This is a genomic window from Paraglaciecola aquimarina, from assembly GCF_032464635.1.
GTDB lineage: Bacteria > Pseudomonadota > Gammaproteobacteria > Enterobacterales > Alteromonadaceae > Paraglaciecola > Paraglaciecola aquimarina.
On sequence record NZ_JAWDIO010000002.1, the window covers coordinates 3171930 to 3287272 of the forward strand.

Genomic DNA, 115343 nt, shown 5'->3' on the forward strand with positions numbered 1-115343 from the left:
TGAATTAATAATATCCAAGGTTTTTCAGTGTCGTCCGAATACAATTGATAATGAATACTGCGCATGTAAATGTTCTTAGGTCAAATATCTGCAGTAATTGTACTGACTTTTAACTGCTGAGTATTTATTTTTTACAAGAATAGCTTGTTAGCAGCTTCAAAAAACTAACAAGCTTTTATATCTGTAAAATCAATAAGCGCCAGATTTACCGTACTGCTCCATTTTTGTCGGGCGTGGGCGTAATCTGTGTGGTGCATAAGCGCCTGTTCTTCGGTCAAAATCATCCAAAGTTCGTACACTTGGGATGAAGTCATTGCTTTCTTTAATCCACGAATCTAGCGCTTTACGGTGTCTTATCAATTCATCTTGGTATTGCCCGAAGTCTGCCAAATTATTTAACTCATACGGGTCATTGCGAAGATCGTACAGCTCTTCTTTTGCTCGGGGCGCAATAAATGGTCTAGATTGATGCTTATTAAGCAAACCTGCATCGTACAATCTACCTAATTCCCACCACGTTTTATGATAGACCGTATCGGCGCTGGGTGTAGGGGGAGGTCGTTGTAGTTGTTACGTATATAACGAAAACGCTGGGAACGGATCGAACGGCCGTGATCTTCAAAGTCATGCCAATTTCTTTCTGATATAGCATATTGTCTAAACACTTGGTCGGGCTTTTCAAACAATCTACGAAAACTCTTTCCTTCGACAGTGTTGGGTTTTTTAGCACTAGCAAGATCTAAAAAGGTGGCTGAAATGTCGATAGAACTGACAATACTATTGCTCACACTGCCTTTTGCAATGCCGTTTGGCCAATAAGCAATCATGGGCGTTTTTACCCCAGAATCAAACAATGTCGTTTTGTCTCTTGCGTAAGGGCGTCCATTGTCTGAGACTACTAATACAAGGGTATTCTCAACAACGTTTTGTTGTTGTAATTTTTTTAGCACTTTTCCAACATTAGCATCAAACCGACTAATCTCGTCATAGTAAGCGACAAAATCATCTATAAACAACTCAGTTGGTGGGTAATATGGTGGAAGGCGAACATCTTGCTGTTTATGGTTGTAAGGATGAGCTCCTTGAAAGAAAGGTCTATGCGCATCCCAAGCTGCTAACCATAAAAAGAACGGCTTCCCTTGTGGACGTTCGTCTAATAAATCTAACCATTCTCCAGCACCCGAAAGCGAACCTTCACCATATTTCGCTTCTTTCACTAAGTCGAATCGTTGTTTAATTTTTTCTCCAAGATGCCATTTACCCGCGGCAGCTGTCCAGTATCCTGTTGCACCTAGTACTTCTGCAAATGTGGTTTGGCTCAATGGTAGGTCCCAATGTAACTGTTCAGCATCAGTATTGTGGGGATATCGCCCGGTGAGCATACTAGCTCTGCTAGGGCTGCAGGAACTTGCGGTCAGATATGCGCTGTCGAAACGCATTCCTTCCTTTGCCATGTTGTCTAAATTAGGCGTGTGTATATTGGGGTGACCATAAGCACCAATATCATCCCAGCTAAGATCATCTGCAATAATTAAAATTATATTGGGTTGTTCTGTCTTAGCGAAAAGGTTGAAACTAATACTAAATAAAGCAAAAACAAAGGTGAAACACTTAAACAAGTTTGTAACCATATTGATTCTTCAGCCAATCTAAAATTCTAGATTAACCTGATTTCAGTTAGTTTGTGAATCGTTTTTCATATGTTTTATAAATTTAAATATTAAATTAATTTATTATATGTGAAGTTTACTTCCGATCTCAGCTACAAAAAAGCCAAGGTCTAAACCTTGGCTTCATTTGTACTTATTTGACGTTTAAACGATAACGACAGAGTTTTCTTCCAAAGATACTGGAGACTGCAAGTACTCGTCCGCATCATGATCATTTTCCCATGACTCGCCATCTAATAGGTATCTGAACTGATATTTTGCATCTTTCGCTAAATTTACTGTTGCAGTAAATCCGCCATTTTTAAGTTTTTTCATGGGTAAAGATGTTTTATCCCACTCATTAAACTCACCAACTAAACAAACTTTTTCTGCATCTTTTGCTTCTGCTGATGACAATTTGAATGTAACTTTACAAATCTCTTTTGATTTCAAGTACTGTTTTTTAAAGGCCATATGATTCTCTCTTTTCCATAATGAAAACTTAACTTTTTTAAAACTCGGTTGATTATTGACGTAGGTAACTGAGTTACGTATATGATAACTCTTAAATGTGCGTTTTTTAATCTATTATTTGATTTTAATTGAAAATACTAGGGATTTTACAGGCATTCGCTAAGCCCTTAACTAGCGCGTAACAACAGAGTTTAGGTTTTTTACAATTTAACCTGTATTTCTGGATAAGCCGAACCTATCGATAACGCTCTTTTTCTATCTAGCGGCGTTGGATTGTCTGGCAATAACACGTTAATACGTAGGACAATCCGCCTTGCTATACACGCACAATTTCGTCACCGAATGAACATTTAACTGAGGTTATTTTTACAAGACACATTAAATCTTTGAGTTATATTGATATTAGTTAGCTTAAACGATACTGCTTATCCATCACTTAGGTAATCTTATGCCATTGTCGTTAGGTCAGCAAAAGCAAAATAGTAAACTAGCCGCCTACCCCTTGCAAATTGACTTAGCTACGTTTGTTGAGTTTTATATATATTTGGCAAAAGCTAAAAAACACCACAATGATAGCCCCTGAAATCGAACCGAATAAATGGGCGTCTATAGCGACATTTGCATCTATTAACGAGGCTACCTGTTGATTTTGGCCTGAAAACTGTTCATAAAGTACTTTTATCCAAACGGCGATAAGCAGCAACCAGCCACTGTACATGTGATTGATTATGTCTTTATAGGCACCAACAATAAACAATCCGTGTAATACGCCAGATAAGCCCACATACCAAACTAGTTCGGGCGCGAACAAATGAGATCCCTAAGCTGGTGCCAATGCAAAGCAGTATTAACTCCATCAGAGTACGATAAGAGAAGTAACTTCCATGTAAGGCCCAAAGTAAAATGAGTCCGGCTAAATTTAAGAGTAAATGGTTAGTATTGGTATGTAGAAAATGTCCTGTCAGAATGCGCCACCACTGCCCATCGCTAATCTCATTTCGATTATATGCTAGATATTCGCTGCTTAACGGCTCGTACCACCAAAGTAGGCTACTAATTAGCACTACACAGATTGGCATAAATAGATTTGAAAACTTTACAGGCAGGGAAGTCATGGGCTACGTCTTGGAGTGAGTAAAGCAGTAAGATTGTCTACTGAGTATTCTAGCTAGCGAAGATAGCATGCTGACTTTGCAAGTAGAGAGTAACGACACGGTATTAATGGTTGCTCGAGGATTTAAGCTAGCAATGTTCAACTTCAGTTCTTATATCATCTAAAGGTGAGTATAATTATTCGGCACTGACGTCATCAACTAACCATTCTTTTTTAACTCTAATCATACTGACAATTCGAAGATCCTTTAAAATGTTTCCGTCTAAGTCTCCTTCGAAAAATAACGAAATTTTCGCATCTTTGGCAAATTCATTTCTACCCGCGCTACGAGTGCTGGGTTGAATGTTTACCTTATCAAAACGCATATTCAATACATGCCTTTGTACACCCTTATTCGTATGGTAAGAGCGTAAAAGTCTCTGCATCTTTGGGGTACTAAGCTTTAGCGCTCCGCTCAGATCTTTAGTATGATAAATTTGGTTAAAAAACTCGATTGCCGCAAACTCAGGTACATCAGTATCTAACATACCGAATTTTCCCGCGCCTTTTTTGGTTTCTAATTTCTCACACGCACTAATGAGTAATAGTAAAATGAATAGGCTGGATAGTTTTTTAAGCATGCTCAGTGTTAACAGAAAAGGTATGATAATTTGATGGTAACGCGTTTTATTTAAAATCAAAAGAAAAGGGAGGCATAAAGCCTCCCTTTTTTATTCACTGCTTTGTCTTTTCGTTTATTGGATATTTTCTGCGTCAGAAAATTCACCAGCAAATAGTGGACTACTCAAATAACGTTCAGCAGCACTGGCTAGTAAGACAACGATATGCTTATCAGCATTTTCTGGTTTTTCAGCAACACGTTTGGCAGCTACTACTGCTGCTCCAGATGATATTCCTACTAGAATACCTTCTTCTGTCATTAATCTGTGTGCCATTGCGATAGCATCTTCATTGCTAACTTGTTCAACTTCATCAACAAGATCTAAATCAAGGTTGCCAGGAATAAAACCTGCGCCAATCCCTTGAATTTTGTGTGGTCCTGGGGTTAAAGCTTCACCGGCTTTAGCTTGCGTGATAACAGGCGAATCTGTCGGTTCTACTGCTACTGAGGTAATCGCTTTACCCTGCGTATTTTTAATGTAACGGCTCACACCAGTAATAGTGCCACCAGTGCCCACACCAGCAACAAACACATCAACTTTACCGTCGGTGTCTTGCCAAATTTCAGGACCTGTAGTTTTCTCATGGATTTCTGGGTTAGCGGGGTTTTCAAACTGATGTAAAGGTACATACTTTTTAGGATCTGAAGCGACAATTTCATTGGCCGCGTCAATTGCACCTTTCATGCCTTTTGCTGGTTCAGTTAATACTAAATTCGCGCCCATGGCTTTTAGCAATTTACGACGTTCTAAACTCATTGAACTGGGCATAGTTAAGGTCAATTTGTACCCTCTAGACGCCGCTACAAATGCTAAAGCAATTCCTGTGTTACCACTTGTGGCTTCAACTAGTTCGTTGCCTTCTTTCAACAAGCCTTTCTTTTCGGCATCCCAGATCATGTTAGCGCCAATACGGCATTTAACACTGAAACTAGGGTTTCTAGCTTCGATTTTTGCGTAAACGTTGCCACCGGTGACTCGGTTTAATTTAACTAAAGGGGTGTTACCAATTGAAAGTGAGTTATCGTCATAAATTTGCATCATGTTTCCTTTTTATAATAAAGCGCTTAATGTCAGAATACAGATGACCGGATGACACCAGTCATTTGTTCAATTCAGTTGTCAATAATGACTTTGCCCAAAATATTAACGGTTTTCAGACAAAATAGTTACGTATATATTAGTAGATTAGGCTTACGACATAAAAAGCAAAGTGTTATTTAGCTATATCATATGGAAAGCTGATATTGATGCAATTTTATGACGTAAATTGGATTAAACTGTGTTTAAAATCAATATCATGTCACTTTAGTTTATCTTCGCGTAAAATCATAGGCATTACACCTGAGTATATAAATAAAGGCTGATTGGCCAAGTTATCACTTGAGGACTTGGTATTATTTTTACTAATTATTAGGAAACACTCTACCCACACATGGCAAATAGAATTCAACAATTGTTACATTACTGGTCTAGTCATAAAGATTCTCAGCAGTGGGTATTAGCGACTATTGTTCAAACCCAAGGATCTTCCTATCGAAAATCTGGGGCAATGATGATGATAAATGATTTAGGCCAGTATTACGGCATGCTAAGCGGCGGCTGTTTGGAGTCTGACATAATGCGTCAAGCTAGACGCTGTTGGGAAAATAATCAAAATCGTATTGTCGAATATGACATGCGTGAAGAAGAGGACCTAGCTTGGAAACTGGGCATAGGCTGCGGTGGCATGGTGAAAATTCTGCTACAACCAGTAAACTCACAAAATCGGTATTTGCAACTTGAGCAGTTATCGCAACAATTAGACAATAGAGAGCCTGTCGTTTACCAACAAAATGTTGAATTGAGTGCAGCCAACAATCAGATTTTGCCCACAGAAAAAACTGACGATAAGATGGCAATGGGATTAGTTGAAGCTGGTCAGCATACGGTTTTTGTTCAAAAATTACTGCCTACTCCGTTAGTGGCGATTTTTGGTGCGGGAGTTGATGCCAAACCGTTAGTGTCTATTGCTGGTGAATTAGGTTGGCAAATTATTTTATTGGATCCAAGGGTAGGGTATGGCAAGCAGGGCTATTTTCCCGCTGCGACGCAAACTATCCGAGAGCCATTCGACCAATTAACAGACGCTACATGGCTAGGCCAAATCAATGCGGCTTTTGTATTAACCCATAATGTTAAACTTGATGCTAAGGCGTTAAAATTATTGCAATTTAGTCACGTCAGTTACCTAGGCCTGTTAGGGCCAAAACATAGAACGCAACGGGTGTTGGATGAAGCAAGACTCACCCTGGATATACTTGTTCATCCACTTTCCAATCCCGCGGGTTTACGTTTAGGCGGAGAATTGCCCGAATCGATAGCTTTATCTATGATCTCAGAAGCTCATGCTGTATTAGAACATGCCGATGCTAAATCTATCAGTGGTTGCCTAGCATAGTGCCTGTTAGCGTGATTGTTCTTGCTGCCGGTCAAAGTAAGAGATTTGGCGGCATTAAGCAATTAGCCAAGCTAAATGGTGTGCCCTTAATTTGCCATAGTGTGGCCCCATTTTTTGAAAATGATAATTTACTAACTGGGCTCAATAATTTAACGGTGGTGTTAGGGAGTAATAGCGAAAAAATCAAACAGGCTTTACCCGCGTTTATATCTACCTTTTATGTTCGACAATGGGCACAGGGAATGGGTAGAAGCTTGGCCGAAGGAGTAAAACATTTAGGTCATTCGCCAACACACATATTTGTCGCTTTAGCAGATCAACTGTGTCTTGATAAGCAGTTGATCAATGAAATGTTAATGATTTGCAAACATCATCCTTCTAAAATTGTGGCCGCGCAGTATAATCATCACTTAGGGGTTCCAGCGATTTTTCCGTCTCAGTATTTTTCAGCATTAAGACAATTATCAGATGACAAAGGTGCCAGAGGATTAATCCACATGAATCGACAAAATGTTGTATCTTTAGCTATTCCAACTGCTGCTTACGATATCGATACGACACAAGATTTTTTATCTTTTAAACAGAACATTCTTTAAAGGAAAGTTACATATGATCCGTTTTATGTTAAATGACAAACAGGCCGAAGTTGACGCAGAGCCTGACACGCCACTGTTGTGGGTCTTAAGGGATATTTTACAACTCACAGGCACCAAATTTGGATGTGGAATGGCTCAATGTGGGGCCTGTACTGTGCACCTTGATGGCCAACCTATTCGCTCATGCGTCATGCCCGTTGCCGCCATCGCTGGGAAAAACATAACAACGATCGAAGGTTTGTCAGAAGATTTTAGTCATGTTGTGCAACAGGCATGGATTGAACATGACGTCCCTCAATGCGGTTACTGCCAGTCAGGTCAAATTATGAGTGCGGTAGCCCTGCTGAATGAAAACCCCAACCCAGATGACGAAGCGATAGACAACTATATGCAGGGTAATATTTGTCGTTGCGGGACTTATCCGAGAATTAAAGCGGCGATAAAAACCGCCGCTAAAAATAACCTTTCTTCGGCAAGTAACCTTAATTACGACTTAGCAATCAACGTAGGGGCTAGATCATGAGTCAGGTAAACAACATTCAAAATGTAAGCCGTCGTAGTTTTTTAAAGCAAACTGGGGTGATGAGCACTGGCTTCGTTTTAGGGGTCACCGTGCCTTTGAGTCAACCGATTTTAGCCGCTGATAAAACGGGTTCAGATCATCATGAATTTAATTTATTCGTCAGCATCGACCAAGACAGTACGGTTGACATTATTTGCCATAGAAGTGAAATGGGGCAGGGAATACGAACTGGCATACCACAAATTGTGGCCGAAGAGCTATGCGCTGATTGGTCCAAAGTGAATGTTGTTCAAGGTCTAGCAAACGCAGCCTATGGCAGCCAAAATACTGACGGCTCTCGCTCAATTCGTAATTTTTATTCAGCTATGCGTCAAATGGGCGCAATGGCTAGAACGATGTTAGAGATCGCCGCATCGAAAGTATGGAACGTCTCGATTGACAGCGTCTTTGCCGAGCATAACTACATTATTAATAAAGTAACTGGGCAAAAATTGAGTTTTGGTTATTTAGCTGAGCTCGCAGCAACTATTACCCCACCAAGCGTTGATGATCTTACTTATAAGTCACCTAAAGACTTCAAAATAATTGGTAAGCCAATACCTATTGTCGATCTGCCTAAAATAGTAAGTGGTGACACTGTATTTGCTCAAGACATTTATGTTGAAGGAATGGTGTTTGCCAGTATTGAACGTTCGCCAGTTATTGGTGGCGCAATTAAGAGCGTCGACAAAACGGCAGCATTACAGGTTGCTGGTGTGATCGATGTAATAGAAATGCCTAAACAGAGTTTCCCTGTAGTGTTCAAACCTGTGAATGGTGTAGCGGTTATCGCTAAGAATACGTGGGCAGCCCTAAAAGGCCGTAAAGCACTAAAAATTGAATGGGACTTAGGTGCCAATCAAAGCCATAACTCTGATGCCTATCTTGCTGAACTAACTGAAAATATCGTCACAAAAGGAACCGCTGTGCGAAGTACTGGCGACGCGTATCAGGCTATGTCAGACGCCAAACAAACACTGGCAGCGACTTACACTGTACCATATTTGGTTCATGCGCCTATGGAGCCACCATCTGCAACTGCAATTGTTGCAGATGATCACTGTGAAATATGGGCGTGTACCCAAGCGCCTCAAGGCGTTCAACAGAGTGTCGCCGCGACGTTAGGCCTGTCTCAACAACAAGTTAAGGTTAATGTAACCTTACTTGGTGGCGGCTTTGGCCGTAAGTCAAAACACGATTTCTCTGCCGAAGCGGCTATTTTAGCGAAGCAAACAGGCAAACCGGTAAAAGTTGTTTGGAGCCGAGAAGATGAGGTCCGCTCTGGCTACTACCATGCAATTAGCGCTCAACATTACCAAGCGGGTCTAGACGAAAATGATAATGTCACTAGCTGGATCCAACGTTCGGCATTTCCAAGTATTATTTGGACATTTGATGGTAAAACAGACGGACCTTCAGATATGGAGCTTTCTTTAGGTTTTGGTGATATGCCTATTAAGGTCGCTAATTTATCCTGTGAAAAACATAAGGCACCGGCTCACATTCGTATTGGTTGGATACGTTCAGTGTGTAACATTCAACATGGCTTTGCACTAGGTTCATTTGTCGATGAAATCGCCTTATCTAAAGGCAAAACAACGCACGATACTTGGCTCGAATTGTTGGGCGATACCGCATTGTTAGACGTAAAAGCACAAGGTTTTAATTACAAAAATTATGACATGCCAATCGAAGATTACCCAATTGATGTGCGAAAGTTAAAACATGTGCTGAATGTAGTCGTAGAAAAATCGAATGCCAATCAAACCACAGCTGAAAATGAAGGGTGGGGAATTAGCGTACATCGTAGCTTCCTTAGCTACGTAGCAGTTGCTTCAAAAGTGAGAGTGGTTAACAACAAAGTGCAAGTGCTGGAAATGCATACTGCCATTGATGCTGGGCGCGTGATTAATCCTGATCGTGTTAAATCTCAACTTGAAGGAGCGATGATTTTTGGTCTGTCTATTACTTTAATGGGGCAGATTGATGTTAAGGACGGGGCTGTTGTGCAGTCAAATTATCACGATTACCCAGTGTTAAGAATGCATCAAAGTCCGGTCATACATACTTATATAGTAGAGTCGGATGCTTTATGTGCCGGGGTAGGCGAGCCAGGCGTGCCTCCCGTATCAGCAAGTGTGTGTAACGCTATATTCAGAGCTTGCGGCCAAAGGATCAGAAGTTTACCAGTCAACAAACATTTAACTGTGTAGTCTATATTCTGTCATTATAAAGGCGATGCCAGTTTTGCTGCATCGCCTTTTTTGTAAGTGACCTTTAAAAGTACTCACTTTGCCCAATATCTATATAATGATAAAAAATAATCGTTTAACTATAGGTATTTTCGGCTCTTTGGCGTTCATCGCGTTATTGTGGTGTATTAAGTCGGCTGAGATTTTGTTTCACCTAAAGTTGTCAACATTTGGTGTGGTGCCGCTATCATACCCAGGTCTATTAGGGATCATCACTGCCCCTTTTATTCACGGCTCTCTCGAGCATATTTTTAACAATACTCTACCTATTTTAATTATGGGGTCGGTCTTATATTACGGCTATCCCAAATCATGGAAGAAAGTACTGGCACTAACCTGGATACTGTCTGGAATTGGCGTTTGGCTGTTTGCCAGAAACGCTAACCATATTGGCGCTAGTGGGATCATTCACGGCGTGTTTTTCTTTCTCTTAGTGGTTAGTATTTTTCGTAGAGACAAGAGTTCGGTAGCCATTATGATGATTACGTTTCTTTTGTATGGTGGAATGACCATGAGTATTTTTCCAAGAGAGGAGTCGATCTCATTTGAGTATCATTTATTTGGCGCTTTAGCTGGCATTATCAGTGCGTTTTTATGGAAAAACCTCGACCCTAAACCAGCAGTTAAAAAATATGATTGGGAGCATGATGATAACCAAATAGAGAACGATGATATTGATAATTGGCAGGTAAATATAGAAGGCAAACATCCCTTAAAGGATCGTACCTTACATTAGCGGTAAATATTTCTATGTAAAAATCGTTATGCTGAAGTTTGATGCTGGTATAATATTCAGCTCATTATTTTTGAAATTTTATAAGAGGGTTTTTAATGGCCGAGACTGAAAGTCGTCCGACCAACTTTATTCGTCAAATTATCGATAAAGATATCCAAGAAGGCACACACAAACTTATTCAAACTCGTTTTCCTCCAGAACCAAATGGTTACTTACACATAGGCCATGCTAAATCGATTTGTTTGAATTTTGGTATCGCTAAAGATTACCAAGGGCTGTGTAATTTAAGATTTGATGATACTAACCCAGAGAAAGAAGACATCGATTACGTTAATGCTATTCGCCAAGATGTAAGCTGGTTGGGGTTTGAATGGAATGGTGACGTTCGTTATTCGTCAAATTATTTTGACGAACTTTATGGTTTTGCCGTTGAGCTAATCAATAAAGGCTTAGCTTACGTAGATTTTTCGGATCAAGAAAAAATGCGAGAAATGCGTGGCACGCTAAAAACCCCATGGTCAGAATAGCCCATATCGCGACACCAGTGTTGAAGAAAACTTGGCCTTGTTTGAAAAAATGCGAGCTGGAGATTACCAAGAAGGCGAGTGTTTATTGAGAGCTAAAATAGACATGAGCTCTCCTTTCATGTGTATGCGCGACCCAGCCTTGTATCGCGTTCGATTTGCCCATCATCACCAAACGGGTAATAAGTGGTGCATTTACCCAATGTACGATTTTACCCACTGTATTTCTGATGCCATAGAAGGCGTTACCCATTCATTGTGTACCTTAGAATTCCAAGATAACCGTCGATTGTATGATTGGGTGATAAGTAATATCACTATTCAAACTACACCTCACCAATATGAGTTTTCCCGCTTAAATCTTGAATACACAGTACTAAGTAAGCGCAAGCTAATTCAATTGGTAGAAGAAAATCATGTTACAGGTTGGGACGACCCTCGAATGCCGACTATTTCTGGTTTACGTCGTCGAGGTTATACATCAGCTTCTATCAGAGAGTTTTGTTTACGTATAGGCGTTACCAAAATGGATAACATGGTCGAAATGTCGATGTTAGAAGCGTGTTTACGTGAAGAACTTAACGCAGACGCCAATCGTGCCATGGCAGTACTTGAACCATTGAAAATAGTGCTTGAAAACTTTACAGGCGATGACGAAGTATTAACCGCGCCTAACCATCCAACTGATGAGTCTAAAGGCAACCGAAGCATTCCTTTTAGTAGAGAAATTTACATTGAAAAAGAGGACTTTAAGGAAGAAGCCAATAAAAAATTTAAACGTTTGGTGTTAGGTAAAGAAGTGCGTTTACGCAATGCCTATGTCATCAAAGCTGAACGTGTAGAAAAGAATACTCAAGGTGAAATTACTACCGTTTATTGTAGTTATGACCAAGACACATTAGGCAAAGATCCAGGTGATGGCCGTAAAGTGAAAGGCGTTATCCACTGGGTGTCAGCTAGCCAAGGAGTACCTGCAGAAATTCGTCTATATGACCGTTTGTTTAACGTTGCTAACCCAGCAGCAGAAGACGATTTTGCTAGTTGTATCAATCCTGAGTCCTTTGTGGTGAAACAGGGGATAGTTGAGCCAAGTTTAGCCAAGGCTGAAATTAGCCATCCCATTCAATTTGAACGGACAGGTTATTTTTGTAAAGACACGGATAGTACTGACGCTAATTTAGTGTTCAATAGGACGGTCGGCTTACGAGATACCTGGGCAAATGCAGGCAATTAACGATTAAGGCTAGCTCAGGGATGGGGTAATAGCAGTAGATTGCTAGCAAATAAAAAAGGCGCATATTCCAGCGCCTTTTTTAATGATTGCTTGAAAATCACTGTGCCTGCAAGGTTTGTCCGTTGTCTTGACTGGCAACATTGTCCATTAAATACAAATATGGCGTCATTATTTCGGCGGGGCTTTTTATTTGCTTTGGATCTTCCTCAGGAAAAGCCACCGCACGCATATTAGTGCGCGTTGGGCCAGGATTGATACAATTAAACCTAATACTGGAATGTTCATATTCATCGGCTAACACCTGCATCATTCCCTGGGTCGCAAACTTAGAAATAGAATAGGCTCCCCAATAAGCTCTACCTTTCACTCCAAGTCCAGAACTGGTGAATATTACAGATGCCTGCGCTGACTTTTTAAGTGCGGGTAACAGGCCTTGAGTCATTAAGAACTGACTATGTACGTTCACTTGAAATACGGCATGCCAATCTTCTTCAGTCATTTGTCCAAAAGGCCCTAAATGACCAACAAAACTAGCATTGTGTACTAGTCCATCTAAACGCCCAAATTGGTCAATGATAGTGTTACCCATATCGATATAGTGTTGTTTGGTCGCACCTTTCAGATCAAGCGGCACAATAGCGGGTTCATTGCCGCCATTATTGACAATTTGATCATAAACGCTTTCTAGTTTTTTAACTGTTTTTCCAAGCAGGATAATAGTGGCGCCGTACTTTGCGAACTCCAAAGCCGCTTGTTTGCCAATGCCATCTCCAGCACCGGTGATAAGGATAATTTTTTTATCTAAATAGTCTTCGTTAGCACGATAATTAAGCATAGTTAACAATAATAATTTTACGTGGCGAAATAATACCATATGTGAATACAGGTTAAGTAGCAGGATAAGTAAAAAGCTTAGCTAGATATTTTTCTAAGAATTATGCCTGTTTGGCAGGTTGGTAAAATAATTGCACTGTTTGGGGTTGAAAATTACGCGTCAAAAATAAGTTACAGAAAAGGAAAAAATTGATGGAAAAAATTATATTGAGTGTTGCCATGATATTGACACTTCTATTATCCGCATGCGGTCAAACTGAGAGTCAAAAAAACAATCCTATCTATGTTGAAACACCTCCTAAGGAAATTGAGCAGCCTTTTATTCGAGTAGTATTTAATCCTATGTCTGGTGACATAAATATTCCAAATGACTTACTTATGATGCCTAGCACAGATCTGGCTTTGTTTGATTTTACGCTGAATACAGAAGGTCAAGCGACGTTTGATTCAAGTGATCCTCAGCATAGCCTAAGCGCCCTTGATGGGTGGTCAGCCCATACTCCAATAGAGCTAAGAGTTGAAGCAGGAATCGATATGGATATCGATCCAGCATCAATAAATGGTGATGCAATTAAACTATTTGAGGCTACACAAGCGTTACAAGGGACAAGTGCAGAGTGCTAAGGCCATAGCCACTACATTGCAAGCGCCGGGCGTTCCCTGTGAACTTGGTTCACCACTTATTTATGGTGTGGATTACATTTGCACCTACTTGGCGAATAGCCACACAATTAGAATCGTGCCGCTAAAAGTACTTAAATCCAGCCAAGGCTATATGTTGGTTGTCACTGAATCTCTAAAAGATACGCTCGGTAGGGCCATTAAGGGATCAGGTAGTTGGGAGTTGGTGCGGCAAAATATACTAAGTAATCGGCTGCAAATCCCCGAATTAGTGCCATTACAAAAAATAGTCAATTACATGGTAGCAGTGCTTGAACCTGTGGGTATTCAAAGAGATAAATTGTCATATGCGGCATATTTTTCTACCCAGTCAGCCGGCGATGTGTTGCAAACCATTAAACGGCAACAGATAGCGGCGTATGCAAAAAAATATACGCAAACGATGGCGCAGTTAGGAGATGCAAGCGCTGCGCTAGAAGAGGCAAGTCAGCTACTACCTAGTATTGAGATAGACAACTCATCTCAGCCACAAAGTGCCTTTGACGCGTTGTTTACTCAACTATTCTCACATGACTACCGAGCACAACTGGCTTCGGTAGGCTTAACTAATTGTAATGCATTAGTGACGGCCATAGCTGATGTAGACAATGCACAATATGATTTGGCGGTTGCTACATTTGCTATTGCTGGTCCTTACTGCTCAACATCCCTATAGTTAGTGGTAACGTCAGTCTGCCTTATTACTTGGATCCCAAACTACCAAAAACGGGGTGGTGGCAAGCAGCATGCACTAGTAGCGCAACCCTTAACGCATTAGGTCAGAATGTCGTTGCTCAATTAGTTGAGGAAAATCAAGTAGGTGTAAACAACACACTTTGCAAGCGACAAAGTAATGACCAATTAATGGATCTAAACCTAGCGAGCTTAGGCATAAACGATCCGAGAAATTTGACTAAATTCAATCCTATTCCTTTACGTAAAGGTCGCCAGCAAGACGAAGAAAATAGCCAGTATAACGAGGCGGGAACTGAGTCAGTAGAGGTACTATTTACCATACCAAATGAAGACAATATTGCCCTATTATCTGCCCATTCCAATGGCCAAATTGCGCCGGTAAAGAAGCCAAAGAACGGTTGGCCCGTGGTAATATTCTCCCATGGTATTACCGGTAATAGGAAAGATGTTCTAGCACTAAGCTCAACACTTTCTATGGCCGGCATTGCCAGTGTCGCTATTGATCATCCTCTGCATGGGGACCGAGGACTGACAGATATTGATGGAAAGTTAGTAAAGATAGATCTGGCCTCAGTAGGAGACTACTTGAATTTTTCAAGTTTATTAACTGCAAGAGATAACGCAAGACAAAGTAGCGCTGATATTTTGACGCTGAGATTAGCGTTAAATTCTATTATTGATGAGTCTAATTCTGTTGAGCTGGATACCTCTACAGTCCATTTTGCGGCTCATAGTCTAGGATCGATAACGGGAGCTGTGGCTGTTGCGATAGCTAATGATTCGATGACGGGCGAGTTAAGCGCTTTTGATCATTTATATGCATTTAGCAGTGCAACATTAAATGTACCAGCAAGTGGTGTTCCATCATATTTATTGGAATCACCTTACTTCGAGCCCCTAATAAAAGGTCCCATACTAGCCGAGACGTCTCGTTCGTTTCGAGCCTTTCTGGCACAATTTCCTACGGGAAAATCAATGGCTGCAACACCACCACTGCGCGCTGCTTATCTTCAATTTATGGCGTCAGTATCGCCAGAACAGTCTGCACTAATTGCAGCTCAATTCGATGCCTTTAGGTTTTCGTCACAAACCATATTAGATGCAGCCGACCCTATCTCCTATGCCGCATTACTAGGTAAGAATACGCATGTTTTATTGCAATTGACGGTAGGGGGAGGAGTAAACGATGACGGCAGCACTGCCTTATCAGACCAAGTTAATCCAGTGGCTACGTCATTGCCTTTAGTTGGAGGTCAAGCACTAGCTGATCTTATAGGCCTTGAAAAGGTATCATCCAGCCAAAGTACGGATGGCGTTGTGCGATTTATTAGCGGTGATCACTTTAGCCTATTTAGTCCAGAGGCTAGCGTTGCTGCCACTTCTGAAATGCAGAGTCAGGTTGCCTCTTTTATCCAACTCGAAGGTCAAGGTATACAAATTGGAAATTCATCGGTCATAGAAAACTAAAGGCTGTGCAGTGTTCGTTAAAAAAATCAAAGCCAATGCGTTTATGGCTTTGATTTTTCCGTTTTTGTCCCCATTGATTAAACAGTCGTAATTTTGGAGAAATACAAATTGGAATTTTTATATGAATATGGACTGTTTATTGCCAAAGCAATAACCATAGTGGTCGCAATATTATTAGTAGTGGGTGGGGTGATTAGCCTTGCAAGTAAACAAAAGCAAGGCAAAGGCAATTTAGAAATCACATCTATTTCAGACAGATTAGAAGACATTGCCAACCATGCGCGTCAACTGTTATTGAGTAAAGAGCAGTTAAAGCAATTTAATAAAGACAAAAAGAAGCAAGCAAAAGTTAAACACAAAGAAGCGAAGAGTAGTGAACAGAAACAGCCTAAGGCGCAGATTTTTGTCATTGATTTTAAAGGCTCTATGGATGCTCATGAAGTTGATAATTTACGAGAAGAAGTTACCGCTGTACTGAGTATTGCTAAACCAGAAGACGAGGTGTTAGTCCGTTTGGAAAGTGGTGGTGGTGTAGTGCATGGTTATGGTCTAGCGGCATCACAATTACAAAGGATAAGAGACAGAAACATAAAGCTCACCATAGCCGTAGATAAAGTGGCGGCTAGTGGCGGTTATATGATGGCATGTGTAGCTGACCAAGTGTTAGCCGCTAAATTTGCCATAATCGGTTCAATTGGTGTCATCGCACAATTGCCAAATTTCAATAAACTGTTAAAGAAAAGTAACATTGAGTTTGAACAACATACCGCTGGCGAGTTTAAGCGTACCTTAACGATGTTTGGTGAAAACAATGACTCGGGAAGAGAAAAGTTTCGTGAAGAGCTAGAAGATGTTCATCAAATGTTTAAAGGCTTTGTGGCAGAACATAGAACAGGGGTAAATATTGATAAAGTGGCAACTGGTGAGTACTGGTATGGTAGTAAAGCCAAAGAACTAGGCTTGGTCGACACTATTCAGACATCAGATGATTACTTGTTAAAACTTAATGAGACAAACAAAATATTCTCTGTGAAGTACAGCATTAAAAAGAACCTAGCAGAAAAGTTTGGCATCGCCGCAAGTGTCGCTCTCGAAACAGCTTTAGTGAAAGGCTGGAGTAAAACACAAACCTTATTTAAGTAACCTGAGCGCTGGATAAGAAGCATCGTCTAAGCTAAACATTCCACCCCAGCTAGACACAAAAAGAGCGTTATCGAGAGGGGCGGCTTATCTAGGTTTCAGATTAAGTAACATTGTGTTTAAAGAATAGTCGATTTGAAGTCACTCCCAATAGTTGTAAATAGCAATTACTGGGAGTTTTTTACTGTAAAAATACTCGTGAGCAATTAAATGCTCGTATTAGTGGCTACTTAACATTACGGAGTGGAATTTCATTCTTAATGACCTTATAGAGTCTAGATTAGCCTAAAGTTGTACATCAAAAACTATCCCCCTTCTTTAAGATACCGCTACATAAACTACAAAAGTCAATCGAGCATTAAGCTGCATTTGTTAGACATTAGCGCATGTAAATGTTCGTTTTGTTACTTTATAAATAAACACAAATGGGAAAAATCGTATGAATAAAACGTTAAACACACTTAGTAAGAGTGTAAAATATATTTTAGCCGCTTCAGTTACCACTGGCTCTGTCACTTCCTCCTTAGCAATCGCACAAGACTCTTCGCAAACAGATAATATTGAAAAAATCGCCGTTGTTGGCTCCCGTGCAGCGCCTCGCTCTGTTGCTGAATCACCTGTTCCTATTGATATAATTGGTGCAGACGAGCTTAGTAAAAACGGATCATCAGATATGTTGGACCAATTACAAGCAACTATTCCATCATTTAATGTTAGACAGCAGCCAATTTCCGACGCTGCGTCTTTTATTCGTCCAGTAAATCTAAGAGGGTTATCCTCAGACTCTACATTGATATTGTTAAACGGAAAACGTCGACACCGTGCTTCTGTTATCGCTTTCCAAGGCGGTGGGGTAAATGATGGTGCGCAAGGTCCCGATATTTCAGTTATCCCCAGTGTGGCATTAAAACAAGTAGAAGTACTACGAGATGGCGCCGCTGCACAATATGGTTCTGATGCAATTGCCGGGGTCATGAACTTTGTACTGAAAGACTCTGCTGATGGCGGTTCGGTTTCGGTCCGACACGGAGAATATTATGAAGGTGACGGTGATCAGCTAGTAGTAGACGGTAATGTCGGTTTGCCTTTTACTCGAGATGGCAGTGTTAACCTAAGCTTTCAATATAAAACAGCTGACGCTACCAGTAGAAGTGTGCAACGACCCGATGCTCAAGCTTTAGCTGATGCTGGTAATATGTCAATAAATTCTCCAGCGCAAACTTGGGGAAATCCTGAAATTGATGATGACCTGACTTTATTCGGTAATGTGAAATTAGATCTTGGAGACGATAAAGAGTTTTACATGTTTGGTAACTACTCAGATAGGGTAGCTACAGGTGGTTATTATTATCGAAATCCACAAAATCGTGGTGGTGTCTATACAGATGAAGATATGCTGCTTGTAGGAGCTATGGATGGTAACGCTGATGCTTGTCCAAATATTTTAATTACCTCTGATAACGTATTGTCTCAGCAAAACTATATCGACAATGTGCAAAACAATGATAATTGTTGGGCATTTAACGAGTTGTTTCCGGGTGGATACACCCCGCAATTTACTGGGGAGATAAATGATACGTCCTTAACTATGGGGACCAAAGGTGAAATTAAGGGTGGCGTGCTAGATGGCGCATTCTTTGATTTAAGTGGCTCTGTAGGCCGTAATAAGTCAACCTACACGCTAGTCGACACTGTTAACCCCTCGTTAGGTGCAAATCAACCAGATGATAACTCTTTTCAAGCAGGCTCATATATCCAGCTGGAGAAGGCTTTTAACGCCGATTTAACCAAAGGTGTAGACTTAGGTTTCTACGAGCCAGTCAACGTAGCAGCTGGTCTTGAATGGCGTCAAGAGAGTTTTGAAATTGTCTCTGGCGAACAAGCCTCTTGGCAACAAGGGCCACTCGCTACCCAAGGGTTTAGTGTCGGTTCACATGGTTTCGCAGGCTTTTCTCCAGAAGCTCAAGGCATTAGCAAACGTCAAAGCATAGCTGCGTATGTTGATGTAGAAGCTTATATCACTGAGGACCTATTGTTAGGGGCAGCATTACGATATGAAGACTTTTCATCATTTGGAAATACCACCAATTATAAGTTGACCGCTCAATACTCAATTACTGATGAACTTTCTCTAAGGGCTTCTCACAGCACCGGTTTTAGAGCGCCAACGGTAGGTCAAGCAAATGTAGTAAATACTCAAACCTCTTTAGTCAGCGGAGAGCTGGTGCAATCAGCGACTTTTCCGCCTACACACCCAGTTTCAACAATTAAAGGCGGACGAGAACTTAGCCCAGAAGAATCAGAGAGCTTTGCATTGGGTATGGTCTATCAGAATGGTGACTTTTTCATGACGATAGATGCTTATTCTATTGAAGTAAGCGACCGTATTGCACAAACAGACAAAATAGACATAGTGCAAGCAGATGTCGATGCACTGCAAGGGGTTTACCCAAGTCCAGAGTTATTGTTAGGTGGAAAAATCACTTTCTTTGCTAATGACTTTGATACCAAAACCCAAGGTATAGATGTAGTAGCAAACTACGGTATGAATCTGTTTGAAGGTACAACCAAATTTAGTTTGGCATACAACTACAATGCAACAGAGGTTGAAGATCCAGGTCAATTCACCTCAGGCTTTAAAGTACGTCGCCTAGAAGAAGGGATCCCTGAGCATAGAGCAACATTCACTATGAACCAAAGTTGGGATTATGTGAGTATGTTTGTTCGCGCTAATTACTTTGGCGAATGGTTCGCAACCCATGCGGACGAGCCAGATGAGTTTAGTTCTTACGGCTGGTCAGAAACTGCCGGTTCGTCTATGACGATAGACGCTGAAGTGAGTTACTTTGTAAATGATAATATCACCTTGTCTATTGGCGCGAACAATATCTTAGATCGCGAAGCACAAAAACTTCAACAAGGTGGCGCTTATGGTGTGGTGAGTGGTAAGTACTATGAAAGTGGGCCATTCGACTACAATGGTGGATTTTATTACGTTAAAGCAAGTTATACATTTTAAAGTCTAATTAATCTTTGATAATGCATATAAACCTCGTCTTATGACGAGGTTTTTTTTGCAAAATAATTAGGGTAAATAAAACACCATTGCTTTGTGCAAAATACCGCAGGCTCGTTTAAAGTGCATAGTTTTTTAGTGGAATTGGCATAACAATGATAGATCGGCAGTACGCCCATTTTCATTTCTATTCTTCTCAGTTAATTTAGTTTAAAATTAGGCTGGTATTACCAGATGGCACACAACTATGTGAGTTATTATCGTACATTTTCAATTAAGAAAGGTTATTTGCTTGTCTATATGAGTAAATAAATAACGGGAGAGTTAAGTTGTTTAGCTATCGTCATAGTTTTCATGCGGGCAATCATGGAGATGTGTTGAAACATTTATGCCAACTAATCATTTTAAGTAAATTAAAAGAAAAAGATAAACCCTTTACCTATTTCGACACCCATAGTGGAGCAGGGGTGTACCATCTCGACTCTACAGAGTCATTGAAAACCAGAGAGTTTCAAAGTGGCATTGCTAAACTGACTGACGTCAGTACTAACAATGAATTATTAGCGCAGTATCTTAAAATGGTGATGGGTTATAGCAAATTTAATCAGTACCCCGGCTCTCCAGAAATTGCCCATAATCTGCTAAGAGCGCAAGACGATATAGTGCTAATGGAGTGGCATAACAACGAGTATGAAAATTTAAAAAGTAATATTAATGGTCGCAATATTTCGATTCATCATAGAGATGGATTTGAAGGCTTGTTGGCTATGACTCCCCCAAAAATGAAACGGGGTATGGTGTTAATCGATCCCCCTTATGAGTTGGCCACAGAGTACAAACAAGTCGTGGAAACAGTGGTTAAAGCATACAAAAAGTGGAGTACGGGGATTTACGCAATTTGGTATCCACTTATAAAAGACCGAAAAGAAAATGCTGAACAGTTTACTTCAGCCAGCAGTAAACAAGGCCAGAGTCAGGCTATGCTACAGGCGTTAAGTCGTCAGGACTTCAAAAATTTATTACAAGTAGAGTTACGCGTTACCAGTGAAGAGCAAGCTGAAGGGATGTACGGCTCTGGCTTGTTAATTATTAATGCGCCGTGGCAATTAGATACGCAATTGGCATCCGCTCTTAAAGAAATGGCGCCTCAACTTGCATCTGATGCAAAAGGGTCGTTTGCGATTAATTGGTTAATTGAAGAAAAATAAAAAGTTAAATCTTAGGCAGGAGTAATTGTTAAGGTTATGTCAGATATAAAATTGGTCAATCTATTAACGTTAGAAAAACGGCAAGAAAACATCTTTACCGGCCAAAGTTGGGATTTAGGATTTCGCGCTTTATTTGGCGGACAAGTACTCGGCCAAGCATTAGCCGCTGCTCGTTTGACCGTTGATGAGGATAGAGTTGCCCATTCTTTTCATAGTTATTTTTTACTGCCTGGTGATGCTAATCAAGACGTTAGTTTTGACGTTGAGAAGGTTAGGGATGGTAAAAGTTTTTCTGCGCGAAGAGTAAAAGCGATACAAAACGGAAAAACACTATTTTATATGACTGGCTCTTTTCAAAAGGCTGAGCAAGGTTTACAGCATCAGCTTGGACAAATGCCGGATGTGCCGTCTGCAGACTCGTTAACATCAGACATAAGTTACTTTGAAAAGATAAAAGAAGAACTGCCTAAACGCCTGCAAAAGGCCATTGCTTATCACAAGCCTATTGATACAAGAACAGTACAAGCTATTGATCCGGTTCACCCTGACAAGCAAACAGCCAAACGTTATATCTGGATGAAGTCACAAGAACAGTTAGGCGGCAACCTAAGTTTGAATCAAGAAATGCTTGCCTACGCTTCAGATTACCATTTTCTCGCCACATGCTTACAACCCCACGGTATTTCGGTACGAGATAAGAATTTACAAATTGCGACGATCGATCATTCAATGTGGTTTCATCACCCATTTAATTTTGATGATTGGTTATTGTATTGTGTAGAAAGTCCATTTGCCGGTGGGGCACGGGGACTAGTAAGAGGCCAGTTTTTTAATACTGAAGGGACACTCGTTGCCTCTACCATGCAAGAAGGATTAATCCGCCTAAAAGACGAATCATGAGTAACCTTATAATTTTGACAATAGATAAACGACTGAATTGAGAGGAACGCCATTAATCATTCATTAATTATTACCCGGGCGGATTCTGTTTTTAGTGATTTACGACACAGAATTGTTGAAGGACAGATCCCTATTAACAGCAAGTTGAGTGAACCTGAACTGGCTAAATATTATCAAATCAGTCGCACTACCTTGCGTGATGCACTGTCTAGAGTAGAAAACTGTGGCTTACTCCAATACAAAGCCAATATTGGTTATTCAGTTGTTACCCTTAGCAAAGAAAAACTAATGGGAATATTTCAGGTACGAGAATCACTTGAAAGCTTAGCTTGTCGTTTAGCGACGGCTCAATTGAATCTGACAGATATAAAACAACTAAAAATGCAATTGCAAAAAAAGCATATAGAAAATGCACAGCCTATTGCCAGGGCCAAGCATAGCGTCATAGATGATTATTTCTATTTGCATTATCAGGTGGTTAAAGCAAGCCAGAATGCTTTGTTAGTTAAACTTCTAAATGAACAGCAATTTTACTTGATTAAACTTTATATGACCACGTTTAGGCCAGGGTACACGCGCTCATCAACTGATTACCAAGAGTATTTAACTATTTTGCAGGCAATGGAAAATAGGGACAGTGAACTCGCTGAGCTATTAATGCGCCGCCATATTTCGGCCTCATGTCAGTACATTCAAAGTGCTATGCCATGACGGAGCACAGTATATGCCCCTTTTGTCAAAATCAAAACGCCTGTAATGTTGCCAGCCGCGAAGGCTGTTGGTGTTTTGATATTAAGGTTGCAAAAAGTATGCTCGACTTAGTACCTGATAAAAAGCTAAACAAATCTTGTATTTGCAAAGAGTGTATTCAGTTATTTAAGTACAACCCAACAGAATTTTTATCCCGCTTTGTGAATTGATGGCAAGTAACGAGTTACAATTTGTTAAGGGCGGGTTCAGCTAAATCGAATATGATTTTGATTCAATTTTTTTAAGGATGTAAATATGCGATTAATTACTTTCGGGGTTCTCTGCTCATTTTTGTTTAGTGCTGGTGTCTATGCGGGTCAAAATTCAGATGTGCGAAATATTTCTGTTACTGGGGTCGGCGATGTCATCAGTACGCCAAATCTTTTTAGTTTTTCTGTACACATTGAAGAAAAAGGGCAGCAAGCCAGTGAACTAAATAAAACTATCAATCAAAAAACATCTAATGTGGTGAATACCTTAATTAAATTAGGCGTGGATAAAAAAGCGATTCAATCCCTTCAAGTGCGGTTTAACCCTTGGTTTGAGTACGAAAATAAAAAAACGTACAAAAGGGCTTTAGTTTAAGCCGTCAAATCAGTATTACTTTAGATGACTTGGGCCTGTATGACCAAGCAATAGACTCGTTATTGCGTATCGGCATTACCCGTATTGACAATTTTACCTTTAGTGACAGGAATGAGGTTGAGAATTATGAAAAAGCACTGGAGCAGTCTTTGCTCAATGCTAGAGTCAGGGCTACAAAAATGGCCGAAGCCCTAGGCTTGAAAATTGCTAATGTTATATCCATATCAGAACAAAGCAGCGGTAGATCTGCTCCTATGGAAATGGATTCAATTAGACTACGCGGAGTAAAGGCATCGAGTTACCAACCTGATGAAATGTCAACACAGGCTAGAGTACACGTGGTTTTTTCTTTAATTGACTAAATATTAAGCGTGCAACTGAATGCGTAAAAGGATGTAATTTAACACCACTAAATATCCGATTACGCTTTGTTACAGCTAGACTTACCTTAAATAATGAGATGTTATGACAAATACAAAAATACAGCACTATCAAGAACTGGCCGATCAAGTACAAGCACTAATTGCCGGTGAAAGTAATATGATTGCCAATATGGCTAATATTAGTGCGGTGTTATATTGGGGCTTGAAAAATGTCAATTGGGCCGGGTTTTATGTCCTACAAGAGCAACAATTGGTTCTAGGGCCATTTCAAGGTAAACCCGCTTGTATTCGGATCCCTCTGGGAAAAGGTGTGTGTGGCACAGCGGCCGCTGACAGCCAAGTGCAAATGATTGATGATGTTCATCAGTTTGCAGGACATATTGCCTGTGATGCGCAGTCAAACGCCGAAATTGTATTACCTGTATACCAATCAGGGAAAGTCATCGCAGTACTGGATATAGACAGCACTGTGATTGCTAGATTTGATGAAGATGACAAACAAGGATTACAGAAAATAGTGGATATATTTCAACAATCCCTACAATTGGGAGTAAAAAATTAAGTGAAACATTTTGTCGATATTCATGTCGCATTAGCGACTGTTGAGGATATGGATTTTTGGGATGATAGAGCAGAAGAAGCCTGTGATCGTCTCAATATCATTTTGCATATGCTCTATGATCAGGCAGATGAAGACATAAATGCCACTAATTTAGAGAACATGATCCAATATATTTGGGAAAATTGGCGAGAAGATAGCCATTTACTCGATATAGATGAAGATGATTTGTACGACTGGGTTGACCAACTTCTAGCAACTTGGGATGATGAGCACCAAGAACCTCGTTAACAATGTAACTAGAAGAATTAATGGACAATCCAAAGAAGTTTTCAAACAGTAAAGAAGTGATCAGTTTTTTAGTAGAGAGCTTTCCAGCTTGCTTTAGTAGCAAAGGGGACGCAAAACCACTTAAAATTGGTATTTTCCAAGATTTGGCTGAACGTTTAGAAAATGAGGAACGTGTTAGTAAAACACTATTACGCTCTTCATTAAGACACTACACCAACAGTTGGCGATATTTGCACAGTATTAAAACTGGCGCAGAGCGTGTTGACTTAGACGGTAATAGTGTGGCAGTCATTGAAGAAGAGCATGTTGAGCATGCCAAGAAACAGCTAGATGAAAGCAAGGCTAAAGTTGCAGAAAAACGCAAAGAACAAGCCGATGCCAATAAAAAGGCTAAACCAAAAGATATACCCAAGTTCAAAACCAGCAAAAAACCAGTTAAAAAAGAACAACCTAAAGTAAAACTACCGCCAGCGGAAAAGTTGACTGATGAGCACATGAAAGCGGGTACAGCGGTAACGGTTAAAGTTGGCAAAACACCTATGCCAGCCACCATTACCGATATCACAAAAGATGGTGTGCAAGTGCAACTCGATAGTGGAATGGTAGTCAAAGTCAAATTAGAGAACTTAAGGTTAGCTCGTTCAAAAAGGTAAATATATGATTAGATCGATTCGCACATCCGTGGTTTCAGCTTTACTTATAGCAAGTACAAGCTCGATCGCAATAGAAACTAGTAGTAGTGAAGCGTTACCTGTTCTTAAACAGGAATCGCAACATGTCGCTGCAGCCAAAAGGATTTCGTCACAGTTTTTGCGCTCTCATTATAAGCAAATCGATCTAAACGATGAATTATCAGAAAAAATATTTCATCGGTTCATTCGTTCGTTAGATTTTAATCGAAATATATTTACGGCTGACGATATTGCGAGCTTCGCGAAGTTTGAAGATAAATTTGACGATGCAATTGAGCGCGGAAACCTATCAATTGCGTATGATATTTACTCAAAAGTTTGCAAAAAAGAGAAGAGCGTTATGAATATGCTCTGTCACTTTTAGAAAAAGAATTTAACTTTGAAATTCCTAATGACAAATTTATCTACGATAGAGAAGAAGCAGACTGGGCCAAAGATACTGCAGAACTAGATGAACTTTGGCGTCAACGAGTGAAATATGACGCACTCAACCTAAAATTGGCAGGCAAAGACTGGGCAAAAATACAAGAGTTGCTAACCAAGCGATACAAACGTGGCATTAAGCGTTTAACTCAAACTTCAAGCGAAGACGTGTTTCAAACAGTGATGCATTCTTTTGCAAGAAGTATTGAAGCCCATACCAGTTATTTGTCACCTAGAAATGCTGAACGTTTTAAGATGGAGATGAACCTATCTTTTGAAGGTATCGGCGCTGTTTTACTAAGTGAAGATGATTACACTGTTATACGAAGTGTTGTGCTTAGGCGGGCCAGCGGAATTATCTGGCAAAATCAAACCCAAAGACAAGATTGTGGGTGTCGCACAAGATGATGATGAATTTGTTGACATCATAGGTTGGCGGTTAGATGAAGTTGTGGAGTTGATAAAAGGGCCCAAAGGCAGCATTGTTAAATTACAAGTGGTGAAAGGCACATCAAATTCTACTGTACCCGAAGTGGTAACTATAACCCGCGACAAAATTAAATTAGAAGATAGGGCGGCGAAGTCTGAAGTGTACGCACCTAAGGATGGACCACATAAAGGCCATAATTTAGGCGTGATTACGATCCCTTCTTTCTACAATAACCTGCATGCAGATGTACAAAAAGAAATAAAAAGCCTACAACAGCAAAACATTGAAGGCTTAATTGTGGATTTACGAGGCAATGGTGGCGGCTCATTAACTGAGGCTACACTGTTATCTGGTTTATTTATTGATAGCGGTCCTGTCGTACAAATACGTGATGGTGCAGGGCGTATTCGTGTAGAAAAAGATGTAGACGGCAAAGTGTATTACAACGGCCCGTTAACGGTATTGGTCGATCGCTATAGTGCTTCTGCATCTGAGATATTTGCCGCGGCGATGCAAGATTATAATCGAGGATTGATTATTGGAGAGCAGACCTTTGGTAAAGGTACGGTCCAACAACATAGACCGTTAGGCAGAATTTATGATTTATACGAAAATCCTTTAGGTAGTGTGCAATTTACCATTGCCAAATTTTATCGTATCAATGGTGGCAGCACTCAACATAAAGGCGTGATCCCAGATATTTTATTTCCTTCTGTAATTGAGCATAGTGAATGGGGCGAAAGCCAGGAGGAAAATGCCTTACCTTGGGATAGTATCAAACGTGAAAACTATACGACTTTTGGTGATACCCAAGGCATAGTGAAAAGTCTAACAGCTTTACACAATGCCCGAAGCAAAAAAGAGTTTGATTATATTTATGAAGATATTGAACGCTATAATTTGAAGAAAGAAGATAAAACTATTTCCTTGGTTGAGTCTGAACGTTTAAAAGAGAAGAAAGAAAACGAAGAGCGTAATTTGACCCGAGTAAATCAAAGGTTAAGTAAATTAGGTTTACCTAAAGTTGACAATTTAGATGATATTCCAGAAGAGTTGGAAGACCTCGATCCATTCTTGGATGAAGCAGCAAACATTACCTACGATGTGCTGGCCGCTGGAAAATACGCAATTAATAGTAAGAATCATCAGTAACATATTAGGGGCTAGTGTCTAGCCCCTATCTACAACACAATAATAAAAATAATATAGGTCCACATATGAATAATCGTGGTGAGTTTTCCTCTCGTTTAGGTTTTGTGCTAGCGGCGGCTGGATCGGCAGTTGGCCTTGGAAATATTTGGGGGTTTCCAACTCAAGTTGCTAGTAATGGTGGCGCTGCGTTTGTCCTGGTTTATATAGTATTGGCTTTTATGTTGGCTTACCCGGTTTTGATGGCAGAGTTAATTATTGGACGTGCAACTCGCTCTAATATGGTTGATGCTTTAGGTAAAATATCTGGCAATGCCTTAGGTAAAGTAACCGGCGTATGGGGGTTTATAACCGTTTCTCTTATTTTGTCTTTCTATGCTTTAGTGGCTGGTTGGATGCTGTCTCACTTTTTCCAAACCATTACTGATTTGTTTGGCCAAGAAACGTGGTCAACATGGCTGGTTACGTCTTCTTTAACCAGAGACATTGTATTTTGCGGATTGTTTCTCTGTCTAACTGCGGCGATTGTCACAGGTGGTGTCGCTAAAGGCATTGAAAAATGGTCGGTAAGATTGATGCCGGCACTGTTCATAATTATCGGCTTACTGATTGTTTATGTTTCTACCCTAGAAGGAGCAAGCAAAGGCTGGAGCGCATACTTGCTGCCTGATTTTAGTTTAATTATGGATCCAGGCTTATTGATTAGCGCCATGGGCCAGGCTTTCTTTTCTATGTCTTTAGGGGTCGGCACCATGTTGGTTTATGGCTCTTACGTAAACAAAAAGGAGAATCTACCTACCTTAGGTGCTTCGGTTGCCTTGGTGGATATTGCTGTTGCAATTTTAGCCGGTATGTTGATTATTCCGGCAATGTATGTCGCGTTGCATAACGGGATCGAAATATTTAATGAGGCTGGTACCTTGATTGAAGGGCCAAACTTAATTTTTGCCGTTTTACCGTCATTGTTTCATAGCATGGGGCAAATAGGCGTATATGTGGCCTTTGTGTTTTTTGCCTTAATGATGATTGCTGCGTTGACATCGTCTATTTCAATGCTGGAAGTACCAGTCGCTTATGTCGTTGAAAACAAAGGATTAAGCCGAAAAAGTGCAGTGTGGGGCCTGACCTTAATAGTATTCATTAGCAGTTCAATTATTGCCTTTAATATGCAGAGCTTATTTGGATTAGTCATAGATTTAACGACTAAATACAGTCAGCCGTTGTTAGGCTTTATGCTATGTATTTATGCGGGCTGGGTATGGAAGCGAAATGAAATTTTAAAGGAAATTAAGCAAGGATATGAAAATGCTGAACAAGGCCTATTCTGGAAAGTATGGCCATGGTATGTCAAATTTGTTTGCCCGGTGATCATTTTACTTATGTTTATCTTATAAGTCGTCAATCAATCATTAAATCTAACAACAGGTCCCCACACTATGCACAATCCCAAACCAATAAAAGAAGCCTCTTTGTTAGACGCCATCATTCCAATCATTATTCTGATTGTGCTGTTGAGTGGTTCTGTTTATTTATTTGAAGATAATTCTTCATTTGGCCCTAATCAGATAGCACTACTTATTGCAATGGGGATAGCAGCCGTCGTTGGTATGAAGAATGGGTATAGTTGGGCAGTAATTGAAGAAGGTATTGTATTAGGCATCTCTCGTTCACTAGGGGCGATATTAATTTTATTAGCGGTGGGGTCTTTAATTGGTACTTGGATGTTGGCAGGCACTGTCCCTACGTTAATTTATTATGGTTTGGATTTACTTAACCCATCGATGTTTTATGCTGCAACTTGCCTAATCTGCGCCGTTGTGGCTATGAGTATAGGTAGTTCATGGACTACCGCGGCCACCGTAGGTGTTGCATTAATGGGCGTCGCAATAGGTATGGGTATGTCAGAGGCGGTAACCGCTGGCGCTGTGGTATCTGGTGCATACTTTGGTGACAAAGTTTCCCCTTATCAGAAACGACCAATCTTGCTCCCGCCATTGCTGGTACAAATCTATTTGAACATATTCAATACATGCTATGGACCACTATTCCCAGCATAGTGATCACACTTATTCTATTTGTCATGATTGGGGTTGATTCTTCGCCGGTAAATTCCCTCGAAAAAATTGATGAAATGCAAACACTGCTAGAGCAAGAGTTTAATTTAGGCATTCATATGTTAGTGCCTTTGGTTGTATTGCTCATATTAGCTATCAAAAAAGTACCCGCTTTTCCTTCGGTCGCAATTGGCGCGTTATTAGGAGCTATTTGGGCGGCTGTCTTTCAACCAGAGGTTATCATGAACATGGCAGGGGATGGCATAGGTACGATAAAAGCCTCAATAGTCGTGGTTTGGACTGCACTTTTTGACGGTGTATCTTTTGACACGCCAAGTGAGACATTAAATAGTTTGCTCAGCCGGGGGGATGTCAAGCATGTTAAATACCATTTGGTTAATCATGTGCGCCATGACTTTCGGTGCGGTACTTGAAAGAGTAGGACTACTCAAGCGAGTAGTCAAAGCGTTTTTGAAAGGCGCTAAATCTGCTGGAGATATGATCACCCGCACTATTTTAACTTGTGTGGGGACCAATATTATTACTGCTGATCAGTATATCTCAATTGTGATGCCTTACCGAATGTATAAAAATGAATTTGAAAAACGCGGCCTACATCAACTTAATTTGTCCCGTAGTTTAGAAGATGGTGGCACACTAACATCTCCGTTGATCCCTTGGAATACTTGTGGTGTCTACATGCATGGTGTTTTGGCGGTCAATCCACTTGACTATATCTTTTACACTTTCTTCAACTTGATTAATCCTATTTTGGCCATAATTTACGCTTACTTAGGGATTAAAATATTACGTATCCCAATTCCGAAACATTTATCCGAACAACAAAATTCTGCTGAAATATCCGTAAGTAAATAGTTTTTGGTTATTCGCTTTATTATAAGGTTTTAAAACAATGTCTACCGCCACCCCAATCGTAAAACGTCGTGCAGATTATAAGGCTCCGGATTTTTTGATTAGCAATGTAAGCTTAGAATTTGAGCTTGATGCAACTGCTACAAAAGTGACAAGTATGATGACGATTACTAGAAATGGTCAGCATACTCGTCCTCTGGTACTTGATGGCGAAAATTTAACCTTACATTCAATTTTATTAAATGAAGCCGAGGTTTCTGATTATCAGCAAAATGAGCATGATTTAACGATTAATACCCTTAGCAACAGAGTTTGTCTTAACTATCAATAACACTATCAATCCTCAAGCAAACTCAAGCTTAGAGGGATTGTACTTATCGGCAGGCGCATTCTGTACCCAATGCGAAGCCGAAGGGTTTAGAAAAATCACCTACTACTTAGACAGACCGGACGTATTAGCCGCTTTCGATGTCACCATTATTGCCGATAGAACACAGTTTCCTTACTTATTATCGAACGGTAATAAAGTTGCAGCAGGTGATTTGCCAGACAACAAACATTGGGTTAAATGGTCAGACCCTTTTAATAAACCTTGTTATTTATTTGCTCTAGTAGCAGGAGATTTTGACTTACTGCAAGATACGTTCACCACCCAATCGGGGCGAAATATTACGCTAGAGTTATTTGTAGATAAAGGCATGGCAAGCCGAGGTTACCACGCCCTCGAGTCTCTAAAAAAATCAATGGGTTGGGATGAAGAAGTATTCGGTTTAGAGTACGACCTTGATATTTATATGATTGTGGCGGTCGACTTTTTTAATATGGGGGCAATGGAAAATAAAGGATTGAATGTCTTTAACAGCAAGTTTGTACTGGCCAATGCAGAGTCGGCTACAGATGAAGATTATTTTAATATTGAAGCGGTAATTGCCCATGAGTATTTCCATAACTGGACGGGAAATCGTGTTACCTGTCGCGATTGGTTTCAACTTAGTCTGAAAGAGGGGTTAACCGTTTTTAGAGACCAACAATTTAGTGCCGATATGTCGTCCCCCGTGGTTAATAGAATAAAAAATGTTAGGGTGATGAGAGAGCACCAGTTTGCTGAGGATGCCAGTGCCATGTCTCATCCTATTCGTCCAGACGAAGTGATTGAAATGAATAATTTCTATACCGTCACCGTTTACGACAAAGGTGCCGAAGTGATCCGCATGTTGCATACTTTGTTAGGACAGGACGGTTTCCGAAAAGGTATGGATCTATATTTTCAACGTTTTGATGGCCAAGCAGTTACTTGTGATGATTTTGTGCAGTCAATGCAAGATGCAAATAACAAAGATTTAAGCCAGTTTAAACGGTGGTATAGCCAGTCGGGTACGCCAATCGTTAATGTTAGCGACACTTTTAACGCTGCGTCTGGTGAATATGAACTAACATTTACTCAACATAGCCCTGCAACTTTCGATCAAACGCGTAAAGATACCTTATTCATTCCGATTAAGTTCAGCCTGTTAAATGAAGCGGGGCAGGTACAAGTTTTTGCTGATGGCAATAACGAATCAACTTTTGAATTAACCGAAACCACACAAACTTTTAAGGTACCATGGACTGCGCTCTAAACCTATTCCTTCTTTGCTGCATAACTTTACCGCGCCAGTCAAACTAAATTATGACTATAGTGAATCGGATTTAACCGCAATTTTACTCGCTTCACCAGATGATTTTAGCCGTTGGGACGCTAGCCAAAGGTTATTTAGCAACTGTATTCATGGGTTAGTCAACTTAGATGAAGGTGATAAACAACAATCGATTAAACGCACCTTAATGGCATTTAGCCAAGTCATCACTGATACACAAATTGATCTCGCTCTAAAGGCTGAAATATTAGCCATACCAAGCTTTGAAACTCTATTTCAACAAGTAGACTCGGTAGACATTGACGGGCTTGCTCTCGCACGAAAAACTGTCGTAAAACAAATGGCAGAGCAGTTCCAAGCACAGTGGTTCAAAATCTATTCTGACACTGTGATAGCGGACTACCAGTATACTGCTGACCAAGTCAATCAGCGTAAAATACGTAATTTAGCGTTAAAATATTTGGCTATTTCTGCACATCCAAATGTTCAAAATCTAATGCAACAGCAGTTTGATAATGCCGACAATATGTCAGACACATTGGCAGTACTCACAGCCGCTCAATTCAGTGATGTCGCTATCTTTGAGCGTTTAATGCAAACTTTTGAATCAAAATGGCAGGCCGATCCACTTGTGTTAGATAAATGGTTTGCGCTACATGCCAATACCGAAAGAGAAGATATTCTGGCAAGATTGGACATGTTAATGAGCCATCAACAATACACCATACATAACCCTAATAGGGTGAGGGCTCTAGTTGGCAGTTTTGCTTTTTATAATGTGGCAGGTTTCCATAATAAAGATAGCAGTGGATATAAATTTGTTGCAGACTATTTAATTCAGTTAAACGATATTAATCCCCAAGTTGCGTCTCGTATAATCACACCATTAATTCAATGGCAAAAAGTCGACGAAAAACGCCAACAGCTAATGCAACATCAACTAATGCGAATCGGCAATACCCCAGGGTTAAGCCCCGATCTGTATGAAAAAATTACCAAGAGCTTACCTTAGGTAACAAGTGGCCATGCAAAGTTATTATTTTACATTGTCGGTCAAATATGAGTTTTGTGAACAGTTCTACCAACCTTGAGTGTGAATACTGTGGTAATGACCGACGAAAGTGGTAAAAGGATACAGCTTCCGGTGTTAAATCTACGACCTTTTGTTAGCCCAATCGGCATCAAAGGTCGTTTTAGATTAATAGTAGATGAGAACAATAAACTAAAAAGTTTTGAAAAAATATCCAATTAACTCGCCATTTCAGTTGCAAAAATTTCTGCATAATTATTTATCAAATCCCCTCTAATTCAGCTTTTTTGGCATTTAATCTGTTTTAATTGCATAGCTATGTATAACAATAAATTAAAGTAAATTTAACACTATTAATCCCCAATATTTTTAGCGAAAATGCTTGTGTAAAGTAAAAATGGTAAGTATCTCAGTATATTGACTGACTCAATTAGCCTAGGTCCCACTTAACAATTGTGTTTTAAAGTTACCTAAAGGCTGGTACGGTGAATAAATTTATCGTACCTACGCACAAAAGAGAGTTATCGTGAGGCTTGTTTTAGTTAAGTCTCGAGTTTATTGGTAAACACATTAATTGACAGCGAGTGATTTCATGACGGTTGCAGATAATCAGCATTCAGTTCTACTTGAAAATGTTTATAAACTAATTATCAAAAAAACGATCCTAAGAACGTGGAGCAAATCATTAGCTTTGCAAAAGTATTGTTTAATAATATTAGCAGTGACGATTTAGAAAATAGAAATGCCAGTGACCTATATGGCGCCACACTTAGTCTGTGGAATGAGTTTATTAAGTATAAAGGTAAGGGATCACAGCCATTAGTCAGAGCTTTTAATCCTGAAATTAGTAAACATGGGTGGCAATCTACTCATACTATAATTGAAATAATTGTCTGCGATATGCCATTTTTAGTCGACTCAGTACGAATGGCACTTAATGCCAAAGGGATCACGACCCATTTGCTACTGCATAGTCCAATTAGCCTAGTACGAGATAGTAAGCTGAATTTTATTTCTTTTGAAGCAGCCAATTCGGACCATAAACATATGGTCAAAGAAACGGTCTTTTTAGTTGAAGTAGACAGACAGACGTCGAAGAAAGCGCTAGACAGTTTAGCCAGCGAGTTAACCTCGGTAGTGCAAGATGTCACCTTAGCGGTAAAAGACTGGCAACTAATGCGTGGCAAGCTTACTGAAATTATCGACAATTTTGATGCCCGTTGTTTACCACCTTTTAGCGAAGAAAATGTACAATGCAAAAAATTTCTTAGTTGGTTAAACGACCATAACTTCACCTTAATGGGGTATCGTTCCTACAGTGCTAAAGGTATAGAAGGGGATTATCGTTGGGTTGCCGATAATGACTCTAGCTTAGGGCTAATGAAAAATTCTAAGTCTGAAAGAGAAAGAGTACTGTCTAACATCCCTCCTTCGGCGCGAGAAGAAGCCTTAAGCCAAAATCCCTTAATGTTAACTAAGACCAATTCACGCTCTCGCGTGCATCGTCCTGCCTATCTGGACTATGTTGGGATTAAACGTTTTAATGAGGAAGGCAAAGTAGTAGGTGAAGATCGATTCATTGGTCTTTACTCGGCCTCTTTTTACAACTGCAGTGCTACCCAACTTCCAATTTTAGAATCAAAAATAGAGGCCATTTCTAAGTTATCCGGCTTTGAACCAGGGTCTCACGGGCATAAAGCCTTTTTAAATATTATTGAAACCTACCCCAGAGATGAACTGCTGCAAGGCAGTGTTGACGAGCTAGCCAAAATTGTATTGGGAATATTCCAAATGCAAGAACGTGGCATTACTAAATTGTTTGTTCGAAAAGATGTATTTGGCCGCTTTATCTCATGCATGGTATTTGTGCCAAGAGAAAAATATAACACCCAACTACGTAAAGACACGCAAGCCCTGTTGAAAAAGTCGTTTTCAAGTGTCGAGAACGTAGAATTCACCACTTATTTCTCTGAATCGGTGTACGCCAGAACACACTATTTTGTCAGAGTTAAAAACAACAATGCGGAATATAATGTGAAGGAAATCGAGAAAAACATCATCGAATTAACCAAAAGCTGGGAAGAACAGTTACAAGCTACCATTCGCCTGAACCATGGAGAAGCCAGGGGCATAGAGCTAGAACAAAAATACTGCAACGCCTTTTCTGGTAGCTATAAAGAAAATAACTTACCCAGTGTAGCAGTCGTCGATATTGACAAAGTTGAATGTTTAAATGATCAACGAACACTGGATATGTTGTTCTACCGTCCGCAAGAAGAAGGGATAGACAGTAAAGTCGTAAAACTTAAATTGTTTCATCGAAATGAGCCCATCCATTTATCTGCCGTCTTGCCTATGTTAGAAAACTTTGGTTTACGAGTGATTGATGAAAGTCCCCATAAAGTCAGCTCTTCAGAAAGTGATGTTAATTGGATAATGGATTTTTCAATGTTACATAAATCCAGCAACGACATGGACTTAGCTCAAGCTCAGACATTGTTTCAAACCGCATTTTCACAAGTATGGTACGGCGCGTTAGAAGACGATCCCTTTAATCGGTTGGTGTTAGCAGGCGGTTTAACGGGGCGAAATATTACAATATTACGTTCTTATGCCAAATACATGCGCCAAATAGGCAGCTCTTTTAGTCGGGATTACATCGCTAATACACTTGCTAACTATCCGGAAATTGCGAAAAATTTAGTCGCTCTATTTACCGAAAGATTCAGCCCGAGTCACAAACCAAGTAAAAAGAATGAAGCGTCCTTACTGGCTGATATTAAAGAGCAATTGGACAATGTCTCTAATTTAGATGACGACCGGATTATACGTCGCTATTTAGATTTAATCTTAGCCACACTACGTACAAACTTTTATCAAAAAGACCAGCAGGGTAACGAAAAGCCATACGTGTCGTTTAAAATGTTGCCTGAACTGATCCCCGACATGCCACTGCCCAAACCAAAATTCGAAATTTTTGTTTATTCTCCTCGTATTGAAGGTGTTCATTTACGAGGCGGGAAAGTCGCCAGAGGTGGCTTACGCTGGTCAGATCGCCAAGAAGACTTTAGAACCGAAGTATTAGGATTAGTCAAAGCACAACAAGTTAAGAATACTGTTATTGTACCTGTTGGTGCGAAAGGGGGCTTTGTCTGTAAAAACTTACCGATCGATCAAGGCCGAGAAGCCATCCAAAAAGAAGGGCAAGCGTGTTATAAGATTTTCATTCGTAGTTTGTTAGATATTACTGACAACATCGTTGATGGTCAGGTCGTGTATCCAAAAGATGTAGTCCGTCTAGACGAAGACGATCCCTATTTAGTTGTCGCAGCAGACAAAGGCACGGCAACATTTTCTGACATTGCGAATAGTATTTCTGATGAATTTAACTTTTGGCTAGGCGATGCATTTGCCTCCGGTGGAAGTATTGGTTACGACCACAAAAAAATGGGCATTACTGCAAAAGGTGCATGGGAATCGGTTAAAAGGCATTTTAGGGAAATGGGTAAAGATTGCCAAACAACAGATTTTACCTGTGTGGCTATCGGTGACATGGCGGGAGATGTATTTGGTAATGGCATGTTATTGTCGAAACACACTCAACTAGTGTGTGCCTTCAACCATTTACATATATTTTTCGACCCAAACCCAAATATCGCAGCTAGTTACAAAGAGCGTAAACGATTATTCGAAAATCCATCTCTGGGTTGGCAAGACTATGATACGTCTATTATTTCCAAAGGCGGCGCAATATTTAATCGTTCGGCAAAGTCTATATCCTTAACTGATGAAATGAAGAAATGGCTAAACACCAGTCAAGCTACAATGACGCCGAATGAATTAATTCATAATGTTCTGAAAATGCCAGTCGACCTAATTTGGAACGGTGGTATTGGCACTTATGTTAAAAGTAGCAAAGAATCCCATGCTCAAGTTGGAGACAGAGCCAACGACGACGTGCGAGTAAATGGCAGGGACCTTAACGCTAAAATAATAGGTGAAGGCGGCAACTTAGGAACGACACAATTAGGCCGTATAGAGTTCGCGGCAAACGGTGGCCGAATTAATACGGATTTCATTGATAACGTTGGCGGGGTAGATTGTTCTGACAACGAAGTAAATATTAAGATATTACTTAACTCTTTGGTGAATGCAGGTGATTTAACCGTTAAACAACGAAACACCCTTTTATACGATATGACCGAAGAAGTGGGTGAGTTAGTCATTTTGGATTGCTACCGTCAAACTGAGTCTATTTCAATTACCGAGCTTGGTGCCGTTGCGCAACTTAAAGAGCAACTTAGGTTTGTGCAAACTCTGGAGCGAGAAGGGTACTTAAATAGAGAATTAGAATTTATCCCTAACGATGACGAATTTTCTGAACGATTAGCTAACGGTAAAGGATTGACCCGTCCGGAGTTATCGGTATTGATTGCCTACGGAAAAATGGTCATGAAAGAACAGTTTGATATTCCGGACATTACCGATAATCCATACCATGCTGAGCTGTTAATCAGTGCATTTCCTAAAAAACTGCAAACCCAGTTTGCCACACAAATGCAAGATCACCCTTTACGAAGTGAAATTATTGCCACCAAGTTAACTAACAACATAATTAACGATATGGGCATGAATTATATCTTTAGAATGAAAGAGGAAACGGGCGCAACTGTAACGGAAATAGCCAATAGTTACGCAGCTGTTAAAGGGATCTTTGGTATGCAACAATTGTGGGGCGAGGTGCAGTCGTTAGATAATAAAGTCCCGTCAAGCGTTCAACTTCGTATGCTAGACAGTATGCGCCGTACTATGCGCAGGGCGTCTCGTTGGTACTTAAGACACGGTAATAAAAACGTAGATATACAGACTGCTATCCATAGTTACAAAGCAACATTTACCGATTTATCGGAAAACATTCATGATTACTTAGTCGAATCTGAATATCAACAGCTGGAAAAAGTAAGCCACGACTTAGCCCAACAAGGTGTCCCCAAAACCATTGCAACCCAAGTGGCTAGCTTGAGCAATATGTTTCCTTGTATGGATTTGGCGCAAATTGCAGAATCTGAAAACCGAGACATCAAACTGGTCGCAAGTTTGTACTTTAAATTGGGCTCTAAGCTCGAATTACATTGGTTTTTAGAGCAGATTGATAAGCAAGCCGTGACTAATCATTGGCAAGCACTAGCTCGAGCATCTTATCGAGAAGAGCTGGATTGGCAGCAGCGTTCATTGACCGCAGTGTTGTTAGCATCGACGCCAAATAATGTGGATGCTGAAGCGATTCTAAAAAATTGGATGGACAATCATCAAACTCTGCTCGAACGCTGGTATCATATGATGTCAGAATTTAAAACCAGTACTACCCATGAGTTCGCGAAATTCTCAGTGGCGTTAAGAGAATTAATGCTGCTAAGTCTTAATGCAAACAGCTAGAAGATTTAATATTTTACGTAGCCCTGGTATTTACCGGGGCTTTTTTTAAGGAAATTATATGTACTCCGTTATACAAAAACTACTTTTTACCCAAGACGCTGAATGGAGCCATGATTTCTCCATAAATTGGTTGAGACGCACTCAGCACAACTTTCTCAACTGTATTTACAAACAGACCATTGCAGATAAACCTGTAGAAGTCTTTGGCTTAACCTTTAAAAATCCCGTTGGCTTAGCGGCCGGCTTAGATAAAAACGGGGAGTGTATTGATGCATTTGCGGCTATGGGTTTTGGATTTATTGAAATCGGTACTGTGACACCCAAGCCACAGCCCGGTAACCCAAAGCCAAGAATGTTTCGTTTACCAGAAGGGCAGGCAATTATTAATCGGATGGGCTTCAATAATAAGGGCGTCGACAATTTAGTTCGTAACGTTCAGCAAGCAAAATACAATGGTGTGCTAGGCATAAATATTGGCAAAAACAAAGATACGCCAGAAGAGAATGCCTTAGATGACTACCTAATTTGTTTGAAAAAAGTCTACGCCTACGCAAGTTATATTACGGTTAATATCTCTTCTCCTAATACCCTATAGGTTTACGTAATTTACAGCACGGTGAAGCACTAAAAATATTATTAACTGGCTTAAAAAAGAACAAGCGCAATTACAATTAGCGCATAAAAAGTATGTGCCGATCTTAGTTAAGATCGCTCCCGATCTAAGCGATGATGAGATTGTCGACATGGCAGATTCTTTGATCGAGGCAGGGATCGATGGCGTCATCGCCACCAACACCACATTAGACAGAGATCAGGTAAAAGGGCAGCAATATGCCAACGAAATGGGAGGATTGAGTGGTGCCGTGTTAACCGCTAAGAGCCAGGCCGTTGTTAGCAAGCTTAACGATCACATTGCAGGTAGAATACCAGTTATAGGCGTAGGGGGTATTCACTCCGGATCGTCTGCGATCGACAGAATCAACTGTGGATCACCACTGATCCAAGTGTATTCATCTTTGATCTACAAGGGACCATCTTTGATCAAAGAGATCGTGGATGCCATATAATGATCATGCATTGATCTGATACTTTTATACTAAATAAATATGTCAAATTAACGCCTCTTACCTAAAAACTTGTGGTACGTTTTTAGGTAAGATTTCACTACTAAATGTTGAGCGTTATGTTGCGGCCCATGTCCAATTGGTTTTGGTTTACAGAAAATGAACAGCTAATGTTGTCCATGGGAAAAGAGTGGCAATGCACAACTGCATTTGGCAAAAAGCAGATTGTAGATATGCCAGACCAAGAGCAATTATTTAGTTTACAAGATACGGAGTGTTATCTTTCGCTATTGAGTCACTTGATGAATTGGAGCAGCAGTTTTTCGGAAGCACAACTCGCCCACATTTTAATTAATGCCACTGCAGCCATTCATTTTCACAAACCTATTTCTCCTAAAAGTTGGTACTTTGCAGAGATAGAGAATTATGGTGTACATCATCGCTTCTCAAGGTTATCTAATGAGTTTGGTGAAGGAGTGGTATTGGTGCTAACTGATGAACATCAATTAGCCACTTGTATGCTCATCTCTAGTGGTTTGAAACTGACAAATAGCAAAGTGCTAAATCGCTTTGAATTAATTAAAGTCGCAATAAACCGTCTGGAACCCTTCTTGCTGAGCGAATGTGATCAACTGACCGCTTAAAATCGAAAAGAATAAGCGAATAAACATGCGCTTAGTGCGCAATTACCGTATAATCGCGGCCGTTTTTAACTGCGAGTATGACTATGTTTGAATTTTTAATTACCACCTCAAAAGGGTTGGATGCGCTTCTTCTCGAAGAGATAGCAGGCATTTGTCCAGAATTGCCGTTAAAGAATAAACCAGGACAAGTGTTGTTCAGCGGAGAATTAGCTGATGCTTATAAGATCTGTTTGTGGTCTAGATTAGCTAATCGAGTGTTGGTTAAACTAGCCGAAGGCGAGGTCAATGAAGCTGAAGACGTATACAAGATCACAGACCAAGTAAACTGGCCTACGCAGTTTTCTCTTAAAGATACTTTCATGGTCGACTTCAATGGCAGCAATCAAAGTATTAACAATACACAATTTGGTGCGTTAAAAGTAAAAGATGCCATTGTCGATCAGTTTTCCACATTTTTTGATGAACGTCCTTCAGTCAGTAAAATTTCTCCTGATATTAAAATTCAAGCGCGCATGTGGCGCAGTGTCCTAGGCATTTATCTTGATTTGTCTGGCCAGAGCTTACATCAGCGTCATTATCGCTTGAAAACTGGCCTAGCGCCCGTTAAAGAGCATCTCGCTTGCGCAATGTTAATTCGTAGTGGCTGGACCAACAATACCCAAGCGCCATTATTAGATCCAATGTGTGGTGCAGGGACTATAGCGATTGAAGGCGCGATGATTGCTGCCAAGATCGCTCCCGGTTTAAAGCGCTCAACGTGGGGATCTCCAAGCATGGAAAAATCATGATCAAGAACTATGGGAAGGGCTAACCCAGCAAGCTGAGCAGCAACGAATTAAGCCCCAGTGCTCAATCTCTGCCAGTGACATAGATGGCGCGATACTGGCCATTGCCAAAGAAAACGCCAGAACAGCTGGGGTAGAAGAATATATCCAATTTACGCAACAGAATGCTTGCGAATTTAAGCCCGTTGAAAACAAAGCCGGATACCTTATGAGTAATCCACCGTACGGTGAACGGTTAAGTGAAATACAACAACTCACTCCCGTTTTTCAAAAATGGGGGACGTGGCTAAAAACGGAATACAAAACATGGTTTATGTCGCTACTTACCTCTGATCGTAATTTATTACGTGAAATGAAATTAACTGCTAAAAAAGAATACAAACTGATGAACGGCAAACTTGATTGCTTGTTGGTCAATTTCGAGCTTGATGAGAAAAACTGTCAAATTCGTGAAATAAAACCCCTTAGCAATGATTTTATTAATCGTTTCGCTAAGAACCAGCTTAAAACTAAAAAGTGGCTGAAAAAGCAAAACACTAATTGTTACCGCATATACGACGCTGACTTGCCAGAATATAACGTGGCGATAGATTGTTATGCTGATCATTTAGTGGTGCAAGAATATGCTGCTCCAAAAGATGTGCCAGAGCACAAAGCCAAGAAACGTATTAATGAAGTGATGCAATCTTTAGCGCAAATGAGTGGATTATCAGCAGATAAGATTATTTTAAAAGTACGTGAACAGCAGAAAGGCAAAAGCCAATATCAACGAGTGTCTCAGCGTAAAGAGCGTATTCAGGTATTTGAGAATGGTGCGAAATTTCTGGTTAATTTGCATGATTATTTAGATACAGGGTTATTCTTAGATCACCGCATTACGCGCCAATTAGTCCAACAAAAGGCTAAATCAAAAGACGTACTCAATTTATTTGCTTATACAGGCAGTGTATCGGTGCATGCAGCACTAGGTGGCGCCAAGTCCGTCACAACGGTGGATATGTCTAATACCTATATTGATTGGGCGAAAGACAATTTTAGTTGTAATAACCTCAAGGGAGCCTACGAGTTTATTCAAGCCGATTGCTTAACTTGGTTAAATCGTTGCCGAAGCTTTTATGATTTAATATTTATTGATCCACCTTCATTTTCCAACTCTAAACGTATGGAAGACACCTGGGATGTACAAAGAGATCATATTGCCTTGTTGACAGACGCGGTAAGTTGTTTACAGCTAGGCATGGGAGATTATTTTTTCAAATAACCTGCGACAATTTAAGTTAGATGAAGTAGCACTTAAGGGCTTAGGCTTACGTATTAATGATATTTCAAAGCAAACATTACCCGAAGATTTTCAACGAAATCCGAAAATTCACCATTGTTGGTCATTGATTAAAGAATAGTAAAATGGAAATAATTTTGTACTCGGGACAAGACTGTTGTTTGTGTGACCAAGCAGAAGCACTGTTAAACGAAGTCGACCCCAAAGCAAACATCAAGGTTAAGAAAATAGACGTGAAATCTAGCACAGAGTTGTACCACCTATATGGTGCTCGCATTCCTGTGTTATTCAATCCAAGTAGTCAACAAGAGCTTCCTTGGCCATTTGATAGTTCCACATTAAGAGAGTTTATATTGTGAGTTTAATGCAGTTAAAAAATGCCAGCATTATTTTAGGGCACCCACCTTTATTAAATGGCATAGAATTAGTGATTCATCCCGGTGAGCGACTATGTTTAGTTGGCCGTAATGGCAGTGGTAAATCTACGCTACTTAAAGTGATTGAAGGAGAAATCAAGCTAGATGATGGTCAACGCATCGTTAACACTGACGTAAGAATTTCTCGCCTACCGCAAGACCCGCCATCCAGCGTTGAAAGTAGCTTATTTGATTATGTCGCTGAAGGTCTAGCCGAAGTAGGGCAATACCTAAAAGCCTATTTTCATCAAGCAGATTTAGTCGCTGAAGATCCGTCAGAAGCAAACTTAAACAAACTAGAATCACTGCAACACAATATTGACCATCACAATGGATGGCAATTTGAGCAACGTATCCAGCAAGTGTTAACCAAACTACAACTTGACCCTAATCAACAACTCAGTAACTTATCTGGGGGTTGGCGTAGAAAAGCGGCTTTAGCCAGAGCGATGGCCAGTGATCCAGACATACTGTTACTAGATGAGCCTACTAACCACCTCGATATAGACATGATCAAGTGGTTAGAAGAAGCGGTAAACGGTTATGACGGGGCAGTAGTATTTGTTAGTCACGACCGAGCATTTATTCGCAAAGTAGCAAGTCGCATTATTGATTTAGATCGTGGTAATTTAGTCAGTTATCCAGGCAATTACCAAGAGTATCTTGATCAAAAAGCACATGATCTTGAAGTAGAAGAAACACAAAATGCGCTATTCGACAAAAAACTAAGCCAAGAAGAAACGTGGATACGCCAAGGCATTAAAGCTAGAAGGACCAGAAACGAAGGTCGAGTGCGAGCACTCAAAGCATTGCGAGCCGAACGTTCACAGCGAGCGAATAAATTGGGTAGAGCCAAGGTTAGCGTGAGTGAGGCGAAAAGCTCTGGAAAGATCATCTTCGAGACAGAGCAGTTACATTATGTGATTGCCGACAAACTTATTTCTGAGTCGTTAACCTGTACTATCATGCGCGGTGACAAACTCGCATTAGTGGGCGGCAACGGTTGCGGAAAAAGTACCCTAATCAAATTACTATTAGGACAACTAGAGCCCACTTCTGGAACCGTTAAATCAGGCGCAAACCTAGAGGTAGCTTACTTTGACCAACATAGAGATCAACTCGATGGTGAGTTACGCGTAATCGACACCATAGCAGATGGCAAGCGAGAAGTGACCATCAATGACAAAACACGTCATGTGATGAGCTATTTACAAGATTATTTATTTACTCCTGAAAGAGTTAACTCTCCAGTTAAGTCTTTATCTGGTGGTGAAAAAATAGATTGTTGTTGGCAAAGTTGATGCTCAGACCCAGCAATTTGTTAATACTCGATGAGCCAACAAATGACTTGGACGTCGAAACCTTAGAGTTATTAGAAGATACCATTGCCAATTATCCAGGCACGGTTATCTTAGTTAGTCATGATAGGGAATTTGTTGATAATGTGGTGACCAGTAGCTTGTTCTTTGAGGGTAACGGCATAATCAAAGAGTTTGTAGGGGGATGTACCGATATCAATAATTGGTATCAACAACTGGCAGCAGAAGACAAAGCCAAAAGCAGTAGCAAAGCAGCTAGTAAAAACGTTAAGAGCAAACCAGCTGAGCCTAGTGCAAGTAAAAAGCTGACATATAAGCTACAACAAGAGTTGGAGTCATTGCCTCTGACAATAGAGCAATTAGAACAACAGGTTAATGAACTGCAGCAACAAGTAAATGACCCAGAGTTTTTTAAACAACAAGAGGCTACCACCGCACCATTGTTATTGGCGCTAACAGAAGCCGATTCAAAATTAGCGCAGGCCTACGAAAGGTGGGACGAAATTGAAAGTATGCGCGACAAGTAAGTTCTAGCAAATACATCTAAGTTACTTCGGCTGTGGTGCGGGGTAACTTGGGTATATTTCATTTTTATTACAGTTCTGAGTTTCTTATAAAAATTTGATTTAAGAGTGATATTAATTTATTTTTCAATGACTTAAGTTACTTTTTTCATCAATCCTTAAATTCTTGTTGAACCAAATAGCACATTCGATTATCTCTATTACGTGGTTATTGAACACCACAGATCAATTAATATTGTATAGAGGAAACTAAATGAAAAGACAGAAAAGAGACAAGCTCTCTAGAGCTCATTCAAAAGGTTATCAAGCTGGTATTTCAGGTAGATCAAAAGACAATTGCCCATTTCAAACATCCGAAGCGCGTTCAGAGTGGTTAGGAGGGTGGCGTGAAGCCATCGGCGACAGAAACACTGGACTTTATCAATAGAGATAAGTGCTGTCTGTTGCCAGTGAAAGTTGACGAAAATGTCACTGTATTACAATGTTAAAAGCCCCAATTAGGGGCTTTAGTTTTTTAAGGGATTAACGACGACGCTGCGCTGTCGCTTAACAATAATATTAGAACTTACTGGTATCTTGAAATAAACCCACTTTTAAGTCGTTTGCTTGGTAAATAACACGTCCATCTACAGAAACGGTACCATCGCCCAATCCCATATATAGTTTGCGTTTAATCACACGCTTCATATCAATACGATACGTAACTTTCTTGGCAGTAGGCAAAATTTGCCCTGTAAATTTCACTTCACCTACACCTAATGCTCGTCCTTTACTAGGGCCACCACACCAACCCAAGAAAAATCCAACTAATTGCCACATTGCGTCTAACCCTAGGCATCCAGGCATAACAGGATCACCTGGAAAGTGGCAATCAAAAAACCACAAGTCTGGGCTTATGTCTAATTCGGCAACGATGTAACCTTTGTCGTGTTCGCCACCTGTTTCATGAATTTCTACGATTCGGTCCATCATTAACATATTAGGCGCAGGCAGTTGACTGTTTCAGGACCGAATAATTCTCCTCGGCTACAGGCTAAAAGATCTTCTTTAGTAAAGCTATTTTGTTGTATGGTCATTCTATATACTTATGGTTAATAATCTTGTGGGGTAATTTAGCGAACAGTTGTACGCTAAACAACTCTGAACAGTGATTATTTTCAATTTTTATGTAATTAATTTAAAAGGTTACTCATTGACTAGTACGATTAAAGCAAAACGTAGCGCAAATGCAGAGAAACAGAAACGTTTTCGCGAAAAGCAAAAACAAAATGGTAAAAAACAAGTCAGAGGTTATGTCACGCCAGAAGCAATGCAATGTTATCGGGAAATATCTGATAAAACCAATTGGACCGACAGTGAGATTTTAAGCAATGCGTTACGCATAACCTATGCAGCTTATAAATGTGGGCAAATTAAGCTGTTGAATGAATGGCTTAAAGATAATGAGAAGTAATGGGCTAGATGTTAGCTAAAACACAAAGCAATACTCCTAGCAGAGTATTCGAAGTGGATGTATTAAGAGGTAGCGCCATAGTACTGATGATTATCTTTCATTTTGGCTATGATTTAGCGGTATTTGGCTGGGCCACTTACAATACGGGGATTGACATCGAATGGCGAATCTTTCGCGCCATGATCGTCACCGGCTTTTTACTAGCAGTAGGAATGAGCAGTTACTTGGCTTACCATCGTAAAGTCGATGGTAAAAAATTGTTTAAAGCCTGCGCTAAATTATTGCTAGTATCAGTATTTTTGACCATTAGTAGTGTGTTCATGTATCCCGATACTTGGATTTACTTTGGTATCATTCACTTCATTACGGTAGCTTTGTTTCTGTCTGTGCCCTTCGTACGTATTCCGAATATTAGTGCGGTGTTAGGAACATTCATTATTCTGGGATACGGGTTAGATTATATTAGTATGCATAGTCTGTGGTTGTGGAGCATAGATAATATAGGCATACCTCAACAAACTGTTGATTTAGCCAGTTTCATCCCTTGGTTTGGCGTAGTGCTATTGGGGATATTTGTTATGCATAAACAATGCTTCAATTTGTCAGTACCTCAACGTCAACTGACGAAAGCCCTTGCTTGGTTAGGTAAACATTCCCTTGTTATCTATTTGCTCCATCAACCCATTATTTACAGTGGTTTATCACTTATTGCATTAATAATTGATAACCCCACCTAGCACTGTCATTGATGCTTGGTAGGGTATTGTTTAATAGGGACACTCATTAAAAAATCGTCCGCAGTTATAAACAAATAGTCCTCATTGCTTGTTAACGTACAATTTGACGTATTCTCACCCGTTCTGATAATGGCCAGTAATTTAGCTTCTGGCGTCAACAGCCACACGCCACTAAGGTCCTGTGGCAAATATAACGCCACTTGAATGAACCGCTAGTCCGTCAGCTCCACCTTTATGCCCCTCAGTCCCCGCTAAATGATTAGCGTCATGAAATCTGCGTTTGTTTTCAACATTGCCATCGTCCTTAACGTCATATGCCACCCAATGTTGGTCATCTCTGTCTGATACCGCCACATACAACGTTTTTTCGTCTGGTGAAAGCCCTATACCATTCGGATAGGTCAGGGTTTTGTCCAATAAAGTTAACTTACCATTACTACTTAACCGGTATACACCGCTAAAAGATAATTGCTGCATTCTATCGGAATCAGTTTTATTTAGGCCATAAGTTGGGTCGGTAAAATAGATATCACCATTGCTATGTTGCACCAGATCATTTGGGCTATTTAAGCGCTTATCGCCATAGTGAGATACTAGTTTTGTGAAGTTGTGCGCAGGTGCTGTGGTTGGTGCATGCATGATAGAAATTTGTCTCGCGCCCTGTTGCATCAATACCAATTGCTTTTGCTTGTTTATCAATAATCCGTTCGACCCACCGCCGTTTTTCTCCGGTTGCGGTGAGTTATAGCCTGGGTTGTCTAAGTAAAGACTGGTACCAAACTTAGGATCATATTTCATAATTCTATTATTGGGGATATCGGAAAATAGTAGAAACTGACCATCTTCTACCCAAGTCGGTCCCTCAATCCATGTAAACCCGCCACCACGAATGCTAATTTTTGTGTCTTGCTCGATGTAGTCTAATGCCTGTTTATCAAATATTTCGATAAAGCCTACAGTTTGGCTGGCTTTAGGTAACAGCAAAGAGGAGGGGGCGACTGATTCATTTGACTGACAACCACAAAACGAAATCACCAAGGCCAATAGTATTTTTTTCATAAACTTAAGCTTCCATAGTGTGTTAAAGATAACTTTGTAATAGAGAATATGCTAAAAAAGTAGCGTATAAAAATAAACAGCCGCTAAGCGGCTGTCAAAATTGTATAGAAATAGATCCTAAATATTATACGGCTTTGCTTTTATCGCTAGGCAAAGTAACACGCTCAATTTTACCCACCAAAAATAGGTAAGAGCAAAAACCGATACAAGCCAAAGAAGCAATAAAGAATAGAGCAGGGCGGAAATCTCCGTCGGTAACTAAAAAGCCAATAACCACAGGAACAATCACGCCAGCCAAACTACCAACTGCATTCATGCAGCCCCCAACCAATCCAATAAGCTGCTTAGGTGCAAGTAATGATACAAATATCCACGCAATAGATGACAAACCATTACCAAAAAATGCGATGGATAGGAAGGTGATAATTAACGTCGTGTTATCGGTATAGTTAGCGCCTATGATGAACATAGATAGCAACATGCCGATGATCATGGGGGCTTTTCTAGACACTTCCTTTGACACGCCTTTTCTAACTAAAAAGTCAGAAAAGAAACCAGATATCAGCACCCCGCAGAATGCAGCAATAAAAGGTATTGACGCTAAAAATCCTGATTTAATAAAACTTAATCCTCGGTATTCAACCAAATAAGTGGGGAACCAAGTAAGGAAAAAGATCAGCGTGCCACCCAAGCAGAACTGACCGATATAAATTCCCCATAACTTTTGATTAGAAAACACTATTTTTAGGTTTTCCTTAGTTAGTTTAGACTCGTTATCCTCGACTACTGGCTCCACAACCTTTGCTTCGTCTTGGCTTACATGATCAAGTTCAGCCTTAGTTAATACCACTATGGTCTTTCGGGTCGCGGTAAAACACATACCATATTGCAGCCCAAACAAAGCCAATTAAACCAGAAACAATAAACAAGCCTCTCCAGCCAAACGCATCTTGGATCACCACTAGCACCGGCATCAAAAATGCTAGACCAATAAATTGCCCAGAGGTATAAATCGCTATGGCTGAAGCCCTTTCACTTTCTGGAAACCAGCTGGTAACGATCTTGTTATTACAAGGATAAGAAGGGGCTTCGAAAACACCAATGGCCATTCTGCAGCCAATGAGTGCGGTAAACGAGCTGACTAAGCCTTGAACTAAGGTAGCCGCAGACCATAGGACTAAAATCACCGGATAGAGAATTCGCGCTTTTACAAAATCAACCACTATGCCGCCTTGGTATTTGACACAATGAGTAGGTCCAGCCAAAGGCTGAAAATATTAATCCCATTTGAATAGACGTTAGCTGTAAATCATCGGTTAGCGCTGCAGCTGCAACGGAAATATTTGTTCTGTCCATATAATTTATCACAACGCTTAGAAATACTAATCCGAGTATTTGAAAACGCTTTCGTGTTGGCTTTGTTTGCACTGGTACAGATGTTTGCATAATATTAACTCTTATTTTTTATACGGTTATCGTTAAGTGTTGGCCTTACCAATTAGTGTAGGAGCCATCTTTTTTGATTAAACGAGGCGCTTCCCAATATTTGAAATCAAGATCTTTAATTAGCTTTTCGTTCACGTCTACACCCAATCCTGGCCCTTCAGTTACTTCAAAGGTGTTATTTTTTACTAAGGGACGATTAACGAAATATCGATCGAAATCAGACATATCACCATCGTAAGGGTTTAGTTCCAGCCAAGCCATATTACTAATAGCCGCACAATAATGAATGGAGGCGGCTGTACAAATAGGACTCAGAGGATTGTGGGGCATCATGTCTATGTAATGAGATTCACACATGGCCGCTATTTTCATTGACTCAGTAAACCCGCCAGCGTTACAGATGTCTACACGACCAAAGTTAGTAATATTCTTTTCAACGTATGGGGCAAAATCCCATTTACTGGTGAATTCTTCTCCAATTGCAAAAGGCACATCACACATTTGGCGTAAAGCTTGATACGCGGCAGGTGACTCGTCACGTATCGGCTCTTCTATGAAATCTAAGGTGCCACGGGGCATACGTTGAATAAATGCAACGGTTTCAGGCACTGACAATCTATGGTGATAGTCCATTCCTAAAATCACATCTTCGCCTAACGCTTCTCTTGATTTTCTTAGCCATTTAGCGATTAATACTAAATTTTCTGATGGCTCTAGTATCGTAGGTTTATCGGCTACACCATTGAGACCATGGGTGGTACGGATAACATTCCAACCTTCATCTTTAAGCTTAAGCACATCATCAATTAGCTCGGGTCCCATAGGTTTAGTGCTAGTTGCAAATAACGGAATGGTATTTCGCTGTTTACCACCTAGTAGTTTATAAACGGGAATATTCATGCTCTTAGCTACCAGATCATGCAGCGCAATATCAATGGCAGCAATGGCGGCCGCCAATACTCGGCCCCCTCAAAGTATTGACCACGATACATTTCCTGCCACATAGCACCTATTTGAGTAGGATCTCGCCCTACCAAAAATTCGCTAAAGTGCTCAACCGCACCCATCACCGCTTTTTCTCTGCCTGAAAGCCCTGATTCCCCCCAACCATAAATCCCCTGATCGGTTTCGACTTTAACTAGACAAACATTTCTGATGCCAGCCCAAAAGCCGTAGGCTTTAACTTTAGTTATTTTCATTGTAATAAACCTTATTTAACGAAAGTGTCGAGACCAATATTGGCCACTACTATCAATATGTTTAGTTAGAACGGCCATCACGGCCGCTTCGTCTCTTTTTTCAATCCCATCTAAAATTTGTTGATGTTCAACCAAACTTTGTTCAAAGCGACTGGCTGAAAAACTCAAGTTAGCGTGAAAAGCTTGCAACATTAATCTGTTCTTACGCCACAGTCCCAATGCGCGCTTATTGTAATGTTCGTCATACATCAAGCCATGAAACTGAGCATCTAGTTCTCTGTATCTTAAAAAATCCGTCGGTGCTCATAGTTGCTCATTTCGGCTAACACATTCTTTAACGCTGTTATTTGTGCTTCTGAGTGTTCATGAATAAACCACTCGATAAGATACGGCTCCAACAGCTGTAAAATTTCAAACACATCACGCATGGTATGAAATTCGAACTTAGTAACCCTAGAGCCACTATTTGGCAATACGGTAACAAACCCTTCGCCTTGCAGTTGTTTTAGTGCTTCGCGCACAGGATTAATGCTGGTGTCATAAGCTTTGGCCAACTGGGTGGTAACTAACCTATCACCACTTGTTAATTTTCCTTGGGCGATATCGTTCAGTATTTTGGTATAAATCGTGTCTTCTTCAGAAACCAAACGACCCTTGGCATTCAAAATCGTTGCAGTCATAACTATTCACATTATTATTGAAAGATTACACATAATTTAAAGGCAAAATGAGAAAATCACAAGCAATTAATTAACATTTTATTAATAAGTTAGCTGGATAGGGGAGATAAATAGAACAATAACCTTAACAAACCGAGGTAATGAGGCCAGCATTAGAAGCCAAATATACACATCAGCTATGTAGAGTACGCCCTTTGATTGAGAATAGGGGCTCACCCCATTGAAGTGAGCCCTTTTTTATCATTGTCTGCTTGTAGATGTGATCAGCCTTTCAAGCAAACACAGAGTATTCACATACCTCAGCACTTAAGACGCAAGTGAGAAATGATGCGAAGTGAAACGATTAGTGCAGTTTTAGCTTTGTTCCTACTAGGTTACTTACTTTTCTCGTTAGCAAAACAAAACATCCCTTCACCCAACCGTGCACCGCAAATTGGTGCATGTTGTATAAAGAGATATATACCAGCCGCGCTAATCTTCCTTCAATGAACATACTGCTATTTGATAAGCTTCCCATTAAGGAGCCAACCGTACTGTACTTGCTTAAGTGAACGAGAGATCCATAATCGGTATATTGATAGCTTTTAAGTGGCTTGGATTTAAAAGTGTTAATTAAGTTAGTCGCTACAGTCGAGGCCATTTGATGTGCAGATTGCGCACGGGGAGGGACCCAAGCACCGTTTTCTTGCTTAAAACCACAGCAGTCACCTAGTACATAGATGTTATTGTCTACCGTACTGATCAGCTGAGGCGTCACTAGGATTTGTTGTGCGCGGTTGGTTTCAAAAATCCCCATGTTTTGAATAAAATCAGGGGCTTTAACTCCAGCAGCCCATACCATAAGATCCGCAGCAATCAGCTCACCATCACTGGTAACAAACCCTTCTTTTTCCGCTTTAGCCACGCGCGTGCCTTCTAACACCTTAATACCTAGCTTATGCAAAGCCGCTCGCGCTGAGTTAGCGATTTTTTCAGGTAGCGCGGGTAAAATCCGTTCGCCCGCTTCAATGATCGAAATATTCAACCTCTTCGCAGACATCTTAGGCATGCCGTAAGATCTGGCCAAATTGGCAACGTGATGCAATTGGGCTGCTAACTCAGTACCTGTCGCGCCGCCTCCAACAATTGTTACTTGTAACGTTTTGCTGTCATCAGGCTGTTGATTAATACGCAGCAGTTGATTTAACAAAGCTTTATGAAAACGTTCAGCTTGATGTAGCGAATCTAAAAAGTAGGCAAACTTGCTAACACCAGGGGTACCAAAATCGTTACTCACACTACCAATGGCCAAAACTAAATAGTCGTAAGAAATTTGTCTTTCGGGTAGTAACAATCCACCTTCTTCATCGTAAAGGGGGTCAAGACTAATACATTTTTTTGATGATCAACATGACTCATACTGCCCAACTGAAACTGATAATTCAATCGAGCAGCATGGATACTATAATCGACACCATCCGAATTTTTATCAATCACACCCGCAGCTACCTCATGTAGTAAAGGCTTCCAAATGTGCGTGGGTTGTCGGTCAACTAAAATAATTTCAGCTAACTTATTTTTGCCCAGTGTTTTGCTTAAACGACTAACGAGTTCTAAGCCACCCGCACCTCCGCCTACAATTACTATTTTTTGCATAATATTTCCTAAAGTTGACATAAAATTTGGCAGCTTGAACGCAACGGATGGCAGATAAGATACGTGGATATGGGGAAAGTAATAAAGGAAAAAACACACGTGCCACTTGTCATTAAGCTATTGGCCAATTTTCGCATATTGTTATTAAAACTGTCTATCGATTACTTATACACTTGTTATCTAATAAAGCACAAGATTACGGATTTGGCAGTGAGTGTTGGAGTAACACGGGCTTTATAGAGCAACTTGAATAACGCATACAAATATTCTTGAATAATGTATTGCAATTATTTTTGAATATTGCATACTCATTTCAAATTCATTTTAGGCCTTGCACTCAGTCTCATATGGCAACAAAAAATAGTAAAAATATCTCTCAACATGGTGGTACCAGACAAGGCGCTGGCCGACCCAAAATAGCACAACCAAAGCAAAGTGTAAGTTTACGACTTCCCCTGAAATTATCGCTTGGATCGATAACCAACAAGGGAATAGGGCAGAAGTGATAGAACGCTTAGTCAGAGCACGAAAAGACGAACAACTGGATATGTTTGGATAAACTCTACAGAGCATAACTTTTACCCTAATAGTAATTATTTATGGGATCTGTTGGTACTACGTAGCGATGCAATAAGATTGCCCAAGACTTCAGGTTATTCTAGTTACCTGTAACATGTCTCATTTATTTTTTGCTAAGGTTGAGTTACATTATCAATAAGCATTAAATCGTTACAGGTAACATCAGGGTGACAAAAAATACTAATAATAAACAACAAGTAGACCGGTGCTGGCAAAATTATGTCGCGTCTGGGTTAGTTCAAAAAGGATTAACAGCAGCTGATTTCCTGGGAACGGATTACCTATTACCAGAGTTTAGTGTTGATAACCCTAAACAAGCGTTCAAACTTTTAAAAGAACACCTTACCGCAGACGCTTACAGAAAACTAAATGGTCGTTGGAGGAAGTATAAATACAATGCTAGCCATAATAATACTACGCTCACCATTCGTCGGGAAACACTCGAGCGACTCAAACAGGTAGCGCTAAAAGCAGGGTTTAAAGATGACAACTATGATTTATTTCTGGAATATCTTTTAGATCCAGAAGAAGAAATGACTTCGGCTAAAGCTGAAGTGGCAGATATGTCCATGAAAAGTGCTTTGAATATTAATGAAAAAGCGGAGTTGCTACGGGCTAAATTACGTTTTAGAAAAACAACCTATGACTACATGTTGTCCTTAATGGAATATGCTTTCAGGTCAGGATGGCTTGCGGCCAAAAGTTTACCTGCCAAGCGACGCTCCGATGCGGCTTTAGATGAAGCGGTAAAAGAACATGTGTCAGCACTAAAAGGTTTATAGACTATGATAATCAAGTCGACACAGGCGAATTTCATCATTGAATAGTTCTCACCTATAAACATCTCTTTTCTTTGCTTATTTAAACGCTATGCTCCCAGCTAACGCAACTATATAAAAATTACATTTTTTAAATAGTTGTGACTTATTACATGGTAGGTACGTCTTAACTAGCAAACGTCTGTATACACCTAACACAACAACAAAGAAGTTACAGGTTAAAATAGACGATATTCGTTTAAAAGTGCAATAAAATGTCTTATGAGTAGGAAGCGACATTGACCGTAAACAAAACAATTCTGCCTAAATTTTGGAGTGTAGTATGAGAAACGAAGAGAACCAACTAAGGGCACTTTGGGCTGATGACCCAGAGCCCGACAATGAAGAAGACTCCCTAGAAAAACTTTTAAGTAAGTCGAAAAAGATCACCGCAGCCAAAGATGTTATGAGTATTTTTGTAGGTTGGGTATGGGTACTATTTCTAGGGGTTGGTGCGTCTGCATACTCAGCTAAGCGAAGACTTGAGCTGCATAAACAAGAAGCCAGTAAAAAGCCTTTATTCGAATCAAAGCAAACCAATAATAGGAACAACAATGAACATTGATGCGTGGACTCAATCTTTTAATGATGCACTCTCTCAATTTTGGACAGAAATAGCAGGCTTTATACCTAACCTAATTGCGACAGTTATAGTTGTTGTTATAGGACTGTATATTTCAAAACTAGTAACCAAATGGGTAGCTAAACTGGTCGAAAAAGTCGGTTTCAATACATTATGCAATAGGCTAGGCGTTGGCAAAGGCCTCAAAACTCTTGGGGTTGTAGCTTCGCCCTCGCAAGTAGTAGGTGGCGTTTTGCACATATTCTTTGTATTAGTGATTTTAGTCGCTGGCGCAGACACGCTTGGCCTAGACAGATTCTCTGCCATTTTAAACGATTTTGTGTTGTACCTACCTAAAATATTTGGCGCCATTTTAATTACTTTAGTTGGTCTTTTCATTGCATCCAAAGGGAAATCACAAGTTGAGAAGTCCTTAACAAATTTGGGGGTCGAATACGGTTCATCAATTGGTCGCTTGCTTCAAATGCTTGTGTTGTTTATTACCTTCTCATTAGTTGTCGGTCAACTAGAGCTTGAGACCGAATTACTCAACACAATCTTCACTGTGTTGATAGCTAGCTTAGGGATCGCAATGGCGCTTGCTTTAGGCCTTGGGAGTAAAGAAGTGGCAAACAGTATTGTGTCTGGCATTTATGCGCGCGAGCAATTATTACCCGGTGATGAAGTTAAAATTGAGGGGTTTGTTGGCAACGTTGTGATGGTGAGCACAGTCAACACACTGATCGAAAATAAAGATGGTGAACAGCTAAGTATCCCTAATCAAGATTTGCTAACTAAGCAATTTACAATTGTCAGGTTAAGCGACAAGAAATAAAGGGAAATTTATGAAAGCTACAGAGCACGAATCAAATCGTGTCTGTGACCGGCTGTCACAATTGGAAGATAGTGAGTTAGTGCGAATAGCTAAGTTCCAATTACCTTATGTAACAGCAGCCTATGAAGTGCTTTTTCATCGGTATCATAAGCCTTTGGTCAGAATATGTTATCGCTATTTGCGATCTATGGAAGAAGCAGAGGAAACGGTGAGTGACACTATGTTTAATGTTTTTAATAACATTAGGCAATTTGAGCAGCGCGCTAGTTTTAAAACGTGGGTATATAAAATTGCTCACAATTTAGCACTATCTAAGCTTAGAAAGAAACAATTGCAACTAGTGGACATGAATGAGGCGGCCCATGTTGCTGCATTAGAAATAGAGGATGGTACACACGAAAGTAAAAAACAAATCGATCAATGGTTAGACACGCTCAGTATTGAAGACCGCTCTATTATCGTCTTTAGAGTAGTAGGTGATCTGGAATTTTTGGAAATTGCGCAGATTGTCGATCAAAAACTAAGTACAGTAAAAATGCGCTACAAGCGAGCACTAGACAAAATAAAAGAAAAGAGTAATCAACTAGGTTCAGATTAATGAGGGCGTTAATATAATCTGCTTCCTCACTTTGACAAAGGTGCGTAGTAATGTGTAACAATGGCCTAGCAATTCAAAACAGATCCATCAAACACAGCAAAACCAGTATTCCGGCTGACGGCTGTGTAATAAACCTTATTAGTAAGTTGCCGTTGGGTCGAGAGTCATGCTCCTTAGTAGTGACGAATAGTCAAATGAGCATGGCAGAGCCGGTCAAGGAAAAGTTCGAAAAATCACTAAAAGTGATCTTGTGGAGCTGGTTAATAGTAGTCATTTCATGGGCAGTGACTTGATGCCTATCTTATGCAATAGACTTAGCGCGAACAGCATGGCGATCCCATTCTTCAAAAAGGCAGGGACAATCTTGGCTGACAGAAGCTATCCAACTTTCGTAGTTAAAGGGGCTGGCAAGTGAAGTTTGTTGATTATATTTGTCTTGGTTTACTGCTTATATCACCGATGGCTGTATGTGCAGATACTGAACTAAGTGTAGGGATTGACAGCAAATACGTCACAGAGGGTCGAAACAATTTAAGCTTGGGCGGCATTTTTTGGACAAATATTAATTACGCGACATCTGAAAACTGGGCGTTACATGTTACTTATGGCGTTTCAACCGATGCAAAGGTTAGTTATGACGAACTTAACGTGACTATTGCCTATCAAAATACAGTAAATGAGGTTAACTATGTTATTGGCCTTACCCAAATAAAGTTTTTTAAAGACAAAACAAGTGACACAGAGATTTCTTTTGAAACAATCGCTTATCAAGATAATTTTATATCGCCTTATATCAGCGTTGTATACAGCATGTTACAGGCTGGTTTTTTCGGAACTGGGCATTAAAAGTGAACTAGCGATTAACGAAGAGTGGTATCTCATTCCTTATATCGGCGCTGCGTTTGACTATGGCTATACCAGCGGCCAACAATCAGGTTTTAATAACCTTAGACTAGGTGCAGAGCTGGCAGTGAGTGTTTCAGCCGATATGGCGATAAGCGCCTTGTTTGAACAGTCACTTGGCGGCTCATCCATCAAGGACGAACCACAAAACAAAGCGGATATTTCCTATGTTTGGTATTTACTTCACAATGACATTTTAGTTTTGAATTATTTATTGACTCTCGTTACGCAATTGACCGTGTAGATACACCACCCAAGTTACAAACTAGTCCAAATTTTTCATTAGCAATGTCAGCAGAGGTGGCGTTTTTCAACCAACTAAAGAACATAATTTTGGTAAATCAAACATAGTTAGTCTTTGCCTAATATTCTCTTTAAAGGGAATAATGCCCAGAATAATGCACCCAGCAAAAACGACACAATTAACACCATCGCTCGTGGCAACTCAAGCTCCCAAAAAAGAACGTAATGGTGACCATACTGGCGTTTTGAATAATAAAAATCGCAAATAAACATAATACGATACTGTAAATAAATAGTTTAGTCCGCATAACCCTTCCTTATAAAAATGTAAACGCCAGATGTAGTTAACCTGAGTTCTAGATAAGACGTACCGTTTAAGCTAAACACTAACTTACGCTAAGCAATATCAATGTAGTTCAATGGCTTAATATATTTTTGTCTTAATAACCTCAGCTTAATGTTACTCGGCAACGAAATTTTTGGTGTTCAGTTAATAACTGAACCGATAGACGATTGCTAACACCGGGAAGTCACAATTATTTTTAAGTGGCTAACGTTAAATAAAAAATTAGCGAGCGACAAATTTTAGAAAATAGTTGTGACTTATTAAATCAATGTAGCGTCTACCTGAATATTACAATTAATCTGTGAGCGAAGGCTCATTATTTAGACGGAGAAACGACATGAAAACACTATTTATTGTACTGGCGGCCATAGTGGGATTATTAGGCTGCGCTAGTTCGCCCAAAATGGAGGATTTTGCCAACAACCCCGATGGCATGTGGGAGCAAGGTAAAAAATACGCAGAACAAGGCGAGAAGCTAATCATTGAGGGTGAAAAAGGCTTTGGAAGCATCGCGCAAGCAATTACGTGAAGGTGAAGCGTTGATCCAAACTGGTAGCGAAACCATTATTGTCGCGCGTCAAGATTACCAACTAGAGGTGACTCGTATTGGCGGTTCATCTAGCCCGAAAGAAGTGGAGTACGAAGCTAAACGTTTGCAGGCTATTGGTGAACGGTGGGAAGATGGGATTGAGAGCGTGAAAGAAGGGAACGCTTTGATTGCAAAATCTAAAGTTAGCCAAACTAAAGCGCAGCAAAAAGTAAAAGAAGGCCGTCAAATTGCCGAAACTGGCGCTAACTTTATTCGCAATAGCCAGCGAATGAAACTTAATTTGCCCCTTTTAGAAGCACAAGACAGCACAATCAGATAGTACAATCAGATAGTACATGTTAAAAGGCCTGTGTCAAAGCACAGGCCTATTCCTATGGAGTATTAAAATATTTCTTCTTTTCCTATCAGAAAATCATGGGATCGAACGGGAAAGATTTTCAACCGTTAGATTGCCGATAGCAAGTAGCAAACTACCCATGTTCAAGGGCGTACCTTTTCTGGCTTTAAAGAAAAGGGGATTATTGGGTAGGCGCTTGACACTAATATCTCACTGTATTTTTCTATATAGTCAAAATCTAAAAAAGTAGAATTTGCTGGGTAACCTGTTTGATTCAAACTTTTAACCAAGTCTGAATGAACACGTTAAGCATTCTCCTACATACCCGTAGTTAGCTACTCATATAATCTCATTCAATTCAACAATTTGTCAGAGAGTCATACTCAATGCGTACAATCTGGCTATCCACTTCAAACAACTGCCTGATGTGACAGTTGCCGTATATTCTAAATTTAATGGTGGCAATCCCGGTAGTCGTACATAGATAAGATACTATTCACCAGACTAGGCTATTTTTAAATGCCGCCGAACACATCATAAGATACGACTTAATTATTCAGATGATTATGCCGCTAGTAAACTGCAATGCTCAATCACTATAAAAAGTTCCTATAATGTATATTATGTTAAATTTAGTATGTAATTTGCTTTGAGACACTTACCTTTTGGCAAACGGACTCTTAATTGAGATTTGGGACTCAATTAAGATTGGGTCCCCTTAGGACTTTGAAACGTACTTAATTCTGCAATGGCAACTCAAAGCGCTATAGATCGAATTGTTTTTCTGTTCTTTAACAGTATGCGACCATTTTGGTGTCTGTGGCTTGCAGACTGTGTTTTGATTCCCAAATAAACCTATTTCACTAAACGCTTGAATCAACGGCACTGTTTAATCCATTCAACTGGGATCAGATACTCAGCATCATCATCGTCTAAATTTTCAAAATTTGAACAATCACCATCAGTACCTAATTCAAGTAAGGTTTTATTATCATACTTTGTAAATTTGTAATTTTCTGCTCTAGATATTTCACCTGTCACTTTACCGACACCAACAAAGCCCGTCTGAGGAATTTTCACCCATACACGATCACCAATGTCTAACATATTTAATGTGTCAGAATACCATTGACCATGACCTGCTGAAATGTATCCATATTTTAGCGCATCGTTCCAATGACGTTCTTTACCATATCCAAAAGACACATAGAACTCTCCATTCCAAGTTCCTCTTGATTCAGAGAGTTGCAATATAACCATAAACAACGACTAATGCGTGCTGACTAGATTAGAACTATCTAGATAAGTCAACTCCCTCCTATTCTGGTTATATTTTTTTACTCTTTCGACCGAACAATCATGTTATTTTTTAACCTAATCACAGTCGAACTATTTTTACCCAAGCTATTAGCGTATCTATAAAACATGAATACTAGCCTTACTAAGTTCATTCATTCGTTTTTCGCTGTTTTAAATTATTATGTCAAAGCTTTCAGTGCCTTAGCTGAAATAACAAGTGAATACAAAATTGAAAAATAGACTGTACTTACTGATTTAAACTATATAGCTTATCAGTTAACAGGAACGTTAAGAGATGGAGTAATTATGAAAGCTAAGAAGGATGACACATCTTTGACCAATCAATATGTGACAAATGATCCACTTCACCTTTTATTTGATGCAGTCCAGGCCATTTCTGTGCAAGGATACGACCAAGAGCGCAGAGTTATTTACTGGAATGAAGGTAGTGAGCGTCTCTATGGCTACACGAGACAAGAAGCCATGGGGCAAAAAATTGAAGACTTAATTATTCCGCCACAAATGTGTGAAGCAGTGATTGCTGGCCACAAAAATTGGCTGGAAAACAACGTAGAAATCCCTGCCGCCGAGCTTGAGTTACGTAAGAAAAACGGACACAAAGTATCGGTATTTTCTAGTCATATGATGTTTACTAATCAATATAATAAAAAACAAATGTATTGTGTAGACGTTGATCTAACCGAGGTTATAAAAGCGCAGGAACAAGCAACGTTTAATGAGCATATGCTTAGATCGGTATTCAATACCGTGCCAGATTTATTTTTCTTAATGGATGACATAGGCTTCATTGTTGATTTTCATGCCAATCATGAGCAAACGCTTTATGCCACACCAGAGAGATTTATTGGCCGTAATTTAGCCGATATTTTGCCCGCTAAAGCAGCAGCTAGGTTTCAAACTAAGCTTGAGGTGATTAAACAGCAAAATGACATGTTATGTATTGAGTATGATTTAACTTTGCCACAGGGCGTGGTGTATTTTGAAGCACGGATCAGTCATTTAGCAGAATATAACCAGTTTATTGCCATCATTAGAGATGTTACTGAACAGCATAAATCTGCACAACTCATTCGTCATCAAGCTTATTACGATAGCTTAACTTCCCTACCCAACCGATTTTTAGTGCTTGAACGATTAACCGACATACTGGAGCACCCACAAGCTAAGCACACAACCACAACGGTCTTATTCTTAGATATAGATGACTTTAAAAAAGTTAATGATGTATTTGGTCACGAAATTGGCGACAAATTACTAATTCAATCAGGTAACCGTCTACAAAAACTACTTCAGCAAGAAGATGTGGTTGGGCGTTTAGGGGGCGACGAATTTATTGTCCTAATCAGCAGATTAACACGGCCGGAGTGTGTATTAGATTTAATTAAACAGATCCTCAGTGAATTTAGAAAACCTTTTAGTATCAATGGCCGAGAAATAATTCTGTCTGTCAGTATTGGTGTTTCAGCGTACCCCGAGAATGGTACCTGCCCCTCCGTTTTACTGCGCAATGCTGACACGTCCATGTACCAAGCTAAAGCAATGGGCGGCAATACATATTCGTATTTTACCAACGAAATGAATTTGGTGATGAAACGTCGCTTTGAAGTCGAAGAGCAACTGCACGGTGCATTGGCAAGAAATGAGTTTGAAGTGTATTTCCAACCTCAATTTGATACTAATACTCAGCAACTTATTGGTGCCGAAGCCTTACTTCGTTGGCATAGTAGTCATTTAGGTCCGATTAGCCCTGTTGAGTTTATTCCTATTGCAGAACACACTGGACTTATTATTCCTATTGGTGAATTTGTAATAAAACAATCGTTGCATTTTTTGGCTAATTGGCAACAGGAAAAGCAGCAAAACTTTACAATCTCGGTAAATTTATCGCCTCGTCAGTTTAGAGATCCACAATTAATCAATTTCCTAAAGCAAGCGATAAACCAATCTGCTGTGGACCCCCAAAGTGTTGTACTAGAGATTACTGAAGGGGTGTTAATTAATGGTGAGGCGTACATCCGTCAAGCTTTTGCAGAAATGAGCAAACTAGGGGTGAAGCTAGCAATGGATGATTTTGGAACCGGCTACTCTTCTTTAAATTATTTACGCCAATATCCTTTTAAAGAACTCAAGATAGATCGTAGCTTTATTGATGGAATTACCAGCAACTCATCTGACAGAGACTTGGTTAAAGCAACCATTGCCATGTCACATAGTTTAGCTCTGCGAGTCGTAGCAGAAGGTGTTGAGTCTATCGAACAACTGCATTTATTACAGGAGCTGGGCTGCGACTTAGTACAAGGATATTATTTCAGTCAGCCACTGCCCAAAAATCAGTTACTGAATTATTCAGCCAACAATCAATAATAGTGGGCAAATATTCTCGTCAGTGATTCAAGTTGCCCATATATTTATGACTAGACTTAGTAAGATCCTTCGGGCTTGTGGCACGTTTATGTTTGATGTTGGAAATTAAGTTTAACTAACCTGAATTCTGGATAATGTGTACTTGATATGAATATAGAAGATTACGACACAGGCTTCGGACACGCTTTCGATTATCAATCTGTGTATCGCGAAACATGTGAAGTGTGTGACGTTCAGCCAAAACAAATGTAACCAGAATTGCCCAATCTATTGGAGTTAACCGCCGATAGAGCGCCCGCGGACAATGCATGGTGAACGGACTTAAGAGGCGGGTCCCCTCGCCTCGTTTTTTAAGACTAAATCAAAGATGAACGTTAATTTTAGCAGCTGTATTCACTGCCACTTCCACTGCTTTTTCGATAGAGCTGTGACGTTTTAACACCACGCCTAAACGTCGCCTGCCATCAATTTCTGGTTTACCAAACAAGCGAATTTGCGTTTGTGGCTGAGACAATGCCTCTTCGAGACCCGAATAACGGATGTCATTTGACGTCCCTTCTCTTAACACAACAGCGGAAGCACTGGGTCCGTATTGTTCAATTTGATTGATAGGTAAGCCTAATATTGCTCTCGCATGTAGGGCAAATTCTGACAGGTCTTGAGAAATAAGTGTGACCAAACCCGTATCGTGAGGCCTAGGTGAAACCTCACTAAAAATAACCTCATCACCTTTAATAAATAACTCCACCCCAAATAATCCAAAGCCACCTAACGCCTGAACCACGCTTTTCGCTACAGCTTGAGCTTTTTCAATGGCAATAGCCGACATTGCCGCTGGCTGCCATGATTCTCGATAATCACCATCTTCTTGGCGATGACCAATAGGCGCACAATAATGGATCCCGTCTTTGGCACTAATTGTCAGCAATGTAATTTCATAGTCAAAATCGACAAACCCTTCGACAATGACTTTACCTTTGCCGGCACGACCTCCTTCTTGCGCATATTGCCACGCTTTTTCAATCTCATCTTGGCTACGAATAAGAGACTGCCCTTTGCCTGAGGAACTCATGATTGGTTTAACCACGCAAGGTAAACCGACTTGTTCAATACCTGCAGTAAACTGCGCAAAAGTAGCGGCAAACACGTACTGTGAAGTTGGTAACCCCAGAGTTTCAGCGGCTAAACAGCGGATACCCTCTCGGTTCATGGTTAATTGTGTCGCTTTGGCGCTAGGCACAACATTGAACCCTTCAGTTTCTAATTCGGCTAGGGTATCAGTGGCAATTGCTTCTATTTCAGGAACAATGTAATCAGGTTGCTCCTTGTCAACTAATTGCCGTAACGCTTGACCATCGAGCATATTAATAACATAACTTCTATGGGCTACTTGCATACCGGGCGCATTTTCGTATCGGTCAACACCAATGACTTCAATACCTAGTCGTTGCAATTCAATTATTACTTCTTTACCTAATTCACCGCACCCTAACATCATGACTTTTGTCGCAGAAGTTGAACAAGCTGTACCTAACATTAATCCCTCTATTCATTTACAAATACATTTGAAAACAGCATAACTGAAGTTGCCTAAGCACAGTAGTAAAAATATATAACTTAATGATTGAAATAATTAGCACAGAACAAATGTAGCAATTGAAAAGCGCGGCGATCTCCCTAGGCTTTGACAACCTATTTATGCTTGCTTGCGCAGCTCGCTCTGTATTATTGTCTCGTTATGAATAATCTGGCTTTACAGGAGTCTGTCCTGTATACATTAGCAAGTATTATTGGTTGGCTTGTTAAGAGCTTTTATAACTAAAGTGAGATAGAGTGAATGAATAAATGGTGGGGTGACATAAATTTCAAAGTTGACCAAATAAAAGCATGGCGAATAGGTGAGCGTAAAATTTGTGTACAACGCAAACCGTCAGAATGGCTGGTTTGGGATCAACATACCAGCGAGGAGAATTTTGAACCCTTAGTCCTAGAAGAATCGTCTAACGAGCAGTCTTTGTCAGATGTTGTTCCTAAACGATACTTACTGAATAAAACGCTAGGATCATTAAATGTTGCGCCTTTACTCGCCAATCGTTCCGTGATTGTCAGACCAAGTTCAACCTTAAATGTACTGCCAGGTGAAAAAGTCGAGTTATTTGTAAGTTCGCCTATGTGGTTAGCTTTTTACAGCCATGTTAATAGCTCACCAATTAGTGACATACCGTTTTGGCAGCCTTCCGACTCGTGGTTTGGTCCCTCTACTATGGTGGGAGAACTCTGCTATTCCAAATACACCGAAGCAAAGGTTAACCTAACTAATATTCAAAAGCGCTCTCACCGAGCGATTACCACTATCAGTATTTCTAATGAACACGATGAATTATTAGTGATCGATAGAATTAGCCTACCCTTACCTTTTTTAAATTTATACGTGGATAGCAGTGAGCAATTTTGGACGGATAAAATATGCCTAATACATCATTTAGATGGAGATCGCCCCTCTTTTAGGATAGATAAACTGATGAAGAATAATGCCCAATCAGCCCTAGAACTCGTGTCTATGGCCAGAGAAAAAACAGACGAGCATACATTTATGCGCTCCATTAAAAGCTTAGTGGCGTAGAGGTCAACACACAATGGAAGAAACAAACACAACACTTACCTTAATGCAGCAATTCCATGTATTTGCCATTGCTAAAGGTTTTTTAATATTAATCATAGGTTATTTGCTAGCGCGTCTAGCACGCAATGGGGTTGGGCGCTTAAAAATTGCGCAACTAACAACACACGGTATGACGCTGTTAAAAGAGTCATTTTTTACGGCATATTAATTCTTACTTTTATTTCGGTAATGAAAGAGCTAGGGTTTGATCTTAGCGTTGTATTGGGAGCCGCTGGCATTTTTAGTGTTGCTATCGGTTTTGCCTCGCAAACATCCGCCTCAAATTTAATAAGCGGACTATTCTTGATGATGGAACGGCCTTTCTCAATCGGAGACGTGATAAGAGTTGACTCAACCACCGGAGAGGTTATTTCAATTGATTTATTGTCGGTTAAAATAAGAACCTTTGATAATTTGTTTGTTCGTATTCCAAATGAATCAATGATTAAAACGCAAGTTACCACCTTGACTAAATTTCCGATCCGCAGAGCAGACTTACAAATTGGTATTGCTTACAAAGAAGATATTGAGACAGTAAAAGAAATACTCATGGCTATAGCCACTAAAAATACCCTGTGCTTAGATGAACCATCACCTCTATTTATTTTACTAGGGTTTGGCTCTTCGTCCGTTGATATCCAATTCTCAGTTTGGGCTAAAAGAGAAAACTTCTTAACTTTAAAAAATACGATGTACCAAGAAATCAAAAAGACATTTGATCAACAAGATATTGAAATACCCTTCCCTCATATCAGTTTGTATTCAGGCGAAGCTAGCAAACCCATATCTGTGGTCATGGATAACGATAAAGCGCCACGACCATAAAAGCTTACCATGTTGATGGTTTTTACAAAGTGACACCTGCACTGGGTATGGGGTAAGCTCACGTTAGATCATCGAGCACTGCATTTTATATAACACCATGAAATGCAATGCTCGACAATGATGCCCACAAGGGAGCGTAGCAATACCATTAACTCTGATTATGGGCGACGTATTCTTTGTATTCGTCTAACTTAGCTTGCGCCTCATCTCCAAACAGAATACGACAAGCTTCTAATAAGCCTGGATCAGATAAGATTTCTTGTTGAGTTAACACTAGAGAAATTTTCGAACGTCTTCTTAAAAAGTCATCTAGTTTAGTCACCATTTCTCGCTGCGCGGCATGCTCTAACTCAACGGTTAAATACTCAGAATTCTTAATTAACAATTCGCCCTTGTGAGGATTTTCACGAATACTCTCTAGCATGTTTATCGCATTTCTGCCGTATCGTCGCCAAAATCGCTGAGTTAACGGCTCAGACGATGACGCTGGGGTTAATGAATCAAAATCCATCAGCTCGGCTCTATGTAAGAACTCCTCTTTGATACTGTTATCTGGCTCGCCATACCACTTTTTACTGGCATAAGGCAGGTTAATTCCAAAGTCTTTAACAATATTGGCCACTTCATTGCCAACATTTATACAGTCCGTTAGTTTGCCACCAAAAATAGACATATAACGACTAGTGTGATTAGTATCAATGGCATGTTTTCTTGATAATTGCACCCAATCAGCTTTGCCATTTTTACCTTTTATTGCAAGGGGTCTTACCCCACAGCGCTCAGATATCACATCTTCTTTAGTGATAGGCTTTTCAAGATCTAAAAGCTTGTTGACGTTATCTAAAACAAATTGACGATCTGCTTCAGTTACCTTGGCATGGGGGCTTTCGACTTGCGTATCAGTGGTGCCTATGCAGGTTTTTGTTCCCATAGGGATAACAAAAAACAAGCGACCATCATCAGCAAAGAACGTGAGCACTTTATTGCTGTCGGTAATTTTATCAACAATTAAATGGATCCCTTTAGAAAAAACATGATGATGCTCTGTTTGTTCACCAACAACATTATTAACCGGGTCAACAAAAGGACCACAAGCATTGATGATGCACTTAGAGCGGATTTCCATTTCTTCACCGCTAATGGTGTCTCTGGCCTTCGTTAGCCAAACATCCCCTACTTTTTGTGCCCCTAATGACTCAACATAATTAGCCGCAATACAGCCATAGCTCATGCTAGAACGAATAAAATTGAAGACAAATCTAGCATCGTTATCATACAAGTAACAATCTGAATATTCGAATCCACCATTGACATTGTTGGTATCAATCACTTGTTCCAAGCTTTTGATCTTTTTAGCTGATAAGTAGCTAGGTAACTTTGTAAAAAATCGCCCCATTGCCCAATACAGCAATGTCCCCATATAAATGAAAAATGGAGGAAAGCGAAACCCCTTTTGGATACTGGTTAAAAAGCGGATCTCTTTTACCGTTGATGGGTAACTGCGCATTAAATGGTTACGACTTTTACACAATTTGTTGACCAATGCGTATTCATAACTCTCTAAATATTTAATACCGCCCCAAGCTAAGTTTGATGAGTTAGAACTAGTAAACCCAGCAAAATCACCTTTGTCGATCAGCGCCACTTTCACGCCTTTTGCTGCGAGCGCGGCGGCAGACACCGCACCATTTATGCCTCCACCAAGTATGAGTACATCAAACTCGTTTTTTGGCAGCTTTTTGATATTACTCTTACGTAAATTGTTCATGCTATTTTCTACTAAGTTAAAGGGTTATGAATTGGTTTGTGGTGTATTTGCCCACGACAACTGCGCACGTTGTCCATACACGAATTTGTTGATTAATAGCGCGACAGAGACACAAGAAATTAGGGTAATAAACATCAAGTGAATGTAATGCAATCCAAACGGAGCATGAAAAGGAGAGAACTCGAAAGACAGCAAGGCATACAACACAACACCAAATATTACCGCCGTAATTCCGGCTCCAGCTTGAACATTTTTGAAGCCTAATCCAACGATAAAGATTGATAATATAGGCATACTAAATAGTCCCCAAAGTTGCTGTATCAAGTTTAAGATACTGTCTGCTTGTGCGTAAACAGGCACTAAAATAAGTGTAATAACCGTTAACCCAGCCGTGATCCAAGCACTTAATTTAGGTACGTTAATATTATGGTTAATATAAGGTTCGTGAATATCACAAACGTATAACGCAGTCGCAGAGTTTAAGTTACTGTTAAAGGTAGACAGTACGGCGGCAGCCATTGCAGCAGCAAAGATACCTGATAACCAAGACGGTAATAAATCACCAACAATCCTGCCGTAAGCAGCATCACCAATGTCACCATATAATTCAAATGCAACAATACCTGGAATACAAATAATCGCCGGTACGATTAAAATACGTAAACCTATGGCTGCAAATACACCTTTTTGGGCTTCTTTTAAGTTAGGCGCGGCCATTGCTCTTTGCGTGATGACTTGGTTCGTTCCCCAATAAAACATCTGGATAAATAGCATACCGGTTAAGAGTGTATGCCATGGAATAGGCGAGTCATTGTCACCAATTAACGTCAGCCTTTCAGCAGGGATATTTGAAAAGTCATAGTCGATTGCATTTAAAGATAAAAAGACGACTAATACCGCCATACTCAACAACAGCACGCCCGAATAAGTATCAGATACCGCGACCGCTCTAAGGCCACCAAAAATCGCATACATCGCACCTAACGTAGCAAATGCAATAGCGATATACATCAGAGGAATATCCACATTAAACATGGTTTTCATAAACAACGCGCCCGAATAAATCACCGCAGGGCAAAAAACTAACGCACTACTTAAAAAGAAAAGTATCCCGATAACAGCTCGTATGTGTTTGTTATTATAGCGTTTTTCTAATAGTTCAGTAGTAGTGGTGCATTGATATCTGTAATAAACAGGTAAGAAAACTTTGGCTAAAATGATTAAGCCAATTACCGCGGCAAATTCCCACCATGCAAGTAGAAACATTTGATTGCCATTTGTCCCAACCAACTGGTCAGTACTTAGGTTGGTTAGTGTGATCGAGCCCGCTACAAAGTACCATTTCAAGCCACCACCGGCGAGAAAGAACTCTCTATTTTGCTGACCTTCTGAGGTACCCGCGCCGCGGCCCTTTCCTTTACATTGCATATAAGTTAGCAACGCAATAAATGCCGTAACTAACGAAAATACAAGTATCTGAACGATATGATCTGCCACTTTTTTTCCCCTATTGACTTAATATAGTAATGTGTTTAATTGAAATAGTTCTGCCACATAAAAGACTTAGAATTTTGATTTAGTGAGTTCCAATTTTACGTTTTGTATTTGGCTAGACGACTGACGATTATTATGTTTTTGCACTAAGTTATTGAATTGCGAAATTGACAATAATATGCCGTTAAGAGGCGTTAAATATCCGAGTCTATTTAACTCTCCCAATTTGCTATCGGACAACGTATGTAACTTATCCTCATTAATAGTATATAGACCGGTAAGTGTTTGCAGGCTTTGATCTTGATATTGAACGATGACATTTATTGATTTTAATAAGTCTAATTCATCGAGAGTCTTACCAAACTTAAAGGTTTGTATGTCATTTTGGATATCAGCCTCTAATAGGTTTTTTACTCGGTTTAGAAACATTGAGCCTTTACCATTTGACTCGAACAAGACCTCACCCTCAGCGTCAGAAAATGCCGGATTAGTCTCATCAATTCCGATGGTATAGTCTTTGTCAGATTGCGCAGAATTCATTAAATAGAATGGGTAACTTTGCATACAACTAGGGCGATACGTCGCTTGCCATTGATTACGTTCGACGAAAAGGCTATTGCCCACCTCAAAACTGGTTATAGCGGATAAGTGCCAATAACCAGTTTGCATACTCTTGTTAAAAAGTAACGGGAAATTACAGATACTCTGAGCCACTTCATTGACTCGAATATTCAGTAAATGCTGTTTAGCGACAAATTGAATGGCGCTATCTGGATTGAGTTTTAAAGCTCGATGAGCAGAGCTAGAGAGTTCGACTAATTGCGCCACGTTTAAATTCCTTTCGTTCTACTAGATAACCACTTTTCAATGTAATCGCGGTGTAAAGGTAAAGTGCCTAACATTTGCTGTGTTAGTTGTTGATTTCGTTTTATAATTTTATCTGCTTGTATCTGTTCGTCGTACAAGTAAGCTTGCCTTTCAAATTCTGGGGTAAACTCCATCCCATACAATACATACTGGTAACTAGCTGCTGGAAAAAGTTCTGTTGAGCTCGTGAAATCAGCTAAGGTAGGGCCACGGTATTTCCAAATCGCCAAGTCTTCGCGTAAGCTTTCAGGTATCGAATCGGCTTGGCAATGGGCTTGCCAATATGGCTCAGGACGCTTGGTTAGCATGTAATGAAATTTCAAAAAATCAATGATTCGTTGCCAACGATAGTCCATTTGCTGATTAAAACGTTTGGCCACTATGGGCATTAAAGACGAGTCTGGTGGTAAGTTTTCAGCAATGTAGCGAGCTGATATTTCAACCAGCATTATGGCTGTGGCTTCCAATGGCTCAACAAAACCTGCGGCCATGCCGACGGCTACACAATTGCCTTTCCAGAACTGCTTTCTGTGGCCTGATTGAAAACTAATTTTGCGAGGGGTTAAACCTTCTGCATCGGCACCTAGATAAGCCCGTAAATTAGCTTCGGCCTCATCATCAGACAAAAATTCACTGGCATAAACGTGCCCTACTCCACGCCTATTGGTCAATCCTATATCCCAGATCCAGCCAGCATTTTGCGCGGTGGCAATTGTATGACAAGCAATATCTTGTTGAGGATCGTTATAAGGTACATGCATGGCTAACGCGCTGTCGTTAAATAGTACTTTATCGGTTTTGATAAAAGGTACATCTAAGGCTTTACCTAACAACAGTGATGAGAAACCACTGCAATCAACAAATAGATCGGCATATAAAACGCCGCTATTTTCAAGTTCAATCGACTCGATATATTGCTGCTCAACAGTAGCGACATGTCTAACTGTGTCGACCACATGATGCACCTTTAACTTAGTTTTACAGTGTTTTTTTAGTAAATCAGCAAAGGCTCCCGCGTCCAAATGATAGCCGTAATTGCACTGACCTTGGTAGTCAGCATCAGCCATGGTTCTCGGTGCTAAACCGGCATCTGCTACTTGATATTGGAAATTCGAGTCAATGGCAAAATTTTCTATTTTATCTACATATGGCGCTAAGTCGATTCGACCGTAGCCTAAAGGTAAAGTAAAAGGATGGTAGTAGAAATCGCCACTACCATGTACCCATTCAACAAATTTACCGCCTTGTTTAAAAGTCGCATGGCAATGAGTAAAGAAATCGGCTTCGCTGATGCCAATTTGTTGAAGGGTATTTTTCATTGTCGGCCAAGTCCCTTCGCCCACTCCAACTGTTGGAATATCGGAAGACTCGACTAAAGTTACTTTACATTGTTCAGCATCAGATTTTTGATGGTGTGCGGCAATAATAGCCGCGCTTAACCAGCCTGCTGTACCTCCACCTACAATCACAATTTCTTTAACCTGAGATGTCATTTACTTTATTCCATTTGACTTAGTTTGCATGATTGAAACATGAACTGTTTATCTATTAACCATTATTCAAATACGCATTTTTTCAAATGAACAACCGCACTATTCACTTGAAAAAATGGCCTGTACAACAGGCCAAATTGTATTTAGCTAATTAAAACTTAGCTCTTACGCCAATAGCATAACGAGAGCCGTTGTCTTCAATGCTATAAATTTGATTAGCAAAGCGGCCTGTTTGTACCAGCTCTTCTTCGGTAATATTGATACCTTCGAAGAATACAGTGAAGTTTTCATTGATATCGTAACTACCACTGATATCCCATTGTCCGTATGTTTCAGTATTAACAGGTTCACCGGTACTACCGTTATCAACTAAACGTAAGAATGACTCACGATTGTTGAACGCTAGACGAGCTTGCCAATTATCAGCTTCGTAGAATGCCACTAAGTTCTGTGAATCGCCTAACCCTTCTAAGGCGAATCCTTCACTAGAGCTACTATCCACTACAGTTGCATTGGCAATGAAACCAAAACCACTTTCAAAAACATGAGTAATAGCAACTTCATACCCGCTAACTGTACCGGTCTCACTATTGCGTGGACGACTAACTGTGTAATCTTCTTGCGCACCATTTAATTCGTCAATGTCGGCGACATTGGCGTCTGCACACAAATCAGTATTGGCTGTACTACATAAGAAGTCTGGCCCAACACGATCAGTCATGGTGTAGGTTTCAATGCCACTAGTAGTCACAATAAAGTCTTCTACTTCTTTGTTAAACACGGCAAACGTGAAGAAGCTTGCATCGCCGTAATACCACTCATAAGAAATATCCCAGTTTTCAGAGGTGAAAGGTTTTAAATCTGGGTTACCACCTTGGGCAGTTAAGTTTTGACGACGTGGTTCATTAAATGTTGTAGCAGGTGACATTTGTGACATTGTCGGACGAGTTAACGAATCGTAACTCGCAAAACGTAAGACCATATCATCGGTAAGAGCTAACTTAACGTTGAGGCTAGGTAATAAATTAGCGTAGTCTGCACTGCCAACAATATCGTTTGGCGCTGAGTAAACGTTCTTAAATAATGTCTCATCACTGGTCTTAACCACATCACTGATAAAACTTTGTACCGCAAATACATCTACCGATGTTTGTGCATAACGTGCGCCTAAGTTAACCGTTAGTGGCATATCACCTAAGTCATGTTCAAAGGTAAAGTCCATATACAAAGTGGTAATATCTTCGTTAATGGTATAACGGTTATTTTGCAATGACGTTTCAATTGGATTGCCGTCACTGGCTAAGAAATCAACATATTTGTCACCGTCATAGGTGTAAAACGTATCAATTAAGCCAGGGAAATAGTTTTTAGCTGTGAACGATTTAAAATCTATTACGTCATTTGGGGCTTCAGTGCCGTAACCACAATAAACACATTGGCTACCAAAAATTTGAAAACTCGACTTTTCACGTTCTTGTCTATAAGCACCAAATCGAGCCGTTCTAAACACATCGCTGTCTGCGGTGTAAACAAAATCAGCTTTGAATTCAGTTATTTCATCTTCATCAGTGAATTTATTGCCTTTCTCATTGTAATGCAAACGAGATAGATCAGCGTCTGGCAAGCTGCCATTTTCGAAGCCATCGTGACGTACAGTTGGAATTCCACCTGTGCTATCGAATTCATAATTATTGATAATACCCACTACATTAAAACGATCTTTACCCGCTAAATCGTTTTCTGCTTCTGAAGTAGATAGATCGAATGTCGCTTCCAACTGGTCTGTAATAGCCCACTCAACATTTACCCCAAAACCTTGAGTAGTAGAATCTCTTGAATTTCGAGTGTGAGATACAAAATCCGTCGCTGGGTTACCACTACCTTGCGCGTCAATCCCCATCTCTTGAGTAAACGAAACGAGTGTTCCCGTTGCTTCGTCAATTTGTGCAGAGCCAACACGATCTGGTTCAAACCATGAAGCCAAATCAGTCACTTGTGAATCAACTTCAAATTTAGAAACAAAGCCGTCAACTGTTATTACAACATCTTCAGATGGTGCATATTGTAAAACTAAGCTGGCATTTGTACGTGTGCGCTCTTGTTGGTCAACAATTTGATCCCAGTTTCGTGGAATGTAGGCATTTTCAAAAAGTACACCATCAACTGAGTTTTCAATGCGTTGATTAGGGCGCCATCCGGCTGTTTCAATGCGGTTAATTTGCACATCACGTTCTTGATGGCTTATCGCTAACAATGCACCAAATTTGTCATCGGCAAATGTATTACTAACAAGTACTGATGCTGAAGGCGATGTTTCCTCAGATAAACTCTCGTATACACCTTTTGCAGAACCCACCAACTGAAAGCCAGTATTATCAAAAGGTTTAGCTGTTGATACGTTAACCGTACCACCCATGCCACCTTCTTGCAGGGTAGATTGTGATGTTTTGTATATATCTGCGCCAACAATTTGGTCTGCCGCTAAGATATCAAAATTGAATTCTCGACCTGAACTATCGGTAGCCATTTGACGACCATTAACCAATACCGTATTAAACTGTGGACCAAAACCACGAACGGTAACAGCCTGCCCTTCACCACCGCTACGGTCAATTGATACACCGGTAATACGTTGTAAAGACTCAGCTACGTTTAGATCAGGAAACTTACCTAAATCCTCTGCTGCAATCCCGTCTGAAACCACGGCAGACATTTTCTTGTCTTCCATAGCACGTTTCAAACTGCTTACCACACCACGTACTGATATAACTTCAATATTATCATCTTGTGGTGCCGCCTGTGCCGCGACATTGCCGCTAGCAAACGCCGTAGCCATGGCGATGGCTAATGTTGTGAGTTTTGTTGAGTGTTGTGTGCGTACTTTCATATTATCTCCCCCTTAGAAGATGTTTTTTTACTTTTATTCTAAGCTTTAATTGCCAATCATTTATAACTGAACAATTCTAGAATTTAGGTCAAAATAGGTGTTTTTAGCGTGTTACGCATGCCTTACTTTGGCAATTGCTTTTAACCAGCCCTGATAAAGCTTCTGTCGTAGTGCATCGGTAATCGTAGGCTTGTATACTTTGTCGCTCTGCCATAAAGCAGCTATCACTTCTGTACTTTGATAAATACCTAGCTGCAAGCCAGCTAAATAGGCGACACCCAAAGCCGTGGTTTCCGTTATTTCAGGTCTTTCAACTGAAACATTTAATAGGTTGGCTAAAAACGATAAGGTCCAATTGCTGCTAGACATGCCGCCATCAACGCGTAAAACATTCGGTTTCAAACCATCATGCTCCATAGCCAATTGCAGATCTTTGGTTTGATAACAAACTGATTGCAACGCCGCTGTGACAATTTCTGGGATACCAGCATCTCGGGTTAATCCTAAAATGGCCCCTCTTGCATCAGGATCCCAATAAGGAGCACCTAAACCAGTAAAAGCAGGCACCATATAAACGCCATGATCTAATGGGGTATTATTTGCAAAACCGTCACTTTCACTTGCATCTGATATTATTTTTAAGCCATCTCGTAGCCATTGAACCGTTGCGCCAGCCATAAAAATGCTGCCTTCAATCGCGTAGGTTACTTCACCGTTTAGACGATAAGCGATGGTAGTGAGTAATTTGTTGTTTGATTTTAACGCGGTCGAGCCAGTATTTTGCATGACAAAACACCCTGTACCGTAAGTACTTTTTGCCATGCCAGAGTTGAAACAAGCTTGTCCAAATAGCGCCGCTTGTTGATCGCCCGCCACTGCACAAATTGGAATACTTTGTCCAAACAACGAAGCGCTGGTTTTACCAAAATTGTCGGCAGAGTCTTTCACCTCTGGTAACATTGACGCAGGGATAGAAAATAGCGCTAAAAGCTCGGGGTCCCAGCACTGTTGGTGAATATTAAACAACATTGTACGAGAGGCGTTGGTGGCGTCGGTCATATGAGACAGTCCCCCGTAAGTTGCCAAAGCAAATAGCTATCTACCGTACCAAATGCTAACTCTCCGTTCTCAGCTTTTGCTCTTGCTCCGTCAACATTCTCTAAAATCCAACGTACTTTCGTCGCCGAAAAATACGAGTCTAATAGTAAACCTGTTTTGTCGCTTATCAGCGCTTTGACATCTTCTGTAGCAATACTGTCACAATATTCTGCGGTGCGGCGGTCTTGCCAAACAATGGCATCATAAATTGGCTGGCCAGTAGTTTTATCCCAAACTAAAGTCGTTTCTCTCTGGTTAGTAATACCAATGGCATAGATCTGATTCACTTCAATTTGATTTTCAGAAATGACATTTTTGCAGGTTGTTAACACAGACTGCCAAATATCTGCTGGCTTATGCTCTACCCAACCATTTTGAGGAAACTGCTGAGGAAACTCTTGCTGAGATCTAGCATGTATGCGGCCTTTTTCTGTAAAAAGTATTGCCCTAGAACTCGTGGTTCCTTGATCAATGGATAAGAAAAAACCTGACATATTAAAAGACCCTTATTAAACTTGAACACGATAATAAACCAAAACGAACATAAATCAACATTTATTAACATTAAATATTCATTTAATTACATCGTAAAGTTCATTAGCACAATTTCATTAACAAATAATGCACCTACTTTGGTACAGTTTTCTAATTAAAGCCAACTAATTATACGTTTCTAACAAAAATATCTACTTTGCCTGCTGAGCACAACGAACGGCTATATCGACTGTTAGTGTTTTTGCCAGTAATAATTAGCTATTACAGGCCTTTAGTCATAGAAAACAAGTGAAACTTCATGGGAGCTGACATGATAAAAAAATGTAACAAGAGGTATACTGCAAGCACAGTTTAAGCGCTACATAAGCAGTATTTAAGCCTGAAATAGAACTATGTTACAGAACGCTGTAAAATTGAACATAATTTAACAAATGGATAACTATCAAAATCTCTAAATATTACTAATAATTGATAAAATATGTTCCAAAACGAACTTCAACTGGATAATATAACGAAAACATAAATTAACATGTTTAATCCACTCACCGAGCGTATTGAATGTGTATCGCCTAGCCTATCAGGGCTTTAAGGATTGAAAATGCCACAAAATACCCGACAAGTTGCATTAGTTAAACATTTACAGGAAAAGGGCTTTGTTGGTATCGAAGAGTTGGCTTTGCACTTCGATGTCACACCTCAAACAATTCGGCGCGATTTAAATTATTTAGACGAGATTAATTTAGTCGTTAGACGACACGGCGGCGCAGAAACAACCAATACTTCCACTACAGCGAATACATCTTATCGTTCACGAAAAATTATGAATCTTGAATCGAAAGAAGCTATCGCCAAAGAGCTAGTCAAAATTATTCCAAATGGTGCGTCGGTATTCATTAATATAGGTACCACCACTGAAACCATTGCCCGTGCGTTAATGAATCACCAAGACTTAAATATTGTTACCAATAATATTCACGTGGCCACCATACTGTCTGCTAAAGAGGATTTTACTGTGATAGTGGCAGCTGGCGAGGTACGTCACAAAGATGGAGGGATCATTGGCGAAGCAACATGTGACTTCATTTCCCAATTTCAAATGGACTACGGCATTATCGGCATTAGCGCCATAAGTAATGATGGCTCATTACTAGATTTTGATTTTAGGGAAGTAAAGGTAGCACAAGCCATAATAGACAATTCTGATTGTATAATTTTGGCAGCTGATCATTCTAAATTCGGCAAAAGCGCTATGGTTAAGCAAGGCAATATCACCCAAGTTGATCACCTATATACGGATCAAAAATTGTCACCAGAGTTGTCCGAATTATTAGCCATGAGTAAAGTTCAAACGCATATAATAGAATAAAAAAACCTTGTTACTAAACATAGTAACAAGGTTTTTGTAAGCGCTCTATTTGCCCTAAGCTTTAGATTGCCTGTAACTCAAATATTAAAGATGTTTGTGGGAAAAACGCTGGCAACTGCATACCAAACTGTTGTAATACTTCACCCGTAAACACCTGCCCTTCTATTTGCCCTAAAACCGATGGCGAAAACTCCTGTATATTTGTTGGCCATATAAGATTTAGTTGATAACGTTTATCCGTGTCTAAGCCAATAAATCGATACTTATCTGGGTTAGTACGCTTGACTTCATTGACACTGTTGTAGGCGTACAAAGCATGAGTTTTAGCTTGGTTAATGATACCAAAATCCACTGAAAAGCCATTTTCATTCATACGTACTATGTCACCACTATGGATGAGTGAACGATGCTTTTTATGTAGCGCGATAATTTCTCTCAAGGCTACTTTTTCATGTTCGGTCAGTTCTCTAGGATCCATTTCTATGCCCATATGGCCAAAGAACGACACCGCTGAACGCATTTCAATACTAACCCGACGTCCTGTGATATGACAGTCTCTAGGACCAACATGGGCGCCCATTATCTCGGCTGGGAAAAAGAACGAACAGCCTCGCTGGATAGATAAACGATCCAACGCATCGTTAGAATCAGACGTCCATACTCGGTCTGTATGAGACAGTACGCCGTAATCAACTCTGCCACCACCCGACGCACAACTCTCAATTTCTACATGCGGGTGCTTCGCCTTTAACGCATCAACAAGTTTATAAAAGGCCAGTGTTTGCTGATGGATTGCCGGTTTACCCAACAAATTACCTGGATGGTTATAATCTCGATTATTATCCCATTTTATGTACATGATTTTCGGATATTCAGTCAGAATCTCATCAATCACGGTAAACAAATAATCAGTCACTTCACTATTAGTTAAATCTAGCACTAACTGGTTTCTAAATGATAATTGCTCGTTGCCTTCGGTTGCTAAAGCCCACTCTGGATGCTGACGATACAAGTCGCTATCGGGGTTCACCATTTCAGGCTCAAACCACAAACCAAACTCTAATCCTTGACTGTTTACATGATCTATTAATGGTCCTAACCCTTCAGGATAAATATCTTTATCGACATACCAATCACCTAAGCCTGCCGCATCACCTCGGCGGCCATTAAACCAGCCATCATCCAGTACAAATCGCTCTACACCTAATTGACTGACTTGATCGGCTAATGACGTCAAGGTATCCATGTCATGATCAAAATATAATCCTTCCCACGTATTGAAGTGGACTGGACGAGGTTTATTTTTTACTTCTGTACGTAGGATATTGTTACGCACATGACGATGGAAATTTTGCGAAAGCTCACTTAAACCAGCGTCAGAAAAGCTCACGTACAAGTTTGGACTTTGATAACTTTCGCCTTGTTGCAGGGTTAACTCTCCCGGTGCCAATAATTCACCAAGTTGCGCGTAGTTTCTACCTTCTGGCAAATGCTCAACTCTTGTTCTGTGATTTCCACTCCATCCCAAATGGAAACCATAACAATCTCCAGTATGTTCATCGGTGTTTTTACTATGTAGGATCACGCTAGAAATTATCGTGAGATGTTTTACCTTTGCGGTTTTCACGTAAGAAGCTGCCCATAAACAAGTCAACTTCTTTGCGCAAAAATTCATTCGACCAACGTCCTTCAAAAGACAGAATTTTATTAATATTGTCTGGTACTGGAATAGTTGGGGCGGCACACCAATGCACATCTATTGGCTGCTCAGCTGAGTTAACTAAACGGGTAGACGCAGTCAAAACATTAGACTCTTGGTCTAAATTTAAGCGATGAATGACTTCAATATTGCGAATAGTATCAACACTTACAAACTCAACCGTTTGTTGATCGGGTTGTCTAACCTCAGTTAGCTCTCCCCTAAAGACCATGCATTATGATGATTACTGATCTCTATTCCCGGAGCGCCGGTAAACCCTTGTCCACTTAAGGGTGACAAGCTAATTGGCGCTTCTACCACCACTGCACATTTCACTTCTTGTCTCGTGGCTAACTGTCTAACCATAATGACAGAACTAGTGTCACTTAGCACTTTGCCCCAATATAGAATGCTCGGTGTTTTAGTTAAACAATCGATTATTAAACTAGTTTTCTGGCTATTAAGTTGTACATAACTTGGTAATTGGCTCATCAAATGCTCCTTATTGGTGTGATCTCATTTTTATCACATTAGGCATAATCATCATTACTTTTCACTTTAATGTTGTCTATATTACGTACAACCGTAGCCGTGAGTTAACAATGGGTTAATAATTTGCGTCTATATTAATTAATTATTTATAAAGATCCAGTATAATTGTTCGAAAACAAACAAAATAAGTTCGTTTATTTTCACTTTGTGTTACATTATTGTAATATCGCTAATAGCAAGGTATACCTTCCTGTTAGCTTCATTAAACACTATTAGAGAAGAATTATGTTAGGTATTTGTTACTATCCCGAGCATTGGCCAGAACACATGTGGCAACAAGATGCGCAAGAAATGAAAGCTCTCGGTTTACGGTTTGTCCGAATAGGTGAATTTGCATGGTCTCGCTTAGAGGCGACAGAGGGCAATTATAGCTTTGAATGGTTAGACCGCGCCATTGACACACTCGCTGCAGCAGGGCTAGAGGTGATCATGTGTACGCCTACTGCCACCCCCCAAAATGGTTAATCGATAAGTACCCTAGTATTTTACCAGTAGATATTAATACGGGAAACGTAAGAGGTTTTGGCTCTCGTCGTCATTACGACTTCTCTAGTCCGGATTACTTGCGTGAAGCCCTAAAAATATCAGAAATAGTAGCCAAACGATATGGCCAACATCCGAGTGTGATAGGTTGGCAAACAGATAACGAAATTGCTTGTCATGATACTTGTCATAGTGGTTCTGAACATGCAAAACTTGCGTTTCAGCAATGGTGTAAAAATAAATACCAAGACATTGATTGCTTAAATAGTGCATGGGGTACCGTATTTTGGTCGATGGAGTATCAGGACTTTTCACAAATTGAGTTACCCATTCTTGCGGTGACGGAAACGCACCCCGCACATCAACTCGCCTACCGACGTTTTAGTTCTGACCAAGTTGTACATTTCCACGATGAAATGATTAAAGTTATTAGGCAACATGCCCCAAACCGTTGGGTTACCCATAATTTTATCCCTATGGCCGATACCCAAACCGACAACTACGCCTTGGCGAAAAATCTAGATTTTGTTAGTTACGATAACTACCCTCTTGGCCGTAGTGACTTATTTTTTGCTAATGCCCCAGCTGAAAAGTTCAAACCTTATATGCGTACTGGGCACCCCGACTACGCCAGTTATGCATTTGATCAAAGCAGAGGGATAAGCAATCAGAATTTTTGGATAATGGAACAACAGCTAGGACCCGTAAATTGGGCTCTTCATAATCCTCGTCCAGAAAAAGGTATGGTTCGACTATGGTCTTGGCAGGCTTTCGCACACGGTGCTGACTGTGTTTGTTTCTTCAGATGGCGCCAAGCCCCTTTTGCACAAGAGCAAATGCATGCAGGTATTAAACGTAACGACAACTCCCCCGCGCAAGCTTGGCACGAAGTCGAACAATTACACGCTGAAATGCAACAATTTTCGCTAAAAATGGGCAGCAAGGTAACGGCCAAAGTAGCGATAGTCACTGGCACACTGAACCAGTGGGTAACCGAAATTGAAATACAAGGCACTAGCTACAGTCACTTAGAAGTAGAGTTTTCATATTACTCTGCGCTTAGACAATTGGGCGTTGCTGTTGACTTTATTTCAACTGAAGACGACCTAAGCAATTACGACATGGTTGTTGCACCTTGTTTACCAATAGTCAGCCAAGCCTTTGTCGAAAAATGTAAAGCTAGCCACGCTCATTTTATATTTGGTCCTCGTTCAGGAGCAAAAACCGATGAGCTTAGCCTAGCCCCTAATTTAGGACCCGGATTATTACAGCAACTTATTCCGATTAAAGTCTTAACCACTGAAACGATAAGGCCTGATTGCAGTGAAACAATGACCTTCAATGACAAACAATATGAAAGCAGTCGTTGGCGAGAAGAGCTAGAAATCAATGCAGATATCACAGTGTTAGCGTCAGATGCTAGTGATAGCCCAATGGTTGTACAAAAAGACAATGTCAGCTATATCGCTACCTTAACCTGTGATCAGTTTTTACAAGATTTATTTGAAGTTATAGCCGAAAAAGTAGGCGTAAATACAATTAGATTAGCGAAAGACATGAGGATCATGCAGCGCGATAATCTAACCTTTATCTTCAATTATTCTGGCAATACATTAACGTTCCCGACAGAAGCAGCGGAAAAATTGGGACGCTTTGTTGTGGGTAAAGCAGAACTTGCACCATACGATGTTGCTGTGATCGAACATCAGTAGGATCACTATCGTCATAAAAAAGGGTTAGCTATTATGGCTAACCCTTTTTAGAACTCAGATTGCACTTCCTAATTGCCCACCTATCGGCGAAGTTGATTTAATGTGTAATACACTTTTTCAACACCAACACTACGACCAGTCACATCCTTTAGGTCAGGAAAATCAATTTGTACTAATTTATCTGCAGTCAGAGGCATGTCGATGGTCACGGTTAATTTATCGTCTGACAAACTGACCTTACTTGGCATCACGGGCTCAAGATTCATTTTAGGCGAACCATAATTACTACTGTAATGATAGTTCCACTGTTGCACTGAGAAACTAGATAAGGCCACCGACTTAACATCAACTTTGTCGGTAAAGGTTAATTTAAAACCTGTCTTGGTCAACGTTATATCGTGTAACTCAAATGGGTTTGTGCCATCCCAAACAACTTTTTGTAAGCCAAATGGTTTGCCCCCTTTAGCGCCCCATCCTCTTGCCGTTTGGCCAATCCATAACTGCCCTTTTATATCAAATTCGGTACGAATGTTGCCACTTTGGAAACCATTCATAAAGTTAATCACTGCGCCTTGATAGCGACCGTTAACGTTGTCTAATAACACTCTGAATATATTTGACTGTGTTTGATCACCAATAAATATTTGTCCGGCAAAAGGCCCAAATTGGCCTTTACTGGTATCCCACGCTGGATTTCCTGGCGAGTTGGCGACTTCAATATGCGGGATCAGTGCGACGGGTTTTTCACGTAATTTATCGAAGACTTCTACTGCCGTGTTAGTGATTGATTCTTTGCTGTAACCCGGCCTTTCAGCTAAGGATACTGGGTGTCCGTAAAACTTACCTTCTTGTAACAAATGAAAAGTAGAGGTCGGAACCCAATCGCCTTGATTATCGGTGTAAAACAGTTCTCCCTCTGGACTCGCGCCTAACCCAGCTGGAGAGCGAAGTCCCCATGCATAAGGAGAAAACGTCCCCTCTTTTGACACTTTAAAGGCAAAACCACGATAACCACCCGAGCTGCCCATTGCGCCTAAAGAAAACTGGCCAGGGCCCCATGGCTTAAGTTTAATGTCCCGTAATAATTACCTTGTTTATCTTTTACCGGTCCAAAGGTAAATTCATGATAATTATCATGAAAATCCCAATCATCCACAACCATTTCATATTCGTCTGCCTGACCATCATTATCGGTATCTGTTAGCCGAGTAAATTCTGGCTTTTGCGCGACCACTATGGTGCCATCGTCATCAACTAACAAACCTGTAGGTTCGTGTAACCCTTCGGCAAACTTTGTCCACTTGTCACCCGTTAGTTTCCACACATCACCAAAACGTGTGGCCACATAGATTTCGCCTGTTGGTGTAGAGTCTAATCCCGTTGCATGAAATCGTACATCGGCCGGTGTGTCTATAGTGACAATGCTATAACCATCTGGCTTGTAAATATTTTTAGGTGCGCTCTGTGCGTAAACTGAGGTTGAACCAACTAACAACAAGGATAATCCAAGCGCTTTCGTTATTTTATTCATTTATTAATCCTTCTTACTTAGCTGATAGTTGAATGCTGAACGCGGAAGAGTTAGCGTTAATCGTCAACTTGTTGCCTTGAATTTTTCCATCAGGGCTGACTATTTTCACCTTGTCGTTGGTCGGTAAATCAAACGACACAAGCGTATTTTTGTTAGACAACATCTCATAGTTCAATGTTAAGCCCGTGGCCGACATATTTGAGGTCGTTAATTTGTAATCTACCGCGCCTTGTTTAAAGTAAAATGCAGGTATCCCTTTATTGGTCATTTTTTTGTACTGGCATTGACTAGCATTTTGCATAGCTAAACTATCATTTTTGCCTATCAGCCATTCACCTAACACTATGCTGCCATCTTTACCTCGACTCTCAACATTCGGCCCCACATTAAGTAGATCCCCGGTCCATACACCGACCACGTTGCAGCTACGGGTATTGAATGCATAGTTAATTTTCTCAGGAAAACCAACAGACACCGAATAGGTAGGTAAATCATGAATTTTTTTACGTTGAATAACAGGCTTATTTTGCGCTGTCACTAAAACCTTAGTGTCCATCATTATTTTATGGCTACGAGTCGATAGACCAAATAACTTAACACCTAGATCTTCGGTAGTGACAAACAACGCTAAATTTTTCTTCCAGCTATGTTTCGTATCAGAACCCACAATGTATTGAAACTTTATCTTTTGTTTGCCTGGCTTTAACGGCCATGTGCTGGCATTGGGATTAGCCTTAGTCACTTCTTTGCCGTCAATGAATAAGCTGGTCGGATTTAACTTCCAAGTCTCAATATGCAGTTTACTTGGTTCTTTTGGTGCGTATAGAATGCCTTCAAATTGAATCGCATAATATTTTACTTCTGGTAATTCAAAGTCCATTAAGTTCTTTGTCAAAGCACCCGATTTAATTAACTTGTCTTCGCTGACTGTTACATCATTTTCATCGGTCATTTGATATAGACGATAGGTCAAGTCTGCAAGTCCTTCACGCTTAGACATAATAAATGCCACCACGTCTTGCAGTTGTTTATCAGAAAACATCGCACCAAAAGCAGGCATCCCCTTTTTATTAAACCCTTGCTTTATGTTCGCTAATATTTGTGAAGGCTGTTCCCCGTGGATCCATTCGCCATCTTTTAAGTTAAACCCTGTTGCACCACTCAAATCCTTTGCATGACACGCCGCACAAACTTGCATAAACAAGTCTTCCCCGGCCTGTACTGCGGTAGATTTCTGAGATAATAATGTGAGTTGTTCATCGAGTTCATTGGCCAAAGTATGGCCCGACCCTAAAGCCAAAACTAAAGGTAATAAAGTGAATCTATTCATTAACATGCCTTTGTTGTTACTTAGTCTGGTTTGTTTTTTTGCTGTCGACTAAAAATATGAAATAAAATTTACAAACAAATTACATTATTTATAAATGAAATTCTATTCGCATATATAATTTCATAACCTAAAAAACCAAGTAACGTAAAGCTTAAATAATAATTGATAAATAAACAGAACCAGTTAGTACCAAATTCAATTGGTTTTATCGAATCTGGTCGTCATTTTTTAAGGGGGCAAGCAGTAAATAAAAAATCCACGCGAACCAAAAAACAAAGGTGGTCAATAACAACCAAGCGACTTTTTCACCACCTTTAGTGCGGTGCGATGTGGCAATCTTAACAATGGGAAATAACCAAATGCAAACACAACTAAACCTAATAACGTAATACTAATAATGCCCATACTTTTTGCTCCTTACTTTAGCCGTTAAATATAACGCCTATGTTCTGCCAAATAACCAAGTACTAAAAAAATAACGATAATACTCAGCCCTCTGTACATATAGGGGATCATCATTAGAAGTTGATTAACAAAAGGGGTAGCAAAAACAACTAAAAGCCCATAGCCAAATGCACAAACCAGTACAAAAATAATGGTTCGAACAATAAAATGATAAGGACTAATCATACGCTTTATGTGCTTATTCAATACATCACCATAGACCACTAAAACAGTGGCTAAAATAGTTAAGGCTATTTCAGAATTATACAGCTGCGTGATGCTGGTTAATCCTTTTAGCCCATCAATCAGTAATTGCATTGGCTAACCTGCTAAGTCAGCGAATAATTGCAGCATACCCTGCTCGTCTAATACCTTCAGCCCTAAAGATTCCGCTTTAGCTAACTTTGAGCCGGCTTTTTCGCCAGCTACAACGCAACTGGTTTTAGCAGAGACACTTCCTGCTACTTTAGCCCCCAGACTCTGCAGTTTTGCTTTGGCTTGATTTCTATCCATTTCTTGTAAAGTGCCAGTTAACACAAAAGTTTGCCCCTCAAGCGGCAATGAACCCTGTTGTTGCTTCTCGATTTTCGGCCAATGAATGCCCACTTCAAGCAGCTCAGAAATAACGGCCATGTTATGTTGTTCTGCAAAGAAATTCACTAGATGTTGCGCCACAATCACGCCCACATCATCCACTTCCTGCAAGGCCTCTACATCGGCTTGTTGAATTTTTTCTAGCTCACAAAAATGACTGGCTAAATTGGCAGCAGTAGCCTCACCCACTTCACGAATTCCTAGTGAATACAAAAACTTGGCTAAAGTAGTTTGTTTACTCTTTTCTAAAGACTTAAGTAAATTAGCAGCAGACTTTTCACCCATTCGCTCCAGGTTAGAAATTTGCACTAATTCTAATTTGAAGAAATCTGCGGGGGTTTTCACCAAATCCAGATCGACCAATTGCTCGATTATTTTTACACCCAAACCATCAATATCGAAAGCTTTACGAGAAGCGAAATGTTTCATTGCTTCTTTACGCTGTGCGCCGCAGTACAAACCACCCGTGCAACGGGCTACCGCTTCATCTGCTAGTTTTTCAACGGTTGAGTCGCACACTGGACATGTAGCTGGAAAAGCAACCTCTCGCGCATTGGTCGGTCGCTTGTCGGTGATAACAGATACCACCTGAGGAATAACATCGCCGGCTCTACGAATGATGACTGTATCGCCTATTTTTAGGCCCAGACGCTGTATCTCATCTTGATTATGCAATGTGGCGTTTGATACCGTGACGCCGCCAACAAATACAGGGTCAAGTCTAGCTACAGGCGTAATAGCGCCAGTGCGGCCCACCTGAAACTCCACGTCTAACACTTGGGTCATTTCTTCTTGCGCTGGAAACTTATGAGCAATCGCCCAACGTGGTGCTCTGGCGACAAATCCCAATGACTGTTGCAGCTCAATATCATCCACTTTAAATACTACGCCATCTATATCGTAATTGAGCTTATCCCTTATTTCACCTAAGTAGCGGTAATATGCTAAGCAAGCATCAGCTCCTTTTGCTACCTGCAACTCTTGACTCAAGGGTAAGCCCCACTGGGCCAATTGAGTTAATCGTGCTGAATGACTATTGGCCAACGGTTGTTGCTCATTTTCAACCAAGCCCAAAGAATAGGTAAAAAAGAGTAGAGGCCGTTTAGCGGTAATGCGCGAGTCTAATTGACGTAAACTTCCCGCCGCGGCGTTTCTTGGATTAGCGAAGGGCTTTTTGTCATTTTTAATTTGTTCTTTATTCAGTAAGGCAAACCCATCTCTGCTCATCACCACTTCACCACGAACTTCCAAGCGCCGTGGAAAATTGTCGCCACGAAGCCTAAGAGGAATATTCTTTATGGTACGCACATTGGCCGTGATGTTTTCGCCTACTTTGCCATCACCACGGGTCGCGCCCCTGACCAGTTCTCCATTTTCGTAAAGCAAACTAACGGCTAAACCATCAAGCTTTGGCTCGCAACTGTAGTCAATTTCAGCGCTATCTTTAAGTCTGTCTTGCATACGTTTTTCAAAGGCGTAAAAAGACTCTTGATCAAATACATTATCTAGGGACAGCATAGGGACTTCATGCTCGACTTGCATAAACTCCCCCAATGGCATGTCCCCTACTTTTTGACTAGGAGAGTCTGCCGTTGTTAATTCAGGGTAGTCTTTCTCAATAGCCAGAAGTTGTTGCATCTGCCTATCATATTCGGCATCGGGCACACTGGGTTGATCCAGTACATAATACTGATAGTTATATTCATTAATAGTGTTCTTAAGCTGTTGCAGGGTGTGTAGTGTGTTTTGCGGCGCTGCCATAAAAGCATTCCATACTGATAAAATAACAATTTTGCCCTAACTCACGTCAAGGCAAACATAAAACAAGGGGTGGGTTTGTTATCGTTGTAACATACGTTGACGTTCAAACTCTCGAATTTTCTCTACATATTGTTGCAGACTTTGTTTAGTTAGCAACGATCGGCGTCCGTCATAAATCTGTGCAGAAAATTCATCAGCAATCTTACGAGCGGCATTATGCATCATGTTAAAAACTTGATGAGGGTCACCTTCTATGGGCAATATCATAAATAAAGACACGCCTTGGGTGGTAAAATTTTCCAGGTTATCAATATCAAAATTGCCCGGCTTAAACATATTCGCTAAACTAAATAATACTGGCCCTTTGCCATTGGAATTGACGTGGCGATGGAAAATATCTTGCTCACCAAATTTAAACCCTAACGTGAGTAGCATGGGTAACAAAGCGGCCCCCGGAATAGACGTTTCTTCAGCCACTTTAACGTTAAGTACTAGTACTTCCTGTTGCACTTCCTGCTTGGCTTCTGGTGTTGCTTTTACTCTTGGCTTGGCTTGATTGGTTTGGGCCTCGGGTTGCTCATCGAAATCTATTCGCAGTTGATCTTCCGCTAATTTAGGCTCCCGTCTTTTACGCTCAGTTTCCGCTTTTTTGCGTTTAACTAAATTAAATGCTTGGTCAGTTAAACTTTGCTTGGCTTTAACGTCCGCCTCTGGAGCTACCTCAGGCTTTGCTTCTTTAACTGGTGCAGCGGCTTTTGGTTTAACGTTATCATTGGTTACAGGTGCGGTTTGTTGCTCTTTTTTCAATAAAAATGGTGGTGGTTCAGGTGCATCATAGTTATCAACACTCGCCGTTCTTGCTGGATTCAAATCAGAACCTGATAGCTGATTTCCCTGCACGTTACTGGCTGCAGAATTGGTTGTTGGCGTATCCGATTGGGCCTGGGAGCGCGCAGTCGACGTCGCCACAGATTGCTTTTCTTCTTTAGTTATCGCTAAAGTTTGTGCTGCTAACGATTGGTACTTGTCTGTATATTCTGGTTTCGGCTGTGTGACGACCGAGGCGTAAATTTTACTTTTCGGTGCTTGTGGTATTTCAGCCTTGGCAGATGTCTCTGCAGGTTTGTCTGTGACTGGCGTTGGTTCTTCCGTTACCGTAGCAGACGGTTCGACCTGCTCGCTAGGAACCGCAGGTTTATCTGCCGCTTCATCGGCCCCCTGCTCGGCTTTACTAGGACTCGACACCACTCTAACTGCACCTATGCCTAATTCATCGAATTGCTCTGGTGTATTTAGAGGATCGTCGGTAGCAATAGCAAAATCGTCATCTAACTCATCATCGTCAATCTTAATATTGGGGATATTATCATCGTCAGCATCATTCCAATTATCGTCAGACTGCCAACCTTGAGATTCAAGTCCTTGCTCGTTTTGTTCATGTTTGCTGTTGGATTGTTTTTGTTCACTGTTTTTTCGCGATATCCAAATACCGTGAACCAACACCCCTATTATGATACAACTACCTAATACCAATAATGACCAACGTAATACATCACTTTCCATCGATTAACTCTTACTCTTATTATTTTTAACGGTTACTAAATTACGCATGGGCTATCGCCACTGCTTCATCAACATCAACTGCTACCATTCGCGAAACACCTGGCTCTGCCATCGTCACACCGGTTAAGTGGGTGGCCATTTCCATAGCGATCTTGTTATGGGTAATATAAATAAACTGAACGCTTTTAGACATTTCAGAGACTAGTTTACAAAAACGTCCGACATTTGCATCATCTAATGGTGCATCGACTTCATCCAATAAACAAAATGGCGCCGGATTTAACCTAAAAATGGCAAACACCAATGATAATGCGGTCAGCGCTTTTTCTCCACCAGAAAGCAAATGAATTGTACTATTTTTCTTACCGGGAGGTCTTGCCATAATTGTTACCCCTGTTTCTAACAGATCTTCGTCAGTCAAGGCTAAATAGGCAGAGCCCCCACCAAACACCTTGGGAAACAACATTTTTAGATCTTCGTTCACTTGTTCAAAAGTTTCTTTAAAACGAGAACGGGTTTCCTTATCTATTTTTCTAATGGCTTGTTCCAATATGTCCAGCGCAGAAACTAAGTCATCGTTTTGATCATCTAGATGTTTCTTGCGCTGTGCTTGAACTTCGTATTCTTCAACAGCGGCTAAATTAACGGCACCGAGCCGACTCAAAGATGCAGAGGTTTTTTCCAATAATACTTGCCAACTAGCTTCGTCTGCATCGGTAGGTAAATTTTCTAATACTTGTTTTATGTTTAGCTGCATCTCTTCAAACTGCTCGAGCACACCTTTGGCACGCACCCTATATCCTTCGCACTCTAGCTTGATACTCTGTAGTTCGGTTAACATAGATTGGATCTTATCGGTCACGCCTTGTTGGCCTTTTTCAGCTTCGAGCAGCTTTTCTTCGACTATGCCTAATTTGTCGGCAATATCCGATTGTTGCAGTTCGAGCTCGGCTTTTTGCTCTAATAGCTGTTGTAAATTTTCTTCTTGCTCTGCGAGTGGCGAAGCAAGTTCTTCAATTTCAGCTGTTAGTAAACCCAGTTTTTCCGCCATGCTGGCATTTAATTGCAATTCTCGCTGCTGACTTAATTGCAAATTTTGATATTGACTTTGGATACTTTGTAGATGCAACGCTAAGTGATGTAACTTACTTTTGCTATCTTCTAGGTTCGCTCGGCGCTGCATCACTGTTTGCTGTTCATCTTCTCGCATACGCTCCAGCTCTAACTGTTGCTCTTGCGATTCTTCTACCAACATTTCCAACTCTTCGGCTTGCACAGATAAGACTTCTAAAGACTGTTGTTCTTCACTGAAGGTTTGTTGTTGACTCGCCAACTCTTGGGATAATTTATGATTGCGAGCTAGGTTTTGCTGTTGCTGCTGCAGCAGCAATTTTTCTTCACTTCGGCCTTCAAATAAGTTACGCGTAACAGCTTCTAGTGCTTGTTTGGCTTGGCTGTGCTGCGCACTAGCTTGTTTTACTGTAGCGCTTTGTTGAGCTAACTCTGCTTGGACTGATGTTAACTGCTTAGCGAGTAGCTGTTGCTCTTCTTCTAAAGCTTTAATTTGACTCGCTCGTTTTAATAAGCCTGCTTGCGTATCGCCTTTGCCGTTAATCATCCAATCGGCTGCTAACCAGCAACCTTGTTTAGTTATCACGCTTTCGCCGGCTTGTAAGTTTGCCGCTAACAATTGAGCTTGCTGTAGATCCTCAGCAAAGTATATAAAATTCAGCCAACTGGGATACTCCGTATTATTCAACTTAGTAGCGATAGTATTCTCTGGCGCCACTTGCTTATTGGGCTGCTTAAAAATCCAAATTAAACCTTGTAGGTTGGCTAAATCATCTTGCGAACTTGCGTCTTTATCTACCAACAAAGCACTTTGCCACTGTTGAGTTATGGTCTCGAAAGCCGTTTCCCAGCCAGGAGCAATATCAAGAGTTTGCCACCAAACATGGCTGTCGATGCCCAAAGCATCTAACTGTTGTTGGCTAATAGTCAGCTCATTAGCCGAATTTTGTAATGCATTTAACGCATCAAATTGGGCAGTAATACTTTGCAATTTTCCTTGATGTTGAATGACTCTTTGTTCTGTATCTTTTTGCTCTGCTAGTGCTAGTTCAAACTGCTGCTCGCTTTCTAAACATTGTTCAGTACCTATTTCAATTTGACCTTGCAAATCTGCATTCTGCCTTTGGATAGCCTCAATTTTTGGGGTTAGTGTGATATCAACTACTTCTGCCAATTCTTCTTTGAGTTCACTAATACGCTGTTGGGTACGCAATTGCATCGACATCAGTGATTGAATTTTACCGTGGCAACTCTGCGCTTGGCTTTTACGTTGATTAAATTCTTGTTCTTGGTGACGCCATTTACTTTGATTGCTGTTTGATTGTTCTTCTATTTCAAACAACTGGCTCTGTAACTGCTCAACCTGTTCTTCAAGTAATTCTTTTTCAGGTGCAAGTGAATCAATCTGTGCTGTTAACTCTTCTAATCTTTCAATATTTTGTTGTTCTTGTTGAACGTTTTCATTTAGCGATTGCTGTAAAGTTTGAATTTCTTGTTCAATTTGTTGTCGCCGTTGTTTGGCATGCAATTGATTTTGTTCGATGCGGGTTATGTCTGTGCCAACTTTGAAACTTTGTTGCTGCAAATTAGCCAAGTCTTGCTTAAAATCTTGTTGTTGCTCTTTCCAAGCACTGATGTCTTTTTCGTCGCCCCGTTGCTGCGCTACATATGCCTCAATGTCTGCATTCTTTTTATTTATATCAGCTTCAAGATGTTCAATTTTGTCACTGTGTTTTAACCATCGAATGGCGGCCAATTCTGCTTTGTATTTACGTTCATTATGCTTGAGTTCTTTATATCGCTTGGCAGTGGCTGCTTGCCTTTGCAGTTTATCTAGTTGTTGGCCTAACTCGCCTCTAACGTCTTCAAGGCGTTCGAGATTTTCTTTACTATGACGAATGCGGGTTTCGGTTTCTCGGCGTCTTTCTTTATATTTAGAAACGCCTGCGGCTTCTTCAATAAAAACTCGCAATTCTTGTGGTTTTGACTCAATCAAGCGAGAGATCATACCTTGTTCAATAATCGCGTAACTTCTAGGCCCTAAGCCCGTGCCTAAGAACAAATCGGTAACATCTCGTTTTCGGCATTTAGTATTGTTTAGCAAATAACTAGATTGTGCGTCTTTAGTGACAATACGTTTTACCGACAACTCATTGTATCCGGCGTATTCTCCTTGAATTCGACCAGAAGAATTATCAAATACCAACTCAACACTACACTGAGATACGGGTTTACGGGCGCTCGAGCCATTGAAAATAACATCTGTCATGGCATCGCCACGAAGATTCTTAGCAGAACTTTCACCTAGTACCCAACGCACCGCATCAATAACATTTGATTTACCGCAACCATTAGGCCCGACAACAGCTGTCATTTCAGAGGGGAATGGGATGGTTGTAGGGTCTACAAAAGACTTAAATCCTGCCAACTTTATTTTCTTTAAGCGCATAAATTAAAAGCAATCACCCTAGTTATTATTAGTATTTGCAAGCGTTTTTTAATTCCATAGTAGATTCACTAAAAGAATGTACCAAAAGTCATCAAGTGTAACAATTGACGTTTTGATCTATCCACAAGCTTAAGTATAATTATGCCATTATTTTCTCTTAAATGACGTATTTTCAAACAGTTAATGCGTTGCAGGTGCATAGTGAACTATTTTCTTCAGGGCTTTACCTTAATTAGTACTAAGGGACTTAAACGATTTGTATTCATTCCTTTAGCCATAAATTTAATCCTATTCTCTGTGGCTTTCTATTTCTTATTTGGTCAAATAGAAAGCAGCATTACGTGGATGGTGGACTTGATCCCAGACTGGGATTGGTTGTCTTGGCTTAAAACAGGCTTAGCTTATATTATTTGGCCAATTGCAGTGCTGAGTATTTTACTCATTTTTGGCTTGATATTTGGCACCTTAGCCAATTGGATTGCTGCACCGTTCAATGGTTTATTGGCTGAAAAAGTAGAACTGCATCTAACGGGCCAAAGCTTAGGTGACTCAGGTCTGATGGATATCGTCAGAGATATTCCACGCACTTTTGGTCGAGAACTGGCTAAATTAAGTTATTACCTACCACGAGCGGTCGGCTTCTTAATTTTATTTTTTATATTGCCTTTAGTCGGGCAAGTATTGTGGTTTCTTTTTAGTGCTTGGATGATGGCAATTCAATATTGTGATTACCCATTCGATAATCACAAAGTTCCTTTTGGACGAATGAAAGACGTCTTGAAAAACAATAAATCTCAATCCTTTAGTTTTGGTATTACAGTGAGTATATTTTCGCTAATTCCAATAGTGAATTTTTTAGTTATGCCAGTAGCAGTCTGTGGTGCGACAGCGCTATGGGTCAAGGAATTAAAGGAACAGGTATAAAACAACGGCATTATGCTCTGCTATTGTTAACAGTCAAAGCAAGAGCGATTGGACGTTTAAAGGGGGCTGGGCGTAAGCACTGCCCAGTAAAAAATGCTAGCGCATAATACTGCTTGATCCAAAAGGCGAAGACCGAAAATTAGCGAGGTCAGGTTTGTTAATTTTATTTGGTAGTTGCGCCCCCACACAAATATCAGCTTGCAGTTACCTTTATGAATATTCTGCAAAAACCATGTAGTTATTACGCATCACTATCAAACGAGATTGGCATACCCTTGTTTTTAAAGGACTTTTTATTGGAATACATTATGCTTCACCTAGAGCACTATTAACTGTACAAGGAAATATAATGCGAACCATGATCGAACCCGGAAATAGCTTTCCTGAATTTTTTGTTAAATCGAAGGACAATATAGATACGCCTCTGACTCGAGTAGCACCAGCAGAAGGGGATTGGCAAATGGTAGTAGTTTATCGAGGCGTACATTGCCCTAAATGCGCAGAATACCTAAACGAGTTAAACCAGCTACATGAGGAATACAAGAACGCCAATATCGACATTGTGGCGGTATCTGCTGATTCGGTTGAACAACTAAATACCTTCTTGCAAGACAAGGTAGACGATCTTCACTTTGAAGTATTAGCTGAACTATCAGAAGTGCAAATGACCCAGCTAGGTTTATATGTATCTAGCCCCAGAAGCCCTAAAGAAACTGATCACCCTTTTGCAGAGCCATGCATTCTAGTGATCAACCCCGATAATAAGTTACATATTGTTGATAAAAGTAACGCACCGTTTTCTAGACCAGATCTGTCAAAACTCTTAAATGGCATTACGTTTATTCAAGGAAATGACTACCCTATTCGCGGCACATACAAAAGTGCATAAGGTCGAGTTACTCGCTTCTTATACCAACAAGTATTGACCATCGCAGATTGGTATCATAAGACAAAAATGCCAACTATCTAGTTGGCATTTCTTATAGGGTGTCAGAATAGACCTATCAAACGCTAATGTTGTTCGCTGCCCACTGCATATCGTTTCCTCATCCATTTAGTGTTTACTTTGCAATTCGTTTGCCGACATGCTTTGACTCGTCATGTTAGTTGTTTACGGGCTTTGCTATCGTCATAATGCTCTGGCCTTTTTTAACCGATGGCCCAGACAAACCATAAAGCGCAAAGCCGTCGTTCGGCGCGAGCACCGTTTCAACCGATTTACCAAAGTAGCTTTTGATTGTCCCCAATGTATCCCCTTTATTAACAAACTGCCCTGTTAGCAACTTAGGGAACCACAATCCAGAATGATTAACGGTAACTGCAAAGGTATCTGCAAAATAACGAGTGTTCCCTAAGGTACGGGGATTGTGTGGTGTATTGATATTACCTTGTGATGCTAGCACTTTAGAACGAATACCAAGGATCTGAATAGCGGCGTCTAATCCTTCGACTATGCTTTGTATATGCTCGGGCTTTTTTGATCCGTTTTCGCCTATTTCAACTAAAATCGTTGGCAAACCACTGGCTACGGCTTGCCTGTTAAGCGAACGCCGCTTATCTATTTGTTTTTGGGTGTTCATTTTATAGGTGACAATATTTGGCAATTGAAAGCCTTTGGCTACCCTAATGGCTAACGAGTAATTGCTAGATAACGGACCACCATAAACCCCTACAAAAGCGTCTAACCATTCAGCTCCATCACCACTATGCAAATCAATAACAAAATCGGCTTTTGCGATAACTTGAGTCGATAGACGCCAAGCAATTTTATCGGTTTGGCTACCATCTACTCTACCTGGAAAACTTCGGTTTAGGTTTTTCCTATCAGTTGGGTTGACATAGATACTTTTTTCTTCAAAAGCGGGAATATGGGCAACCCGCACAGCTATGATACTGCCACTTAGATCTTTGGGGTTGATGTTGGCTAACCATTTTTCGGTAGCTAAAATACTGGTGTATTCATAACCGTGTACACCGGCAATTGTGGCTAATACTGGACCGTCATGACTGCCGTTGATAACGGTAACTGGAATAAATGTTTCGGGTTGGGCTTTTGTGCCGCCAACAGAAATATTAATATCGACTCGGCTACCATTAACGACTGAAGTACCAGCGACCTCAATGGTACGTGCAACCACAGTATTAGAAAATAACCACAGCGCAACAAACATTGCACTATTCAACACTTTATTCTTAACATTCATATTTGTGCAGTACGCCTCTTTAAGATTGATGTAACGTAATCGTATCTTTGTTAATCCCATGACGAGTTAATCCATCACCGTCATTGCTTGCTAAATTTAGCGACCAATAGTGCATAGATGGGTGGGAAATAATCCTCACAGTGTATTGACGTAAAAAGTATAAGTGAAGGATTGGCTACCGTAAAATCCATACTTTAGCTGTAACAATACATTACAAAATAGTCAGTAAGCGTAGTTTGGGGCCATGTCATTTTAAACAGAGCAAGCCAGTTAAGCATTTTTTATTTAAGCAATTAAGTAAAAATTTGTGATAGGCAAGCACAATTAAATAATGCAAAGTACCTCTATCACAAGGAATATCACCATTAGTCTATTGGTGTAGTAAGGCTTCGTAAATTCAATGATAGATAGGAATAAACCGACCATAGTCTTGGCACTCCCTTGGGAGCTATACAACAAAGGGGGCGTTAACACCGTTGTTAAAGGCTTAATTGGCCAATTAATGTTAAACGACTCACCTTATAACGTTATTCTACATATCAATAATTGGCAAAAACACACTGCTGATGATTATGCTAAAGGATATAAAGTTCTGAGAATTCCGACGACAGATTTAAGCTGTTGTGATTCTTTTAGCAACAAAATTAAGTGCCTATTACTACACCTACCGCTGATGTATCTGAAATGGTTTTGGGCGATTAAAAAATATAACATTCAGGCGATTAACGTACACTTTCCCACAGCAAATAGTCTAGGCCTGATTACCATTTGTAAGTTAAGTCGGGTTAAGTCAATTTTTAGTTTTCACGGTGCCGATATCACCCAATTTCACCACGCAGTGCATGCTAATAAAATCCAACGCTTTGCACACCAAGTAGACAATTTAGTCGTCAGCTCATTATTTGTTAAACAACGCTTAGTAAAAATAAACAGTGCATATTCAGCGAAATTAGCTGTCATACCCAACGGCATTGACACTCACGCTGTAGCCGCTACAACCAAGGTCAGCACACATAATGTTAGTCGAGATAATCTTGCCAGTCCGCCCTATTTAATTAACATCGCCACTTTTGAAAACAAGAAAGGTCAAGATCTCATCATTAGAGCATTTCATTTGTTGTGTAAAAACAACCAACACAAAGATCTCCAACTATTGCTGGTAGGGCGAAAAACTGAGTACTTACAGACACTTAAGGCGCTCACCCTAGAACTAGAAATAACAGATAGAGTTATTTTTCATACCGACTTAAAGCACCGCCAGGCAATGGCGCTATTAAGCAAAGCCCAAGCATTTTTATTGCCTTCTAGAGATGAACCTTTCGGTGTGGTGCTACTAGAAGCGGGCGTGTTAAACATCCCCGTGATTGCTCACTCGACAGGCGGCGTGAAAGAAATTATTCAGTCCGATTACAACGGTATATTGCTGCTCGAAAATACTGTCCAGCAATGGTCCCAAACGCTTAATAACTTCTTCCTAGACAAGTACGATACGAACACATTTGTGAAGAACTTTGCTACCACCATAGAGAAAAACTATACCAATAACACGGTGCTCGCCGCTTACTTAAAGCTGTTGCAGTACTAACTGACCTGAGTTCTGGATAAGCCGAATCTCTCGATAACGCTCTTTTTGAGTCGAGCGGCGTTGGATTGTTAAGCGATAACACGTTATGACGTACAACTCCCGCCTTGCCATACAAAAAATATTGAATTATGTTGATAGTGTTTAGCTTAAACGATACGTCTTATCCAGAATTCAAGTTACCTATTTAATAGTTCACTTCTACACCCTTCCAACTCCGTACAGTTTTTAAGAATATGCAGTTCGATCTGCCAAGAATAGAAAGAAGTTATAACTAAAACTTTTTCAATGTAAACGCAGAGTTTGACTTGGCTTATTAGTTAGTAGAAACTGTTTAGACGGCTAAACGTCCAAATAAATAGTTTAAGGTAAAATTTAATGCAGGCTCAAGAATCAGAATTACGAACACGGTATAACGATAGTCACCGTGGGGTTTACTTTATTGGTACTACTCCACCCAAAAGTGATACGCCTGCAGATAAAGTTGAGACTATTGCTAACAAATTATTAGAGCGCGTCAGTGATATTGATTTTGATGGACTCATTGTCTATGACATTCAAGATGAAGGCTCACGTATCAGTAAACCACGTCCTTTCCCGTTCAAGTCTACCCATGATCCAAGATGGTATTCATCTTTGCTAAACGAAAAGTCAAAGCGTCCTGTCATCACTTACAAGAGCGTTATTCAATCAGACAAAATGGCGTTTAATGATTGGGCCGAAGAAGCTTGGCAAAAATACAATGTTAAAGATGTCGTATTGGTCGGTAGCCCGTCGAAAGACATCAAAGCAACCCTCCCTTTGAGTCAGGCATACCAAACGCTAGTAGAAAGTCCCCATAACTTTTTTATTGGTGGCGTTACCATTGCTGAGCGCCATGCCAGCAAAGGCAATGAGCACGAAAGGTTAATTGAAAAGCACAAACAGGGTTGCAACTTCTTTATTTCGCAAGCCATTTATGACCCACAAGCCACCATAGATTTATTGACACGGTATGCTATTGAATGCCAAAAACAAAATTTAAAGCCACAGCGGATCATTTTAACCTTCTCACCTTGCGGCAGTGAAAAAACCTTAGAATTTATAGACTGGTTAGGCGTAAGTGTGCCAGAAGCCACAAGCTTACGTATATTAAACGCCGAGCAACCTTTGTATGAATCAATTCGGATTTGTAGCAACGGGTTGCAGCAAATTTTGGACGCAGTTATTCCCTATGACTTACCTCTAGGTTTGAATATAGAAAGCTTAACAAACCGAAAAGAAGAAATAGACGGTTCAATATTACTGTATAAATTATTGCGTTCAAAAATGGACTTTTACTTAGCCAAACAAGAGTTAAAGAATTTGTCTACTTAGCCTGAGTGCTGGATAAGAAGTATCGTTTAAGCTAAAAAATATCAGCATCATTCAATGATTTAATATTTTTTGGCTAAATAACCAAGTGGGCAGACTAACCAAAGTTAAATAAAGTAGCGCCCTGTCCTTCGCACCATAATGGGTATTTAGCCATAACCTTGTTGAACATCGCACTTTGCAGATATTGATTGAGCCACCGTTTCAAATGAGGATACTGAGCCTGCAAATACCATTGGCGTTGTACTTTTGCGAACTGCCGAATAAAGGGTAGTAGCGCAATATCGGCCATACTTTCTCGCTCATCGATTAAATAATCATGTTGACTTAGTCGTTGCTCCAAATCTTGTACATAAACTTCACAAGCTTCTCGACAAGCTTGTAAATTAGTTTCGTGATAACGTTTAGCGCACTTGTATGCTTCTAAACAGCCCTTAAATTCTTGGTCGAACCGGTTAATTAGCTTCATCATGTCATCACAAGTTTGAGCGCCTTTGCTTGTTATAGAATGATACTCATTAACTGATGGCGTGGTACGTAACAATTGACTTGGATCGTTTTCACCTAGGGCCCACAACATAATATCTAGGCTTTCATCCACAACCTTAGTATCCAAACCATAACGCAATACTAAAATCGGTACTGTACCTTTAGGTGACGTTTCGAGCATAGCAAGAGGTTTATTCTTTAATACCAACTCACGTAATTCGACCACTTGTTTAGATTTGTAAATGGCCATGCGCGCTCGCATTGCATATGGACAGTTTCGCAAAGAATACAATATAGGTAATGTCATGAAAGCCTACTGACCTTAGTAAATTAGAAATTGAGGTTATCCCCAAGAGGGATTGATTTTAGCGGTATTCAATCGCGAATTATACGGGTAAAATCCCCTGCTCTATTACATCCTAATCTAAAACGATTACAGCTCAACCCAATTGGCAAAACCTAAAAAATGAATCCTAAAATAGAATTGTTAGCACCATAGGTGGTGATGTTGACGCAATAAAAGCGGCGATTATAGCGGGTGCTGATGCGGTATACTGTGGCTTAGACCAGTTTAACGCACGAAACCGAGCGGCTAATATTTCCTTTGAACAACTATTAGGGGTGATTCGTTTAGCCCATGCTTACCAATGCCAAATATTTCTAACCTTAAATATTGTTATATTAGAGCGTGAGTTTACGTCCTTAACTGCGCTGCTTAGCAAGCTGGTCAATACCAGCTTAGATGGTGTAATAGTGCAAGATATAGGTATGTTCTATATCTTGAAAAAATATTTTCCTACGCTAGATATTCATGCGTCGACACAGTTAACGACACACAACGTAGGGCAAATCCCATTCCTAAAAAAACTAGGGGCTTCGCGCGCTAACTTGTCCAGAGAACTTAGCCTTAGGGAAATCACTGCCATCACCGCCGTTGGCCGTCAACATCAGGTATTAACCGAAGTATTTGTTCATGGTTCACTGTGTGTGGCGTTTTCGGGTCTATGTTATTCAACCTCGGCCAGTGTTGGTAATTCGGGTAATCGAGGGCGGTGCAGCCAAGCCTGCCGAGAAGAATATGAAACAACACCCTCTGGCAATAATTTTCCGTTAAATATAAAAGACAATTCCGCGTTTTTTGATTTACCCAAGTTAATCGACGCAGGCGTACATTCATTTAAAGTGGAAGGTAGAATTAAAAGCGCCAGTTATGTCTATACCGTGATTGATAGCTTTAGAAAACAAATAGACGGTGTGCTTAGAACAGGTCAATCCACCGAGGATGGCGAACGTTTGTATAAAGTGTTTAATCGCGGATTTTCGAATGCATTCTTACGAGGCGATTTAAATCAATCGATGTTTACCGAAAGTGCTCGGGATAACTCCAAACAGCACGCGATTGAAGCCAGTAATGCTATTTCAGTGGTGCAAATTCAGACAACTGTGCAAAAACTGAATGTAGAAAAAGCACAAATGTCTGCATCAGTCGCCGACAAAGTTAAGCAACTTATTATCAATAAACCTACCCTTCACTTAACGTTTTCAGGGGCGGTGGGTGAACCTCTAGTCTTAACCGTAAACCGCACAGAAAGGCTGTCATTGCTGACCCCAGAATCAAGTAGCACATTTACCGTTAAATCAACCGACCTACTAAGATTCAATGCCAAAAGTCCGTTAGATCATGGTGCAATACAAAAACGCTTTAAAAGCATAAATAACGCGGCATTTACATTAAGTATGATTAACACAACCCCGTTGGCAGACAACGTCAGCCTTTCTTTTAAGGCGCTCACATTACTCAGAAATGAAATGTTAAGCCAGCTAAATCAAGGCCAAAAAGTCATACCAGAAGTACGCTTACCTGCATTGGAAAATTATCCTAAAGCGGCACCTAAAAAGACCAATGCGGTGGCGAATTTATCCTTACTAATCTGCGATGAAGCCGATCTGCCACTGACTGAGCTTACCGACGCAGACATCTATTTTAAGTTGCCAGATGCGTATAAGCGGGATTGCACCAAGTACATTGATTTTTTGCAACAAAACCCTCGACTTATTCCTTGGTTTGGCTCTGTATTAATTGGTAAGGACTTTGATGTCGCGCAAAATATATTGCAACAAGTCAAACCCAAACGAATTGTCACCAATAATACAGGTATTGCAAATTGCGCATACGAGCTTGGTATAGAGTGGATTGCAGGCCCTTTCCTAAACACCACTAATTCCTACTCCTTGTTAGCCATGCAACAGGAATTTAATTGCAGCGGCGCTTTTATTTCTAATGAAATCAACAAACTGCAGATCAACAGCATCAAGCGTCCAAAGAACTTTAAAATGTTATACAGCATTTATCACCCAATTTTATTGATGGCTAGCAGGCAATGCTTTTTCCAACAAAGCGTCGGCTGCGAAAAACCTAGGATAGACAATGGTTGTATGCTGTCATGCGACAAATCCACTAGTATTACCAATTTAAAAGGTGATTCATTTGCGATTGACAAACAAAAAGCCGGATATCCGAGTATTTACAATCAGGACCAATTTTTAAATACAGAAATCATTGGTGAGCTAGCTGATATGTTCGATGAGTTTATGATTGATTCAACTAACATTGGTAGTGGCGACAAACAAACGCCAGACAAGGCACAACTCATCACCCAGTTTGAACAACTACTCAGTGGAAATGTAGTAAACGACATCCACCTCAGCTCAGAAATTAACAGTCGTTTAAAAGTGATGGTCCCAGAGCAAACCAACAACCAATATCACAATGGCTTATGACACTATGTTGAATGCTATGATTAAGGGTTATGCCTAGTGATTGACATAATTATTCTAGCCATAGCGCTGAGTATGGATGCATTTGCTGTGGCCATTGGCTTGGGTGCGAAGCATCCTAGTAAAACGAGAACGTTAGCCTTTTTAGCTGCGCTTTACTTTGGTTTATTTCAAGGTGTAATGCCGTTAATTGGCTACCTGGGCGGAAAGAGTTTAGCTGTTTGGGTGGATGATTACGCCGCCATTATTGCTTTCGTGATATTAGTATTTATTGGCGCGAAAATGCTGTACGAGTCTTATTGTTCTGAGCAGGAGCAGGACTTTTCAGCAATCACCCAGAAAATGCTATTGTTGCTGGCTATAGCCACTAGCATTGATGCTATGGCCGCGGGCTTCTCTTTGACCTTACTTGAAATTAACCCGTTTTTAGCTTGTATAATCATTGGGGTAGTAACCGCAATATTTAGTTGGATTGGTGTCATAGTTGGCGCAAGAAGTGGTAGCTGGCTAAAAGACAAAGCAGCCATATTGGGGGGGACTGTATTGATACTGATTGGTTTTAAATTGCTGTTATTCTGAACCTAGCCAAGGACTCGAGCCAATGTTTATAGCGAGAAACGTAGTGATAAATCCAGATGTTGCATTAAAATTCAAAGCATACCCACAAAATATTCAAGCACCACTATTCGCCGTGAGAAGTCTAATATTCGAAGTGGCAGAACAACACAAGCTGGGTGACATTAGCGAAAACCTTAAATGGGGACAAGCCAGCTATTCTGCTAAAAAAGGCAGCCCCATCAGATTAGGCTGGGATCAGCAAACACCTCAGTACATATCAGTATTTTTTCATTGCCAAACTAAACTAGTCGCAACCTTTAAGGAAATATTCCACAGTTCGTTCAAATTTGTCGGCAATAGGCAACTGTTAATTTCTACTACCGAAACCCTCCCAACAAGTCAACTCACTGCTTGTATTTCCATGGCCTTACGCTATCACTCAATTAAACACCTACCGTTACTAGGAGCCTAACATTTAACTTACCTGAACTTGGGTAATGCGTGTCGTTTCAAATTGAATTTTACTAACAATTTAAACACATAAGATAGGCCCCAGTCATGCTTGGGTTACGCTGTTTGCGGCTAATTAACAACCGCTTGTTTTAAGGGTATAGGTTGGGGCTTGAGTAGCCCGAGCCGAAGCATAACGGATCTGACAATTTGCCGGATCAGGAGCATTAGTTACGCGAACGTCAATCGCGCCTAACTGCCCAGAACAATTGCCACCAACCCAAGTAAAGCTATCATCTGTATCTACTGCCTTAGCAATACCGTTTGGATGAGGACAAGGGTATCCACAGCGTAAAGTTATTGAATCGTTACCAACGTCAACGGTGGGGTCCGCAGCGCAATCAGTCTTATTTTGAATAATTGCCTTAACGTTGACTAGCTTAGACGCTGCACGCATCGAGCCCTCTAAAGATTCTAAGGTTGCGATTCGTGCATCAGCACTAATATCAATAAACTTGGGAAAAGCAACCACCGCCAATATACCCAAAATAACGATAACAATAATGAGCTCAATAAGCGTAAATCCCGATTGAGTGTGGTTTTCTAGCGTTTTATTCATTTTCGCTTTCAATGGCAAAAGTTGTAGTTGTCAATGCCATTACTTTATAACAGTTCGTAGCACAATTGTAGGGCCAATAACTTTGCTTGATCCCCCTTACGGCAACATCATTGGATATAATGGCATTGGTATAAGGTTGGCGCCGCACTCTACAATCAATTTGTGTATTTACTGGTAAATCACTTCTGTAGCCATGATCATCACCGCTGAGAAATAGATATCTTGGCAAAGAATGCAGTATATATTCACCGTCTACACCACTTTTAAATATGCTGCTTAACAAACTTATGGATTGCCTGTAGTGCTTTCATTCTATTCTTGGCTTTACTTAAGTGATGATCACCTTTTTCCAACTGAATAAAGGTCACGTTCTTGTCCTCACCTTCCATTTCATCAGCCATATTTTCTGATTGTTCTATTGGTACGACTTTGTCGTACTGACCATGAATTAATAACACGGGTGCCTTGATATTTTTCACATAATTGATAGGCGAAATCTTTTCTAAGTGATCTTCTTTAACATTACCTTCGGCTATCACATCTTGCCAATAAGCGACTACCCAGTGATTTCTACCATAGGTATCTTTCTCTTCTTGTAACATCTCTTCAACGTCTGATACACCATTGACCGAAACCACACACTGATATAAATTTGGGGTAAATACCGCACCTACAAGTGCCGCGTAACCTCCATAACTACTGCCCACTATGCACACACGGTCTTTATTGATTTTTCCCGACTCTGACAAATTAAGTACTGCATCAGTTAAGTCATCTTGCATTTTACGCCCCCACTCGCCTCTGCCCGCTAGCAAATGGTTTCGACCAAATCCAGACGAGCCTCTAAACTGCGGTTGAATAACAAGATAGCCTTGGCTGGCAAAATACTGCGCCATGTAATTGAATGACATTCTGTCATAGGACTCTGGTCCTCCATGGGGCATTAAGATAGCCGGTAGGTTAGCGCCTTCTTTTCCTGCAGGAATAGTGAGTAAAGTAGGAATTTTCATACCATCTCTGGCGTTAAACTCGTATACTTTTACAGGGTTAACACTAGTACGGGGAATACTAGGCCTCTGTCCAGCCAGAAATTGTAACGAGCCTTTTGCATACATCAGATAGTCGCCAGAACTTTCTTCTCCGTCCATATAGAAAATAATCTTTTCCCCAATCTGGACTGTAATCGGTAATAGTGAAGGAATTATTCGGCATTGCCTTTTTGATCCCGCGCATTCTGGCGTTTAATTTTTTATCAAAAAACTCATAAGTAGGGGTAAACCCTGAATATCTGACCCCGTGTACCACCCGTTGGATATCAGTCAGTACCACCTCTACGTCCTTGTTTTTATGACTAAATACTGGACCTTTGACCGCTCCATCAACCAAAGAGAGAGTATAATATGCCCATCTTCCGGTCTGCTCATTAGTGGCCAGCATCACTAACTGTTTTTTATCGGGGGTAATTCCACTAAATGACTTAGTGGGATACTCGGTCTCTTCTCTAAACACCACTTCCCAATTACCGCTTAGTTTGGACTCTATGGTGTGACGATTAAATTTATTACTAAATCGCTCGCGGGCAATAACATTGCCTTCGCCATCTAGGAAGAAATCGATAACGTCAGATTTACCTCTGTCGATTGCCTTTGGACGAAATTTCTTATCTAGTCGGACCCTATACAGGTTATAGTTAGTTTCGTCAGCATAGGCTGGCATATATGCAAACTTTTTGTCCGGTGATATTCCTAAAATCCTACCAAGTTGAGATTGGCCTTTGTAAATACCTTTTCCTTGGATCAACAACTGATGCATTTTTTTAGTGTCTACTTTATAGGCAAATGCCGCACTGATCTCATGCTTCCCACTGTAGCCTCGTATTGTACGGGTCTCTGAGGCGACAAAAATTAATGTATTGTCATCAACGAAATACATATTGTTTGGCTTTACTGAAGCGACATTGACAGCGGCAAGTAACTTGCCTTTTAGTATGTCGGTTATCACCACTAAGTCACGACTGTTAGAAGTATCTCGGTAAGCAATACTGTTACCACTGGGAGAAATCACCAACAAACTTTTTTCTGGTAACTTACCATAAGCTTCAAGGGGAACATCTGCAGATAGTGACGAGAACGACAAAATCGAACAATATAGGGAAATTAATAAAATGCGCATATGTATTCCTTTGCGGTGCTCCATAAATCTATTTGTAGCAGCGAATACAAAATTACACAATAAATTTACAAAACGCCAATAAAATACTGGTGAACATTAATTGAAATAGCCAGCTGGATAAAAAACACTCAATTATTGAGTGTTATTTTTGTGCATTAAATCAATAAGGTAAATCACATTTCATGCTAAGCATTTTTACCTTACAATAAACTACTGGCCCTCATATCGGTACGTTTTAAAATTCTTAATGTCTTCAATATTATCTAAGTGCAGCCAATTAGCATGGCTGTTTATTCCCCCTCTCTGCTTATTTTTAGTATTAGGCTTAAGTGCTGATTATTACCATTAGGAAATGACCAAGTGGCTTACAGCCTTGCCTTGGTTAAATTACGTAACCTTATTGATTGCAGCTGGGATAGCGTTACAGTTTGGCCGTAGCAGATTAGTCTATTGTTGCATTTTACTCGCGTTGTTTTTACCAGCAATTAACCAGTATTTATCAGCTTATCCATTGTATTTCGAGGTTAGACAGTACTTTTTGTTACTAGCAATTAGCTGGTTAATGCTTGGCAGAGATCGCGGGTTTTCACGGATTAATATTCTGTTTAGCGCGATAACATGGTTAGTCATTGCGCTTATATCTTGGCTAATTTCGACGCAGTTAGTTGACCGTGCCGTCCCCTTATTAGCGCCCTTGCAGCAACCCTTAGCGAGCTTGATCCCGCAAATAGGTAGTCAAATTTCGGTATTTGAATATCTGTTTTTTTGCCTATTGGCATTAATCGGTTTTGGCCGGTTTATGTATAAGTGTGACAACAATCATAATGCTCTGTTTATTACCCTTTTACTCATTGTGCCTTTGCAACTAACCAATGACGCAGTATGGATGCAACTCATCCTACTATGCTTAACTGCGTTGTATTGTTACGCAGTAATTAAAGACAGTTTTACGATGGCCTTCAAAGACGAGTTAACCACCATTCCGTCTCGTCGAGCGTTAATGCAATACGTACAAACTTTAGGCCGAAAATACACTGTGGTGATGTCTGACATCGATCACTTCAAAAAATTTAATGACACCTATGGTCACGATGTAGGTGATGAAGTATTGAAACTTGTCGCAAGTAAACTTTATAAGGTGACGGGGAGGTAAAGCATTTCGCTTTGGCGGCGAAGAATTTGTAATCATATTTCCCCGAAAAAATACCCAAGAGGTGGTACCTTACGTCGAGCTGGTCAGGCAAACAATTGCCAACTATGACATTGCATTAAGAGCGAAGCCCAGACCACCTAAGCCCACAAAGGGTTCATCTAAAAAGCCCAGTAGAGAGCGTGTTGTCAAAGTGACCACAAGCTTCGGTATCGCTCAGCGCACTAAGACTGCAACAGACTTTTCTCAAGTCATGAAACAGGCAGACTTGGCGTTATACGCCGCCAAAAAGGCGGGGCGAAATTGTGTGAAAATAGCCCAACAACCATAGATAGCGATTTCTAGAACATGACCTCTAAATTATCAGCTTCGACCACCAGCAAGACCTTACTCATATTAGGTTACGTATGGCCAGAACCTAATTCTTCAGCCGCTGGCGGCCACATGATGAGCCTAATCCAATTTTTCTTAGGGCTAGGTTATGACATTACCTATGCGAGTCCAGCGCAACAAGGCGAACACAAGTTTGACTTGCAAAAACTAGGTGTGACCGAAATATCAGTCAAGTTAAATTGTGGCAGTTTTGATACCTTTGTCACACAACTTTCGCCGGATTTGGTTCTGTTCGATCGTTTTATGTTAGAAGAACAGTTTGGCTGGCGAGTCAGCAAGCACTGCCCTAATGCCATCAAGATACTAGATACCGAAGATCTGCATTCATTGCGTCATGCTCGCCAGTTAGCCAGTAAACAAAAACGTAGCATAAGTGCAGACGATCTCAATCAAGATTTAGCCAAACGAGAGATAGCAGCGATATTTAGATGTGATCTAACCTTAGTCATTTCTGAGTACGAAATGGCCTTACTACAGCAACACTTTGCCGTGCCTGCGCATATTTTATGCCATTGTCCGTTCATGCTAGATCTCGAGCAACATAGCCCTTCGTCAAATGGTTTTGCTCAAAGGCAGCACTTCATTAGTATAGGGAACTTTAGACACGAGCCCAATTGGGACGCTGTGCTATGCCTAAAACAAACTATATGGCCACTTATTCGCAAACAATTACCTAAAGCTGAATTGCATATTTACGGTGCCTACCCACCACCTAAAGCAACTCAACTGCACAATGTTAAACAAGGATTTTTAGTTAAGGGCTGGGCTGTAGATGCCAAACAGGTGATGCAACAGGCTAGAGTTTGTTTAGCACCCTTAAGGTTCGGTGCGGGTTTAAAAGGAAAACTAGCTGAAGCTATGTGGTGCGGTACACCAAACGTAACAACAACAGTTGGTGCTGAGGGAATGACGATGGGACAACTGTGGGGGGGCTATGTGAGCGAGTTTGATACAAGTGTAGACCTTGACTCCTTCGCCCAAGAGTTTGCAACCCTAGCCGTTAATCTATATTCAAATGCTACAATATGGCATGAGTTGCAAATGCTAGGCTATCAACTCATTCAGGCTAATTTCGACAAACGCAAAATTCAACCAAGGTTGGCAGAGCAGTTAACGACGTTACAACATAATTTACCCCAACATCGAAGCAAAAACTTTATTGGCCAAATGCTGCAACATCATCATTTAAAAAGCACGCAGTACATGTCTCAGTGGATCGAAGCCAAAAACAAACATACTTGACTAACGTAGCAATTAATTGCTGTAAGTTAAGGGCGTGCAGGTGTACCTTGCTGCCAAACTGACCAATTATTAACAATATGATCAACCACAGTCGAACCTACTAATACTATGTTCTCAACGGTTTCCTCAAATCCACCGGCAGTTTCTCCAGGAGCGGGATCTAAATGGTCTAAGGTGGATTCATTTGGATGGCCTTGATCAAAATTTACCGCCCCTCTTAAACTCAATATTCTGTTGGTACCATATAACCTATCGATCACCATAGGTAATTGCCGCAGCCTCCATTTCTGTTATTACGTAGTCATCTGCATGATATAGCTCCGTAATATATTGCGCCTCTGCAGACAGCCCGGGACCGTGAAAAAACGTATCTCCGGTCATATGAGTACCTTGGGTAATAGTGGGGGCTCGCCTAGCATTTTTATCAGGATAACGGGTTCTGTATGCTTGCGCGCTAGGAGAATCTTTCAATTTAACCGCCTGACTTAAGGCTAGCGCCCACTGTAGCAAGTTCTGATCAAGCTTATATCGTCTTATAGTTTCATACCCACTTCGAGGCATAAAAGTTGGCTCACCAGCTATTGCTTCATCGGGTTTCCAACGGTGTCCAAGGTCATAATCAACTAACCACGTCCCCCAGCTAACATCAGCAATAGTGCCTTTCGAAGGTGGTGTGCCCCCTACTCCACTTAACATAAAATAGCTTTGTGATAAGTCAAATGCTGGGTGTAAAAGGATAGCTTGCATTGATGCCGAAGAGGCTACTTTGCCCATGCCAAGTACCGAACCACATATGCCTTTATCGTTACAGAATACCGGCCCAGCAGCTCCTTTTACCTGGATCGGCACCGCACCATCAAAATATTTTAAATACCAATGCTGAAATTCTCCGGCTTTATCACCTTTGTTTTCGCCGATTTCAAACATCCCAGCAATAAACACTTTTACTTTTAGTTGCTGATTATTTTCTGCTGCGACTGCATTAGCCACAATGCTTAGGAAAAGGCAAAGCTGCAAAGCATTCTTATCATAAATGTTAACTCCTAAAATGAAGGCTATTTAAATCGTTCCGTAGCTTGTTGTAACAAGCTTTTAAATTTGTTTGGATCAAAAGTAAGCGGCAGTTGCACCAACTTGTCTCCTTCAGCATTTAGTACCAGCAAAGTTGGAAAACCACTAACATCAAACTGTTGCATAAAGGCTTCGCCTTCTTCAGAGTCATATTCTATTCGTGTAAACACATAAGATTGGTTGATGACATCTTTTACGTCAGGCTGACTTAATACCTGATTATCTAGCTTGCGGCAGCTAGGGCACCAAATAGCAGACATATCAGCTAACACTAAACGGTTTGAGGACTTGGCAGTGTCAATCGCCTCAGACAAGGTTAAATCGCCTAACCCGGTATTGTCATACGCCGAACTTCCCAAATAGCTTTGTACTAAACGATTAACGCCTAGCACAATAAGTGCCAATACTAGAATTTTAGCGACATTCACCCAAAGTTTGCGTTTAGAATTCGCCACATCATTTTTATTAGCTTGCATAATCTTACCTTCTTATGAAAATTGCGCTTAAAAACGCACTATTGACTACGAACCGATAGAGACCGGCCGTCACCGTCTTTCTTTGCAAAACAGCATTATTTTCTCAACCACCGCTGTAAGGCCATTGCCTCTGGATTCGCTTAGATGACGGGCTAAACCTAAGGTCGCTAAGTATTTTGAAATATCAAAGGCTAAAACAAACTCTCTATTTTGCCCATTAAGGACTTCGAAAATCACAGCTAACAAGCCTCTTACTATTTTACTCGGCGAATCGCCGCTTACATTGAGCTGCTGATTGTGCCATTCGCATTTGATCCACACTTGGCTTTCACAACCTAACACTTCAGTACTGGGCAATTTATCTGCTTCAGTTAAACGTGCTAAGCCCTTACCTGCTAACATTAACTGCCGAAAGGAGTTGTCCCAGCCTTTTGCCGATTTAATGGATAAGGCGATAGCTCCCAACGGGCCGTCTTCATTGACTACGTTATGTAGATGACTGGGTTTGTGACGCACATCAGGCTCGACGACTTGTTGGCTTAAGGTCGCAATTGAATCTCGTAAAGCGATATCGAATAGAGCAAGCTCTTGCTCGTTGTTGTAACAAGACAAAGATACTCTGAGCACACCATCTATTGCCAATTCATTAAATAAAGGCATTGCACAATGATGACCGACTCTTAACGCAATATTGTGGCTATCTAGTAGCAGGGCTAAGTCGTAGACATTAACCCCCTTAACTGTAAAGGACTGCAAACTGATGCTATTGGCCTTATCCCCCCAAAGCGTGACTTCTGGTATGTTTTCTAGCAGTTGCAGCAGTTGTAAATAAAGTGTTTGTTCGAGCGCCATAATCTCATGCATATTGGATTCAATAAATTTTATTGCCTCAGCCAAGCCCAGAACCCCCGCTATATTAGGCGTACCCGCTTCAAATTTTAGTGGACTAGGTTGAAACGTTGCAGCTTGCTTAAAGCTGACTGTTTTAACCATTTCACCGCCCAATCTATAAGGCGGTAGCGCCTCTAACAAAGGCAGCTTGCCATACAACACGCCTATACCGGTAGGGCCGTATATTTTATGTCCACTGAATACATAAAAATCACAATCTAGCGCCACTACGTCTACGGGCATGTGCGCAACAGCTTGGGTACCATCAATGACCGAAATCGCGCCATGCGCCTTGGCTCGTTGAATAATCGCTTGAACTGGATTGATATTACCTAAGGCATTTGACACATGGCCTATGGCGACTATTGCTGTATGTTTGGAAATAAGTTGCAAAGCATCGTGTAATTTAAGCACCCCATTGGCATCAACGGGCATCACCTTAATGACTAAATTATATTGTCTTGCTAATTCCTGCCAAGGGACAATATTAGAGTGATGTTCAGTCGCCGCTATTAGGATTTCAGTCCCCCTAGCATCTAACAGTGACGACCTTCCCAAACACTGTGCCAATAAATTTAAACTATCGGTAGCACCTTGAGTCCAAATAACCTCGCGTTGGTTTTTAGCGTTAATAAATTGCTGCACGACTCGACGAGCTTGCTCGAATTGCTCGGTAACGTGTTGCGCCACTTTATGGCTAGAACGATGAACATTACTAGTATTGGACTGATAATAGTCTTGGGTGGTATGGATCACCGACGCTAGTTTTAAACTAGTAGCGGCACTGTCAAAGTAAATATATTGTTCAGGCTGACGGTCGACTAAGATGGGAAACAAATGTCTAAAAGTAGTAGCGCTCATATTTTATGCCTTTAAGCACTTAATTAACTCCACTAAGCGCATGATTTTTATATTAGATAATTGTCGATAATCAAAATAAGGACAAACCACTAATTTGTTTTGTTGATCGATAGCAAATTCCTTGTCTAGCCAATGTAAAGATGACGCTAACTGCAGTGAATTAGCATAGGTTTTCCCCATTACAACATGAATATCTTGCTTTGTTTTGGTAGTTGGAGAGGCGTCTAAAATAGGGTCAGAGAACAATAACGCGGTATTGGAACCTACTTGCAACAAAACTTGGTCACGATACATTTGCCATGATTGACATTGACTAACATGGGTTAACTGTGTGTCACATAGTGCAAATAGTAACTTACTATAAACATTAAATACTTTACGCCACCCGTTACCGCAAGCTTGGCCAATAGCGTGAATTTCACCTCGACCTAAAGCTTGCACTGTCGTTAGATTACTAAACTGCTGAAAATTGGGTTGATTAGCAATGTACACCTTGAACTGGGCATCGACCTCGCCCAATCCATACAATTTAGACACTAGTCTTCAAGCGCCTTCAAATCATCTTCAATACATTCAAGCATTTCCGCGCCTGATAAAATAATCCCTTCTTCGTCGTCGCCCAATGGGAAAACCAACACCAAAGTATTATTTTTTGTCATACCCGGTAGCCAGACGTCTAGCCATTCAACAAACTCAATTTGTTTAGGTTCGCAATCTGGATAATCTTCTTTTACCCACGCTTCGGCAAACTCTTTATGTGGCCAAATAGGCATACAAGTATCTTCATCTGCCTTTAACATTACCCAGCCGTCCTTACCATACAATCCCCACAAGTATTGGGCTTTCAACATGTTAGATATGGCGTATTCAAACCTTTGTTCAGGCAACATTTTACTTAAATCTAAAAAATCTTTTGCTGATACATAACTCATACTCGATCCCTAAAGGTCTAAAATTAATCGTTTCCGTTTTAAAAGCGCATTTTATTACCTACGCCACAATAAAGCACATGCTTTTTGCTTTAATCATATACCAATCGATCATTGCGCCTCAAACCTCATCACAAACAGCATTTCTTAGGCCGTCAGTGTCAAAATGACTACGCTATACCATCTGCTGTAAAGAGGTTCGACGTGTGCAATACTCTTCAAATAGAATTGAATAAACTAGATGATCAACATAGTGATCGTACAACCATTCACACTGCCTAAATCTACCTTCGTAAACAAAGCCTAAACGCTTCGCAATCGCTTCACTTTTCGTGTTGCCCTGCGCACATTTTATCTCAATTTTATGCAGTGCTAGGTCGCTAAAACCATAGTCTAGTAACTTGACTACCACTTGGCTAATAATCCCCCTTCCCCTATGATTTTTTGCTAACCAGTAACCTAATGACGCAAATTTATTCTGAAAATCAAAGGTATTAAACCCCGCTAACCCTACTAATTCATGTTGATAAAAAATCGCAAAGTTAGACGCTTCAGAATGACAATGTTGATAGATTGCCGTTTCTATAAACGTTTGGGTTTGTGACAAATTAGTCACCAAGTCTAACCACGGTAACCACTGTTTTAAGTCGCTACGATTAGCCTCTAACAAGGAAAATAGCTGACTATCATCACTAGGCAGCAATAAACGGATAGTAATATCGGCAGAAACTGAAATTTTCATGTTTTACTCAGAAACAACAAAGGATTAGAATGGCACCGATACAAGTTTGTATCCTTATCTGCGGTAACCACTTTGACAACTTATAATTCTGTATTAAGACTTAGAACAAAACAACTACTTCTCTCAACACGACAGTTTAAGGCTAGAGGATACAAGGTTAAACGCTGTGAGATTTGTTTGATCCCAAAATCAGAGTGTATTTGCTCCCAACGCCCAATCATTCAAAGTGACTGCGCATTCTGTTTATTGATGTACAAGGACGAGTATTATAAACCTAGCAATACGGGTCGAGTGATTGCCGATGTAATCCCAGATAATCACGCTTTTGTTTGGCATAGAGTGACGCCTGATCCTGAATTGCTCGCGTTATTAAAACACCCCGACTACGCGCCAATTGTCGTGTTCCCTCATGAGTACGCGTTAGCAGAACAATGTATCGATAGCCCACTGCAGATACCGGCAGTTCAACAAGGGAAAAGCCCTTGTTTATCATGCTTGATGGTACGTGGCGAGAAGCTAAGAAAATGTTCAAAAGTCCTAGTTTAGCGGGCATACCTGTACTGGGAATACAACCTCAAAGCAGTTCAAATTATAGACTTAGAGAAGCAGCTCAAGAGCATCAACTTTGTACCGCCGAAGTGGCAATTGAAATATTAAAACTAGCTGAAGACCACACCGCCGCTGAAGCGCTGGCAACATATTTTGCTATATTTCGGGAGGCATACATAGTGGGTAAACCCCATCTTAAGTAACATAAGACGAATCTACCCAAAATGGTGTGACTACAACTGGGTGGTCACCCAGTCGACTATGTCATGACTTAAATCCGTTAAACATTTGTGGGTCACGTCACAGACAGATAACCCATAAGTTCCCATATCCAAAATACTAGAATTGGCAGGTGATACCTGATTAAGGGTTAAAATAGCACAACTGTGCTCAGCTAACAGTGTACCTCCTTGTTCTTCATTTCTAATTAAACCAACCGTTACTTTCATACTAGGCAATGCATTCTTAGCCTTAGTGTTACCAAAGTTAAATCCCTTTTTGCCCAAATTGAGGTGATCAATTTCAATTGCGAGTATCGGTGCCGTTGACTGTGGAATCGAATCGCCAGTAGCCACGGTTTCTATTGTTAAGTTTTGTTTTGTACCTCGTGCTACGATGTCTTTCACTAAAACTTTATCTACATCGCACGGAAATTCTTTTTGCTGATAATTGTAGCCCTCAACGTTAAACCCTAAATCTCGGTTCAAGTACAAAGAGGTTGAATCGGTACTAGCGCCAGTAGATCCCGTCATAAATATTAGGGCTGTCGCCCCAATTAAATGTGAATATTTCATAACCTTCTCCCAATAAAAATGGCTAATTTTTTAGCAAATATAGGCCACTTGTATAATTTTAGTTAATCACTTATGTGAGTAACAACAAAATCAATGAAAGCTCTCACTTTTGACGACATATGGCGTTTACTTGGGTACACCAAAAAGACATCAATTTGTGACTTTTGATAAGTAGGAAACAACTCAACCAATCTACCGCTTTCAATTTCACCATGCAAGTTAAAGCGTGGTAAACGAGTAATACCTTTACCTGCCAAACACAAAGCCAACTTCATCTCTGAATTATTAGTTAGCACATGGCTCTCAACATTTACCACTGAAGTTTGCCCACTGCTATCTATAAACTGCCATAAATTAGGTTGTTTAACGTTGGCATAACTAATGGTTTTATGCTCAATTAACTCAAGTGGCTTGGTAGGCATGCCATATTCAGCAATATAAGCAGGTGAGGCAATCACCAAGGCTTCTGAACTCATCAAACGTCGGCTAATAAGACTGGAACTTTCTAGTTTATGGGACGCTCTGATGGCTAAATCATATCCTTGTGCAACTAGGTCAACCTTTCTATCGTTTAATTCCAATTCGATCTTAACTTTTGGGTAGGCGCCCATAAAGTCAGCCAATAATGGTTGCAACCTAGATAAACCAAAACTCACAGGACAGCTAATTTTAAGGGTACCCGCTGGCTCTTGTTGTTGACCTAATAACGTGGCATGAGCCAATTGAGCATTTTCTACTATTTGTAAGCATTGTTGGAAATAGTGTTTTCCTGCGGGTGTTAGGCTCAGTTTCCGGGTTGTACGATTCAACAAACGTACACCTAC

94 protein-coding genes and 15 pseudogenes (2 of these 109 cut by a window edge) are annotated in these 115343 nt (G+C 40.4%); 61 read left to right on the forward strand and 48 right to left on the reverse strand.

Annotation, left to right across the window (positions count from 1 at the left end; all coding sequences use genetic code 11):
* The 7 genes from RS130_RS15750 to cysK all read right to left on the reverse strand — a co-directional run.
* On the reverse strand, positions 1-65 hold the start of the coding sequence (locus RS130_RS15750) for an alpha/beta fold hydrolase (protein WP_316026711.1). It extends 724 nt beyond the left edge of the window; only the first 65 of its 789 coding nucleotides appear in the window; the start codon lies at positions 63-65; the stop codon falls past the left edge of the window.
* A 124-nt stretch (positions 66-189) separates the two neighbouring features.
* Positions 190-498, reverse strand: coding sequence for a hypothetical protein (locus tag RS130_RS15755; protein WP_316026712.1), 309 nt, complete (start codon positions 496-498; stop codon positions 190-192).
* Between the two features lie 5 nt (positions 499-503).
* Positions 504-1631, reverse strand: coding sequence for a sulfatase family protein (locus tag RS130_RS15760; RefSeq protein WP_316026713.1), 1128 nt, complete (start codon positions 1629-1631; stop codon positions 504-506).
* Positions 1632-1814: 183 nt separating this feature from the next.
* Positions 1815-2123: an isoamylase early set domain-containing protein gene (locus RS130_RS15765; protein WP_316026714.1), complete on the reverse strand. Its 309-nt coding sequence runs from the start codon at positions 2121-2123 to the stop codon at positions 1815-1817.
* 514 nt (positions 2124-2637) lie between these two features.
* Positions 2638-2934, reverse strand: a complete 297-nt coding sequence (gene rrtA, locus RS130_RS15770; RefSeq protein ID WP_316026715.1) for a rhombosortase — start codon at positions 2932-2934, stop codon at positions 2638-2640.
* 479 nt (positions 2935-3413) lie between these two features.
* A complete protein-coding gene (locus tag RS130_RS15775; protein ID WP_316026716.1) occupies positions 3414-3857 on the reverse strand; it encodes a hypothetical protein in 444 nt (147 codons plus the stop codon).
* A 114-nt stretch (positions 3858-3971) separates the two neighbouring features.
* On the reverse strand, positions 3972-4937 hold the full coding sequence (gene cysK / locus RS130_RS15780; protein WP_316028082.1) for a cysteine synthase A: 966 nt from the start codon (positions 4935-4937) through the stop codon (positions 3972-3974).
* A 394-nt stretch (positions 4938-5331) separates the two neighbouring features.
* Here cysK and RS130_RS15785 point away from each other — a divergent pair, with 394 nt between their 5' ends.
* The 6 genes and pseudogenes from RS130_RS15785 to glnS all read left to right on the forward strand — a co-directional run bounded on the left by RS130_RS15785 (position 5332) and on the right by glnS (position 12240).
* Positions 5332-6336: an XdhC family protein gene (locus RS130_RS15785; protein WP_316026717.1), complete on the forward strand. Its 1005-nt coding sequence runs from the start codon at positions 5332-5334 to the stop codon at positions 6334-6336.
* Between the two features lie 11 nt (positions 6337-6347).
* The gene (locus RS130_RS15790) at positions 6348-6932 is read left to right on the forward strand and encodes a nucleotidyltransferase family protein (RefSeq protein ID WP_316026718.1); all 585 of its coding nucleotides are present in this window, start codon (positions 6348-6350) and stop codon (positions 6930-6932) included.
* Between the two features lie 13 nt (positions 6933-6945).
* Positions 6946-7455 carry a (2Fe-2S)-binding protein gene (locus RS130_RS15795; protein WP_316026719.1) on the forward strand — a complete coding sequence of 170 codons (510 nt, stop codon included), beginning with the start codon at positions 6946-6948 and terminating at the stop codon, positions 7453-7455.
* Positions 7452-9707, forward strand: coding sequence for a xanthine dehydrogenase family protein molybdopterin-binding subunit (locus RS130_RS15800; protein ID WP_316026720.1), 2256 nt, complete (start codon positions 7452-7454; stop codon positions 9705-9707). The genes RS130_RS15795 and RS130_RS15800 overlap by 4 nt, the downstream gene beginning before the upstream one ends.
* Positions 9708-9804: 97 nt before the next feature.
* Positions 9805-10482 carry a rhomboid family intramembrane serine protease gene (locus tag RS130_RS15805; protein WP_316026721.1) on the forward strand — a complete coding sequence of 226 codons (678 nt, stop codon included), beginning with the start codon at positions 9805-9807 and terminating at the stop codon, positions 10480-10482.
* 95 nt (positions 10483-10577) lie between these two features.
* A pseudogene (glnS, locus tag RS130_RS15810) lies at positions 10578-12240 on the forward strand (glutamine--tRNA ligase).
* 97 nt (positions 12241-12337) lie between these two features.
* Here glnS and RS130_RS15815 read toward each other — a convergent pair.
* A complete protein-coding gene (locus tag RS130_RS15815; RefSeq protein ID WP_316026722.1) occupies positions 12338-13075 on the reverse strand; it encodes a YciK family oxidoreductase in 738 nt (245 codons plus the stop codon).
* Between the two features lie 191 nt (positions 13076-13266).
* Here RS130_RS15815 and RS130_RS15820 point away from each other — a divergent pair, with 191 nt between their 5' ends.
* From RS130_RS15820 to rmf, 25 genes and pseudogenes are all read left to right on the forward strand, one after another.
* Positions 13267-13698 (forward strand): hypothetical protein, encoded by a 432-nt coding sequence (locus RS130_RS15820; RefSeq protein ID WP_316026723.1) that lies wholly within the window; start codon positions 13267-13269, stop codon positions 13696-13698.
* Positions 13685-14410 carry a hypothetical protein gene (locus RS130_RS15825; RefSeq protein ID WP_316026724.1) on the forward strand — a complete coding sequence of 242 codons (726 nt, stop codon included), beginning with the start codon at positions 13685-13687 and terminating at the stop codon, positions 14408-14410. Before RS130_RS15820 ends, RS130_RS15825 begins: the two co-directional genes overlap by 14 nt.
* A 29-nt stretch (positions 14411-14439) precedes the next feature.
* The gene (locus RS130_RS15830; RefSeq protein ID WP_316026725.1) at positions 14440-15897 is read left to right on the forward strand and encodes a VolA/Pla-1 family phospholipase; all 1458 of its coding nucleotides are present in this window, start codon (positions 14440-14442) and stop codon (positions 15895-15897) included.
* A 108-nt stretch (positions 15898-16005) separates the two neighbouring features.
* Positions 16006-17040, forward strand: a complete 1035-nt coding sequence (gene sohB, locus RS130_RS15835; RefSeq protein ID WP_316026726.1) for a protease SohB — start codon at positions 16006-16008, stop codon at positions 17038-17040.
* A 436-nt stretch (positions 17041-17476) separates the two neighbouring features.
* Positions 17477-20056 carry a TonB-dependent receptor plug domain-containing protein gene (locus RS130_RS15840; protein ID WP_316026727.1) on the forward strand — a complete coding sequence of 860 codons (2580 nt, stop codon included), beginning with the start codon at positions 17477-17479 and terminating at the stop codon, positions 20054-20056.
* A gap of 326 nt (positions 20057-20382) precedes the next feature.
* Entirely contained in the window at positions 20383-21261 is an 879-nt protein-coding gene (locus tag RS130_RS15845) for a 23S rRNA (adenine(2030)-N(6))-methyltransferase RlmJ (protein WP_316026728.1), read from the forward strand.
* 36 nt (positions 21262-21297) lie between these two features.
* Entirely contained in the window at positions 21298-22161 is an 864-nt protein-coding gene (locus tag RS130_RS15850) for an acyl-CoA thioesterase domain-containing protein (protein WP_316026729.1), read from the forward strand.
* 69 nt (positions 22162-22230) lie between these two features.
* Complete coding sequence (locus tag RS130_RS15855) at positions 22231-22872, forward strand: GntR family transcriptional regulator (RefSeq protein WP_316028083.1); 642 nt, start codon at positions 22231-22233, stop codon at positions 22870-22872.
* Entirely contained in the window at positions 22869-23081 is a 213-nt protein-coding gene (locus RS130_RS23880; RefSeq protein WP_428982791.1) for a cysteine-rich CWC family protein, read from the forward strand. Before RS130_RS15855 ends, RS130_RS23880 begins: the two co-directional genes overlap by 4 nt.
* A gap of 85 nt (positions 23082-23166) precedes the next feature.
* A pseudogene (locus RS130_RS15860) lies at positions 23167-23858 on the forward strand (SIMPL domain-containing protein).
* Between the two features lie 103 nt (positions 23859-23961).
* Positions 23962-24441 (forward strand): GAF domain-containing protein, encoded by a 480-nt coding sequence (locus RS130_RS15865; protein ID WP_316026730.1) that lies wholly within the window; start codon positions 23962-23964, stop codon positions 24439-24441.
* The gene (locus RS130_RS15870; protein WP_316026731.1) at positions 24442-24729 is read left to right on the forward strand and encodes a hypothetical protein; all 288 of its coding nucleotides are present in this window, start codon (positions 24442-24444) and stop codon (positions 24727-24729) included.
* Positions 24730-24749: 20 nt separating this feature from the next.
* Positions 24750-25382 (forward strand): RNA chaperone ProQ, encoded by a 633-nt coding sequence (proQ, locus tag RS130_RS15875; RefSeq protein ID WP_316026732.1) that lies wholly within the window; start codon positions 24750-24752, stop codon positions 25380-25382.
* A gap of 4 nt (positions 25383-25386) precedes the next feature.
* A pseudogene (gene prc, locus RS130_RS15880) lies at positions 25387-27426 on the forward strand (carboxy terminal-processing peptidase).
* 65 nt (positions 27427-27491) lie between these two features.
* Complete coding sequence (locus tag RS130_RS15885; RefSeq protein WP_316026733.1) at positions 27492-28817, forward strand: sodium-dependent transporter; 1326 nt, start codon at positions 27492-27494, stop codon at positions 28815-28817.
* A 42-nt stretch (positions 28818-28859) separates the two neighbouring features.
* Positions 28860-30353: pseudogene (nhaC, locus tag RS130_RS15890) on the forward strand (Na+/H+ antiporter NhaC).
* A 37-nt stretch (positions 30354-30390) separates the two neighbouring features.
* A pseudogene (pepN, locus tag RS130_RS15895) lies at positions 30391-32999 on the forward strand (aminopeptidase N).
* A 96-nt stretch (positions 33000-33095) separates the two neighbouring features.
* The gene (locus RS130_RS15900) at positions 33096-33239 is read left to right on the forward strand and encodes a DUF2835 family protein (RefSeq protein ID WP_316028084.1); all 144 of its coding nucleotides are present in this window, start codon (positions 33096-33098) and stop codon (positions 33237-33239) included.
* A 370-nt stretch (positions 33240-33609) separates the two neighbouring features.
* Positions 33610-38453, forward strand: a pseudogene (locus RS130_RS15905) (NAD-glutamate dehydrogenase).
* A 58-nt stretch (positions 38454-38511) separates the two neighbouring features.
* A pseudogene (pyrD, locus tag RS130_RS15910) lies at positions 38512-39520 on the forward strand (quinone-dependent dihydroorotate dehydrogenase).
* 128 nt (positions 39521-39648) lie between these two features.
* Positions 39649-40161 carry a cell division protein ZapC domain-containing protein gene (locus tag RS130_RS15915; protein WP_316026734.1) on the forward strand — a complete coding sequence of 171 codons (513 nt, stop codon included), beginning with the start codon at positions 39649-39651 and terminating at the stop codon, positions 40159-40161.
* Positions 40162-40244: 83 nt separating this feature from the next.
* Positions 40245-42346: pseudogene (gene rlmKL, locus RS130_RS15920) on the forward strand (bifunctional 23S rRNA (guanine(2069)-N(7))-methyltransferase RlmK/23S rRNA (guanine(2445)-N(2))-methyltransferase RlmL).
* 4 nt (positions 42347-42350) lie between these two features.
* Positions 42351-42584 carry a glutaredoxin family protein gene (locus RS130_RS15925; RefSeq protein WP_316026735.1) on the forward strand — a complete coding sequence of 78 codons (234 nt, stop codon included), beginning with the start codon at positions 42351-42353 and terminating at the stop codon, positions 42582-42584.
* A pseudogene (gene uup, locus RS130_RS15930) lies at positions 42581-44487 on the forward strand (ATP-binding cassette ATPase Uup). Before RS130_RS15925 ends, uup begins: the two are co-directional and overlap by 4 nt.
* 250 nt (positions 44488-44737) lie before the next feature.
* Entirely contained in the window at positions 44738-44911 is a 174-nt protein-coding gene (rmf, locus tag RS130_RS15935) for a ribosome modulation factor (protein ID WP_316026736.1), read from the forward strand.
* Between the two features lie 131 nt (positions 44912-45042).
* On the opposite strand, the pseudogene fabA reads toward rmf, so the two are convergent.
* Positions 45043-45560 (reverse strand): annotated as a pseudogene (gene fabA, locus RS130_RS15940) (3-hydroxyacyl-[acyl-carrier-protein] dehydratase FabA).
* Positions 45561-45676: 116 nt separating this feature from the next.
* Here fabA and RS130_RS15945 point away from each other — a divergent pair.
* Together RS130_RS15945 and RS130_RS15950 are read left to right on the forward strand one after the other, a co-directional pair.
* Positions 45677-45937, forward strand: a complete 261-nt coding sequence (locus RS130_RS15945; protein ID WP_316026737.1) for a hypothetical protein — start codon at positions 45677-45679, stop codon at positions 45935-45937.
* Between the two features lie 8 nt (positions 45938-45945).
* Positions 45946-46674 (forward strand): heparan-alpha-glucosaminide N-acetyltransferase, encoded by a 729-nt coding sequence (locus tag RS130_RS15950; RefSeq protein WP_316026738.1) that lies wholly within the window; start codon positions 45946-45948, stop codon positions 46672-46674.
* Between the two features lie 171 nt (positions 46675-46845).
* Here the strand turns inward: RS130_RS15950 and RS130_RS15955 are convergent, their stop codons facing one another.
* From RS130_RS15955 to RS130_RS15995, 9 genes and pseudogenes are all read right to left on the reverse strand, one after another.
* Positions 46846-47733, reverse strand: coding sequence for an SMP-30/gluconolactonase/LRE family protein (locus RS130_RS15955; RefSeq protein WP_316026739.1), 888 nt, complete (start codon positions 47731-47733; stop codon positions 46846-46848).
* 124 nt (positions 47734-47857) lie between these two features.
* On the reverse strand, positions 47858-48613 hold the full coding sequence (locus tag RS130_RS15960) for an MFS transporter (protein ID WP_316026740.1): 756 nt from the start codon (positions 48611-48613) through the stop codon (positions 47858-47860).
* On the reverse strand, positions 48570-48956 hold the full coding sequence (locus tag RS130_RS15965; RefSeq protein ID WP_316026741.1) for an MFS transporter: 387 nt from the start codon (positions 48954-48956) through the stop codon (positions 48570-48572). The genes RS130_RS15960 and RS130_RS15965 overlap by 44 nt, the downstream gene beginning before the upstream one ends.
* Positions 48949-49179, reverse strand: a complete 231-nt coding sequence (locus tag RS130_RS15970) for a hypothetical protein (protein WP_316026742.1) — start codon at positions 49177-49179, stop codon at positions 48949-48951. The genes RS130_RS15965 and RS130_RS15970 overlap by 8 nt, the downstream gene beginning before the upstream one ends.
* Before the next feature lie 45 nt (positions 49180-49224).
* Positions 49225-50136, reverse strand: coding sequence for a mandelate racemase/muconate lactonizing enzyme family protein (locus RS130_RS15975; RefSeq protein ID WP_316026743.1), 912 nt, complete (start codon positions 50134-50136; stop codon positions 49225-49227).
* Positions 50088-50378 carry an enolase-like domain-containing protein gene (locus RS130_RS15980; RefSeq protein WP_316026744.1) on the reverse strand — a complete coding sequence of 97 codons (291 nt, stop codon included), beginning with the start codon at positions 50376-50378 and terminating at the stop codon, positions 50088-50090. Before RS130_RS15980 ends, RS130_RS15975 begins: the two co-directional genes overlap by 49 nt.
* Positions 50379-50393: 15 nt before the next feature.
* Positions 50394-50627, reverse strand: coding sequence for an FCD domain-containing protein (locus RS130_RS15985; protein ID WP_316026745.1), 234 nt, complete (start codon positions 50625-50627; stop codon positions 50394-50396).
* 35 nt (positions 50628-50662) lie between these two features.
* The gene (locus tag RS130_RS15990) at positions 50663-51058 is read right to left on the reverse strand and encodes a GntR family transcriptional regulator (protein ID WP_316026746.1); all 396 of its coding nucleotides are present in this window, start codon (positions 51056-51058) and stop codon (positions 50663-50665) included.
* Between the two features lie 343 nt (positions 51059-51401).
* A pseudogene (locus RS130_RS15995) lies at positions 51402-52693 on the reverse strand (NAD(P)/FAD-dependent oxidoreductase).
* Positions 52694-53439: 746 nt separating this feature from the next.
* On the opposite strand from RS130_RS15995, the gene RS130_RS16000 reads away from it, so the two are divergent.
* From RS130_RS16000 to RS130_RS16040, 9 genes are all read left to right on the forward strand, one after another.
* Positions 53440-54054 carry a hypothetical protein gene (locus RS130_RS16000; RefSeq protein ID WP_316026747.1) on the forward strand — a complete coding sequence of 205 codons (615 nt, stop codon included), beginning with the start codon at positions 53440-53442 and terminating at the stop codon, positions 54052-54054.
* 319 nt (positions 54055-54373) lie between these two features.
* Positions 54374-54655 carry a hypothetical protein gene (locus RS130_RS16005; RefSeq protein WP_316026748.1) on the forward strand — a complete coding sequence of 94 codons (282 nt, stop codon included), beginning with the start codon at positions 54374-54376 and terminating at the stop codon, positions 54653-54655.
* The gene (locus RS130_RS16010) at positions 54645-55487 is read left to right on the forward strand and encodes a mechanosensitive ion channel family protein (protein WP_316026749.1); all 843 of its coding nucleotides are present in this window, start codon (positions 54645-54647) and stop codon (positions 55485-55487) included. The genes RS130_RS16005 and RS130_RS16010 overlap by 11 nt, the downstream gene beginning before the upstream one ends.
* A 10-nt stretch (positions 55488-55497) precedes the next feature.
* The gene (locus RS130_RS16015) at positions 55498-56085 is read left to right on the forward strand and encodes a sigma-70 family RNA polymerase sigma factor (protein ID WP_316026750.1); all 588 of its coding nucleotides are present in this window, start codon (positions 55498-55500) and stop codon (positions 56083-56085) included.
* A 50-nt stretch (positions 56086-56135) separates the two neighbouring features.
* Positions 56136-56378 carry a hypothetical protein gene (locus RS130_RS16020; protein ID WP_316026751.1) on the forward strand — a complete coding sequence of 81 codons (243 nt, stop codon included), beginning with the start codon at positions 56136-56138 and terminating at the stop codon, positions 56376-56378.
* A 118-nt stretch (positions 56379-56496) separates the two neighbouring features.
* The gene (locus RS130_RS16025) at positions 56497-56931 is read left to right on the forward strand and encodes a hypothetical protein (protein WP_316026752.1); all 435 of its coding nucleotides are present in this window, start codon (positions 56497-56499) and stop codon (positions 56929-56931) included.
* Positions 56885-57232, forward strand: coding sequence for a hypothetical protein (locus tag RS130_RS16030; RefSeq protein WP_316026753.1), 348 nt, complete (start codon positions 56885-56887; stop codon positions 57230-57232). The genes RS130_RS16025 and RS130_RS16030 overlap by 47 nt, the downstream gene beginning before the upstream one ends.
* A 682-nt stretch (positions 57233-57914) precedes the next feature.
* Positions 57915-58106: a hypothetical protein gene (locus tag RS130_RS16035; protein ID WP_316026754.1), complete on the forward strand. Its 192-nt coding sequence runs from the start codon at positions 57915-57917 to the stop codon at positions 58104-58106.
* Positions 58078-58446: a hypothetical protein gene (locus tag RS130_RS16040; protein WP_316026755.1), complete on the forward strand. Its 369-nt coding sequence runs from the start codon at positions 58078-58080 to the stop codon at positions 58444-58446. The genes RS130_RS16035 and RS130_RS16040 overlap by 29 nt, the downstream gene beginning before the upstream one ends.
* Positions 58447-59340: 894 nt before the next feature.
* Here the strand turns inward: RS130_RS16040 and RS130_RS16045 are convergent.
* Positions 59341-59724: a hypothetical protein gene (locus tag RS130_RS16045; protein WP_316026756.1), complete on the reverse strand. Its 384-nt coding sequence runs from the start codon at positions 59722-59724 to the stop codon at positions 59341-59343.
* A gap of 345 nt (positions 59725-60069) precedes the next feature.
* Between RS130_RS16045 and RS130_RS16050 the strand changes: the two genes are divergently transcribed.
* The gene (locus RS130_RS16050) at positions 60070-62148 is read left to right on the forward strand and encodes a sensor domain-containing protein (protein WP_316026757.1); all 2079 of its coding nucleotides are present in this window, start codon (positions 60070-60072) and stop codon (positions 62146-62148) included.
* Between the two features lie 361 nt (positions 62149-62509).
* On the opposite strand, the gene purT is transcribed toward RS130_RS16050, so the two are convergent.
* A complete protein-coding gene (purT, locus tag RS130_RS16055) occupies positions 62510-63685 on the reverse strand; it encodes a formate-dependent phosphoribosylglycinamide formyltransferase (protein ID WP_316026758.1) in 1176 nt (391 codons plus the stop codon).
* Positions 63686-63985: 300 nt separating this feature from the next.
* Here purT and RS130_RS16060 point away from each other — a divergent pair, with 300 nt between their 5' ends.
* Genes RS130_RS16060 through RS130_RS16070 form a run of 3 tightly spaced genes read left to right on the forward strand, consistent with a single transcriptional unit; the run spans position 63986 to position 65635 of the window.
* A complete protein-coding gene (locus tag RS130_RS16060) occupies positions 63986-64771 on the forward strand; it encodes a DUF432 domain-containing protein (RefSeq protein ID WP_316026759.1) in 786 nt (261 codons plus the stop codon).
* 13 nt (positions 64772-64784) lie between these two features.
* Positions 64785-64979, forward strand: coding sequence for a hypothetical protein (locus RS130_RS16065; RefSeq protein WP_316026760.1), 195 nt, complete (start codon positions 64785-64787; stop codon positions 64977-64979).
* Between the two features lie 20 nt (positions 64980-64999).
* Positions 65000-65635 carry a mechanosensitive ion channel family protein gene (locus RS130_RS16070; RefSeq protein ID WP_316026761.1) on the forward strand — a complete coding sequence of 212 codons (636 nt, stop codon included), beginning with the start codon at positions 65000-65002 and terminating at the stop codon, positions 65633-65635.
* A gap of 148 nt (positions 65636-65783) precedes the next feature.
* On the opposite strand, the gene RS130_RS16075 is transcribed toward RS130_RS16070, so the two are convergent.
* From RS130_RS16075 to glpK, 6 genes and pseudogenes are all read right to left on the reverse strand, one after another.
* Positions 65784-67403 (reverse strand): glycerol-3-phosphate dehydrogenase/oxidase, encoded by a 1620-nt coding sequence (locus tag RS130_RS16075; RefSeq protein ID WP_316026762.1) that lies wholly within the window; start codon positions 67401-67403, stop codon positions 65784-65786.
* Positions 67404-67427: 24 nt separating this feature from the next.
* The gene (locus tag RS130_RS16080; RefSeq protein WP_316026763.1) at positions 67428-68900 is read right to left on the reverse strand and encodes an SLC5 family protein; all 1473 of its coding nucleotides are present in this window, start codon (positions 68898-68900) and stop codon (positions 67428-67430) included.
* A gap of 66 nt (positions 68901-68966) precedes the next feature.
* Positions 68967-69725 (reverse strand): SapC family protein, encoded by a 759-nt coding sequence (locus tag RS130_RS16085; protein ID WP_316026764.1) that lies wholly within the window; start codon positions 69723-69725, stop codon positions 68967-68969.
* A 2-nt stretch (positions 69726-69727) separates the two neighbouring features.
* The gene (locus RS130_RS16090; protein ID WP_316026765.1) at positions 69728-71257 is read right to left on the reverse strand and encodes a tryptophan halogenase family protein; all 1530 of its coding nucleotides are present in this window, start codon (positions 71255-71257) and stop codon (positions 69728-69730) included.
* 151 nt (positions 71258-71408) lie between these two features.
* Positions 71409-74144 (reverse strand): TonB-dependent receptor, encoded by a 2736-nt coding sequence (locus tag RS130_RS16095; RefSeq protein WP_316026766.1) that lies wholly within the window; start codon positions 74142-74144, stop codon positions 71409-71411.
* Positions 74145-74255: 111 nt separating this feature from the next.
* Positions 74256-75736 (reverse strand): annotated as a pseudogene (gene glpK / locus RS130_RS16100) (glycerol kinase GlpK).
* Positions 75737-76335: 599 nt separating this feature from the next.
* Here glpK and RS130_RS16105 point away from each other — a divergent pair.
* Positions 76336-77103 carry a DeoR family transcriptional regulator gene (locus RS130_RS16105; protein ID WP_316026767.1) on the forward strand — a complete coding sequence of 256 codons (768 nt, stop codon included), beginning with the start codon at positions 76336-76338 and terminating at the stop codon, positions 77101-77103.
* A 61-nt stretch (positions 77104-77164) separates the two neighbouring features.
* Here RS130_RS16105 and RS130_RS16110 read toward each other — a convergent pair.
* Positions 77165-79294: pseudogene (locus RS130_RS16110) on the reverse strand (alpha-galactosidase).
* 351 nt (positions 79295-79645) lie between these two features.
* On the opposite strand from RS130_RS16110, the pseudogene RS130_RS16120 reads away from it, so the two are divergent.
* Together RS130_RS16120 and RS130_RS23885 are read left to right on the forward strand one after the other, a co-directional pair.
* Positions 79646-81357 (forward strand): annotated as a pseudogene (locus RS130_RS16120) (beta-galactosidase); the annotation flags it as partial.
* A gap of 45 nt (positions 81358-81402) precedes the next feature.
* Positions 81403-81549: a Beta-galactosidase C-terminal domain gene (locus RS130_RS23885; protein WP_428982864.1), complete on the forward strand. Its 147-nt coding sequence runs from the start codon at positions 81403-81405 to the stop codon at positions 81547-81549.
* Between the two features lie 80 nt (positions 81550-81629).
* On the opposite strand, the gene RS130_RS16125 is transcribed toward RS130_RS23885, so the two are convergent.
* The 7 genes from RS130_RS16125 to smc all read right to left on the reverse strand — a co-directional run bounded on the left by RS130_RS16125 (position 81630) and on the right by smc (position 92292).
* Positions 81630-82577, reverse strand: coding sequence for a PQQ-dependent sugar dehydrogenase family protein (locus RS130_RS16125; RefSeq protein WP_316026770.1), 948 nt, complete (start codon positions 82575-82577; stop codon positions 81630-81632).
* Positions 82578-82582: 5 nt separating this feature from the next.
* Positions 82583-83080 carry a DUF7133 domain-containing protein gene (locus RS130_RS16130; protein WP_316026771.1) on the reverse strand — a complete coding sequence of 166 codons (498 nt, stop codon included), beginning with the start codon at positions 83078-83080 and terminating at the stop codon, positions 82583-82585.
* Between the two features lie 13 nt (positions 83081-83093).
* Positions 83094-84410 (reverse strand): c-type cytochrome, encoded by a 1317-nt coding sequence (locus tag RS130_RS16135; RefSeq protein WP_316026772.1) that lies wholly within the window; start codon positions 84408-84410, stop codon positions 83094-83096.
* A gap of 429 nt (positions 84411-84839) precedes the next feature.
* The gene (locus RS130_RS16140; RefSeq protein ID WP_316026773.1) at positions 84840-85172 is read right to left on the reverse strand and encodes a DUF3392 domain-containing protein; all 333 of its coding nucleotides are present in this window, start codon (positions 85170-85172) and stop codon (positions 84840-84842) included.
* 3 nt (positions 85173-85175) lie between these two features.
* Entirely contained in the window at positions 85176-87209 is a 2034-nt protein-coding gene (gene ligA / locus RS130_RS16145) for an NAD-dependent DNA ligase LigA (RefSeq protein WP_316026774.1), read from the reverse strand.
* A gap of 78 nt (positions 87210-87287) precedes the next feature.
* Positions 87288-88772 carry a cell division protein ZipA gene (zipA, locus tag RS130_RS16150; protein ID WP_316026775.1) on the reverse strand — a complete coding sequence of 495 codons (1485 nt, stop codon included), beginning with the start codon at positions 88770-88772 and terminating at the stop codon, positions 87288-87290.
* Between the two features lie 40 nt (positions 88773-88812).
* Positions 88813-92292 carry a chromosome segregation protein SMC gene (smc, locus tag RS130_RS16155; RefSeq protein ID WP_316026776.1) on the reverse strand — a complete coding sequence of 1160 codons (3480 nt, stop codon included), beginning with the start codon at positions 92290-92292 and terminating at the stop codon, positions 88813-88815.
* A gap of 201 nt (positions 92293-92493) precedes the next feature.
* On the opposite strand from smc, the gene cysZ reads away from it, so the two are divergent.
* Positions 92494-93216, forward strand: coding sequence for a sulfate transporter CysZ (cysZ, locus tag RS130_RS16160; protein ID WP_316026777.1), 723 nt, complete (start codon positions 92494-92496; stop codon positions 93214-93216).
* Positions 93217-93565: 349 nt separating this feature from the next.
* Positions 93566-94105: a redoxin domain-containing protein gene (locus tag RS130_RS16165; protein WP_316026778.1), complete on the forward strand. Its 540-nt coding sequence runs from the start codon at positions 93566-93568 to the stop codon at positions 94103-94105.
* A 214-nt stretch (positions 94106-94319) separates the two neighbouring features.
* On the opposite strand, the gene RS130_RS16170 is transcribed toward RS130_RS16165, so the two are convergent.
* Complete coding sequence (locus tag RS130_RS16170) at positions 94320-95420, reverse strand: M14 family metallopeptidase (protein WP_316026779.1); 1101 nt, start codon at positions 95418-95420, stop codon at positions 94320-94322.
* 400 nt (positions 95421-95820) lie between these two features.
* On the opposite strand from RS130_RS16170, the gene RS130_RS16175 reads away from it, so the two are divergent.
* The gene (locus RS130_RS16175) at positions 95821-97005 is read left to right on the forward strand and encodes a glycosyltransferase family 4 protein (protein ID WP_316026780.1); all 1185 of its coding nucleotides are present in this window, start codon (positions 95821-95823) and stop codon (positions 97003-97005) included.
* Positions 97006-97380: 375 nt separating this feature from the next.
* The gene (locus RS130_RS16180; RefSeq protein ID WP_316026781.1) at positions 97381-98358 is read left to right on the forward strand and encodes a methylenetetrahydrofolate reductase; all 978 of its coding nucleotides are present in this window, start codon (positions 97381-97383) and stop codon (positions 98356-98358) included.
* Between the two features lie 94 nt (positions 98359-98452).
* On the opposite strand, the gene RS130_RS16185 is transcribed toward RS130_RS16180, so the two are convergent.
* Positions 98453-99151: a glutathione S-transferase gene (locus tag RS130_RS16185; RefSeq protein WP_316026782.1), complete on the reverse strand. Its 699-nt coding sequence runs from the start codon at positions 99149-99151 to the stop codon at positions 98453-98455.
* Between the two features lie 159 nt (positions 99152-99310).
* Between RS130_RS16185 and RS130_RS16190 the strand changes: the two are divergent.
* The 3 genes and pseudogenes from RS130_RS16190 to RS130_RS16200 all read left to right on the forward strand — a co-directional run bounded on the left by RS130_RS16190 (position 99311) and on the right by RS130_RS16200 (position 102652).
* A pseudogene (locus tag RS130_RS16190) lies at positions 99311-101625 on the forward strand (peptidase U32 family protein).
* 36 nt (positions 101626-101661) lie between these two features.
* Complete coding sequence (locus RS130_RS16195; protein WP_316026783.1) at positions 101662-102201, forward strand: manganese efflux pump MntP; 540 nt, start codon at positions 101662-101664, stop codon at positions 102199-102201.
* 22 nt (positions 102202-102223) lie between these two features.
* The gene (locus tag RS130_RS16200; protein WP_316026784.1) at positions 102224-102652 is read left to right on the forward strand and encodes a DUF1801 domain-containing protein; all 429 of its coding nucleotides are present in this window, start codon (positions 102224-102226) and stop codon (positions 102650-102652) included.
* Between the two features lie 114 nt (positions 102653-102766).
* On the opposite strand, the gene RS130_RS16205 is transcribed toward RS130_RS16200, so the two are convergent.
* The 3 genes from RS130_RS16205 to RS130_RS16215 form a co-directional block, all read right to left on the reverse strand.
* Positions 102767-103249, reverse strand: a complete 483-nt coding sequence (locus RS130_RS16205) for a prepilin-type N-terminal cleavage/methylation domain-containing protein (protein ID WP_316026785.1) — start codon at positions 103247-103249, stop codon at positions 102767-102769.
* A gap of 263 nt (positions 103250-103512) precedes the next feature.
* Positions 103513-104364 (reverse strand): alpha/beta hydrolase family protein, encoded by an 852-nt coding sequence (locus RS130_RS16210; protein WP_316026786.1) that lies wholly within the window; start codon positions 104362-104364, stop codon positions 103513-103515.
* Positions 104318-105421, reverse strand: a complete 1104-nt coding sequence (locus RS130_RS16215) for a hypothetical protein (protein WP_316026787.1) — start codon at positions 105419-105421, stop codon at positions 104318-104320. The genes RS130_RS16210 and RS130_RS16215 overlap by 47 nt, the downstream gene beginning before the upstream one ends.
* A 352-nt stretch (positions 105422-105773) precedes the next feature.
* Here RS130_RS16215 and RS130_RS16220 point away from each other — a divergent pair, with 352 nt between their 5' ends.
* The 3 genes from RS130_RS16220 to RS130_RS16230 all read left to right on the forward strand — a co-directional run bounded on the left by RS130_RS16220 (position 105774) and on the right by RS130_RS16230 (position 108206).
* The gene (locus tag RS130_RS16220) at positions 105774-106574 is read left to right on the forward strand and encodes a GGDEF domain-containing protein (RefSeq protein ID WP_316026788.1); all 801 of its coding nucleotides are present in this window, start codon (positions 105774-105776) and stop codon (positions 106572-106574) included.
* 190 nt (positions 106575-106764) lie between these two features.
* Complete coding sequence (locus tag RS130_RS16225; RefSeq protein ID WP_316026789.1) at positions 106765-106902, forward strand: GGDEF domain-containing protein; 138 nt, start codon at positions 106765-106767, stop codon at positions 106900-106902.
* Positions 106903-106919: 17 nt separating this feature from the next.
* Positions 106920-108206: a glycosyltransferase family 4 protein gene (locus tag RS130_RS16230; protein WP_316026790.1), complete on the forward strand. Its 1287-nt coding sequence runs from the start codon at positions 106920-106922 to the stop codon at positions 108204-108206.
* Between the two features lie 26 nt (positions 108207-108232).
* Here the strand turns inward: RS130_RS16230 and RS130_RS16235 are convergent, their stop codons facing one another.
* The 7 genes from RS130_RS16235 to RS130_RS16265 form a co-directional block, all read right to left on the reverse strand.
* Positions 108233-108469, reverse strand: a complete 237-nt coding sequence (locus RS130_RS16235; RefSeq protein WP_316026791.1) for a nucleoside phosphorylase-I family protein — start codon at positions 108467-108469, stop codon at positions 108233-108235.
* Positions 108456-109196, reverse strand: a complete 741-nt coding sequence (locus tag RS130_RS16240; RefSeq protein WP_316026792.1) for a phosphorylase family protein — start codon at positions 109194-109196, stop codon at positions 108456-108458. The genes RS130_RS16235 and RS130_RS16240 overlap by 14 nt, the downstream gene beginning before the upstream one ends.
* Before the next feature lie 65 nt (positions 109197-109261).
* Positions 109262-109753, reverse strand: a complete 492-nt coding sequence (locus RS130_RS16245) for a thioredoxin fold domain-containing protein (RefSeq protein ID WP_316026793.1) — start codon at positions 109751-109753, stop codon at positions 109262-109264.
* Positions 109754-109822: 69 nt separating this feature from the next.
* On the reverse strand, positions 109823-111505 hold the full coding sequence (locus RS130_RS16250) for an aminotransferase class V-fold PLP-dependent enzyme (protein ID WP_316026794.1): 1683 nt from the start codon (positions 111503-111505) through the stop codon (positions 109823-109825).
* 3 nt (positions 111506-111508) lie between these two features.
* A complete protein-coding gene (locus tag RS130_RS16255) occupies positions 111509-112042 on the reverse strand; it encodes a DUF6942 family protein (RefSeq protein ID WP_316026795.1) in 534 nt (177 codons plus the stop codon).
* The gene (locus RS130_RS16260; RefSeq protein ID WP_316026796.1) at positions 112042-112437 is read right to left on the reverse strand and encodes a DUF2750 domain-containing protein; all 396 of its coding nucleotides are present in this window, start codon (positions 112435-112437) and stop codon (positions 112042-112044) included. The genes RS130_RS16255 and RS130_RS16260 overlap by 1 nt, the downstream gene beginning before the upstream one ends.
* A gap of 172 nt (positions 112438-112609) precedes the next feature.
* A complete protein-coding gene (locus tag RS130_RS16265) occupies positions 112610-113176 on the reverse strand; it encodes a GNAT family N-acetyltransferase (RefSeq protein ID WP_316026797.1) in 567 nt (188 codons plus the stop codon).
* 177 nt (positions 113177-113353) lie between these two features.
* Between RS130_RS16265 and RS130_RS16270 the strand changes: the two genes are divergently transcribed.
* Both RS130_RS16270 and RS130_RS16275 read left to right on the forward strand, forming a co-directional pair.
* Positions 113354-113722, forward strand: a complete 369-nt coding sequence (locus RS130_RS16270; RefSeq protein ID WP_316026798.1) for a DTW domain-containing protein — start codon at positions 113354-113356, stop codon at positions 113720-113722.
* Positions 113701-113928, forward strand: coding sequence for a DTW domain-containing protein (locus RS130_RS16275; protein WP_346433338.1), 228 nt, complete (start codon positions 113701-113703; stop codon positions 113926-113928). The genes RS130_RS16270 and RS130_RS16275 overlap by 22 nt, the downstream gene beginning before the upstream one ends.
* Positions 113929-113958: 30 nt before the next feature.
* Here RS130_RS16275 and RS130_RS16280 read toward each other — a convergent pair whose 3' ends face one another.
* Complete coding sequence (locus RS130_RS16280; RefSeq protein ID WP_316026800.1) at positions 113959-114519, reverse strand: hypothetical protein; 561 nt, start codon at positions 114517-114519, stop codon at positions 113959-113961.
* A gap of 62 nt (positions 114520-114581) precedes the next feature.
* On the reverse strand, positions 114582-115343 hold the 3' portion of the coding sequence (locus tag RS130_RS16285; RefSeq protein ID WP_316026801.1) for a LysR family transcriptional regulator. 153 nt of this gene lie beyond the right edge of the window; only the last 762 of its 915 coding nucleotides appear in the window; its start codon lies beyond the right edge, outside the window — the gene reads right to left on this strand; its stop codon occupies positions 114582-114584.

What these genes read in the sequence shown, in the direction of transcription:
- RS130_RS15795 (WP_316026719.1), top strand. Translation starts at nt 6,946, where the DNA reads ATGATCCGTTTTATGTTAAATGACAAACAGGCCGAAGTTGACGCAGAG.
- RS130_RS16185 (WP_316026782.1), bottom strand. Translation starts at nt 99,151, where the DNA reads ATGACATTACCTATATTGTATTCTTTGCGAAACTGTCCATATGCAATG.
- RS130_RS16140 (WP_316026773.1), bottom strand. Translation starts at nt 85,172, where the DNA reads ATGCAATTACTGATTGATGGGCTAAAAGGATTAACCAGCATCACGCAG.
- RS130_RS16060 (WP_316026759.1), top strand. Translation starts at nt 63,986, where the DNA reads ATGAATAAATGGTGGGGTGACATAAATTTCAAAGTTGACCAAATAAAA.
- RS130_RS16035 (WP_316026754.1), top strand. Translation starts at nt 57,915, where the DNA reads ATGAAAACACTATTTATTGTACTGGCGGCCATAGTGGGATTATTAGGC.
- RS130_RS15985 (WP_316026745.1), bottom strand. Translation starts at nt 50,627, where the DNA reads ATGTATGACGAACATTACAATAAGCGCGCATTGGGACTGTGGCGTAAG.
- ligA (WP_316026774.1), bottom strand. Translation starts at nt 87,209, where the DNA reads ATGGCAGCGCCGCAAAACACACTACACACCCTGCAACAGCTTAAGAAC.
- RS130_RS16175 (WP_316026780.1), top strand. Translation starts at nt 95,821, where the DNA reads ATGATAGATAGGAATAAACCGACCATAGTCTTGGCACTCCCTTGGGAG.
- RS130_RS16280 (WP_316026800.1), bottom strand. Translation starts at nt 114,519, where the DNA reads ATGAAATATTCACATTTAATTGGGGCGACAGCCCTAATATTTATGACG.
- RS130_RS16250 (WP_316026794.1), bottom strand. Translation starts at nt 111,505, where the DNA reads ATGAGCGCTACTACTTTTAGACATTTGTTTCCCATCTTAGTCGACCGT.
- RS130_RS16260 (WP_316026796.1), bottom strand. Translation starts at nt 112,437, where the DNA reads ATGAGTTATGTATCAGCAAAAGATTTTTTAGATTTAAGTAAAATGTTG.
- RS130_RS16170 (WP_316026779.1), bottom strand. Translation starts at nt 95,420, where the DNA reads ATGAATGTTAAGAATAAAGTGTTGAATAGTGCAATGTTTGTTGCGCTG.
- RS130_RS16245 (WP_316026793.1), bottom strand. Translation starts at nt 109,753, where the DNA reads ATGCAAGCTAATAAAAATGATGTGGCGAATTCTAAACGCAAACTTTGG.
- RS130_RS15760 (WP_316026713.1), bottom strand. Translation starts at nt 1,631, where the DNA reads ATGGTTACAAACTTGTTTAAGTGTTTCACCTTTGTTTTTGCTTTATTT.
- RS130_RS15775 (WP_316026716.1), bottom strand. Translation starts at nt 3,857, where the DNA reads ATGCTTAAAAAACTATCCAGCCTATTCATTTTACTATTACTCATTAGT.
- purT (WP_316026758.1), bottom strand. Translation starts at nt 63,685, where the DNA reads ATGTTAGGTACAGCTTGTTCAACTTCTGCGACAAAAGTCATGATGTTA.
- RS130_RS15960 (WP_316026740.1), bottom strand. Translation starts at nt 48,613, where the DNA reads ATGTGTTTTACCGCGACCCGAAAGACCATAGTGGTATTAACTAAGGCT.
- RS130_RS15800 (WP_316026720.1), top strand. Translation starts at nt 7,452, where the DNA reads ATGAGTCAGGTAAACAACATTCAAAATGTAAGCCGTCGTAGTTTTTTA.
- RS130_RS15805 (WP_316026721.1), top strand. Translation starts at nt 9,805, where the DNA reads ATGATAAAAAATAATCGTTTAACTATAGGTATTTTCGGCTCTTTGGCG.
- RS130_RS16125 (WP_316026770.1), bottom strand. Translation starts at nt 82,577, where the DNA reads ATGGGCAGCTCGGGTGGTTATCGTGGTTTTGCCTTTAAAGTGTCAAAA.
- RS130_RS15785 (WP_316026717.1), top strand. Translation starts at nt 5,332, where the DNA reads ATGGCAAATAGAATTCAACAATTGTTACATTACTGGTCTAGTCATAAA.
- RS130_RS15900 (WP_316028084.1), top strand. Translation starts at nt 33,096, where the DNA reads ATGACCGACGAAAGTGGTAAAAGGATACAGCTTCCGGTGTTAAATCTA.
- RS130_RS16070 (WP_316026761.1), top strand. Translation starts at nt 65,000, where the DNA reads ATGAAAGAGCTAGGGTTTGATCTTAGCGTTGTATTGGGAGCCGCTGGC.
- RS130_RS16090 (WP_316026765.1), bottom strand. Translation starts at nt 71,257, where the DNA reads ATGACATCTCAGGTTAAAGAAATTGTGATTGTAGGTGGAGGTACAGCA.
- RS130_RS16230 (WP_316026790.1), top strand. Translation starts at nt 106,920, where the DNA reads ATGACCTCTAAATTATCAGCTTCGACCACCAGCAAGACCTTACTCATA.
- RS130_RS16215 (WP_316026787.1), bottom strand. Translation starts at nt 105,421, where the DNA reads ATGCGCATTTTATTAATTTCCCTATATTGTTCGATTTTGTCGTTCTCG.
- RS130_RS15990 (WP_316026746.1), bottom strand. Translation starts at nt 51,058, where the DNA reads ATGACTGCAACGATTTTGAATGCCAAGGGTCGTTTGGTTTCTGAAGAA.
- RS130_RS16135 (WP_316026772.1), bottom strand. Translation starts at nt 84,410, where the DNA reads ATGAATAGATTCACTTTATTACCTTTAGTTTTGGCTTTAGGGTCGGGC.
- cysK (WP_316028082.1), bottom strand. Translation starts at nt 4,937, where the DNA reads ATGCAAATTTATGACGATAACTCACTTTCAATTGGTAACACCCCTTTA.
- RS130_RS16010 (WP_316026749.1), top strand. Translation starts at nt 54,645, where the DNA reads ATGAACATTGATGCGTGGACTCAATCTTTTAATGATGCACTCTCTCAA.
- RS130_RS16020 (WP_316026751.1), top strand. Translation starts at nt 56,136, where the DNA reads ATGTGTAACAATGGCCTAGCAATTCAAAACAGATCCATCAAACACAGC.
- RS130_RS15865 (WP_316026730.1), top strand. Translation starts at nt 23,962, where the DNA reads ATGACAAATACAAAAATACAGCACTATCAAGAACTGGCCGATCAAGTA.
- RS130_RS15925 (WP_316026735.1), top strand. Translation starts at nt 42,351, where the DNA reads ATGGAAATAATTTTGTACTCGGGACAAGACTGTTGTTTGTGTGACCAA.
- RS130_RS15970 (WP_316026742.1), bottom strand. Translation starts at nt 49,179, where the DNA reads ATGCAAACATCTGTACCAGTGCAAACAAAGCCAACACGAAAGCGTTTT.
- RS130_RS16205 (WP_316026785.1), bottom strand. Translation starts at nt 103,249, where the DNA reads ATGAATAAAACGCTAGAAAACCACACTCAATCGGGATTTACGCTTATT.
- RS130_RS16045 (WP_316026756.1), bottom strand. Translation starts at nt 59,724, where the DNA reads ATGGTTATATTGCAACTCTCTGAATCAAGAGGAACTTGGAATGGAGAG.
- RS130_RS16265 (WP_316026797.1), bottom strand. Translation starts at nt 113,176, where the DNA reads ATGAAAATTTCAGTTTCTGCCGATATTACTATCCGTTTATTGCTGCCT.
- RS130_RS16005 (WP_316026748.1), top strand. Translation starts at nt 54,374, where the DNA reads ATGAGAAACGAAGAGAACCAACTAAGGGCACTTTGGGCTGATGACCCA.
- RS130_RS16105 (WP_316026767.1), top strand. Translation starts at nt 76,336, where the DNA reads ATGCCACAAAATACCCGACAAGTTGCATTAGTTAAACATTTACAGGAA.
- RS130_RS15815 (WP_316026722.1), bottom strand. Translation starts at nt 13,075, where the DNA reads ATGCTTAATTATCGTGCTAACGAAGACTATTTAGATAAAAAAATTATC.
- RS130_RS16165 (WP_316026778.1), top strand. Translation starts at nt 93,566, where the DNA reads ATGCGAACCATGATCGAACCCGGAAATAGCTTTCCTGAATTTTTTGTT.
- RS130_RS16210 (WP_316026786.1), bottom strand. Translation starts at nt 104,364, where the DNA reads ATGTATGCAAAAGGCTCGTTACAATTTCTGGCTGGACAGAGGCCTAGT.
- RS130_RS16180 (WP_316026781.1), top strand. Translation starts at nt 97,381, where the DNA reads ATGCAGGCTCAAGAATCAGAATTACGAACACGGTATAACGATAGTCAC.
- RS130_RS16235 (WP_316026791.1), bottom strand. Translation starts at nt 108,469, where the DNA reads ATGGTGATCGATAGGTTATATGGTACCAACAGAATATTGAGTTTAAGA.
- RS130_RS16200 (WP_316026784.1), top strand. Translation starts at nt 102,224, where the DNA reads ATGTTTATAGCGAGAAACGTAGTGATAAATCCAGATGTTGCATTAAAA.
- RS130_RS16075 (WP_316026762.1), bottom strand. Translation starts at nt 67,403, where the DNA reads ATGAACAATTTACGTAAGAGTAATATCAAAAAGCTGCCAAAAAACGAG.
- rmf (WP_316026736.1), top strand. Translation starts at nt 44,738, where the DNA reads ATGAAAAGACAGAAAAGAGACAAGCTCTCTAGAGCTCATTCAAAAGGT.
- RS130_RS16065 (WP_316026760.1), top strand. Translation starts at nt 64,785, where the DNA reads ATGGAAGAAACAAACACAACACTTACCTTAATGCAGCAATTCCATGTA.
- RS130_RS16095 (WP_316026766.1), bottom strand. Translation starts at nt 74,144, where the DNA reads ATGAAAGTACGCACACAACACTCAACAAAACTCACAACATTAGCCATC.
- proQ (WP_316026732.1), top strand. Translation starts at nt 24,750, where the DNA reads ATGGACAATCCAAAGAAGTTTTCAAACAGTAAAGAAGTGATCAGTTTT.
- RS130_RS16130 (WP_316026771.1), bottom strand. Translation starts at nt 83,080, where the DNA reads ATGAATAAAATAACGAAAGCGCTTGGATTATCCTTGTTGTTAGTTGGT.
- RS130_RS15955 (WP_316026739.1), bottom strand. Translation starts at nt 47,733, where the DNA reads ATGAAAAAAATACTATTGGCCTTGGTGATTTCGTTTTGTGGTTGTCAG.
- zipA (WP_316026775.1), bottom strand. Translation starts at nt 88,772, where the DNA reads ATGGAAAGTGATGTATTACGTTGGTCATTATTGGTATTAGGTAGTTGT.
- RS130_RS15980 (WP_316026744.1), bottom strand. Translation starts at nt 50,378, where the DNA reads ATGAAAATAACTAAAGTTAAAGCCTACGGCTTTTGGGCTGGCATCAGA.
- RS130_RS16275 (WP_346433338.1), top strand. Translation starts at nt 113,701, where the DNA reads ATGTTCAAAAGTCCTAGTTTAGCGGGCATACCTGTACTGGGAATACAA.
- RS130_RS23880 (WP_428982791.1), top strand. Translation starts at nt 22,869, where the DNA reads ATGACGGAGCACAGTATATGCCCCTTTTGTCAAAATCAAAACGCCTGT.
- RS130_RS15915 (WP_316026734.1), top strand. Translation starts at nt 39,649, where the DNA reads ATGTCCAATTGGTTTTGGTTTACAGAAAATGAACAGCTAATGTTGTCC.
- RS130_RS16220 (WP_316026788.1), top strand. Translation starts at nt 105,774, where the DNA reads ATGACCAAGTGGCTTACAGCCTTGCCTTGGTTAAATTACGTAACCTTA.
- RS130_RS15840 (WP_316026727.1), top strand. Translation starts at nt 17,477, where the DNA reads ATGAATAAAACGTTAAACACACTTAGTAAGAGTGTAAAATATATTTTA.
- RS130_RS15885 (WP_316026733.1), top strand. Translation starts at nt 27,492, where the DNA reads ATGAATAATCGTGGTGAGTTTTCCTCTCGTTTAGGTTTTGTGCTAGCG.
- smc (WP_316026776.1), bottom strand. Translation starts at nt 92,292, where the DNA reads ATGCGCTTAAAGAAAATAAAGTTGGCAGGATTTAAGTCTTTTGTAGAC.
- RS130_RS16015 (WP_316026750.1), top strand. Translation starts at nt 55,498, where the DNA reads ATGAAAGCTACAGAGCACGAATCAAATCGTGTCTGTGACCGGCTGTCA.
- RS130_RS15765 (WP_316026714.1), bottom strand. Translation starts at nt 2,123, where the DNA reads ATGGCCTTTAAAAAACAGTACTTGAAATCAAAAGAGATTTGTAAAGTT.
- RS130_RS15950 (WP_316026738.1), top strand. Translation starts at nt 45,946, where the DNA reads ATGTTAGCTAAAACACAAAGCAATACTCCTAGCAGAGTATTCGAAGTG.
- RS130_RS15820 (WP_316026723.1), top strand. Translation starts at nt 13,267, where the DNA reads ATGGAAAAAATTATATTGAGTGTTGCCATGATATTGACACTTCTATTA.
- RS130_RS16050 (WP_316026757.1), top strand. Translation starts at nt 60,070, where the DNA reads ATGAAAGCTAAGAAGGATGACACATCTTTGACCAATCAATATGTGACA.
- RS130_RS23885 (WP_428982864.1), top strand. Translation starts at nt 81,403, where the DNA reads ATGCAGCGCGATAATCTAACCTTTATCTTCAATTATTCTGGCAATACA.
- RS130_RS15850 (WP_316026729.1), top strand. Translation starts at nt 21,298, where the DNA reads ATGTCAGATATAAAATTGGTCAATCTATTAACGTTAGAAAAACGGCAA.